The organism is Parasutterella sp., assembly GCF_057870745.1.
The window spans coordinates 57,672-149,614 of the sequence record NZ_DBMALT010000001.1 but is presented as its reverse complement, the minus strand read 5'-3'; the positions used below and the strand labels follow the sequence as shown (position 1 = coordinate 149,614).

Below are 91,943 nucleotides of genomic sequence, written 5' to 3'. Positions count from 1 at the left end.
ATGAACCAGAAGTCGAACCGTTATTAGGTACGGATATTGAAATTTAACGAGGATGCCGGAGCCGAACTCCGGCTAGATCACTGAAAAACGCAAAATCTCAGAGTCCCAAAGCTGCGGCCGGTTTGAACGATTTTGGAAAAAGAAAAAGCGCATCTTTTACGATGCGCTTTTCAGAATTCTGGCTCCCCGAGTTGGACTTGAACCAACGACCTGCGGATTAACAGTCCGTCGCTCTACCGACTGAGCTATCGGGGAATCGTGAAATTGTCGTTTTCTCTGAGGAAAACAAAACCGCTTTCGCGGCTCTAGTTTTTGATTGGCTCCCCGAGTTGGACTTGAACCAACGACCTGCGGATTAACAGTCCGTCGCTCTACCGACTGAGCTATCGGGGAATCAACAAGACGAGACTATATACAAGTTTTTGAAGTCGTGCAAATCAAAAACTCAAATTTTTTTCATTCTTTATCGTTTTTATATTGCCTCTTATTTGAACTCTTTGATTCAAAAGGAAATTTAAAAATGTAAAAAGGCTCCGATTTTTTCGGAGCCTTCCGTAGAAACGAGTAGTTTCGGGCTTAGAGCACTTCTTTAATGGCTTCTGCTGTGTATTTCACGTTGTCTTTGTTTAAAGAAGCAACGCACATGCGGCCGCTCTTAACGATGTAAACACCGAATTCGTCTTTCAGACGCTGAACCTGTTCGGGGTTCAGACCGGAGAAAGAGAACATGCCTTTCTGCTGCGTGACGAAGTCAAAGTCTTTCTTGGCGCCGAGTGTTTTGAGTTCAGCGGCCAGGTTCTTGCGCATTTCCTTGATGCGTTCACGCATTTCGCTCAAGTCTTCATGCCACTGAGTCATCAGTTTCGGGTCGTTGAGAACTTGGGCAACAATCTTTGCACCGTGAGCGGGAGGATTGGAGTAGTTGGCGCGAATCAAAGCCTTCAGTTTGCTCATGACGCGGGATGCTTCTTCCTGGTCTTTGCAGACGACAGTCAGAGCACCGATACGTTCGCCGTAAAGCGAGAAGGACTTGGAGAAAGAGCTGGAAACGAAGAAGGGGATTCCGGCGTCGGCAAATTGACGGATGGAACCGGCGTCTTCTTCAAGACCGTCACCGAAGCCTTGGTAAGCGATATCGAGGAACGGAATCAGCTTGTTCTTAACGCAGACGTCAACAACCTGGGCCCATTGTTCTTGAGTCAGGTCATAGCCTGTGGGGTTGTGGCAGCAGGCGTGCAGGATCACAACGGTATTTTCTTTCAAACCGCTGAGGCTTTTAAGCATGGCAGGGACGTCGACACCGTTGTTTTCTTTGTCATAGTACGGATACTTGCCGACCTTGAAACCGGCCTGTTCAAAAATCGCAACATGGTTCTGCCAAGTCGGCGTGCTGACCACAGCTTCCGGATCTTTGAGAATGGCTGCAAGGAAGTCTGCGCCGACTTTAAGAGCACCGGTTCCGCCGAGAGATTGGACGGTAACGGCACGTTTTTCTTTGATGATCGGAGAATCGGCACCGAAAATCAGTTTCTGAACCCCGGAAGTGAAGGCAGGAATACCGGAAATCGGCAGATAGGTGTGCGGTTCGCCGGCTTCAAGAATTCTCTTTTCGGCTTCGGCAACGACGCGCAGCAGAGGTACTTTGCCGTCTTCAGTGCTGTAGACGCCGATACTCAGATTAACTTTTTTGTCGCGGGGGTCGGACTTGAAAGCTTCGTTGAGGCCGAGAATGGGATCGTCGGGAGCTTGTCCGACAACATCAAAGATGGATTTGGACATGAGATTCTCTAGAGGTGTTAAAAAATGTCAATTACTTAGCCTAATTCAAAATTGGCGGCAAAATCGTTTTTCTAACGAAATATTTAAACTCCTGAATCTGTGAGACCGCAAATAAAAAGGACCGCCGCACCGGGCAGTCCTTTAACTGAGAGCAAATTGCTATCAAGCTTCGTTGCTGGCGAATCTAGGTGCAATCAGTCCCCAAAGCGTCCATCCGAGGAATGTGGCTAAAGAGCCGTAGAAAACTTCTGTGATTCCGGTAGAGAAGAGTGCGTAGAAGCTGTAGACGGCGCCGATGATTGCAATGACGTTGTAAAGTTTGGCCTTGGAGGGCTCCACTTTTGCGACTTTCATGATGACGGCAACAGCCGCCATTGACAGCAGATAAGGCATGATATTGGTTACTACGGCGAGATCTACCAACCGGTTGAATTGTTTGAACAGTTCGGGGCTAATCGTCATGAAACAAAAGCCGGTTTGAATGGCCGTAATGATAATCATACCGAGCACTGGAGCTTTCCATTTGTTGACTTTAGCAAAGCACTTCGGGAAGAAACCGTCGATTGCAGACTGCTGAAATACCTTAGCAATCGTGAACTGCCAACCCAGTGTAGAGCCTGCGCAGGAAAGAACAAGGAGGAAAGTGACGATCTTGCCGATGGTAGAGTTGAACATCATGGTAAAGGTCAGGCCGAAGGGAGCGTTTGATTTAACCAACTCGGCATTCGGAACGATACCCGCGATGATATTGGTGGAGACAATATAGATAATAGCAACACCAATGGTAGCGGCCAGCACGGCAATAGGAACATTCTTCTCGGGATTGTCAACGGCATCACTGTTGGCACAGGCGCTCTCAAGTCCTAAGAAGGCCCATAGCGTCATAGAGATTGAAGCCCCGACAGCGGAGAAGAAAGGTTCGTTGTGCGGATTCCAGGCTTCGACATACATCGTAGGACTGAACCAGAACCAGCCGATAACGGTTAAAAGCAACACGGGAAGGATGACGCACCAAACAGCTAAGGCACTAAATTTTCCGGTGAGCGAGGCCCCCATAAAATTTGCGGACGTACAGATCCAAAGTACGACAATCGTAGAAAGGCAAACTTGAACCGGGGTTAGTTCAATTTCCAAAAATTCGGCTCCATAGCCGACACAGGTAATCGCGATAGCGATGTTGGCAAAAAGAAGCGAAACACCATAAGTGTAGTTAGCCATGAAGTTGCCGGCTTTGCCGAAGGCATATTCAGAATAGCCGCCCATACCCGGACGTTTACTAAACATGCCGCACTTGGCAAAGGCATAGGCTAAACACAAGGAGCCCACGGCAGTGATGAGCCAGGAAAGAATAGAAATTGTTCCAATTTCAGCCAGTTTGGTCGGCAGCATGACGATGCCGGAGCCCATCATATTAATAGCAGTGAGAAGAGTCAGCTGAGTGACTGACATCTTGGTACGGTTTTGCTGAGACATAAAAATATCCTCAAGTATGTTCTGTGTAGAGAGGCAGCGCGGAAGCGCGAGCTTCCGCGCACGCGGCTTATTTACCTTTAGCAGTCAGACGTTCGACAGCATCTTCTTTTAGTACATAGCAGTAAACTTGTTTACCGCCCCTGCCGTTGTCTTCGACATAAACACCTTGAAGTTCGGGTGCAAATCCAGGCATCCGTCCCATGGCTTCCTGCCAAGCTAAGAAATACTTGAGCACGGGTCCGCCCCACACTTCACCCGGGAAGCAGCACAAGACTCCCGGTGGGTAGGGCAGAGCGCCTTCAGCAGCAACTCTTCCTTCCGCATCTTCCAGACGGACGAGCTCGGCTTGGCCGCGCAGGAATGCAAAGTGGGCTTCTTGAGGATTAATGACGCTCTTAGGCATGAATTCTGTACGGAACATTTCCTTTTGAATCTCTTTAATATTCCGCTCCTTGTAGAAGTCATGCATTTCTTGGCAGAGCTGACGGATGGAATAGTTGCGGTAGCGAGATTCGTAAGCTTTGTAAAGATTGGGCAGAACCTCTTCTAAGGGAGCGTCATCATCGAGGTATTTTTCAAAGCGAGCGATCTGGCTAACCAGGTGATCCATTTTTTCTTTATTTTCTGCGGGAGTCATGAGGAAAAGAATGGAATTGAGGTCGTTCTTTTCGGGGATGATGCCGTTATCGCGCAAGTAATTAGCCAAAATCGTTGCCGGAACGCCAAAATCTTCGTATTCGCCGGTCTCAACATCGATGCCCGGAGTCGTCAGCATAAATTTGCAGGGATCTACAAAATATTGGTTCTCCCCATATCCCTCGAAAGAATGCCATTTCTGACCCGGAACAAATTTGAAGAATTCCAGGTCTTGGGCAATCAAATCCGTTGGGTAAGACTTCCAATCGGAGCCGCGAACTTTAGAAGGAATAAACGGTTTGATGTAATGACAGGTTTCAAGCAGTAATTTGCGAGCATCAACAACTGTCTTAACGCAGTCAGCCCAAAGTCTACGGCCGGCTTCTCCTTCTTGCATTTTTGCGTTGACGTCCAAGGAAGCAAACAGCGGGTAAAACGGACTGGTTGATGCATGCATCATGAAAGCGTTATTCAACACTTTGTGAGGAATATAGCGGTCTTGTCCCTTAATGTGAGAGTCCTTTTTGTGAATTTGTGAAGTCTGAGAAAAACCAGCTTGCTGCTTATGAACGGACTGAGTGACGAAGATGCCGGGGTCTTCCGGTCCTAACTCCAGAAGAAGCGGGGAACAGTCACGCATCATTGGAATGAATTGCTCGTAGCCTACCCATGCGGAGTCGAAGAGGATGTAATCACAAAGGTGACCGATTTTGTCCACAACTTGTCGAGCGTTATAGATCGTGCCGTCATAAGTGCCGAGTTGGATGACTGCAAGACGGAAGGGGCGCTTGGCATCCGCTTTTTCAGGACATTTTTCTCTAACTAGGCTGCGGAGATACTCTTCGTCAAAACATTTTTCGTCAATGCCGCCGATAAATCCGAAGGGGTTGCGGGCAGTTTCAAGATAAATCGGAGTAGCGCCGGCTTGCAACAGAGCTCCGTGGTTAATTGACTTGTGGTTGTTTCGATCATACAAAACCAAGTCACCGGGAGTTAAAGCCGCATTTAATACAACTTTGTTAGAGGCGGAGGTTCCGTTCAAAACGAAATAAGTCTTATCGGCATTGAATACCTTAGCGGCAGCTTTTTGAGCGGTTAGCGGTGCACCTTCATGAATTAAAAGGTCGCCCATCGCAACGTCAGCATTGCAAAGGTCAGAGCGGAAAAGCTCTTCACCGAAAAAGTCATAGAATGCGCGGCCGGCCGGATGGCGGCGGAAGTATGCGCCTCCCTGATGTCCCGGGCAGTCAAATTGGGACTTTCCTTTGTATACGTATTGGGCGAGGGCACCGAAGAAAGGAGGAAGGAGTTTGTCTTCGTAGCGTTTGGCAGCTTCATCGATTTGACGGCCGAAAAGACGTCTGTCTGTGAGGTCATCGTTGATCACACCGACCACGTGACCGACGAGTTCTTCAGGAGTGGTGTCTTCATCGCGGAGATAAAGAAAAACGGGGATTTCCAAGGCGGTGGCATTAACCTTGTTTAATCCGCCTTTCCGATAGTCTTCAATGTCGATAACAACAGCGGAGACTTCAGTAAAGTCAGCATTTGAGAGGCAAACGACTTCACGTTCAACCTGAAGTTTATCTTTTAGTAATGCAGAAGCTGCGACTTTAAGTTTTTGCATAATAGTAGTCCTCCGGATTTATTTAATAAGGTGAATAAATCCGCAACATAATTAAATGAATTGTGGATTGGCTCTTCTCGGCAACAAAACCCCCTGGACAAGCGCTAAAAAGGCTTGAGCACTAAGAGACTTTTCGGAAGAAATTTAGAGAAAAGCAATTCGAGCCGAACCGATAAAGAATCGGCCGGAGGACTAGATGTCGGATTCGGAGAGGAATTTATTGAAGGAGAAGCAATCACGCATCGTAAACCGCGTGAGGTGTAACGTGCGGCGCATGCCTATATTAAATAGGCACTTGCCAATGTTAAATATACACATAGCAGTAATCCCAATTGTCGTGTCTGTCAAACAACAGACATAAGCATTCTGACAGCAAAATTTCTAGAAGTCAATAGATTGTTACGAAATTTAGAAAAGATGAAAATTCTTATAAATTAGCTAATTAGCAAAAAATAAACTCAAAATGGGATTTTATAATTAGAGGGGTTGACGATAATTGTTGATAAATATTAAACAAAGATTAAATTTGGAATAGAGAGGATTTTTTTAAGGATATATCCTTCTAGAAAGTTAAAGAGTTGTTTCAGACCGATGTTTTACTTTTTCCGAAAACGAACCTCATCAGCTTATGTAATGTGCTAATTTTTATTCTTTTCCGAGAGCGTCCAGCCAAGGGTGATTTTATAAATTTGAATTATTGATATTTAAATCACCCTGCGTGCTTAAGAAAAATAAGATGCCGAAGCTTAATTGAGAGGGGTTTGGTTTGAAAGTGAACTGAGAATGGATGTGTCCTTAGAACTCATCTAAAGCAGAGAAGACTGAGGTCGAGGCAATCTGACCAGATCGGATGATCGGAAAACCGATGTCTTAGGATTCGTTCTAAACTTTTCAAATTCAAAGGATTCTTTAGGCAGACACCACCTTGAAAATCATCAAATTCCCCAATTCTCCGTTTGAACTGCATCAGCCATTTGAGGCGGCCGGAGATCAGCCTCAGGCAATCAAAGAACTCGTCGAAGGCATTGAGGACGGCCTGACGGCCCAGACGCTGCTTGGCGTGACGGGCAGCGGCAAAACCTACACCATGGCGAACGTTATCGCTCGAACCGGTCTGCCGACGCTCATCATGGCGCCGAATAAAACCCTTGCCGCTCAGCTCTACGCGGAAATGAGGGACTTTTTCCCAAACAACGCGGTGGAGTATTTCGTCAGTTACTACGACTACTATCAGCCCGAAGCTTACGTCCCTCAGCGGGATCTGTTTATTGAAAAAGATTCTGCCATCAATGAACACATCGAGCAGATGCGTCTGTCGGCTTCAAAGAGCGTGCTCGAACGCCGTGATGTGATCATTGTCGCGACCGTGTCTGCCATCTACGGTATCGGTAAGCCGGAGTCCTATACCGAGATGCGTCTTATCCTGAAAGTCGGTGACAAGATCGAACAGCGGGATTTGATTTCTCATTTGGTCCGCATCCAATACGAACGCAACGATATGGAATTCACGCGCGGGAAGTTCCGCGTTCGCGGCGACACAATCGACGTGTTCCCGGCTGAGCACTCGGAAATGGCGCTGCGTATTGAGCTGTTCGATGACGAAATCGAAGCTATGTATTTCTTCGATCCGTTAACCGGAAAAACCCGCCAGAAGGTAGACCGCTTTGCTATCTATCCGACATCGAACTATGTCACGCCGAGAAACGATATCCTGCGAGCGATTGAAGCCATCAAAGATGAACTTCGGGATCAGGAAACCAAATTTATAGAGAGCGGCAAGCTGCTTGAAGCGCAGCGTATCCGCGAAAGAACGCTTTTTGACTTGGAGATGCTCCATGAAGTGGGCTTCTGCAAAGGCATTGAGAACTACAGCCGCCACTTAGCAGGAGGTCTGCCCGGAGAGCCGCCTCCGACCTTGATCGACTATCTGCCGAAAGACGCGCTGATGTTCTTTGACGAATCGCACGTTCTTTTAGGTCAGATCGGCGGTATGTACCGCGGAGACAGCGCAAGAAAAGAAACCCTCGTCACCTACGGATTCCGTCTTCCGAGCGCCAAAGATAACCGTCCGCTCCGCTTTGACGAATTCGAAAGCAAGATGCGCCGTGCGATCTTTGTCTCGGCCACTCCGGCAGACTATGAGCTGAATCATTCTTCTCAGATCGTTGAACAGGTGGTGCGTCCGACGGGCCTCGTGGACCCGGAAGTAGAAGTACGGCCGGCTACGACTCAAGTGGACGATGTACTCGGCGAAATCAAAGAGAGAATTCCTAAAGGTCAGCGAATTCTGATTACGACCCTGACTAAACGCATGGCCGAGGACTTAACGGATTTCCTGCAGGATAACGACATCAAAGTCCGTTACCTTCACTCGGACATTGATACGGTGGAACGCGTGGAAATCATTCGTGATCTGCGCGCCGGCGTTTTTGATGTTCTGATCGGTATTAACTTGCTGAGAGAGGGTCTGGATATTCCGGAAGTAGCACTGGTCGCAATTTTGGATGCGGATAAAGAAGGCTTCCTGCGCAGTGAACGCTCTCTGATTCAGACCATCGGACGTGCTGCGCGAAATGTTGAGGGCAAGGCTATTCTTTACGCCGATACGATCACTGATTCCATGCGCCGAGCGATGGACGAAACGGCACGACGCAGAGAAAAACAAACGGCTTACAACGTCGCACACAACATCACGCCTAAGAGCGTTAAGAAAGAGATCCGTGACATTATTGACGGCGTCTATAAGAGCGATAGTCTTGAAAACGAATTCGGTCTGGTGGACGGTCAGGATTACGAAAAAATGGGGCCGAAAGAACTGGCACGCGAAATCAAACGTCTCGAAAACGAAATGTTTGAGCATGCTAAGAATCTCGAATTCGAAAAAGCCTCCGAAGTCCGTGATAAATTGGCGTCTATTCGTAAACAGGTTTTCGGTGCAACGCCCGGCGAGGATGAAGAAGGCGCAAAGCCGAATGCTTGAGTGCTCATTTTGAGTTGAATTATTAGTAATTACCCTATACATTTTTGCAAAAAGCGTTAGGGGCTCGTAAGCTATTGCAACCTGCCTGCGGTGTACGCGAGAGAGGTGTGATTAATTCGTCAATTAAGAAGAATGCAAAAAACATGGTAAAAGTTTTATTTGTGTGCATGGGGAATATCTGTCGTTCCCCTACGGCTGAAGCAGTTTTTAAGAAAATGGTGAAGGAAGCCGGACTGACTGACAAAGTAATCGTGGATTCTGCCGGTACACATGGTTATCACGTCGGAGAGGCGCCGGACGTGCGCGCTCAGATTGCAGGCCGCAAGCGCGGATATGACTTGTCCGAGCTGAGAGCCCGTCAGATTACATCCGACGACTTTAGGGAGTGCGACTTCATTTTGGCGATGGACTGGGAAAATCTGACTGCTATGCAGCAGATCTGCCCGCCGATGTATAAACACAAGCTGGCGCTCCTGATGCGCTACGCAACCGAATACGATACGGCTGTGGTGCCCGATCCGTATTACGGCGGCAATGAAGGTTTCAACACGGTGCTCGATTACTGTGAAGACGCCTGCGAAGGCTTGCTTGAAGTCGTTAAGAAACGCGCTTCCGTCTACATTCCCGGCTCAGCTCTGTAGCCGCTGAGAAATCATTTTCCTTTTTAGCCCTCTTCGGAGGGCTTTTTTAATTCCGACTATTGCGCTCGGAAATAAAACGGTCTATTATTTCCGACTAAATGAATCGGAATAAGTATGAAACTCACTACTAAAGGCCGTTTTGCCGTTACCGCAATGCTTGATATTGCTCTCCACGACCCGGAAGAGTACGTATCCATTGCTGCGATCGGGGACAGACGCCATCTTTCAAGTGCCTATCTTGAGCAGATCTTCGGAAAGCTGCGCAGAGCCGGACTCCTTGAAGGCGTGCGCGGCCCTGCCGGCGGTTACCGTTTGGCCAAGCCTGCAGATCAGATCACGGTGATCGATATTTTGGAAGCCGTGGACGATCCGCTGGAGAAAGCCAGCTGCGATAAAAACAGAGAAGTCTGCGACGGAGAAGGTGAGTGCATCACATTCGATCTTTGGGAAAGCCTCAACGAGGAAATCCGCAAGTTCCTGAAAGGGATCTCGCTGAAAAACCTGGCTGACAAGAAAAAGCTCAAAGATCAGGGCTTAAGCCCCGTATCCATTATCAAACCGAAGGTTTAATAAATCCCCAATTTATCTCTTCATTGGAGCTAATCATGAAGTTCCCTATTTACCTTGATTATTCTGCGACTACGCCTGTGGATCCTCGTGTCGTCGATAAGATGATTCCTTTCCTCTACGAGAATTTCGGCAACGCTGCCAGCACGAGCCACGAGTACGGCTGGAAAGCCAAAGAGGCTGTTGAAAACGCTCGTGCCGAAGTTGCAGCTTTGATCAATGCCGATCCGAAAGAAATCGTCTGGACCAGCGGCGCTACCGAAAGCGACAACCTCGCGATCAAAGGTGCAGCTCGTTTCCATAAGGACAAGGGCAAGCATTTAATCACGGTAAAGACCGAACACAAAGCGGTGTTGGACTCCATGCGCGAGCTCGAACGCGAAGGCTTTGAAGTCACCTACATGGATGTCGGCAAGGACGGACTCTTAGACCTCGACGCTTTGGCTAAAGCCATGCGTTCTGATACAACTCTGGTTTCCGTGATGGCCGTCAACAACGAAATCGGCGTTATTCAGGACATCGAAAAAATCGGTGAAATGTGCCGCGAACGCGGAATCCTGTTCCACGTCGACGCCACTCAGGCTGCCGGTAAGATTCCTCTGGACATGGAAAAACTCAAAGTCGATCTGATGAGCCTTTCTGCTCACAAGCTTTACGGACCGAAGGGTATGGGTGCTCTTTACGTTCGCCGTAAACCGCGTGCCCGTATCGAAGCCATCATCCACGGCGGCGGCCACGAAAGAGGCATGCGCTCCGGCACCCTTGCCACACACCAGATCGTCGGTATGGGCGAAGCCTACAGACTGTGCCGTCTGGAAATGGACGAAGAAATGAAGCGTATCGGCGCTCTTCGCGACAGACTTTGGAAAGGCTTAAGCGAAATCGAAGCCGTTCATGTCAACGGAAGCATGGAACACAGAGCTCCGTTCAACCTCAATGTCAGCTTCGCATTTGTTGAAGGTGAAGCCCTTATGGCCAGCTGTCCTGAAATCGCTGTTTCTTCCGGCTCCGCCTGCACCTCCGCCAGCCTGGAACCGTCCTATGTTCTGCGTGCCCTCGGTATTGATGACGAACTGGCTCATAGCTCCATCCGCTTCAGCTTAGGCCGCTTCACGACGGAAGAAGAGATTGACTACACCGTCAAACTCATCAAAGAAAAGGTTGCACAGCTTCGTGAAATGTCCCCGCTTTGGGAGATGTACAAAGAAGGCGTGGACATGAAACAAGTTAAATGGACAGAACACTAATAAGGAAAGAAAAGAATGCAATACAGCGATAAAGTGATGGATCATTTCCAGCACCCCAGAAACGTCGGCAGACTGGATAAAAACGATCCGAACGTCGGAACCGGTACTCGCGGCGCTCCCGCCTGCGGCGACGTTTTAAGCCTGCAGATCAAGGTCAACGACAACGGCGTGATCGAAGACGCTAAGTTCAAAACCTACGGCTGCACCAGCGCCATCGCTTCCAGCTCTTTGGTCACCGAACTGATCAAGGGCAAGACCTTGGAAGAAGCCGAACAGCTCAAAAATACGGCAATTGCCGAAGAACTCGAGCTTCCTCCCGTCAAAATCCACTGTTCCATTCTTGCGGAAGACGCCATCAAGGCCGCAGTGGAAGACTATCGCCAGAAACAGGCTCAGATTAAGGATAAATAATGTCGGTTACATTGACAGAAAAAGCAGCTTCTCACGTTGAAGAATTCCTTCGCAAACGCGGCAAAGGCGTCGGCCTCAGAGTCGGTGTCAAAACCAGCGGCTGCTCCGGTATGGCTTACGCATTAGAATTTGCAGACAAAATCGAACCCGAAGATCAGGTGTACGAAAGCTACGGGATCAAAGTAATTGTTGATCCCAAGAGCCTGCCCTATATCAACGGAACCGAACTGGACTTTGTCCGTGAAGGTCTCAATACCGGATTCAAATTCAAGAACCCGAACGAGAAAGAAAGCTGCGGCTGCGGCAAGTCTTTCCATGTCTAACTGAAACGGAGGCGCTATGGCGGCGATGAATCCTTTTGAAATTTTCGGTCTGAAACCACAGTTTCGAATCGACAAACAAAAGTTGGATGAAAAGTATTTTGAAATCCAAAAAAAGGTTCATCCCGACCGTTTTGCTTCGGCAAGCGATACTGAAAAGCGCGTTGCTCAGCAGTGGGCAACGCTGATTAATGACGCTTTTCAGAAGCTCAGCGATCCGATCCAGCGAGGTAAAGCCCTTTGCGCGCTGCGAGGACACCCCATTGACGAAGACAGCAGCGGCTCGATTTCTGAAGAGTTTCTTCTTGAGCAGCTGGAACGCCGAGAGGCGATCTCAGATGCAAAGGATTCCGGGAATACGGCTGAGCTGGAAGTGCTGAAGAAAGCGATTGAAAAAGAAAAGGACGAGCTGCTCGACGAGGTGGCAGATGCGTTCGATGTGAAATCTGATGTCTCGCTGGCGGCAGAAGATTTAAAAAAGGTTATGTTTTTAAATCGCCAGCTACTGGATTTTGAATAATGTCACTTCTGCAAATTGCCGAACCGGGAATGTCGACAGCACCGCACGAAGAGCGGTTTGCTGTCGGTATTGATTTGGGCACCACGAATTCATTGGCGGCCACCGTTAGAAACGGTTCTCCCGAAGTTCTCGTTGACGAAAAGAATCAGAAACTGCTTCCTTCTGTTGTCCACTACGAAAAGAATGGAGGCGTGGTTGTTGGTGAAGAAGCCCGTTCACGTGCAGAAGCGGATCCGCTCAACACGATCTCAAGTGTCAAGCGTTTGATGGGCCGAAGCGCTTCTGAGCTGCAGAATAACCGCTACATGCCCTATGACTTCATCAAAGGCGAGGGCATGGTCAAGCTCAACACCTCTCAAGGCGCCAAGAGTCCGGTGGAAGTGTCTGCCGAAATTCTGAAAGTCCTTAAAAAACGCGCCGAAGACGCCTTAGGCGGCGAACTTGTCGGCGCTGTCGTGACGGTACCGGCTTACTTTGATGACGCTCAGCGTCAGGCGACTAAAGACGCCGCTAAGCTTGCCGGTTTGAATGTTCTTCGTCTTTTGAGCGAACCGACGGCGGCCGCTTTGGCTTACGGCCTCGATACCGGCGCCGAAGGTCTTTACATCGTTTATGACTTGGGCGGTGGTACTTTTGACGTTTCTGTCCTTCGTCTGCGCAAAGGCGTTTTTGAGGTGCTCGCCACCGGCGGCAACAGCCAGTTAGGCGGCGATGATTTTGACCAGCGTCTCTACTGCTGGGTCATTGACCAGGCAGGCCGCCCGCTGCTGACGCATTCCGACAGCCGCATGTTGATGGCAAAAGCCAAGGCAGCCAAAGAAACGCTGACGACGGAAAAGAAAGCAACGATTCATGCCAAGATTTCCGGTGACCGCATTATCAATGTCACGATTACACGCGAAGTCTTTGATTCGATCACGCACCACTTAGTAGCAAGAACCATCGAAGCCACGAAACAGACATTAAAGGACGCAGGTCTCAAACGCGATGAAGTAAAAGGTGTCGTGCTTGTCGGCGGCTCAACGCGCATGCCCTGCATCCGCAAGGCAGTGGCCGATTATTTTGACCGCGAACCGCTTACCGATATTGACCCGGATGAAGTGGTGGCAATCGGTGCCGCGCTCCAAGCCAATCTGCTTGCCGGCAACCGCAGCGACGAAGACTGGCTGCTGCTTGACGTCACACCGCTCTCCCTCGGTCTTGAGACCATGGGCGGCTTGGTCGAAAAAGTCATTCCCCGCAATACGCCGATTCCTGTAGCTATGGCACAGGACTTTACAACCTTCAAGGACGGTCAGACCGCGATGTCGATCCATGTCCTTCAGGGTGAACGAGATTTAGTGGAAGAGTGCCGCTCTTTAGCCAAATTCTCTTTACGCGGCATTCCGCCTAAAGTTGCCGGTGCGGCTCGTATTCGTGTGACGTTCCAGGTAGACGCCGACGGACTTTTGTCGGTCACGGCCCGCGAACAAACCACGGGCGTGGAAGCATCCGTTACGGTCAAGCCTTCTTATGGTCTGTCGGAAGATGAAATCAGTCGCATGCTGAAAGATTCCTTCGGTCATGCCGAAGAAGATATGAAGCTGCGCGAATTGCGCGAGCAGAAAGTCGAGGCTGCGCGTCTTCTGGAAAGCATTTACTCAGCACTGTCGTCGGACGCCGACCTTCTCAATGAGGCCGAGCGCGCTCAGATCGGCGCCATGATTCAACATCTGGAGACGGTTCGCGCGCAAGATGACAAGGATGATATTAAAAATTCGATTTCAGCACTGTCCGAGGGAACCAAGGACTTTGCTGCACGTCGAATGAACCGTACGATCTTGGAAGCACTCCAAGGCAAATCTGTTGACGAGGTTTAAAAAATGCCGAAAGTAACCGTTTTACCGCATCCCGGAATCTGCCCGAACGGCGCTGAGTTTGAAGTCCCCGAAGGTACAAACTTAGCTAAGGCTTTGGTCGCTAACGGCGTCAATATCGACCATGCCTGCGAGTTCTCCTGCGCCTGCACGACTTGTCACTGCTACATCGACAAAGGCTTTGACTCGTTGGAGCCGGCTGAAGACGATGAAGAAGATCTGCTTGATCAGGCTTGGGGTCTGAAATCGAATTCCCGCCTGACTTGCCAGACAAAAGTCGGCAAAGAAGACATTACCGTTGAAATTCCGAAATACTCCCGTAATCATGCGAGAGAAAACGAATGATGAAGCTGACTTGGAAGGATCCGCGTGCCATTGCGGAAGAGCTCTACGATGAAAATCCGGACTTAGATCCGCTGACGATCAGCTTTGAGAAGATGCATGCAATGATCGTCGCGCTCCCGGATTTTGATGATGATCCGGAAGCAAGCAACGAAAAAATACTGGAAGCCATCCTGGTCGCTTGGATGGACGAAAGAGATTAGCGTTTAGACGGCCGGCTGATCCAAAAGATCAAGCAGGCCTTCCTGCCAGGCTAAGCCGGCTAAAACAGCAAGGGACGATTCGAATGTGAATCGTCCTTTTTCTATGCGCTCAATAATCGCTTCGGGTTCTAAGAGTTCAAAGCACTCGACCTCGCCGTCCATGTTGTGAGGATGGAAAGAGTCTTCAACATAAGCATTGCAGATGTAAGCGATTTCTCGCATCCAGCCTTCATGAACGGGACGCGAAATGATATTGCGCACGCTAAAAGAGATTTCAAGGGAGCCCGGTGTCACACCGGCTTCTTCAAATGCTTCGCGTTCCATGGCAAGCCCGAAAGGCTCGCCTGCTCCGACTAGACCCGCAGCACAGTTATCCCAATAACCAGGGCCGATCGCTTTCTTGAAAGAACGCTGAGCCACCCACATCCTGCCGTCACGCGTGAACGGATTCAAGTGAACGGCAAAGGTGTTAAAGGCGAAGGGGCGGCACATTGCACGCTCAATAACAGTCAAAGGCGACTCGCAGGCAATGTCATCCGAAGCAGTAACGGAAAGCAGTTCATCTCGCCAGGCAAAGACTTTGTCCGTGCCTTTATAAAGGTGCGAAATCGCTGCCAGACGGCGCGAAGCCTGTCCGGAGTCTTCCGCGGTAAATACGAAAGCATCCGGACGGACGTCACAGAAGCGAAAGGTACTCGCTAAAAACTCGGCATCAGTTCGTTCAATGTGCCCGGCTCGTACGTCGTTAAAGTAAAACGGAATACGAGAGGAGGGCACGGGAACTTCGGCCATGTCGTAAAGCTCTTTTAACAGAGCGGCGATTTTCAGCTTCCTTTCGCTCATGATTCTTAGGCCTCAGGACGCATATGCGGGAAGAGCAGAACGTCACGGATGCTCGGAGAGTCGGTAAGCAGCATGACAAAGCGGTCTAAGCCCACGCCGCAGCCGCCTGTCGGAGGCAGACCGTATTCCAGTGCGCGGACGTAGTCGGCGTCGTAATACATGGCTTCATCATCGCCGCTGGCTTTCAGTTTTGCCTGAGCCATGAAGCGAGCAGCCTGATCCTGCGGGTCGTTCAGCTCGGAGAAGCCGTTGGCGGTTTCGCGACCGGCCATGAAGAGTTCGAAACGCTCGGTGATGCCGGGAACCTTGTCGGAGGCGCGAGCCAGCGGAGAAATTTCAACCGGGTAGTCAATGATGTAAGTCGGCTGAATGAGTTTGGATTCAGCAACGGCTTCAAATATGGCCATCTGCAAAGCGCCGACGCCGGCGTCAGCCTTAGCAGGTTCACCCAGGCGCTTGAGTTCTTCCTGCATGAAGTCCTTGTCTTCGAGCTGCTCAGGGGTGTACTGAGGAGCGTACTTCAGAACGGCTTCCTTAGCAGTCAGGCGATCAAACGGTTTTGTGAGGTCGATGGTATGACCCTGATACTGAATGACAGCGGTACCGATAGTCTTTTCAGCGACGGTGCGCAGAAGTTTTTCGGTGTAGTCCATGAGCCAGTGGTATTCCTTGTAGGCTGCATAGAACTCCATCATTGTGAATTCAGGGTTGTGGCGAACGTCAACGCCTTCGTTGCGGAAGGAGCGGTTGAGTTCAAAAACGCGTTCAAAGCCGCCGACCACTAAGCGCTTCAGATAAAGTTCCGGAGCAATACGCAGATACATATCCATGTCGAGCGCATTGTGGTGTGTGATGAACGGCTTAGCGTTCGCACCGCCGGGGATCGGATGGAGCATCGGAGTTTCCACTTCCATGAAGTGATGTTCCATCATGAATTTACGGGTTTCGGCGATGGCCTTGGAACGGATCATGAAGGTGCGACGTGTGCTTTCGTTCATGATCAGGTCAACATAGCGCTGACGATAACGGGTTTCCGGATCGGAGAGACCGTGGAATTTGTCGGGGAGCGGACGAATGTTCTTGGTCAGCAGACGGAAGTTCTTAACGCGGACGGAAAGCTCGCCGGTCTTGGTGAAGAACAGTGTGCCTGTAGCGCCGACGATATCTCCGATATCAACCATCTTCTTGAAGAAGTCGTAAGTTTCATCGCCGACTTCAGCCTTGGTGATGAAGAACTGGATGTGATCGGTACCGTCTTTAACGGTCAGGAAGCTGGCTTTGCCCATGACGCGCTTGAGCATGACGCGGCCGGCGACAGTGACTTCGACCGGAGCAGCTTCAAGCTCTTCCGGAGTTTTGCTGCCGTTGGCAGCGCGCACTTCTTCAATGCGGTCTTTCTGAACGAAATCATTCGGATAAGCAACGCCTTCGGCTCTGAGTTTGTCGAGTTTGGCTAAACGTTCGGCAATGATATGGTTCTCAGTCTCAAGAACGTCTTCTTTTTTGACGGTTTCTTTCTGGTTTTCCACTTTAGTCTCCAACAGAAATATTGCGAATATCCGAGATGGGCTCTTTGCCGAACTCGTCGCTGTTGAGGTAATTTAAAAGTCGTTTGGCAGTGTCTTCGGGGCTCTGAAGTTTTCCGTCTTTCTCTAAGTCGATAAACCGGTCAACGTTCGGAAAATCTTCCTTAGACGAAGCACGGATGCTGCCCTGCATGCCAGTGTTCACAACGCCCGGAGCGACGGCGCTAAGGCGTGCGGGATTGGGTTTGCCAAGCTGATCTTCAGCTGTGACGGCGGTAAAGCGGTCAAGCGCTGCTTTGGTTGAACAGTACATGGCCCAGCCCGGAACGGACTTGCGGCCGGCGCCGGAAGAGATATTCATGACGCGGCGCTCGCCTTTCCAGCTGCGCGTTTCATTCAGGAAAGCCTGAGTCAGAAGCACCGGGATTTCAAAGTTAACGCGAATGCAGTCAACGGCAACCTGCGGGGAAGCGTTTTCGATCGGACCGACAGGACCCAGCACGCCGGCGTTGTTGATCAGAATCAGACGGTCATGTTCGGCGTATTCCTTATCGGAAAGCAGCCACATCAAAAGCTCGACGGCGCCTTTACGGTCAAGCAGGTCAGCCGTAAACTGGATGAAATTGCAGCCGATCTTATCGGCTTCTTCCACCAAAGCCTTGGAAGGACGGCGTTCCATCGTCACGACGGTGTCGCCGGCCTTAAGCGACTGACGGGTTAATTCAAAGCCGAGCCCTTTAGAGGCGCCGGTAATAATGGTGAGAGTCTTCACGCTCAAACTCCTTGCTTGAGGCTGGCCTCGATAAAGGATTCCAAAGCACCGTCTAAAACGGCAGTCGTGTTGCCGGTTTCGACATTGGTACGCAGGTCTTTGACGCGGGACTGATCCAACACGTAAGAACGGATCTGGTGACCCCAGGAAATATCGCTCTTGTTGTCTTCCAATGCCTGCTGGGTAGCCTGGCGTTTGCGGAGCTCGGCTTCATAAAGACGGCTCTTCAAAATCGTCATGGCCTCTTCCTTGTTCTGATGCTGGCTTCGGCTGGTCTGGCTGACAGCGACTATGCCGGTCGGGATATGCGTGATACGGACGGCGGAGTCGGTCTTCTGAATGTGCTGACCGCCGGCGCCGGAGGCGCGGAACGTGTCAATGCGCAGATCGGCCGGATTGACTTCGATTTCGAAAGAATCGTCGACTTCGGGAACGACGAACACAGAAGCAAAAGAAGTATGACGGCGTGCGTTGGAGTCGAACGGGCTCTTGCGAACTAAGCGGTGAATACCGGTTTCGGTTCTGAGCCAGCCGTAGGCATAGTCGCCGGTGATTTTGATCGTGCAGCCTTTAATGCCGGCCACATCTCCTTCGGTTTCTTCAACAATCTCGGGCTTAAAGCTTTGGCGTTCCGCAAACTTGATATACATGCGCTCAAGCATGCTCGCCCAGTCCTGCGCTTCGGTTCCGCCGGCGCCGGCCTGAATTTCCAGGAAGCAGTTGGCTTCGTCATGTTCCTGATTGAACATGCGCTGGAATTCGAGATGTTCGACCTCTTTCTTGAGGTTGTTGATATCGGCTTCTACCGCTTCCAGAGAGGCGTCATCGTCCTCTTCTTTGGCCATTTCAAATAATTCCAAAGCATCGGAAAGGCCGGTAGTTAGGTGTTTGATGGTAAGGACAACGTCTTCGAGACGTTTCTTTTCTTTGCTCAGCTGCTGAGCTCGCTCTTGATCAGACCAGATGCTCGGGTCCTCGAGCGCTTGATTAACTTCTTCTAAACGACGCTCTTTCTGGTCGTAGTCAAAGATACCTCCGCAGCTCTTCAGTGCGAGCTTGAAGGTCCTCGGCGGTGGTGCCGATTAGGTTTAAACGTTCAACTTCCATTTCTTAACGCGTTGATATTAAAAAGAACCCTCAATTATATAAGAGCGGACCCAATCCTTAACTCGTTGAGCGGGCGGAAATGGGTCCGTTTTTTGTCAATTGTGTAAGTTTGTTTGCACGACAGAAAACCGCTAGGCCGTCCAGTCCTCAAACTCGTCTTCCATACCTTCGATGATGAGCTGCACCGACTGACGTCCTCGGAAGTCATTGATGTCGAGCTTGTAAGCTAAACGCACGGTCGGAGGCAGTTCGCGTTTGTGGCGGAACCAAATGGCCTGAATCTCTCTGCCGTCGACTTCAAGAGAGAGCTTCAGATGCTGATCTTTCAAGACTCTCTGAGAAAGTACCTTGAACTGATTGGCAAAGAGCGGTTCCGGGAAAGCCTGACCCCAGACGTGCTTGCGGATGGCTTCAACGAGTTCAATGTTGAAGTCGGAAGCTCTGAGCTCGCCGTCTGTGACGATGTTGCGCTCGAACATTTCCGGATCGGAAAGTTCTTTGACAGCGCGGGCAAAGAGCTCCTTGAATTCATCAAATGCATCCTTACGGATCGTAAGACCTGCAGCCATCGCGTGACCGCCGAATTTCAGGATCAGCCCCGGACTCAGTTTGCTGACACGATCCAATGCATCGCGCAGATGAATGCCGGGAATAGAGCGCCCCGAGCCTTTAAGCACATGCTCGCCGTTTTCTTCCGACGGAGCAAACGCAATGACCGGGCGATAAGTTTGTTCTTTGATGCGGGAGGCTACTAAACCGATGATGCCGGCGTGCCAGTCGTCACCCTTAAGAACGATGGAATTGCTGTCATCGACGGAAATCGTCTGTAGGGACAGAATAGCGTCGGACTGCATGGATACTTCGCGGTTGCGGCGCTCGGTATTGATTTGGTCGAGTTCTTTTGCGTAAAAGAGCGCCGTGTTGTAGTCGTAGCTTGTCAGACACTCAACACCCTTGTTGATGCTGTCCAAACGACCTGCGGCGTTGATGCGGGGCCCGAGGATGTAGCCCAAGTCATTGGCACTGATGCGATGCGCATTCTTGCCTGCTACGGAGAGCAGGGCGCTCACGCCGGGCTGCATTTTGCCGGCGCGAATGCTGTCCAAGCCTTTGGAAACGAGGATTCGGTTGTTGCGGTCTAACGGGACAACGTCGGCAACCGTACCCAAGGCCACCAAATCAATGAGATGCTGAAGATTAGGCTGTTTTCCGTTCGGGTAAGCGCCTTTGGCGCGGAGTGCGGAGCGCACGGCGATTAACACGTAAAAGATGACGCCCACACCCGCCAAAGATTTGCTCGGGAAGGTATCTCCGCGCTGATTCGGATTGACGACGAGGGTGTCGGGGATTTCATCGCCGGGCAGGTGGTGGTCGGTAACGACGGCCTCGATTCCGAGGGTTTTAGCATGTTCAACCGCAGCCACCGAAGAAATTCCGTTGTCTACGGTAATGATGAGTTCGGCGCCGGCAGCGGCTGCTCGATCGACAAGCTGAGGAGACAGGCCGTAGCCGTCCTTGTCACGGTCCGGGATTAAATAAGAGACATTGAAGGCGCCGAGCGCCTGCAGTCCCAGAATACCGACGGAAACAGCAGTCGCGCCGTCACAGTCGTAGTCCCCAATGATTACGATCTTTTTCTGCTTCCAGATGGCATCGGCAATCGCTTCTCCGGCTTCTCTGCAGTTTTTAAGATCCCACGGAGAAAGCATTTCCTTGAATTCATAATCAAGGTCGGACGGGCTTGTGACGTGTCTGGCCGCTAAAGCGCGGGCCAGCGGTTCGGGAAAGCCGCGGTTGGTGAGCGCCTGAACGACATTTCGGTCAAATCGGCGAATCGTTATTTTGGTCATAACTTTGTGGATTTTAGCGGCCGGAGTTCAGCCATGCTTCGGTGTAGTTTTTAGGACTCTTCCAAAAGGCAAAAGAAGACTTTTGTTCCTGAAGTTTTTCAATGACGCTGACGCGCAGACCGTCGGAAGCGACCACGCGGGGATGATATTTCTCAAATCCTTTTGCCGTGGCCGTGAGATGCTCCATGCGCTCAACGGCGCGTGTCCAGGAGGCGTTCCAGCGGGCGGGATCTGTTTTGACAGTCGGATCGTTAAACTCGTCGAGGATGCAGAAGCGGTCGCCTTCAGGGCAGTCAGGCCAAGCGGCCGTCGAAGATTTAATGTAGGCCCGCGCAATGCCCGCCGCCTCAGCGATGCCGCGAATCGTGGGATCGCTTGTCAGAGCACAGCGAATCTGAGTGTAAGGCAGGAGCTGCTCCTCAAAAGCACCGCCGTTGATCCAAAAACCTTCAACCGGTGGCCGTCCGGCTTTTACTCGGAATTCATTGAAAGCGCTTTTTGCAAGGCTATCTTCAATGGCTCGAGTGATTTCACTCCATTCAGCGGCCTCGGGGCCGGCAGCCTGCGCCGGTTCTTTGTTTTCCTGGGCAAGCCACGGAGCAATCAGAACTTGCCATGCTTTCTTGCGCGCAAGGAAAAAGCGTCCGTCCAAAACCTGCACTTCAAAATCAAATTGCCGAGCGACTGGATTCAAAAGATCTCTCAGATCGCATTCTTCATCGATATCAAAGATGTCGCCGGCGCTTTTAAGCACGCCGTTTTCTTTGCGGTAGCCGTTTAGGGCCCAAAATTCCTGATGAACTTTCGGACCTCCGAGACCCTTCCAGAGATAAGGAGCGGTCGGGGCTAGATTTTCGCGCTGAGTCAGCAGCATCCATACCCACTGTATCGAAGCAAAACCGCTGAGCGCCGGGTTTTCAAAAATCGTGGCGCCCCTCGGTTCTCCGAAACCTTCAAGGAAATTTCGCAAAACGGGCGGATAGGCGTCCTTTCCTAACGCTTTAATCTCATTAGGAGAAGGCAGTGAATTGGGCAATAAAAATATACATGCGGGCATAGCCTTAAATTCTAATTGTTTGATCTCACAGCTAGAATAGCCTGAACGTTTAGTTGGATAAAATTTGTGAAAAATAAACCTTTATCCGGTCTGCCCTTCGAGTGGATGATCGGTTTGCGATACACACTGTCGCGCCGCAAAGGACGCAGCGACGGATTCGTATCGTTCATATCAGCCATGTCCATGGCTTCCATCGCCTTGGGCGTCATGGCCCTCATCATAGTCTTATCCGTGATGAACGGGTTCCAGAAAGAAGTTCGAGACAAGATGCTCTCCGTGCTTTCGCATGCCGAAGTGCTGTCGATCGGAGCTCCGATTCCGGACTGGCAGAAGACTGCCGCAGAACTGAAGAAGCAGCAGCCGGAGATCATCGGCGCAGCGCCTTTCTTAAGAGGGCAGGGGCTGCTGACAAGCGGCACCAACGTACGCGGTGTCCAGCTCAACGGTATTGATCCTGAGACGGACTCTCAGGTCAGCGACGTCGCAAAAAACATGAAGATCGGACAGCTGTCCGACTTAAAGCCCGGTGAATTCAAGATCATTCTCGGCACGGACTTAGCCAGAATGCTCGGCGTGATCCCCGGAGAAAAGGTCAACGTGATGGTGCCTCAGGGACAGTTCACGCCGGCCGGAACCATGCCCCGCATGCGCCAGTTCACGGTCGCAGGCGTCTTTATTTCCGGCCACTACGAGTTTGACAGCGCAATGAGCTTCATCAATCTCACGGACGCCGAAAAACTCATGCGTACTCAAACACCCGGAGGCATTCGACTGAAGCTCTCCAACATGCAGGATGCACCGAGAGTCGCCGCTGAACTCAATAATCAAATGCCGCCGGGTCTTTTGGCAACCGATTGGTCTCGTCAGAATCGGACTTGGTTTGCGGCCGTTCAGGTCGAAAAACGCATGATGGGCATCATTTTGTTCCTGATCGTTTTAGTCGGCGCATTTGGTCTGGTCTCTTCTTTAGTGATGACCGTCAACTCTAAACGCAGTGACATCGCAATCCTTCGAACCCAAGGTGCAACGCGCGGTTCGATCATGCGCATCTTTATGGTTCAGGGCGCTTTCATCGGAACCGCAGGCGTGCTGATCGGTGTCGGCGTAGGACTCCTCATTGCCAGCAATGTAGACTCTATCGTGGGTGCGATTGAACAGCTGTTCGGCGTTCAGTTCCTGCCCAAAGAAATCTACTTTATCTCGGCAATGCCGAGTGATCCGAGGGCATCCGATGTGATCCCGATCGCTGTCTTTTCTTTCCTTCTGGCTCTTGCGGCAACCGTCTATCCGAGCTGGAGAGCGGCAAATATTCAACCGGCTGAGGCACTGAGGTATGAATAACAACGTCGTATTAAAGGCTCTCGGCCTGCAGAAAAGCTATAAAGAGGGCGGCCGACTGTTGCATGTTTTGAAAGACGTCAATCTGGAAGTTCACGAGGGCGAGTCGGTGGCAATCGTGGGCACGTCCGGCTCCGGAAAAACAACGCTCCTGCAGTGCATCGGCGGTCTGGACCGTTTTGATAAAGGTTTGATCGAAATCGGCGGAGAAAACATCGCCGAACTCTCCGAGCAGCGTTTAACCGAGCTGCGCAACCGCAAACTCGGCTTTGTGTATCAGTTCCATCATCTGCTGCCGGAATTTACGGCCATGGAAAACGTGGCCATGCCGCTCAAAATTCGGCGTGAAAAAGCGTCTGTCGCTCAAAAGAGGGCTGAAAGCCTGCTAAAAGCAATGGGACTTGCTGATCGCGCCGATCATCTGCCGAGCCAGCTGTCCGGCGGCGAACGTCAGCGTGTCGCTATCGCCCGAGCAGTCAGCGGCTCCCCGCTGTGTCTTCTGGCCGATGAGCCCACCGGCAACCTGGACGGCGAGACGGCTGAGGTTGTCATCGACTACCTGCTCAAATTGTCGTCCTCTCAGGGCTTGGCCCTGGTCATTGTGACGCATGATCCTGATATTGCCGCGCGATGCGATCGCGTTGTGCGTTTAAAGAACGGCTGCATCTTGCCAGAGAAAAATTAAATGCTTCGCTGGATTGACACCCATAACCATCTGTTCGTTCTCTCGGAAGAGCAGCAGAAAAAAGAAGTTTGGGAGGCCAGCCGGGTCGGCGTCGTCTCTTCTTTGGTGTGCGCGGGCGGTGTCGATAATCTGAAAGATGCCCGGCGCTGTGCGTATGAACATGACCAAGCTTACGCGTGCGGCATTCATCCGCTTTACATCAGATCTTCCTGGAAAGACGATCTGACAGCGTTGGAAGCTTTCCTGGAAGAGCATCAAGATGATCCTCGTTTAGCTGCGGTAGGCGAGTGCGGTCTGGATTTTTCTGCTGCCTGCAGCGTTCCGCATGACGTCCAGGAAGAAGTTTTTTCTGCTCAGTTAAAGTTTGCCCGTAAGTACGGCTTGCCGCTGAGTCTTCACGGCCGTGAAGCGATGGATATCGTCCTCAAATACATTCGTCGTTTGCCGCCGCAGCTCGGAATCATTCACGCCTTTAACGGAAGCATGGCTCAGGCGCAAGCGTTCCTGCAAAATGGTTTTAAGCTGGGCTACGGCGGAGCAATGACGTACGACGGCTCGAAACGTATTCGCAAAATCTTGTCCGAGCTTCCCGATGATGCTTGGGTCCTAGAGACGGATTGTCCGGATATGCCCCCGAGCTGGGTGCGGGAACAAAATCAGAAGAACCCCGAAAGCGCCCTTGCGGACACGGCTCGCTACGGCGCGCTTGCCGCGGAGTTAAGAAATACGCCTGTGGGAAAAATTTCGGAGCAGAGCATTCAAAACACGCTTAAAGTGATCCCGAAATTCAGAGTGTTAATTTCCGCCTCCCGAGACGAAAAAAGTCCTTTTGTTTCCTAAAAGAAGCCTTTTGCTTGGCTAATATAAAGACTGTCTCGACGATCACGGTCGCCGAGTCGGGAGAATTTGTCCTCATAAATTGCCAAGGCCGGAAATGACATCCGGGTCTGCGGCAAAAACTCATTCTTTTAGGAAATTAACGTGAAGCGAATTTTAGTGGCTGTCACCGGTCCCGACAGCTTCGGTGTTGTTTACACAACCTCCGATACTCTGAACAAACTTGGCTGCTCCATCATCGATATGGATCAAACGACGGTGAGAAACGAATACTCCGCCATCATGATCGTGGATAAGCCGGAGAGTGTTGGCGACGACGAAGTCGCAAAGATTATTAAAGAAGCACTGAAGGGCAAAGGCTTCGATATGTCCGTCCTCGTCCGCGATTACGTTCCGGGCGAAGCTACCGTCACACAGGGCGAACCGTTCGTCCTTACGGTTGACGGCACTGACAGCAGAGATATTCTGACGGCATTTACCCGAGTGTTCTATGAGGGCCACATCAACATCGACAGTTTCAGAACGATTGAAGTAAAACTGGACGATGCCGGCAATCCTCTGCCGCAGCCGCGTGTTCTTCTGGTGTTTGAAGTCACTGTTCCTCCCGAAGTGGACAGAAAGGCTCTAAGCAGAACTCTTTCCGACATCGCCCACGACCGTCATCTTTCCATGAGCATGCAGCACCGCCGAATTTTTGAAGCGGTTCATCGTGTGTCTATCGCTTAATTCAAAAAGGAATCAATCAAATGCTTACAGAACGTGAGGTCATCTCCACGCTGGATATGCTCAGAAGCGAACATTTGGATGTTCGTACCGTGACTCTGGGCTTGAACTTATTCGATTGTGCAAGCGATAACTTCGACACCTTCGCTTACCGCGTCCGCTCCAAAATTAATCGCCATGCCAAGAACCTCGTTGCCATCTGCAACGAAGTCGGCGACCGCTACGGTATTCCCGTTGTCAATAAGCGTATTACGGTCTCTCCGATCGGAACCGTCTGTGCCGGATACAGCCGTGACCAGATGGTCAAGGTCTGCAAACTCTTAGACGACTGCGCCACCGACGCCGGCGTCGACTTCTTAGGCGGCTTCGGCGCCTTGGTCGAAAAAGGCATCACGCCGGGAGAAAGAAACCTGATTGATGCGCTGCCTGAAGCTTTAGCAACCACGAACCACGTTTGCTCTTCCATCAACGTCGGCCGCACTCGCACCGGCATCAATATGGACGCAGTCAAACTGATGGGTCAAAGAGTGCTGGATGTGGCTGCTGCAACTGCTGACCGCGACGGTCTCGGCTGCTGCAAACTGGTTGTCTTCTGCAATATTCCGGAAGACGTACCCTTCATGGCCGGCGGCTATCTCGGCGTCGGCGAAGCTGATGCGGTGATCAGCGTCGGTGTTTCCGGTCCGGGCGTTGTGAAAAAAGCAATTGACCGCGCCGTTCGCAGAAGGGGCGAGCAGGTCTCGATCACAGAAATTGCTGAAATCATTAAGACCACTGCCTTTAAGGTGACGAAGGTCGGTCAGCTGATCGGTACTGAAGTTGCCGAAAAAATGAATCTGCCTTTCGGTGTGGCTGACCTGTCTCTGGCCCCGACACCTGAGGTCGGCGACTCCGTCGGTGAAATCTTCCAGAGCGTCGGTTTGTCCTCTATCGGAGCTCCGGGGTCTACTGCCGTGCTCGCCATGCTGAACGATGCCGTGAAGAAGGGCGGTGTTTTTGCCTCCTCTTCCGTCGGCGGACTCTCCGGTGCCTTCATTCCCGTGAGTGAAGATGCGGCCATTGCCGATGCTGCTGCTAAAGGCCTCCTGACACTCGAAAAACTCGAAGCAATGACCTGCGTTTGCTCTGTCGGTCTCGATATGATCGCGATCCCGGGCGACACGCCGGCTGACGTCATCTCCGCCATCATTGCCGATGAAAGCGCAATCGGTATGATCAATGCCAAGACCACGGCTGTCCGTCTCATCCCCGTTCCCGGCAAGACGGTCGGTGAACGTGCCGAATTCGGCGGCTTGCTCGGCGGCGCCGATATTATGGCTGTTCAAAAGGGTTCGGCTGCCGGCTTCATCAACCGCGGCGGACGCATCCCGGCCCCGATTCACAGCTTCAAGAACTAAGAGAAGGAAACCAATATGCCCGAGATTAAACGTATCGAGCCCGGACGCCGCTTCAGCGAAGCGGTGGTCTGTGACGGAGTAGTCTATATCTCCGGACAAGTGGATCTGGCCCGTAACCGGGATCCGAAAGTACAGACAGCAGAAGTGCTCAAAACAATCGATGATCTGCTTGCAAAAGCCGGTTCGGACAAGGAGCACATTCTTCGCTGTACTATCTACCTTTCGAACATGGGGTACTTTTCCGAGATGAATCAGGCTTGGGAAGAATGGGTGAGCAAAACCAATCCCCCGGCCCGATCCGTCCTCGAGTCTGCACTTCCCGATCCGTCTTGGAAAGTACAGATTTCAACAGTCGCAGTTGTAGTGGATTAACGAGCGGAAATTTAGACAAATCAGACAGATTCGGTAAAATTACGCATCCTTTTGTAGAAGGTAGTTTCTGTATCAGGACTGCCTTCTTTTGTTTAGTGGTAAAAGAATGGAAGAATCTGCTCCGACTCTTAATTTGGCTGATGTCCGTCGAATCATTGAGCCTCTTTACGAGGGTCAGAAGCTTTTCACAGGCGAGTCCGTAATGGCTCATGCCGAGGGCGTCGTGGATATCCTTCGCGGCATTCGCGATGACGATGACCTCCTGGCAGCAGCCTATCTTTTTTGTGTTTGGAACCAACTCAAAAATCCGAAAGAATGGCTGACCAAACACTTCGGAAAACAAGTCTGCGAACTCGTCGCAAATCTCAAAGTCGTTATTGACGTGAGCGAGAAGGCCCGCTCGCGCGAGGGAGAGGCACGCATCAGTCAGCAGCCCGACGCCGTACGCCGTCTGCTGCTTGCTCTGTGTACCGATCTCCGCGTGGTATTGCTTCGCTTGGCTTCGCGTCTTCAGACGCTGCGCTATTTCGCAGCGACCAAAGCTCCAGGTGCAAAAGAATACGGTGCCGAGACTTTGGCGCTTTACGCTCCGCTTGCCAACCGTTTGGGTATTTGGCAGATGAAGTGGGAGCTTGAAGATCTGTCTCTGCGCTTTACCGAACCGGAAGTTTTTCACACGATCGCCAATAATCTTGAAGAAACCCGTGAGGAGCGTGTGGCTTCTATTCAGGAAGCAGTACGCAGAATTCAGGCATTACTGGCCTCCCGCGGAATTCAGGCGTCTGTCTCCGGGCGTCCGAAACACATCTATTCCATCTGGAGGAAGATGTGCAAAAAGAATTTAAAGTTCGAACAGCTCTTTGACGTGCGAGCGATCCGCATCATCGTGGATTCAGTAGAAAAGTGCTACGAGACGCTTTCGCTAATCCAGGAATCTTTCGAAGTTCTTTCTAAAGAATTCGACGATTACATTGCAAAACCGAAACCTAACGGTTATCAGTCTTTGCACACCGTGATTGTCGGCTCCAGAGGTAAACCGCTCGAGATCCAGATCCGAACCCGCGCGATGCACGAGTTCGCAGAACTCGGTGTGGCCGCACACTGGCGCTACAAAGAAGGCTCCAAACGCAAGGCCGGCGAACACGAAGAAGATCGTGTGGCTTGGCTGCGCCAGATGCTGGCTTGGAAGAGTGACGTTCAGGCTGCTCCGACGCCGGAAGCTGCTAAAGACGAACATATCTACGTTCTGACGCCGCAGGGCAAAGTTCTTGATCTTCCTGCCGGCAGTACGCCGATCGACTTCGCCTACCTTCTGCATACCGAACTCGGCCACCGCTGCCGCGGCGCCAAGGTTGACGGTGTGATGGTTCCGCTGAATACCAAACTTCAGAGCGGCCAAACGGTTGAGATTATTGCGGCCAAGGTCGGTGCTCCGAGCCGAGACTGGCTAAACCCGGACTTAGGCTTTACAGCTTCCCCGAGATCCCGTACGAAGGTTCGTCAGTGGTTCAATGCTCAGGAAATGGAGCAGGCGCTCACAGCAGGCCGAGAAAAAGTCGACAAGGACTTGGCACGCTTGGGTAAAACCGCTGTTAAGCTTGAGGATTTGGCTAAGCGTTTAGGCTTCAACACTGTTGATGATCTGTGTTTGGCTGCTGGAAAAGACGAACTCGGTCAGAAAGCGATCGAAAACGTTTTAGCGCCTCGTCCGCAGAAGAACCCGCAGGAAGAGGAAAAGCTGGAAACAGCGGCTCCGAAGAAAACCACAGAGCACGACAAAGGCAAGATTCTGGTGGTGGGCGTTGACTCACTGCTGACTCAGCTGGCTCGCTGCTGTCATCCGGTGCCGCCTGATGAGATCGTCGGTTTCGTGACCCGCGGACGCGGCGTAACGGTTCACCGCGCCGACTGCCCGAACATTCGTTCTTTGGACGAAGAAGGCAGGGATCGTCTGATTGAGGTCTCCTGGACGCAGGACGAATCTTCCGTTTTCCCGGTCCAGATTTTGGTGATCGCAGCTGACCGAATGGGCCTGCTCAAAGATATCTCTGAAATCCTTTCTCGGGAAAAACAGAGTATTTCTGCGATGCAGACTGTTCGCGTGAAAGGCGACGTGCACATGACATTCACGATCGAAATCCACGGTAAGGACGATTTGAATCGTACTTTGGCCGCGATTCGCGAGGTTAAAGGCGTGTTTTCAGCAAGAAGAACGTAAGAGTTTGCAACAGCCTTGCGTTCGACTTGCACAACTAAAAAAATGACTGTATAGTTTCGACTTCTTCAGGCACGTAGCTCAGCTGGTTAGAGCATCACCTTGACATGGTGGGGGTCGTTGGTTCGAGTCCAATCGTGCCTACCAAAACTTCTTGTTCTGGTTTGAAGAAGCTGTCTCGCTTTAAGAGACGACAATTTTAGGCACATAGCTCAGCTGGTTAGAGCATCACCTTGACATGGTGGGGGTCGTTGGTTCGAGTCCAATTGTGCCTACCAAGATTTCGCCCGGTAGCGTAAGCTCCCGGGCATTTTCGTCTTTGCGGATTATTCGGCCTTGGGGACGGCGGGTGCAGTGGTTGGCTTGCCGTTTTGCTCGCGGATGATCGTCATCGCTGAAGCGACCATCGAGCCCATGTCGGCGAGGTTAGCCGGAAGAAGCAGCGTATTGCCTTCCTTAGCAATTTTTCCGAAAGCTTCCACATACTTTTCTGCGACCTGAAGGTTCACCGCCTGCATGCCCTGCGGTTCGCTGATAGCCTGAGCAACGGCACGAATGGCTTCTGCCTGTGCTTTGGCGACGGCTTCAATCGCGCGAGCTTCACCTTCGGCCTTGTTAATGGCAGCTTGCTTCTCGCCTTCGGACTGGGCGATCATAGCCGCTCTTTCGCCTTCTGCGATATTGATTTCTTTTTGCTTCTGGCCTTCCGAGGTGGCGATGACAGCGCGTTTTTCGCGTTCTGCCGTAATCTGCAGCTGCATCGCGCGCAGAATCTCTTTCGGCGGTGTCAAATCTTTAATTTCATAACGCAGGACTTTCACGCCCCAAGTCTGGGCGGCTTCGTCCACGGCCTGGACGACTCTGGCGTTAATCTCTTCACGTTCTTCAAATGTTTTATCGAGCGACATCGTACCGATAACGCTTCTGAGAGAAGTCTGCGCAAGCTGTGTAATGGCCATCACGAAGTCGGATGTCCCGTAGCTGGCAAGTTCCGGATTTGTGACCTGGAAGTAGAGGACACCGTCCACCTGCAGCTGAGTGTTGTCTTTGGTAATGCAGATTTGGCTCGATGTGTCCATCGGAATTTCTTTGAGCGTCTGGCGATAGGCAACGCGGTCGATAATCGGAATGATGAAATTCAGGCCTGGCTGAAGCACGGTGTGAAATTTTCCGAATCGTTCGACGACCCAGGCTTCCTGCTGAGGAACGACGCGAACCGATTTGGCAATGAAGATGACGGCAAAAACTGCCAGCACCATGATGAATACGGCGAACCCTCCGATTGCTTCCATATTATTTCTCCTGTTTGAGTTTGATAATTAAAGTATTTCCGCTCATCCCGACGATCTCCCAAAGGCCGGGAACCATCGGGGAACCTTTTTCCGGTTTTGCATCCCAGACGGTTCCGCGATAGAAAACTCGAGCTTTGCCGTTTTCTTTCCATTCCTTGACCTCTACGGAGTGTCCGTCGTTGATGTGCTGTAAATGGTCGGCATCCGTGCTTACGGAGTTTTTCCTTTTCCGATAGGACAGATAAACACAGCCGGCAATGGCAAAGACGGCAAACGCGAGCAGCTGAAACAGTATTCCTGCTCCGATCACGGCAAAGATAAAGGCGGCCAATGCGGCTGCAGCAATAATGAGCAGGTAGATCGTGCCGAGAAGAATGTCGGCGCCGGCTAATACGACGGCTCCGATCAGCCACAAATAAATCATAGAAAACACTTCATGCGCTCCTTTAGGCTTTGTCCAGAGGTGCAATAACACCGTCTAATCCGGCGAGTACGGACAGCATCAGAATGGACTTCTGTTCGCAGGCATAGACGCCTTTCGGGTTGAACCATTCTTTAAGCGTATGGGTTCCGTATTCTTCGCCGCCGCGTCCGAGTGTCACGGCAGGGATGCCGCGCTCAATGGACATGTTGGTATTGGTGCAGCCGCCGGGCAGGAATTTGTAATTTCTGCCGACCGCCTGAGTGGCCAGTTTGGCAAGCTGAATAATCGGCGCATCATCCGGCTGAGTTCCGGCCGGGACGTCCAGCGTCTTTTCGATCGAAAGACTGAGTTCTCCTTCGCTGCCTTCTTTCTTTTGTTCGATTTCAACGCCGCGGCGGATGGCTTGATAGATTTGTTCTTCTACTTCATTCAGTGCAGCCTGAGAGTTTGAACGGGCATTAATCTTGAAGACTGCCTTCTGGGCGATGGCGTGAATTGCCTGACCGCCTTCGATCAAACTGACGGTCAAGGTTGTCTTAGGATCTTTCGGCGGAACGATCTTGGCGATTTCCGCTATGGCCAAGCCTGCGGCATGAATGGCGCTGACGCGTTCGCACGCTGTCCACGCGTGACCGCCCGGGCCTTCAATCGTGACCTCAAGGTCGATCATGCCGGTGGCGTTGGCGTAAAAAATTTCTGCCGTCGCGCCGTCAATAGAAATTGTGGCCAGCAGTTTGGTTTTGTCTTTGAGCTGGTCAAGCGTCCAGGCCATGCCTTTCATGCCTCCGAGACCTTCTTCGCAGACCGTACCGCAGAAGTAGATATCGTGAACGGGTCGAAGATTTGCCGCTTTAAAAGCTCTCAGAACAGCGAGGTTGGCGGCGATGGCGCGCGTATCGTCGCAAATGCCAGGGCAGTGGATACGTCCTTCGGCATCCGTCTCGATACCTTTAACGTCTCCGAAAGAAAACACGGTGTCTAAATGGCCTTCGAGTAAAACACTGCAGCCGGTGTTGCCGGTCCCATGTAGTTTGCCGATGACGTTAAAGTGTTCGTCCATGTAGATGTCATCTAACCCGGCTTCGCGGAGCATGGTGAGGTAGCGTTCGGCCTTGACTTTTTCGTGACCGGTCGGAGCTTCGATCAGTACGAGTTCTTTCTGATCACGAATCGTTTCTTCGAGATGGTCTTTCACATAGTCGAAAGCACGTTGTACGGAAGGGCTGGTTTTGACTGTTTCTACAGCTTTGACAATCTTGGGAGAGAAGTGTTCCATTTTCGGACCTTTTTGTAGTAATTGAAGATTTGGAATAGGTATCCTTGCAACATTCATATTAAGAAAATCGCATAAGGAGCGAAAGTGCTAATTTCATTTTTGACGCTGATTCTGTCGTTTTGCATCGGAATTCTGTCCGGTCTCTTTTTCCGGAAGAGGGTCCCTAATTTTCTCGGGGTGGTGTTGGCCTGTGTTATAGGAGCCTTCATCGGGATTTTGGCGACCTATCTCATCCTTAAAGGTCTTCTTTGGATCGAAGTTATTGGCTCAGTGAATACCGACTGGTTTATTCGCCAATGCATTTGGCTTGCGGTTCTTGTGATTTTCGGCGTCATCCTGAGCGGGAAAGCGTTTAAGAATAAACCCGAGAAATAAGTTCAAACGCCAATGAACAGAAGGCTGATAAGCTGAAAAAGTAAGGCGGGACTAAGCATTAGGCTCCGGTTAGACGGTAAAATCTATCTTTTACGTTCGGCCGGGCCTTTTTGCGTCCGCGCTCGAACCAATCGAATAATTTGAAGAATTTTTGGAGAAAGATTAATGATCGAAGTAACTCTGCCCGACGGCTCCAAACGTGAATTCAATTCACCGGTTACCGTAGGTGACGTTGCAGCCTCTATCGGCGCCGGCCTTGCTCGCGCTGCTTTGGCAGGTAAAGTTAACGGCAAACTCGTGGACCTGTCTCACCCGATTACCGAAAACAATACGGTTTCGATTGTGACTGACAAAGACCCTGAGGGCCTTGAGATCATTCGTCATTCGACCTCTCACTTGATGGCTCAGGCAGTCAAGGAACTGTACCCGCAGGCCCAGATCACCATCGGACCGGTGATTGAAAACGGTTTCTACTATGACTTCTCTCTGCCGAAACATCTGACCAACGAAGATCTGCCGCTCATCGAAAAGAAGATGGACGAGATCGTTAAACGCGATCTTCCGATTGTTCGTGAAGAGATGGACCGCGACGAGGCCGCTAAATATTTCAACTCCATCGGCGAACACTACAAGGCCGAAATCATCGGCTCTATCCCTGCCGGTGAAACCATTTCTCTGTACCGTCAGGGTGACTATGTCGACCTTTGCCGCGGACCTCACGTCCCTAGCACCGGTCGCCTGAAAGTTCACAAGCTGATGAAACTTGCCGGCGCTTACTGGAGAGGTGACAGCAAGAACGAAATGCTGCAGCGAATCTACGGTACCGCCTGGGCTAAGAAGGACGATATGGCTGCTTACCTCCACATGCTGGAAGAAGCAGAAAAACGCGACCATCGTCGCCTCGGCAAAGAACTCGATCTCTTCCATTTCCAGGAAGAAGCTCCCGGCCTGATTTTCTGGCATGCACGCGGCTGGGCACTCTGGCAGCAGGTCGAACAATACATGCGCCGTGTTTACCAGGATAACGGTTACCAGGAGGTTAAGGCACCTCAGCTGTTAGACCGTTCTCTGTGGGAAAAATCCGGGCACTGGTCTAAGTACAAAGAGAATATGTTCACGACAGAGTCGGAAAACCGCTACTACGCTCTGAAACCGATGAACTGCCCGGGCCACATTCAGATCTTCAACAGCGCCGTTCGTTCTTACCGCGATCTGCCGATCCGCTACGGTGAGTTCGGCGCTTGCCACAGAAATGAACCGTCCGGCTCTCTGCACGGTTTAATGCGCGTCCGCGGCTTCACTCAGGACGACGGACATATCTTCTGTACCGAAGATCAGATTCTTTCCGAATGCACCGCTTACACCAAGCTCGTTCAGAAGGTCTATGCCGACTACGGCTTTACGGATATCTCTTACAAGATTGCAACACGTCCTGAAAAACGTATCGGCGATGATGCAACTTGGGACAAAGCAGAAAAAGCTCTGATGGATGCTTTGGATGCTTCCGGCATCAAATATGACATCCTTCCGGGTGAAGGCGCATTCTACGGTCCGAAGATCGAATACCATCTGCGTGACTCCTTAGGCCGCGGCTGGCAATGCGGTACGATCCAGGTTGACTTCCAGATGCCGTCTCGTCTCGGTGCCGAATATGTGACCGAAAGCAACGGCAGAGCCACTCCTGTCATGCTTCACCGCGCGATTGTCGGCAGCTTGGAACGCTTCATCGGCATGCTGCTCGAACACTATGCCGGTCAGCTTCCTCCGTGGCTCGCTCCGGTACAGGTCGCCGTTGCCAACATTACCGACGATCAGGCCGATTACGCTCAGGAAGTTGTTTCTATGCTCAAAAAGGCGGGTCTTCGCGCCGAAGCAGATTTGCGAAACGGCAAAATTACATATAAGATTCGCGAACTTAGCCTGCAGAAGCTTCCTTACATCCTCGTTGTCGGAGCTAAGGAAAAGGCAGAAGGTAAAGTCGCGGTTCGAGTTCGCGGCGGCAAGGATCTTGGCGCCATGAGCGTGGAAGACTTTATTAAGCTCGTTCAGGAAGATGTGGCCACACGCCGCAACGTGAACGAAATTGAATAACTAATTGGAGACGAAAATAGCTCAAGAACGTACACACCGGATCAATGGCGAGATCCGCGTCCCTGAAGTTCGCTTGACAGGTCTTGACGGCGAGATGATCGGTATCGTCAGGACCTCTCAGGCTTTAGCCATGGCCGAAGAGGCAGATGTTGACTTAGTGGAGGTCGCGCCGAACGCTCGTCCTCCGGTCTGCCGTCTGATGGATTACGGTAAATTCCGCTATCAGGAGCAGAAGAAGGCACAGGAACAGAAGGCCAAGCAGAAGGTCATCCAGGTCAAGGAAGTGAAGTTCCGTCCGCAGACGGATAAGAACGACTACGACACGAAACTTCGTGCTTTGACTCGTTTCTTAGCCGACGGCAATAAAGCAAAGGTCACACTGCGCTACAGAGGCCGTGAAATGGCTCACCAGGAATTTGGTACAGATCTCCTGAATAAAGTGAAGGAAGATTTGGCTGATATCGCTCAGGTCGAATCCTTTCCTAAACTTGAAGGCCGCCAGATGATTATGGTTCTGGCTCCTAAGAAAAAGAAATAATATTCTTACAAATTAATGATTTGTTTTGGAGTATTATTACGACCCTGCTTTCGGGCAGAAAATAAGTGAAACCAGGCTGAACAAGATCCTCAGTGTCTGAGGGCGCCTGCAATCATCTAATAAAAGGAACTTAGGCAAAATGCCCAAGATGAAAACTAAAAAAGCTGCGAGCAAGCGTTTTAAAGTTCGCTCCGGCGGCTCCATCAAGCGTGCACACGCTACCAAGCGTCATATTCTCACCAAGCGCACGACGAAGAACAAACGTCACCTGCGCGGCATGTTAACCATCAGCGAGTCGGATAAAAAAGAAATCCGCGCGATGATGCCTTACGCTTAATTTAGAGGAGAGAATAAGATGCCCCGAGTAAAACGTGGTGTAACGGCTCGTGCCCGTCATAAGAAAGTATTTGCGCTGTCCAAGGGCTTTACCCTTCGCCGCAATAATGTTTATCGTGTCGCTAAGCAGGCAGTTATGCGTGCCGGTCAGTACGCATACCGCGATCGCCGCAACAAGAAACGTGTATTCCGCCGTCTGTGGATTGCTCGTATCAATGCCGGTGCTCGTGCCAACGGCATGAACTACAGCCAGTTCATGAACGGCCTCAAGAAAGCCGGTATTGAACTCGACCGTAAAGTTCTGTCCAACATGGCCATCTTCGATAAAGAAGGTTTCGCCGCTGTTGTTGCCAAAGCTAAAGCTAGCCTTGCTTAATTAGCTTCAGACACGCAGGTTTCAAGCCGATTTCAGTGCTTTGAAACTGCTAAAATACCTACAAAAGCCTGGTTTGATATGCCAGGCTTTTGTTTTTTCAGGTTACTAAAAATCCAACTGACCCAATATGGAAGATCTCAGTCTAATCATTCAATCTGCCAAAGAGGCTTTTGATCAGGCCGCAACGCCGGCAGCCCTGGAAGACGCGAAAGCTGTCTATCTCGGCAAAAACGGTTCTTTGACAGCATTGCTGAAGGGGATGGCAAAACTGTCCATCGAAGAAAAACGCGCTCGCGGAGCCGAAATCAATAAAGCCAAACGTGAAGTCGAAACGCTGCTCAATAATCGACGCGAAGCTTTGGCCCGCGAAGAACTTAACCGTAAATTGACCTCTGAATCGGTCGATATCACATTGCCGGGCCGCACATTCGGCAACGGCGGTATTCATCCGGTTATGAGAACCTGGATGCGCGTTGAAGAAATCTTTAAAACCATCGGCTTTGATGTTGCCGACGGCCCTGAAGTTGAAAACGACTGGTACACCTTTACAGCCCTGAATAATCCGCCTAATCATCCGGCCCGCAGTATGCAGGATACGTTCTACGTTGACATGAAGGATGAAACCGGCAAGCAGCTTCCGTTGAGACCGCATACCTCTCCGATGCAGGTTCGCTATGCCCGTCAGCATAAGCCGCCTATTAAAGTTATCGCTCCCGGAAGAACCTATCGTGTGGACTCTGACGCAACGCACTCTCCGATGTTCCATCAGGTCGAAGGTCTTTGGATCGACGAAAACATCAGTTTTGCCGACTTGAAGGGCGTATACGTTGACTTCCTGAAGCATTTCTTTGAAACGGACGACTTAATCGTTCGTTTCCGTCCGAGCTACTTCCCGTTCACTGAACCGAGCGCTGAAGTGGACATGATGTTCACCAGCGGCCCGAGAAAGGGCAAATGGCTGGAAATCAGCGGCTCCGGTGAAGTCCATCCGAATGTGGTCAGAAACTTCGGATTAGACCCGGAACGCTACATCGGTTTTGCTTTCGGTTCCGGCCTCGAAAGACTGACCATGCTCCGCTACGGAATCGACGACCTTCGTCTTTTCTTCGAAGGCGATCTCCGCTTCCTCAAACAGTTCAACTAATCGGCGAAAGGATAAAAATGTTATTTTCAGAAGAGTGGCTGCGCCATTACATCAATCCTGCCCTCAGCAGCGATGAGCTGTGCGAAACCCTGACGATGGGCGGCCTGGAAATCGAAGGCGCAGAACCGATTGCGCCGGCCTTCACCGGAGTGGTCGTTGCTCAGGTATTGACCTGCGAACAGCATCCGAATGCAGACAAACTGCATGTCTGCACGGTGGATATCGGTAAAGAGGAACCTGTGCAAATCGTCTGCGGTGCTCCGAACGTTAAAGCCGGAGTCAAGGTTCCGTGCGCTACCATCGGCGCTGTGCTTCCGGGCGACTTTAAGATTAAAAAAGCCAAACTCCGCGGTGTCGAGAGCAACGGTATGCTTTGCTCCAGCAGGGAATTAGGCATCAGCGAAGATCATTCCGGTCTGTGGATTCTTCCGGAAGACGCTCCTGTCGGTGAAGACATTCGCGTCTACGAACGTTTCGATGACAAGAAGATTGAAGTCAAAGCAACTCCGAACCGCGGTGACGCTTTAAGCGTGATCGGTGTCGGCCGTGATTTGAGAGCGCTGACCGGTGCCGAGCTTTCCCTCCCGGATTTCTCTCCGGTTCCGGCTACCTGCGACTGCGTTCACGAAGTGCGCAATGAAGCTCCGGATCTTTGCGGACGCTTTGCCGGCCGCGTGATCTGCGGCGTCAATGCCAAAGCCCTGACTCCGCAGTGGATGAAGGACCGTCTGGAGCGTTCCGGACAGCGTTCGATTTCTGCGCTGGTGGACATCTCCAATTACGTGATGCTGGAACTCGGTCGTCCGACTCATATTTTTGACCTCGATAAGCTTGACGGGCCGCTGACCGTTCGCTGGGGTAAAGGAGGCGAGAAGGCCGAATTGCTGAACGGTCAGACCGTCGATATCGATCCGTATTTCGGCGTGATCAGTGACAACAACCGTATTGAAGCGATTGCTGGCATCATGGGTGGCGATCATGCTGCTGTTTCGCTGGACACGAAGAATGTATTCATTGAAGCGGCTTTCTGGTGGCCAAAAGCTATTCAGGGCCGCTGCAGAAAATTAAATTTCTCGACGGACGCTGCATACAGATTTGAACGCGGTGTGGATTTCCAGTCCAATGTGGACCACATCGAATACATCACTCGTCTGATTCTTGAGATTTGTGGTACCGCAGAAACCAAGGTCGGCCCGGTTGTCGACGAAATCGAAGAGCTGCCGGTTCGCGAACCCGTCCGCATGAGGGCAGACCGCTGCAGAAAAGTTATCGGTGCCGATATCTCTGACGACAAAATGGCCGAGTGCTTTACTCGTTTAGGCTTCTCTTTCAAGAAGGAAGGCCGCACTTTCGTAGTAGACGCTCCGAGCTATCGTTTTGACATCGAGATTGAAGAAGATTTGATTGAAGAAGTCGCTCGTCTCTACGGTTATCAGAACCTGACGGAAATTCCTCCGCTGGCTCGCGTAGCCATGCTCGAACGTCCGGAAGCGAAACTCGATCGTCACGAACTTCGCAAGAAGATGGCCGGTTTAGGGTTCCAGGAACTGATTAACTATTCCTTCATCAGTGAGGAAGCCGAAGCGGACTTTGCCGAAGTTAAGGATCCGATTAAAGTTTTGAATCCGATCGCTTCCCAGATGGCTGTCATGAGAACACAGCTGATCTCCGGCTTGGTGGATCGTCTTAAGTACAACCTCAATCGTAAAGCCGACAGAGCAGCCTTGTTTGAATTAGGCCGTATCTTCAGACGTGATCCCTCCGTTAAGGGCTCCGACGCTGCCGTTGAAGGCGTGTATCAGCCGCTGCATCTTGCCGCTCTGGTATACGGCTCAGCTCGCCCAGCTCAGTGGGGAGAGAAGGCTAGAAACTTTGACTTCTTCGACTTGAAGGGTGCGGTTGAGATGCTGCTTCCGGGCCGCAACCTCCGCTTTGAAAAATCTAATCATCCGGCACTCCATCCGGGACGCGCTGCCACCGTTTATCTCGACGGTGAAGAGATTGGATTTATCGGCGAACTGCATCCTAAGCTTGCTCATAAGTACGAGCTGCCGCATTCTCCGATTGCCTTCGAACTCAAGGAAGAAGCCCTTTTGGATGTCGGGGTTCCGGTTAACCGCAGCTTGTCTAAGTTCCAGCCGATGTCTCGCGATATCGCTGTCTTCATTGACGATGCCGTGCCGGTTCAGAAACTGATGGACGCCGTGCGAAAGGCCGCAAAGAAAGATCCGCGCCTGCTGAGTTTGTCATCTTTTAAACTCTTTGATCTTTACAAACCTCAGGATGGTGCTAATGTAGGGAAGAAGAGCCTTGCGTTTAATATGTTGCTTCAGCGCCCGGACGCACAGCTTTCTGAAGAAGAGGCTGACGAGGCCGTGGCGGCTGTGGTAGAAGCCCTCGGTAAAGAGGGTGCAGTCTTGAGAGATTAAGGGGAAGTCATGGCAAACATTGGTCCTGACAATTTTGAACTCGTCAAAGAGTTGCTTGGGGATAAAAACACAATGAACCGCAGCACGCTCGAAGAAGTTCTCTTCGAGGAGCTCGGGTTCAGCCGCGAGATGTCTCGAGTTTTTGTGACTCAGTTTTTCCAGACCATTTCGGACGTTTTGGCAACCGGAGAAGAGGTGAAACTGACGACCCTCGGCAGGTTTGAAATCTGCGGCAGAGCATACAAAATGTTCTTTGACCCGGAGGCCAAGGAGTGGTTTGATGCGCCGACCCGTTTGGATGTCTACTTCCATCCTTCCAAGAAATTGACGGACTTTATCGATTACAACTTACGTCCGAAGGCTTGATAGCGGATGCCCAAAAAGAAAAAGCTTCCTGAATTGCCGCCGATACCTTCGAAAAGGTATTTCCCGATTCGGGAAGCGAGCTCACTTTGCGGTGTAAAAGATTATGTCCTGAGGTTTTGGGAAAAAGAATTTTCTCAGCTCAGACCGATGAAGCGCGGGAGCCAGCGTGCTTACCGCGCAAAAGATATTTTGATTGCCCGCAGAATACGGGAGCTTCTTTATGGGGACGGCTATCGTATTGATGCGGCAAGAGAAATTTTGAATAAAGAAGACAGAAAAGCAAAAGCCAGTGCTTCTGCGCCGCAGCTTTCGGAGACCTCTTTTTCCGGTTTTGAAGGAGTCGGAACCTTTTCTCAGCCGGAAATCGATTGGGAAGAATTTGATTCTGTCGTCTATAACTTGGAAAAAATCGAAGAGTTTTTGCACAATTAAAAAAAATCGTGTAATATCACGGTTCTTGAGTCGGGGCGTAGCGCAGCCTGGTAGCGCACTTGCATGGGGTGCAAGGGGTCGCGAGTTCGAATCCCGCCGCCCCGACCAGTAATTCCTAAAAGGTCGTCTATAGACGGCCTTTTTTATTTGTCTTAGTCTAAGCAATCCCAATAACGGCGGGCCTTCCGCTCTCAATGTCGTTCGTAATAGTCCGTCTTCGTCCATATTTATTTGTGTACAGCTAGATGTTCTAATGTAGTATCTAATGTACATACGACGTACGGCAATCCAAAAATAGCAGAATTTTTTCGGATTTTTTGTCACATTAGGACTTTGGAGGCCCCGCCGATATTGAACTCAGAGGGATTCGGAGGAATTTATGCGTTTAGCAGAGCGGATGACAGAAAAGCAGCTGAAGGCTGTCACAAAGACTCGGGCCTGCGGCGGGGTTCCAGGCCTGGTTGTAAAGGTCGTAAAACTCAAAGACGGCAGCTTGGCCAAATACTTCATTCTGCGGGAATCAACCATCAATCGGATATTTACACTGGGACGCTATCCGCAGATGTCGCTTGCAGACGCCTTTAAAAAAGCCGCTGACTGGAAAGTAAAGATTCGGCAGGGCATTGACCCGTCTGAAGAAGAAAAAGCGCTCAAGGCCTCATTACGGAGGAAATCCGCTCCATCCGACGATCGTCTGACCTTTGAGCAATTGATTTATCAATGGATTGAATTTAATGAGGCACGCGGCCGCTGGAATAATCCAAGCAAACCGAAGAAAGAAGTTTGGAAAGGTTTCTTTAGGAATCACATCCCTGATTCCATCCGGATGTGCCCAGTCGAAGAATTGAAGCCAGAGATGTTTGCGGCCGCTCTGGGCGAGAAGTGGCGAACGATGATCGATACTCCGGAAAGAATTTTGTCTGACGCTCGCCAGGCGATTGACTGGGCAATCCGCTCGGAGTTCGTCCCTCCTATGCTGAATCCCACACAGGTCAAAGATGGGAAGTTGGGAGACTTGCTGCCATTGGTGAGAGCTGAAGGCGGCCATGAACCGGCGCTCCCTCCGAAAAGAATGCCGCTTTTCTTTGCCGAGCTTATGAAACTTGTCCCGGTTAGCCAGACAGCTCGGTGCTTGGCCTTTGCGATTCTTACTGCCGCCCGGAACTCAACAGCTCGGGAGGCGACCTGGGGAGAGATTAAAGAGACAGAAGGGCAGTGGTTCCATGTCATCCCCAGAGAGAGAATGAAGGTCAAAGGCGAGAAAATACCTTTTGATCGTAAGACACCGCTCAGTCCTCAGGCAATGGAATTATTAAAAACAGCACCTCGTATTGGAATGAGCGACGAGGCTTTTATTTTCCCAAATATCAACAAGGGAAAGAATTCTCCGTTCACAAGAGATTCTGTCAGCGCCCTGATTAAGCGCATGCACGATAAACAGAAAAAAATAGATGGGATTGGATGGATTGATCCGGATCAAATGCATTTGAAAACCGGTAAACCGAGGATTGTCACTCTGCACGGCTGCGCCCGGGCAACTTTTAATACCTGGGCTAAAGATGCGTCCGGATATGGCCATCCGGCATTTGCAAAGGACTTGAGAGAAAGCTGTCTCGACCATCGCAATGAATCGTATCAATGCGCCTATGACCGAGAGCAGGCTTTAGGGGATATGAGAGAAGTTTTTGATGCCTGGGGAGCGTTCTGCTTCAGCCAGATCAAATAAAAAATAATGGGGCGGAATTCCGCCCCGAGTGGTTTCATTTATACCGTCGCCTCCTTTTCGCTTCCTAGCGTTTTCGACCAAGCGACAACGTCCACACGCCGCCACCTAGAGCATCTTGTAGTGAGCCTAATCGGTTCCGGGAATCTTCCTACTTTAACCAGCGCCCACACTGTAGAGACTCCGATATTCAATAATTCCGCGACCTGTTTCACGTCAAGGAGGAGCACGCCGAGATCGCTGCTATCCGATTTACGTTTTCTCATTTTTTCATTCCTCCTTCAATTCTTCCAATTTCTCGATGCAGTTTGTCCATACAAATTTTGTCGAACTCTTGCTTGTCTTCAGGAGTGATCAGCATTTGGAACTGTTCCAGCATGATGTGGACATCGGCGCATTCCTCAATAACGTGGTGCCAATGCTCCGGGGACGGTTTATCAAAGTAGGCGTCAAACGCTTCCTGTAATTCATCGACTTCTTCCGGCAATTTTTCGTATACCTGATGGTCATAGCCGTAGTGGTCCATGATTGCAATCAGGCACGAGTAAAACTCGACTGCGTTACTCAGATTCATTCTCTGCCTCCTCGGTATCCAGCTTCATGAACTGATTAAAGATGTTTTGTTTGAGCGCTTTTGCCGGAGCAACGTCTGAGTTGTCACGAACATTCAGGGCTTGAGCCTTGCTCAAAAACAAATTGAGGAGGCGCATGACCAGCATCGCCTCCTCGCGGGTGAGTTCAATTTTGTTCATAACTATTTAACTCGATTTTTGAGGCAACCCATCCCACGTGTTTTTTAACGGCGGATCAGACCTTGGCATGATCGCTGCTTTTACTATTTCGGTGGGAGTCTCATCATCGTCAATCTCTTTCTCAGACTGGCCAATTTCAAGAATTAAAGGTTTGTTCGGAGAGGTCGGCAAAACAAATTCCGATAGTCCGGGAAATACCTTGTCTAACCCTTCAAGCAGTTTAACTGACGCGCTTGTGTACAGACCAGGGCGCCCAGGCTTTCGGATATCCTCTGGGACGAAAATGCTTCGGTAATCCTTGATTAAAAAATCGTTAACCATTGGCGGCTCGAACGGGATACCGCAAAAATCCTCACGAGTTGCTGTTACGTTTCCATCCCCGATAAGGACAATGGCAGAGAGAACGACTTCGAGCGGGACAATCGTTTGCCCTTTGCCCTCCAGTCCTCCAACTAATTCAACAAGCACCGCATTACTGCCGTTATAGGCGAAGATTTCCGATTTATCAAAATTGATCGTAAGACCGCCAGTTGATCCGCTGCCGTCTTTCTTGATAAAGGCCGAGATTGCCTTGAGTTGTTTACCGTTAATCATTTTTAACCTTTAAATGAGAGTTACTCGAGTGCATTTCATGGCGCCCCTCGTTTTCGCGTTGCACGGGTAATACAACCCTGGAGCACCATCAGGGCTGTTGTGGCATGGGACAAATTTCCAATACTCGTGCAGCCCGTCCTTGATGTCCGATAGCTCTATAGTTTCAGCAAAGAAATCCTCAAGAGCTTTAATTGCTTCTTCAATGTTCAGCCATCCATAAAGAAGGGTTTCACCATCTTCGCTGAAAATGACATCACCTGTCTGAACGTTTTTGGACATATTGTCTCCAATAAAAAAGCCCATCAAATGGGCTTTTTTGCTTCAAGTTGGTTGTAGGCATCTTGCATATATTCAAGCGAAGCGCCGTATTCTTCTCGCCAATAGGTGTCATCTTTGTTTTCCCTGATACGCTCTTCTAAATCAAGGATTAAATCTTCAACAAAATCCAGAATGTAGAAGTGGACTTCATCTGGAACGTAAACGAAAGACTCCTCTTTTGTTTCGTTTTCGTGGTAGTCAATACATTTACCCATCCAATTCTCAAGAAAACGCAATACTCCCTGACCAACAAGAAAAAATTGAGGCTCTGTGATATTTGGACTGTCGATATAGTCAGAGAACGCAGCCTTTAGGTTGTTCAAATCCTGCTTTTTGTATAGGAAATCACTCACGTTCTTTCTCCTCCGTAAAGCCTAACGTCTCTCGAAGTCTCTTCCATTCGCTTTCAGGGAAGTCTTTGAACTCCATGTACTTACCGGAACTCAATGAAACCGTTAAAACGTTTTCGTCACGGGTCCATGCGATGAGAGCGACCTGATCTGTGTTAAAAATGCAGTCTCGGATTAAGAGTCGGTTCATTAGTCTTCGTCCTTTGACTTTTGAATTAAGTAGGCCAAGCGATCAATCATCGGAGTTGGGTCGATCAGTTTTACCTTGGATAATTTCTCTGCGGTGTCTGGCCTGACACTCCACAGCATTTGAATTAGGAGTATTAGTTTGTTGAGGCGCCTCATTGCATCCAAGAGCAATTCGGCTTCTTCGATTGTGAGTTGGATCTTCTTCATGTTTTCTCATCTCTTTAGACACAGCCGCCACAGCAGCAGTGGGGTACATTTTCGTTAATCATTTTGAGAATCTCTGCCTTGTGCTCTTTAAGCTCTGGGTAGGTCTCAAATAAATAGAAGTCGCAGATGTCGAGCCAGGGACCTTCCTCAACGTGCTCACACCAGTGAGAATCAAACCAGACGCTTCCGCCAGAGATAAGCGAGACAACCTCTTCATAGATCTTCCCGTCTGCCTTGAATTTCAGACGGCCAAAGCAGAGGTTTGGATACCCGCCGTCATAGTCAATGAATTCAAACTGCATATTGACCTCAAAAGAGAAGGCCCCGAAGGGCCTGGCGATTGAGCCTTACATTCTTTCAACAACAACTGAAACCTAGCGAATCACAATACTTTGATTTTCTTTGATGCAAGCGCCTTGAACGAAAACACCTTCTTCCAGGTCGTTTTTGAGCTTTGTTTTGTCAAGCTCGATAGAGCGTTTTTCTCTGAAATACTCTTGCGGGATGGTGTCTTCGTTATCAATCTCGAGAGCTGTGGTTTTCTTAATCCACATTGAGACTTTGGCCGTCTTAACTTTTTGATCTGGCATGCTTTGAAGGGCTTCAAGCATTAGCTTTCTGATTGCCTCTTGTTTATTTTTATTGCTCTTGATAAGGTCTGCAAATCGTTTTTGTTCTGCTTTTAACGCGTCTGCTTCGTGCTTCAGTTCGCACAGATAGAAGGCGGTGTTTTCGAGTTTGTCCTTGGCATCGTTTTCGACTTCTTGATACTCTTCCAGACCAGCAGCGGTCTTAGTCTCGTCGTTGTAATAAACGTCATCCAGCGCCTTTCTCAGCGCGTTTGGGATTTCATAAAGTTTCATATAAAAGAAAAGGCACAGTTTTTAGCCGCGCCTTCTAACGTAAAAGAATGTTTAGAACGGAATGTCTTCAGGGTTGCCGGTGTAAGGCTCCTCGGCTGGGGCGGCCTGTTTTGCCCGTCCAGGTCTATCGGACTTCTTGTCGAGTAGCTGGAGGTTGTCCGCAACAATCTCGGTGCTGTACTGAGTTTTGCCTTCCTTGTTTTCCCACTTGCGTGTACGCAGGTGACCTTCAATGAACACTTTGGAACCCTTGCTCAGGTAGGTTTGAGCAACCTCAGCAGTGCGACCAATACAAGTAATACGGTGCCACTCTGTTTCCTCCTTTCGTTCTCCGTCCTCACCTTTGCGGAATGTGGAGGTGGCAACAGAGAACGAAGTGATCTGAAGGTTAGTGTTGGTAAAGCGGGTTTCTGGATCACGTCCGAGCGCACCCAGGATGAAAACCTTATTGACGCTAGGCATTAGTGGCCTCCTGTTTTAATTGATCGTGAATTTTTGTTCTGACTAAATACTGCTTTTCATCCGCGTGCAGTTTGCTGTAGAAAGCCTTGTAAGCCTCCAGGCCGTCCAGACAAACTCTCTTTGCTTCCTCAACCAGGTTGAAATACTTTTCATCTTCGGAAACTTGGGCTGGTTGTGGAGCTGGCTGCTTCGGCTGAGGTGCTGCTTTCTTTGCAGGTGCACGGGTCTTGCCTTTTGCATAGGCATCCTCAGACGCCTGGCTGCCGTCGTCATCTTCTTCACCGTAGCTCAGGCCGAGAAAAGAAACAAAGGAATATCGGCGGGCATACGTTACTGCGCTCCCAAACGCTTGCACGCCTTTTTGCTGGAGGCCAGCAGTGGTCACGAAGAACACGCCAGAGGAAAGAGTTTCTCCTTCCTCGGAGACAAGAACTGTCTCGATCCCCACGCGATCCTCTTCAGTCGTGGTCTTCTGGACGACGGCCAGCCCGTGCTTGTTGAGGATGGGAAGAATCGCGTCCAAGCAGGAGGAGATGTTTGCGTAACTGTAACCGCGACCGCTGCCGAATGCTTTGGCCTCCTGATCCTGGACAATTCGCGGAAATTCCTGTTGCGCCTCAATCAGACGCATGCAGATGTTTTTATTAACTGTAGTCATGTGTTATCCTCTAATGGAGGGTTGTGGCCGCATCCCTCAGTAAATAAATTTTGGATTTCCAAAAGGATCTCAGAAAGGAACTTCATCCAGCTCAAATGGAATGAAGTTCTTTTTTTGTTCCCATGTCTCGTTCTGGCGCTCGTAGTCGTTCAACTGCTCGTCTGTCCATTCAGGTTGAGACGGCAGGTTATCGAGCATGTCTCGCGCCTGACCCCAAGTGATCCCACAGCCGTAATACTCAGCTTCATCCGGATAATCCGGAGGATCACGAAACTCGAAGCGGCCCGCTTCAGCCTCACCCATCATCCAATTCATAATCTTTGACATATCAATCTCCTTAATGCCATTCGTTTTCCTTAAGAAACTCGTCAAATAGTGGTTCAATCTCAGGATGTCTTTCATCCTCACCGTTCTCGACTAGCTCATTGATCCGGTCATCGCAATACTCAGGAACGTATTTCCAAAAGAATTCTTCGAGCAGTTCTTCATAACGCTCCTGCCGTTTTTCTTCCCGCCAACTCAGCTGCCAGAGGTCCCCAGGGCCCGGGCAAGTTCGAGGTGTGTAATTCATCTGAGCCACTTCACTAAGAAAAACGGGAGAACGAACGAGGATGCAAGCAGCACATAAGCAATCCAAGAAAGGATGATGTTGTCATCGTCCGAATTTTTCATTGTCAGAAACTTCTTCATAACAACCTCCAAAAGAAAAGCCCCCGAAAGCGCACCAAGGAGTACCGCGCTAACGAGGGCCAGGAGAGAAAAGACTTAAATCTCGAATTCCGGAAGTTTCTTGATATCCGGATACATTTGCTCGTCAATTGCCTTAAGCCCGAGCTCTGTAATGAAATCCTGAGAGAACTCTTTGAACAATGCCTTGACCTCTTTCTGCGCCTCAGCAGTTTGCACAACGCAGCTAAGATCAAGGGTCACATTCGACTTGCCAGCGAGCATAGCTGCTACAACCGCTTTTTCTGCGTAAGCAAGCGCATCAGTGAGACAGATTGCAGAGCCGCGCTCCTTCAAAATGTCGTCGATAACATTTGTAAAAAGTTGATTTTTTTCATTCACGGATAAAATCATTTTCTCTCCCTTAAAACTATGTAAAAAAGACCACATTCAAAAGCTCCCCTAAGCGCTGAACTGGAACTAACAGTTATTGGTAAAAGCCTGGGGAGCTTATGAAGATGGTCTGAAGAAGTCCCCGTCTTTCCGGGGTGTCACCTCTGCGAGATAATTAATTTGCAAACTTTCAACTATCTCAATGGAGGAAAAGATGTTTGCTTATGAAACTTTGCTTGAAGCGTTGAAAGCACGAAAGGCAGTGTCTTTTATTTACCATGGACAGTATCGGGTTGTATCGCCATACATCCTTGGCAAAAACAAATTGATGGGCTTGCAGACTGAGGGAGGGAGCCTTTCCGGAGAGCCTCATTCTCTTAAGTACTTCGAGGTTCCTGAGATAACCAATGTCCGAATTCTTGAAGGAAAGTATGTACCTCCTCAGACCGCTCCACAATATAAAACTCTGGGAAGATTCGTGTCACCTGTTTGGGTGAACCCATAGCAACTTCCTGAGAGTTTTCTAGGCACCAGACTGCGTACTCAAGAGCTTTCAGACCTTCGTAGAACTCGCGTGCGGCAGTCTCGCCCTGAGGAGGAGCCGCATTGCTGAGCGCCTTATATGTTTGCGAAAGGATAGAGATTTCTTTGTTCATTTAACAACTCAACTTATTGCTCTGCTAGCAGCGATTCAAATCTTGCAAAAATGACCTCTAGCTCAATGAGCGCCCGTCTTTTTGTCCGGAAACTCAGACCGAAAACGTTTGCCAATAACAAATCGTTTACCTTGTCTTGTTCTTTCATAAAGAATCCGGAAAAGCGCCAGTCATTAGGCTTCGGTCTAATTAAGCTGATGATGTTTTGACCCTTGTAGTAAATCTCATAAACTCTAGGGACAACGCGCTTAACTTTTAAAAGCATTTTTTCTCTCCTGTAAGAAACAGAAGCGCCCTCCAAGTTAAAGATCGTTCGTCTTTGGGTGAGTGACAAAGAAGGCGCTTTTGTTTATGAACTGTCTTTGCTGAACGGCCCCTACCGGTGCTACACGACTTTAACGTTTGACACTTTCAGCATTCTCTCTGCCGCTGGTTCACTTTCGATCCCCATGCTTAGGCGCAATTCACTTGCCGCCTGGTTGCTCCGTGCACCTTTCGCTTTACTCGGTGTTTAGGAGCAGTGTTTCTTGATTACGAACCTGCAAGAAACATTTTAAAGAGCTACTTGTTCGTTACAAGTACAAACTGTAAACCAATTGAAAGAAAATTGCAAGTAAAGACTGTAGCCTTTCTTGCAATAAGGGAAAGTGATAGTAATAGTTAAGATTTAATTGTTCTTGCCGTGCCAGCGCATTGCTCTCCTAAAGCCCGCGGCCTCGGCTTCCTTGACGGTCAGCGCCAGAAATTCTCCTTGCCTGTCGATCTTTACTTTGTCATATTGTTGATCGAAGGGAAGGTGGTAGATCTTTTCTCCAGAAGAAGAGATGTTGCACTTAATCATGGGAAAGTCTTTTCTAAGTTTGTAGTTCTCTTCGACTTCAATTCCCAGCTCTTTTGCACATTCCCTGGCGAAGTCGTCTAGTTTTGTGGTGGTCACAAAAACTCCCCTGACAACTTCTCCTGGATGCTTACGCTTGTATTCAAAGACTGTTCCGAACAGTTGGAAGATGTGCTTTTCAAAAATGGTTTTCTTGGCCGCCCAGCATTTTGCCTGGACTATAAGGGTGTCTCCCATACCTGCAAACTCTTTGCAGATTAGGTCGCGGCCCTTATCCTTTTTCTTATCCTGGATCCCAGTGTATTCAACCAGATAATTTGCTTGCTCGTATTCCCAGCCGAGTTGCAGTTCAAACAACTTTCCCACGTAGCTCTGACTTGTGTGTTTCAAGAACCGATCAAGGGCGAGCTGGTTACGCTCCGATGTCGGAAGTTTTTTGTACTCTTCTGGAGACATGAATCTCCTAACCCTGTCCACTCCAGAATCATCAGTAAGGTCCATGGGCAGGAACCCGTTAGTCTCCTCCAGGATTTCTTGTTCATACTCTTCAATAACAGGAAAGTATTCTTTGATAGTTTCCAGCTCAGACTTAAGAAGAACATTCTCTTTCAGTAAGGCCTTCTTCTCTTTTTTGATCTTGGAGACTTCGTTTGCCGCCGTTATTGCAGGTCTAGACTTGTAGCGCAAACATTCCTCTGCCGCGCGATCTTTGGCTTCCTCATATCCCGCCATCAATTCGGCAAGCCACTTTCTTCCCATTAAAAAATTTTGGTTGAAATATTTGCAACGGAATGATATTTCAGTAAGGACAGTATCTTTTCTCTTAAGTTCCTTTTGCAAGGCCGACCGCTGATTTTCAATCTCCTTCAGAGTTTCCTTATTTTTTTCAAGGGTTGCCTCGTTTTTGTTTAAAGTCCATTCGTTGTGCTCTCTTTGGCTCACGATGCTGGAGCGCAAGAACAACAAAATGAAAATATAAGCGAGCGCTCCAATTAGCAACAGGGCTTCTGGTTTCATTAGAGCCTACTTGCGGTCCATGCAAAAACGATCTTTCCAATCACTCGGACGGAATCAAGTTCCTCTTTCGGGATGTACATCTTTTCGTAGTCCTTATTGTCGGAGATGACGATCAGGCCGCCATCAACATTCCGTTGGATACGCTTAACGAAAAGCTCCCCGCCAATGTTGAGAGCGTAAATGGCATCACTGGTGATCTTCTCAATGCCTGTATCAACTAGAAGAATGTCTCCATTCTCGAACGTGGGCACCATTGAATCACCGCGGCCTGTAATGACTTCCAGCTTATTGAAAGAAGAGCAGGATACATGCTGTCTAAGCCAGCTTTTGCGGATTGAGAGGTGCTCTACCACCTGATCCTCGTCTGGATAAACAACGTCCCCCGCGCCCATTGAGGCGGTTGCATTGAACCTCGGAATTTTAATTGTGTCGTCTTGCTCAGATTCAACAGTCTCTTCTTTGGCAACGGGTATGGGCTCCTGACCAGTCAAACTTTCTAATGACACACCAAGGATCTGAGCAATAGCCGCCAGCCGATCAATCTTCGGCGTGGCCGTGCCTTTTTCCCACTGTTGCACGGATTGGGGCGTGATACCTAGTCTTCTGGCTAATTCACTTTGATTCAACCCAGAACGTTTTCTTGCCTCAGCGATGTTGGAGGCTATTTGTTCTTTATTCATAAGAGGCTCCTTCAAAGCTAATTCTACAAGTTTTCCCTGTAGGGCGAATTTATCGGACAATACAGTTAATGCTTGTAATGATTAAGCAATACTTGTAGAATTAACTGTAACTTTTTAAAGAGGTTTTTAAATGAGCGCTAAAACTGCCTTAAAGAAGGCCATTAAGAAAGCGGGCGGCCAGAGTGCTTTGGCCAGGAAGCTCGGCATCAGCCAGCAGTCCATCCAGCAGTGGGTCGTAGTCCCGCTCAAACGTGTGAAGCAAGTTTCTGAAATCACTGGTGTCCCCCGTGAAGAGTTAGCTCCTGAGTTGTTCAAATAATGTTCCTACATCCTGAAAATCGGCGTGGTGACATTGTGGTCAAGTGCGCCGTTACCAAAGAGATGAAAGCAAAGCTCGACGCAGTTTGCATAGCAGAGAACTTGCATTCAAACGAGCTCTTGCTTTGTCTCCTTCAGGATTTCTTCCAACGTGAAGAATACAAGTTCAGTTTATGGACGCGGCTTGTAGCTGACAAGGAAAAGGAAAGTAATTCTGAAGTACCTCAGAGTTCCCGACTAAAGGGGGAACGAAATGAGCTTTGACGCTATCAAATGGGCCATCAACCAAGACATTGACGACCCGAAGGAGAAATTACTTCTGGTGATCCTTTCTGATTTCCTGAATGATAAAACCAGGCAGTGCAACCCGTCCCGTGAAACTTTAATGAGAAAGGCTTGTATTAAGAACAACAAGACCCTTTCTTCTAAGTTGGACAGTCTTGTCTCCAGAGGTCTGATTGAAATTGTCAGAGGAAAAGGCATATCCAATCGCTACCTAGTTCAAAACCGAACCACGTTCAATAGTGAACCTAGTTCAGCAGTGAACCACGTTCAGCACTGCACTACTACCAGGTTCAGTACTGAACCGACCCCTAGTTCAACAGTGAACCACGAACCTATAAGTGAACCTATTAATGAACCTAATACTTTATTTGTCAGTAGAGCCGAGGACGGCTCTCCAGACGCTCAGAAAAATGCCGTGAGTGAGAGTGAGGAATTCAACCTCACCGAACCAAAAGAAGAGCTCACTCCGGAACAGCGATCGGTACAAATCGGCTCCCGTTGTCCGCACGAAAAAATCATCGCCTTGTACCACGAATGTCTGCCAATGCTGCCGACAGTCCGGATCTGGTCAGAGGATAGAAGAAAAACGTTAGCTGCTCGCTGGAGAACGCTCGTCAATGACAAGGGGTATCAGTCCGAAGAGGAAGGCCTTGGCTGGTTTAAGAGATTGTTTGGATACATCAGGCGCTCGCAATTCCTCACAGGTGAAACACCGCAGAAGGAAGGCCACACCTGGAGGCCGGACTTGGAATGGATCATCAAACCGAAAAACCTAACGAAAATCATTGAGGGGAAATACCATGTCAAATAACTACAGCATGAGAGATGTGGACTTCGACAGCAGCTCGGAATCCAGGAAAACTCAAAGACAGCAGTCAACGAAGGTTTTTGAACAACCCTGCAGGGCCAATGGCTGTCCGTGCACAGTCTTTTGCGGCCAACTGACCCAAGGCATCACCGTTTGTGAATTCCACGAAGGCGTTCAAGGCAGATATTTTCCGCAGGTTACTTCCGGCCTTATCCAGTATCAAGACCTCATCAATCTTGCAGAAAGACTTTTGCGCGACTGGCGACTGATTGACGATTACAACTCCACGTCTAATCACCCGCATGTCATTCAGAACCTCACTGAGTATTTCCAGGCAATCGGCATTCCTGAGCTGGCTCCCCAGACAAACATTCCCTGTATTCCTATCGAAGGCAAGCAGAAGTTCCGGGATGAATCAGCTTACGACTTGGGAAACCGGATCAAGAGATGGGTGCGTAGCCAAGTAGTCAAACCCTACATGATTGAAAACTCAGAGGAGAGCATGAGAGGGAAGTCTTTGGATCAGGTTTCACCGCTCTCGGCCTTTGTGAAACAGCTCAAGCAGAAAGCCATCCAACGACAGCAAGAAGATGAGGCCTACTTGTATGGAGGAAGTCATGTCTGATTCTGCATGGACACTGCTGATGATCATCCTGGCGCCGGTCGTGTTTATCAACCTGTTTTTATTCGGATTACTCGTGAGAGCCGCTTTCCAACTCAGCCAGGAGAAACATCATGACGTTTGACTTCGCTTACTTTGCCAAGGCTCTTTGCATGATTGGCGGGTTCCTCTACTTTCAAGACATTTTTTGGTTTGCCTGGCAGGGATCAAACATTGATTACAGCTTGCCATTCCTAATCGGAGTAGAGGTCGCAGCGGCACTCTGCTCATTCAGGAGAAAACCATGAGCGGGTGCTGCTTGTATTGCAAACACGCTGGTGCAGGTTGGATCAGTACTAAAGACGGCTCTATACACGTAGATAGACATGACGACTTTTACAAGGCCATGAATATCTATTGCAACAACCCTGCAACAGGAATGGATGGTCAGTGCTTCCAAATCTCGTTCACCAGGTGCTCTCTTTTTGAACGGGCTACAGACGAAAGCATCCAGAAACGAATTGATTTTTATTCAAAGTTTCCGAGATTCAGGACACACGCAGAACTAATCGCACAAAGACGATAACCAACTAAGGAGAAAACCAATGGAAGATTTTGAAATCCTAATTCTTATTTTCAACATCATCACCTTTGCAATAGCAGTGGGAGCTTGCATTTTGTACTCAAATCTGGAACTTCTGCACAGATGTACCAGGTCGGCTCTTGAGCTTGCTGAGGAAGACATTGAAAAGCTCCAGGCAGAAATCGACTTTCTGAAAAAGAACAACGACTAAGGAGCAGATATGGGAAAAGCACAGAGAACTAAAGGCGCTGCTGGAGAGCGCGAAATCTGCGATCTCATATTCCAACACCTGGGCATACAGGTACACCGCAATCTCTCACAGACGAGGGACGGAGGAGCGGACATCAAGCTCAATCCCTACTCGATTGAAGTCAAAAGGCGGGCCGCAATCGGAAACATCTATGAATGGATGGATCAGGCCAGCAACGGATGTGATCCGGGAGAACGCCCCATTGTTGTTTGCCGAGCAGACCGTAAAGAATGGCTGGCCATTTTACCCATAGAGGAATTATTCAGGCTGATCCGTGAGGAAGTAGCCGCTACCGGAGGGAAATGATGAATGAAGAAAAACGAGATCCAGGCCGACTTGTTCGGGCATACCGATACCACTCTCTGCTCCCAATCGAAGCCCAAAACCGACTTATCGAATCTGTCGGACTTAGAGAGGGAGAAACAGCGGTACAACGAAATCTGCGCATATCGAGAACGATTGATCGAGTTAAGAGCCAATATCCAGAGTTTTTCCGAGCTCGGTCTTGACCCGTCCACCGTTCTTTTATCCGATGCATCAGTACGTGTCGGAGTGTCCAGCCCAAAGGCGAAGTACAGCGATCAGGATTTAATCCACTGCTTTGATCTTCGCCTTGCAGGGCTTTCTTTGCGTGAAATAAGCCAAAAGATGGACATTCCAATACGCACTCTCAGGGACATTTTCTCAGGCAAAAGGCGTGCAGTTATTCCAACCAAGTTCAAATGACCGTGCGCATGTCTCACCGGAACTATTCCAAACTAAAAACAGAATAGGGGGTTTGTATGGCTAAAACAGATTCAATTATTGACGGCCTGACGCAGAAGCAAGCCCTGTTTGTATCCGAATATCTGAAGAACGGAGGCAATGCTACTCAGGCTTACAAGACCGCAGGTTACAAGGCAAAGGATGATGATTCAGCCGCAGTGCAAGCGAGCAGATTATTAAGAAATGATAAGGTTGCCCGCGCGATAGCAGAACGCCAAAAACAGCGGAATGAGAGGCTCCAGCTTGAGGAAGACTTCGAGCTGAAACAAGCGATAAAGATTCTCAAGATGTGCTCCGAACCTAAACAGGTTTACACGCCCTTAGGCGAGAAAATGAAAGATGAAGACGGTAACTATGTGTTCATGTTCGACAGCAAAGGAGCGAATCAGGCGCTTACAACAATTTGCAGATTGAGAGGCAAATTCATTGAGCGCAAACAGATTGATGTAAATGTAGCTGACCGCTCCACTTGGCTCAACGAGGTGCTGAAAGATGTCAAAGATGAATGAAGAGGCTGTGAACTTTGAGATGGGCCTAAGGCGCCTCGCTATCGCTTGCACGAATGATCCGCTCCTTTTCGTCCAAAAATGCTTTAGATGGGGACACGGGGAGCTGGCTAATTACGAAGGCCCGGACGTGTGGCAGCAGAAAATCTTGTGTGACATCCGCGACCGGCTCAAGAACGGGGAAACGAGACATAAAGCTATCCAGATAGCTGTAGCCAGCGGGCACGGTATCGGGAAGACCGCTTTTGTGGCCTGGATCATGTTGTGGGCTATCTGCACCTATCCCGATATGAAAGGGGTTGTAACAGCCGAAACCAAGAACCAGCTCATTACAAAAACCTGGAGTGAGTTGCATAAATGGCACCATCTTTGCCTTTTCCGTGACTGGTTTGAGGTTGCCGCGGAATCCATCTTTTCAACTCAGCCAGGACACAAATACACCTGGCGCATTGACGCAATCCCGTGGAACGAGAACAACACCGATGCATTCCAAGGTCTCCATAATCAGGGCAAGCGGATCCTTGTTTTATTCGATGAAGCATCAGTTATCGCTCAAAAGATTTACGAAGTCACGAAAGGCGCGCTCACCGATAAAGACACGCAGATTATCTGGTGCATTTTCGGAAACCCTACGCGCCCAGACGGCCCATTCTTTGACGCTTTCCACAAGAGCCGCCACCGCTGGATCACGTACAACATTGACAGCCGCACAGTGAAGATCACGAACAAGGAACAGCTCCAGGAGTATGTAGAAGACTATGGAGAGGACAGCGACTTTGTGAAGGTGCGCGTTCGAGGCGTATTCCCCAGCGCATCAGCTAAGCAATTCATTAACCGTGAGGACGTTGACGCGGCTATGAATCGTGATGTGGGGCAGATCAACTACTCCAAGACGGTGGCAATCCTCGGCGTGGACGTGGCACGGGAAGGGGATGACCGCTCAGCAATAGCCACTAAGATCGGTAGAGACTGCACTATGCCGCTCAAGGTTTTCCGTGGCCTGGACGGCCCTCAGCTCGGAATGCAGGTGCTCATGTATGCGAACGAATTGAAGCAGAAGGGCATTCCTCGGGTGTACATCAATCTGGACTATACGGGTGTAGGAGCAAGCCCGTATGACTGGTTAAAGGACAAGGTGCAGCACCTCAACAAGGTCATCAGCGCCAGCCAGTCAACCAATCCCCAGCGCTGGGCAAACAAGAGGGCTGAGATGTGGGACAAGATGCGGGATTTCATTCGTGATGACGGAGTGATCCCAAAGAGTGAAGAGCTGGCCGAGGACTTGTGCATACCTGAGAAACTCATTGACCAGAAGGGCCAGTTATTGCTCGAATCCAAGGACAGTATGAAACGCCGCGGAATGAACTCTCCAGACACAGCTGACGCCCTGGCATTGTGTTTCGCTATTCCCATCCAAGAGTACATAGAGGACGACAGCTGGAGACATCAGCGGGTCAACAGGCATAAGGGCATACGCGATCCATACGCCTAGAGGGTGTGCGCATCAGTCTCGTGACTGGCTCGACAATCGGGACATGATGAAAATCGAAACCTGTACGCTCTCAGACTTATTCAATGACCCTCGATATGAGGAGGTGTGCCAGCACTACCGCCAGGAGGCGGGCCACCTCGACTTGAAGGGCATTGTGGACAAGGATAAATACTCGTTCCTTGCACAGAACGGCTTGCTTCTTTGCGCCAGAGCAGTGAGCGAGGGCCAGCTAGTCGGACTTATGGCAATCGTCATGTGTCCTTCCTTGCACAACTCTAAAGACGTGGCCAACGTGGACACCTTGTTTTTAGAGCCAGAGCACCGAGGCCACGGCCTGCAATTCCTGAGACACGCAATAAAAATGGCTCGGGAGTTTGGCGCATCAGGTATTCGATTTTCAGCCCCCGCTGGATCCAGAACGGAGCAACTCTTTGACAGGTTATTCCAGCGCTCGGATGTCACCTATTACAAATCACTGGAGGATTAAACCATGGGTATGGAAATGCTGGGATATGGCCTGCTTATGGCCGGATCTGCCGCACTCACTTCTCACACACAGAGCCGATCCGCTCGACGCCAGGCCAGCGCTCAGAAGGACGCCACGGAAGAAGCAAAACGCAACGCGGAGAAACAAGCTGAACAACAGCGTGAGCAAATGCGTATGCAGAACCAGAAGACCGCCGACATTAGCAAAATCCTCGGCGACAACACTAATGATCTGCTCTCGGGCGGCCAAACCATGTTGACAGGCGCGGGTGGCGTGGACGATCAAGATTTAACGCTGGGCAAGAAGTCTGCCCTGGGGTAGACCATCATGAAAGAACGAGAATTAAGAGAAAAGCTCCTGAACCGCTGGAGAGAACTTCAGAAGGAGCGGGATCCATACCTGCACCAATGGCGGAATATCTCAAAGTATTTGAGGCCCGCCAACGGCAAGTTTCTGAGCCCGAAAAATCAGAATGAGGCCAAAGGCAAGTGGAATTCAATTTATGACAACACTCCCCTCAAGGCCTCGGATGTTTTGGCCAAGGGCCTGATGTCAGGCATGACCGATCCCAGCCAGCAGTGGTTTTACCTGACCACGGGAAGCCCTGACTTAGATGAATCGGTAGAGGTGCGCCGTTGGTTGTCTGAGGTCAGTCAGATTCTTTACATGTCTTTTGCTCGGACAAACCTGTATCAGTCTCTCCACCATGCATGGATGGAGGCTGGCTTGTTCGGTGTCCTGGCAATCATCATTGAAGAGGATGACCAACTCGGCTTTATCTGTAGTCCGCTGACCGTCGGTGAATACTGCATAGCGTGCAATGCCCGCGGCATTCCAGACACTCTCTATCGAGAGTTCTCAATGACCACGCGCCAGCTCATTGATGAATTCGGAATTGATGTGCTCCCCTCCAGTCTGGCCGCCGTGGCCAAAGCTGGAAAATTGGACGAGCAACAGGTGGTGCTGCACGCAATCGAGCCGCGCAAAGACCGTGATCCGAGATTCAAGGACAACAAAAACATGCCCTGGCGCTCGGTTTACGTCCTCAAAGACTATAACGACAGTGCCCATCCTATTCTCAGGGAATCAGGCTACAGGACATTCCCTGCCGTTGTGGGACGCTGGGGCGCTATCAGTAACGAGACTTATTCTTCTGAATCTCCTGGCATGGTGGCCTTAGGCGATGTCATGCAGTTACAGCATGAACAGATGCAGAAGGGAAACGCTATTGACTACATGGTCAAGCCGCCAATCGGTCTGCCCACTGAGGCCAAAGATTCAGACATTGACACAGATCCAGGTGGTGTCTCTTTCGTGAACGGATCCACAGGCCGCAAACCTGTAGAGCAGTTGTGGAATGTGAACATTAACCTGGGCGAGTTGCGCCAGGATATTGGAGAGTGTCAACAGCGCATCAAGGGCGCTTTTAACGTTGACATGTTCCTCATGCTCAACAACCAGAGCGCTATCAACCAGATGACGGCCACAGCCGTGGCAGAGTTGCACGAAGAGAAACTCTTAATGCTCGGCCCCGTTCTCTCTCGATTCAACAACGAGGTGCTCAAGCCGCTCATTGATAGGACGTTCGACATCCTCAATGAACAAGGCCTAATCCCGCCAGCTCCCGAAGCGATTCAGGGAACGGATCTGAATATCGAGTACACATCAATCCTCAGTCGCTCTCAGAAAGAGATTCAATCCCGCACCGACCAACAAGCGATCCAAGAGGCCTTGCAGATTGCACAGGTGCAGCCCGACTTCTTGGATAACTTCGATCTGGACAAGTACGCCCAGATTGTTTCCGACAAACGCGGTGTTTCTCCTGAAATCCTTCGTTCTTCGGACGAGGTAGCAGCTATCAGACAGCAGAGAGCACAGCAACAGCAACAGGCTCAGCAACAACAGCAGATGACCCAGAGCGCTGACATGTTATCCAAGCTCGGAAAGGTGCCTGCGGGTCCAGAAACAATGGCTGGACAGGCCGTTCAGGGTATGCAGGATATGGCCGCGGAAGGTATGGCCTAAGGGTGTGCGCATCAAGAAATTAGGACGTTAGAGAATGAGCAAGACAGTAAGAGATCCGTTCGCAACTTCGACTGCTGAGGCTGAGGCTAAGCAAGCGGAGTTGGCCAGAGAGGAATACGAATTCCGAGAAGCTCTCAAGGAGGTTTTGGAGACGCGGGCAGGAAAGACCGTATTCAGGCGATTGTTTGCTGAGAGCGGCTTTTTCGGCTCGGCATTCGATACAAACGCTCTCAACATGGCTCGGAAGGAAGGTAAGCGCGAGTTTGCGCAAACCATTTTCGAGTACGTCATTAAACACAAACCTGAATTTATTCAGGAATTGAGAGAACAGAATGAATGAAACTGTAGAAACAGCCGAAAAAACTGAAAGCGAGGCCGGATCTACTCCCGCCCCTGTTGAGCAAACAGCTCAGACCCAACAGACAGCAACTCCCGAAACTATTGAGGAATCCTCCTTGCTCAATTCCGAAACAAAGGAAGAGCAGAAGGAATCCGAAGAGAAGCAGGAGCCTGAGAAAGAGGCAGGCGCTCCCGAGAAGTACGAAGACTTCAAGGCTCCCCAGGGCGTATCCCTGGACGCGGATGTAGTCAAAGGATTCTCAGAAGTAGCCAAGGAGCTGAATCTTCCGCAAGACAAGGCTCAGGCCGTTATCGACAAGGTAACGCCGATCCTTGCAAAGAAACAGGCGGACCAAATCGCGCAGACCAATAAAGCCTGGCAGGAAAAGGTTAAGGCTGATCCCGTAATTGGCGGCGATCACCTGAAATCGACCATTGCCACAGCGCAGAAGGCGCTCAAGGACTTTCGAGGCGCGGACGGAAAGTTTGTTGATGAAGATGTTGCGGAACTGGCGGCAATCGCTGGCAACCATCCAGGCCTTATCAAGATCCTCAAGCATTTTGGTTCGGTTATCGGAGAAGACCGCTCGCCCGCCGCAAAGAGTAACGCCGTAAAGCAAATCTACACGGCGGCAGATTTCTACAAAGCAAAGGAGTAAATCATGGCAATTATCAATACTGGTGCCACCACACTTGCTGACATTGCTAACCTGACCCAGGACAGCGATCTTCAGAAAAAGGTTCTGATTCAGACAATCCGTGATTATTCGGGTTTCTTCGATCAACTCACTCTCATTCCCGCTAACGACGGTACAGCCTGTAAGGGCACTATCGTTACTGACTACCCTGAAGGCGAAGTAGTCGGTTACAACGAAGGATGGGGCACTTCTCAGGCCAAGGGCCGTGCAGTCAGATACGATTCTTTCCGTGTCCGCACCTCTTCTGAAGTTGACGCCGACTTGCTCGATTCTCGTAAGCCTGAAGAGCGCGATACATTCCGCCTTCGTAAGGACGCCGCAGTCATGCGTGGTCTTGCACGCCAGGCCGCCAAGTCTGTTTTCTATGGTTCTGGTAACGGAACAAGCCTCGGTCTTTACGACATTGTTAACGGCAAAGACAATGAATTCTATGACCGTATCATCAAGGGTTCTTCCACCAAAGCAACTGGCAACTTCGATATCTGGCTTTTGTCCTGCGATACGGAAAATATGTACACCTTCTATCCTGAATACGGTGCCCAGGGTGGAATCTGGATTGATGCACGTCCGCAGAAAGAACGCATTGACGATGACGGCGGCAAACATCATTACGCTTATGTCACGGACATGGGCTTTGATATCGGCGTGGCCTGTTTCAATCCGCTCAACATTGTCCGCATTGCCAACATTGACGCATCAGCCCTGACCAAGAATGCCTCTTCTGGTGATGACCTTATTGACCTGATGACACAGGCACTTGAGTTGCTTGACGTGTCTAACCCTGGCAAGACCGTGTTCTTCGCAAACGACACAATCCACAGCTATCTGCGCCGCCAGATCAACAACAAGGTAACGAACTCCCTCAACTTTGAAAACGTTGCGGGCCGCTCCGTTATCACCTTTGACGGTGTACCCGTTCAGAAAGTTGGCAAAGACGTTTTGAAGACTTCCGCAAAGATCAGCTAAGGAGACAGAATCATGTACGACAAAGAGTTACTCTTTTTCAAGAACAAGGTGCTCACAGCCGCAATCACTTCTGATGTGATTGACCTCGGCGCGGATATTAATACCACGGGCCAGAAGCCGCTTTACCTGGTCATCATGCAGACCGAAGAGATCGAATCAGCGACCGCCACGGTTACCTTCAATCTTCAGGAATCCGCCGACAACTCCACCTATACAACGGTGGCAAGCACTGGCGCATTGACTGCAAAAACTATGGGTTATGGCGTAGCAATTCCGCTCCCCGCCAAGTGCAAGCGTTATCTGCGCGTGACTACCGCAGTGTCCTCTACCGCTCCGACCGCAGGTAAGGCAACTGCATACGTTTTCGACAAGTTCACCGATCCTTGCGTGAAGATGATCGAAGGCTACTAATCGTTAATTCTCGTTGCAGTTTTCAGTAGTTGTTAAAAGAGAGGAGGGAGGCTTAAAAACCTCCCTTTTTTAATATGAATGAAGTGTCAATTTGCAATTCCGCTCTCTCGTATCTCGGCGAGAAGGGCACAATCACAAGGATCAAACCGCCTGAAGGCAATCCCCAGGCTGAGGCTTGTGCTGAATACTATCCTCAGGCACTCCGTTATCTGCTTGAGGCCCACAACTGGGCTTTTGCGATCAGGCGCGTGAGACTGCCTGAATACAAGAAATATGACGCCGACTTGTACCAATGGGCGCACGGTTACCAAGTGCCATCCGACTATCTGAGGACAGTTAAGGTCTATGAGAAAAGCTCAAGGGTGGACGAGGCCGGACTTGATTTTGAGATGGAGACATTATCGGAAACAGGCTCTTTTATTCTCCTGACCGATTCTCCAGCTCCCATGCTCCGATATGTCGCAAGCGTGGAGAACGTGAGCATCATGCCTCAATACTTTATCCAGGCCCTTGTTCTTCAGTTGGCAAGCTATCTCACGGGCCCGCTGATGAAAACTTCCCTGGCGCAGCAGATGCTCCAGCTAGCGGCCCAAGCCTTAGAGAACGCAAAGTATCAGGATTCTCGAAACTCTATCAGGGTCAAGCACGAATATTTAGCGCCCCACCTGGCGGCACGGAGTGTTTAAATGTCACTGAAAATCTATAAACAGAGTATCGGAGGAGGTGAGATTTCTCCTTCGATGTACTCCAGAATCACGGATCCTTCATATTCTGCAGGGCTGGCCAAGTGCCGAAACATGATCGTTGAGCCTCAAGGCCCTGTGGTAAGAAGGCCCGGATTCTCAATGGTGCGTGAGACCAAATATCCGGACAGAAAATGCCGCCTGATCCCGTTCACATTCTCAGCAACTCAGACGATGATCTTAGAGTTTGGTCATCATTACGTCCGTTTTCACACGAACGGCTCAACGCTGATGAACGGCAATGTCCCTTATGAGGTAGCGACCGATTATGACGAATCGGAGTTATTTGATATTGACTATGCCCAGAGCGTGGACATCATCACGCTGGTGCACTGCTCCCATCCGCCTAGAGAGCTCAGGAGATACGGAGCCCTTGACTGGCGACTTGTGGACATCACTTTCAATACTTCTCTCACACCGCCAACAGGAGTGACAGCTACACAGCACATCTTGCAGTCTGCTACCTATAAAGACGGATATGTCCGGAAGTACGTGGTGACCTCGTGCAACCTGGACAACTCCGAGGAATCGAAAGCGAGCCAGGCCGCCTCAGTTGTGTGCAACCCTTACGGGGATGGTGCGTACAACACCATTACATGGAACACTGTTGCAGGTGCCGATCATTACCGCGTGTACCGTGATAAGGGAGGCATATATGGCTACATAGGTGAGACCCGTTCCAACTCGATTGATGACGACAATATCGCGCCTGACAGCTCAATTACACCGCCAATCTATGATGATGTATTCCTCACAAGCGGCGGCATTACGGGGGCAACCGTAACCGCTCAAGGTTCTGGATATGTCGGTCCGAACGGAGAAATTACGGGGATCGACCTGCTAGAGACACAGACATGGGTAGTCGAGGGATCGGGCAGAAACTTCTATGGACCTGTAGCACCTGGAAACTGTTCTGCGTGGCAAAGTGATGACGGCTGGGCATTGAACTTCTATGGCGATGGTGTAGGCCTTGTCCCTAATGACGAGATGATTTCTCTCTTCTCGGCCAGCGTGGAGATTTATGACGCCGAAGGATCAGGTGTCGGAGCGACTGCCAAGGCCATATTCTCTTCTGCCTCAGAATGGATCAAGCTCACCAAGCCGACAGGGAATCTTAATTTCTGTTTATATGGTTTCCGCCCAATTAAAGGGATCCAGGTCACAAGCGCAGGGTCCGGTTATAAGCGGCCGCTTTGTAGAGTGACTATCACATCCTGGCCGACATGGACCTGGAGCCGAAAAGCACTGAACTACAAATTTGAATTCAAGCGTTATACAGGCGAATTTGTGACTTCTGCAAAGAGCGCTGGGTTCTTAGAGACTTCAATCAGAGTGACCGATACAACAGGAAGCGGAGCCGTGTTAGAGCCTGTAATTTCAGGCGGCAAGCTGACAAACGTAATAGTCAAGAATCCAGGCGCAGGATATTCAAATCCGACGGCCACTCTTTATTCAAACTATGGCTCAGGCGCTCAAATATCTCTGACTGTTGCGAATGCTGGCGACTATCCAGGATGTGTGAGCTACTTCGAGCAGAGAAGGTGGTTTGCCGGCAGTCGCATGAGACCGCAATATATTTGGGCAACGAAGACGGGCACTGAAACAGATATGGGCTATTCCCTCCCGTCCCAATCCACCGACCGCATCAAGGTTAGGGTAGCGAGCCAGGATTCAAACCGAATCCGCCATATCGTCCCCTTGTCTCAGCTCCTTATGCTGACCGCAAGCGGGGAATGGAGAGTGAGCCCAGTGAACTCAGACGCGATCACGCCTGAATCTATGAGTGTGCGGCCTCAGTCTTATGTCGGCTCCAGCCAGACAAAACCGGTCCTTATTAACAACACGATGATCTTTGCCTCGGCTCGAGGCGGACACCTGAGAGAACTCGGCTACAGCTATCAGGCGGGCGGCTATATTACCTCCGATGTGTGTTTGAGAGCGGCCCACCTCTTCGATCATCACGAAGTTGTCGATATTGCATACGCCAAGGCTCCCTACAGCATATTCTGGTGCGTGAACGACATAGGCAAACTAATCTCCTTCACATACGTGCCAGAACAACAAGTCGGAGCTTTTGCACAGCACGAGACCCAGGGCGACTTTGAATCGTGTGCAGTGGTGCCAGAGAGCAATGAGGACATTCTTTATGTCGTGACCAAGCGGAAAATTGGAGACAACACCGTGAGGTTTGTAGAGCGCATGAATGAGTACATCATTGAGAAAGATGAAGACTACTTATTCATGGACTGCGCAGGCACGTATTCAGGCCCAGCCAAGACGGACATCACGGGAATTAGCTGGCTGAATGGGATGAAGGTTTCCATCCTAGCCGACGGCTATTGTGTGCCGGATCAAGTAGTGCAGAACGGCAAGATCACGCTAAGAAGAGCGGCCTCTAAGGTGCATGTTGGTTTGCCGTACAACTCTGACATTCAGACCTTACCTCTTGCCTTACAGCTTCAGGATCTTTCTTTCGGTAGTAACCACAGGAAGAACATCAGTGGTGTAGCAGTGAGAATGATTGATTCAGCGAGCATTCTGGCTGGCTCGAGTTTCGACGACCTCTATCAGCAGCCGACACGAGGACGGGAAACACCCGGTACCCCGCCGAAGAAGAGGAACGGAGAGTTTGAAGTAGATATCGCCGCTTCATGGACGGATGACGGTCAAGTGTGTATTCGCCAGAGTGCCCCGCTCCCGCTGAAAATCTCTAGTATTACCGTGACCTGCGACGTGGTGTAGTGCGCATCAACCCCGTGGAATCCTCCAATATCTATGCTGAGTTGGAGGATTTTTTATGGCCGGATCAGGTTTTTCTTTTGGCACACTAGGCCTTATTTCTACAGGTGTTTCCACACTCTTTAACGCCTTCGGTGCTAAGAGTGTCACGAAGTACAACAACGCTATTGCACAAGCACAAGCCGATATTGCAAAGATCAACGCGGACACGATGAACTTGCATTATCAGCAGAGATTGTTCGCCGCTGAAGGTGAATACCAGCGCGAGACCATGCAGGCCGCTCAGGTTAAAGCACGGCAGAAAGTCGCTTTAGCCGCGAACGGAGTTGCTATCGGTGTCGGATCAGCCGCCGAGCAATTAGCCAGCACGGACATTGTGAAGAAGATCAATCTCAACAGGCTTGAATCTAACGCCAAATCCGAGGCGTGGGGCTACCGAGCAAAAGAGACAGACTTTAGAAACCAGGCCTTAATGAGCCTGGCTAAGAAGCAGAGCGCAAGCCGAGCCTTTACGGATTCTCTTCTGGTGGGCGCTGGGAATATGGGAATGGCATTTGCTTACGGCAAATTGATGGATATGGCCAAAGCATCCGAATCGGCCGAAAAGCCGAAGGCTGAGGAGCCAATCCACATTGATGCAATCTCCGGAGCAGACCCAGGAATCAAGATTGACGCCATATCAGGCGCCCAGCCAGGCGTAACGAGGATTGATGCTATTTCAGGTGCACAACCGAACCTGCTGCTAGGCCAGACAGTCAAAACCACACAGCTTTATCCGACAACTAAAAACATCTTCTCTCTGAACTACAGAGGATAAAAAATGCCAATCGTCCCTAAGTATGAAAACAACGTCCCAGGTGTTGTAGAGAGCGGCCGAGGTTTCGGCGCTCCCGTTGATAACGTCCGACCCTCTTTTGACTATGAAAATGTCATGAATCGAGCGCTCCAACCCTGGAGCCAGCTTGCAGACAGCACGATAAAAATTGAGGCTTATCACCGTGACACTGTTGTAAAAGCACAGGCCGATGAACAGCTTGACGCTTACAACAAGGAAGTACAGACAACGCTGTACGACCCTGAGAAGGGCTATTTTGCACAGCGTGGCAAGAACGCGGTTACAGGCTGGGATCAGGCACAGAGCGACCTTCAGTCTATTTATGACAAACATTTAGGACAGATTGACGATCCGGATGTGAGAGAGGCTTTTAAGTCCAACGCATTACAGCGCCTTAATTCCGTCCGACAGAAGACCGTCGTCTATCGAAACGAGCAGAACATTAAGTGGCGGGCTCAGACCTCTAAAGACCATGCAGACAACCTTGTGGAGGAGTTTGCTTTAGGCGGTTTTACTCCAGACGGTCAGAGAACAATGGCCAGCCTGATGAGCGAGATCGACTACCAAGGCAGGATGGAAGGATGGGACGAGGAAACACTGAAACGTCAGAAGAACGCCTACAAGTCATTGGCCTATGCCTCAGTTTATTCAAACATGGCCTTGAGCGATCCTATCGGCGCCCTGAGACATTTTCAGACGGACGGCTCAAAGGAAATGAGCACGGACGTAGGCCGCCGTACTTACCAAATGTTATTCCACAGAGCCGCTCCGCAGTTGGTTGAACTCTCTCAACGTTATGGAGGAGCAACGGCCCTGGCATTGACACCTGGAGCAGTTGCCAGAACCACGGGCGACAACACAAACGAGAATATCCTGAGACAATCCAGAGCGCAGGCAGGATTAGGCCAGGCTCCGAAAGTCGCAGACAAGGTGCTCAATACTTCTGGATACAAAGGGTGCAACCCGCTCAACGTCCGAGCCTCCAGCGACAAATGGCGCGGATCAATCGGCCAGAGTGACAACGGATATGTGATCTTTTCAACTCCGATGGACGGGATCAGGGCCGCTGCTACCGTCATTAAAAACTATGGCACGAAGTACGGGATCAACACTGTTAGAGATATTGTGAGCAGATACGCTCCCGCCTCAGAGAATCCAACTGATGACTACATAGCCAACGTATGCAAGGGCACTGGCTATCAGCCTGATGAAAAGCTGGACACGAAAAATCCTGAGGTGCTGAAGAAGCTCGTCACGGCCATGATGAAGCAGGAGATCGGCGATGTCCCGTACAGCGAGCGAACGATTATTGCAGGTGTCCTGGACGCTCTCGGCAAGGAGGACATCAACGACTATTCCGACCTGTACAACACTCAGTTATCTGACGAAGAAGAACAGCAGTACCAAGCATGGGCCAAACAGATCGGCCATGAGCGTGATGTTTACGACTATGACCTAAGAGGAGCCTGGAAAGCTGGAGTGGCTCAAGCTGAGAATGGTCACTTTCCAGACACGTTCAAGAAGCCGAACCACCACACATTCTCCGAGGAAAGCCAGTATGCAGACGGGAAGCGAAATGTGGGCGGCCGCTGGACAGTTGAGAACGGCCAAAACATCTTTATTGGTCCGAATGGTGAGCGCCGCGACGATAACGGCAAACTCTTGAGCGAAGGTACAACTCAGGCGCCAAGACTGACGGCAGCAGATCTCGTTTTCAATCCGAACGTGAAGACGGGGATTGAGGTCTTTGATTCTCTGAATGAGCCAGAGAAACTCTGGATCATGCAACACACCAAGGCGCAGACTTCTCAGTCAACGGCTAACCTGCGCTCCCAATTCAAGACTACTTTGAATAATGCGCTGGCTGTAGCCAGGAGCACAGGCGACATGAGCCAGCTCCCTGATGTCGGAGCTTTTATTCAGACTTACGGGCAGGAAGAAGGGCTGAGACAATTCCAGAACGCACAGCAGGAATCGAAGCTCAATGCCAATCTCTACCTTATGCCGACACTCAGCAATGCAGAGATTGAGGCCACAGCGCGACAGATGACACCTTCTAAAGACGATCCTAATTACGCCGCTCGGATGAAAGACTTAGAAACCTGGAATAAGGCCTACACGCAGATCCGCAAAGAACGTGCAGAGGATCCCGTGCAGTTTGCCTTCTCTGGAATGCCTGACTTAGGCTTACAGCCGATTACCGACTGGACGAATCAGGACGGAGCGCTGCTACAGATTCAGAAGAGAATCGACAGCATGGATCAGGTGTCAGAACGTTTTGGCACACCCAGGACGCTATTCAGTAAGGCCGAGATTTCAGGTTTTTTGAATTTCATGCAGGGCATGGACGCCGTTCACCAGGCGGACTTCCTGAACAGAATGGCCGACCGCATGACCGATCCGACCGCAACAACTTCGGAGCCGCTAAGGATTTTCTCCGAACAAATCGGCAACAAGAACCAGACGCTTGCAATCGCGCTGGGCGTGGCCTCAACTCCGAACGGCAAGGAGATGAACGGTGCGCTCAGACAGATCAACGGTGACTACATTAAGAAGTCGAAAATCGGTGAGGCCTGGAAAGACGAGAAGGACATGAGGACATTGTTAAGCGGTGTCCTGGCAGTCTCGGACGGTAGTCCGGCCTATGAGGCCATGTTGTCAGCGGCCATGAATGAGCATTGTTACGCCAACCAATCCTCTTCTCAGGATGTTGCGAAGTCTGCTGAGAACGTTTTCGGCAAGGTTTACGAGCATAACGGGAAGAAGATTTTCCTACCTACTCAGCTCGATAAGGCGCAGAAGAACACATTCACTTTTAGACAAGTCGGAAGTTTTGAAGACCTGCTGAGTGACGCAGGAAAGGACCTTGCTAAAAGTAAGAAAGCCTATTTTTATGGCGGCCTGAAACTCACTTCCAGCCAGCTTGAAAATCTTGTTTCTTCTGGACAGCTCCAGTCGATTGATGACGGTGTGTACCAAGTAGTCAACGGCCTCAATTACGTGAGAGACGAGAAAGGCCAGCCCTTAGTAATCGACCTCAACACCTACATTTCTCGGAGAACTAAAAAATGAATTGGTTAAACGCTTTTGGTGAAACAGTTCAAACTCAGCCCGAGGCCCTGAGAGGTTTTGGTGTAGCGAAGGATATGGAGCCGACCAAGCCCTCAGCTTTTCAAGGCACAGGAGAGGCGCTGGAAAAGGCGCTCCCTTTCTCCTTCTATCAATCACTTTCAGGCGTAAACGAGTTAATGGCGGACCGCGTAGAGGTGAATTACGACCTCGACAATAACGAGGACGCATTCAGCGACTTCAAGCCGACCCAGGAGCAGAAGGAGCAGGTAGCAGCTAGGCTGAGAGATGATGCAAAGTTTGCACGCCTCAAGGCCCAGAACGATTACACGCCTAACCCAGAGACAACGGGACAGGCCGCCATGATGCTTCATGGTTTAACGGGATCCCTGGCCAAGGCAATCGGATACACCGTAGCCACGGGCGGAAGCGGTATTTTGGCCGCTCCGCTTTTCGGTGCTGACCTCGGTCTTTACGAAGCTGGCAAGCTCCGAGACAAGGGCGTGGACGCCTCAATAGCTCGGACGGCAGGTGCGATCACAGGCTCAGTCAACGCTGTAGGAATGGCCTTGCCTGGAGCAGTGGGAACCAGCTATGTGAAGTCAATACTTTTCGGTGGCGCTGTCAACCCGCTGACCGACATCAGCGAACAGGCCTCCATTAAATTTGTATTGGATAACGCCAACTATTCAAAACAGGCTCAGGAGTATGACCCGTTTGATCCCGTGAATCTCGGAGTATCGGCGGGTATGGGTATTGCTTTTGGTGCTTTGGGCGCACGTGCAAACCGTGCTCAGGCGCGTTACCTGGAGACCGAGGCCGCTACCCAACCGAGCGCACCTCAGACACCTGAGGGTCAAGCCGCTCCCACCACGAACATGAATAAAAGCGTGCTGGATTCTATTCAGAATCGTGACCGCTCCTCAAAAGAAAGCCGCCTCCAGATGGAAAAAATCGCGGCCGCTCCGAACTTCAATCTTTTGAGAGAGAGCCGCTCCCTGGATCAAGGCGCTCCGATTATTGCCTATGTACCCGAGGACATGAATATTCTCTGGGGAAAGCGGGTTGATGTGTCCGCTGACCCGAGCTCCGAGCCGATGACAATGCGTTATGCCGTGGTGGACGCGGACGATGTGCTCACTTCTAATGCCGTTGACGGATCCAGCAATCCAGGGTTTACAGATCCGACCGTAGCAGGTGCCAGAGCTATTGCAGGTAATGGCCGCATAGCTGGACTACAAGGCGCCTACAGACAAGTTAAGGCGACCAAGTACAGAGCCGATCTTACTCAAGACGCTAAAGAGTTTGGAATCTCAAAACGCCAGCTCAAGAAAATGAAGAATCCGATCCTGGTGCGCGTCATGGATGATGCTGATGTAGTCGAGGGTATCGGAGAGGCGTCCAACCGCACAGGCACTCTGAAACTAAATCCGGCCGAGCAAGCTGCACAGGACGCTCGAAACGTCCGACTTGAAGAGGTTGAATTCACCAAGGACGGTGAAATCACTAGAAAGTCTATGGACGAGTTTGTTAAGCGTACTCCCGATAAAGAAGGCCTCATTGATTCAAACGGCAATGCCCTTTATGACAATATCGCAAGACGAATGAGGCCTGCTATTTTTGCGGCCGCCTTCTCTGATACTCGGATCATCAACAGGTTTATTGCTGACAGCCCTGAAGACCGCAAGATCATGAACGTCTTGCAGTCTGTAGCCACTGAGGTGGTTAGGCTGAAGAAGATCAAAGGAGAGCTGGACTTTTCACCAGACCTTCTGGAGGCCGTGGCTGACGTATTCGAGACACGAAGAGAAGCGAAGAAGATCAACGGTAAGGGCCATGAGAAGGAGCTTACAGGCTCTCTCATGGAGGAATCCGCAACACCCGCACAGCGCTACTTTAGAGACATTCTCCTATCGGCTAATCCCGAAAGACTTCAGGAAATCCTGGCCAGGTTCAGAGAGGTGGCAGAACAGGAAAGTGGAGGCGCAGGTTTCTTTGAAGCAGTCACTAAGGATCAAGTTTTCCAGATGGTCAAAAAAGAATTTGATTCTTTTGATCGAGCAGTTAATGAAATTAGGCCTAGCCATGTTGACGCCGCTATGGAATTGCAATCCGCCAGAATTATTCAGGAGGATCAACCTTCAGGAACTAGAGGAGACATAAATAAGTCTCTTGCCGATGAACAGAGAGCAGCAGAACAGCTCGACAACGGAGAGAAGGTTGAGGTGTCTGGAGAAGGCGTAGACCCTGAAGTTATGGACAAAGAAGTTAGCTCCTTTATTAGTCGTTTTGTGAGGGAGCTGGTAGGCGCAGGAGCGGAACAAAAGGTTGCAGAGATGGGCGCCAAAGTCCATGACGCATTCTTTGAAACTTTGGGAATCCGCCTAGGCAAGAGCAGGAAAGAGCTTGAGCAGGAATATGAGGTAAGAGTTCAGAGAGCGGAATCCGCAGAAGGATTCTCTCAGGAACCAATAAGTGCAGCAGAAAAATTAAGAAAAGATGCTGAGGATTGGGGGCGTTTTGTTGACGACCTAAAGCTTAAGCCTACTCAAAACGTGGTAATGCTCAAGCAAACCCCGCTTGTGATGAAATTGATTGGGGCAAAGTTCTTAACGCTTCGGGCTACCCCTCACATGTTTGATGGTGCCCTGCCAGGAGAAAAAAATCTAGTCCTTCTCACCATATTCATCCCGAGATTTCGAAACGAGTTTTGAAGCAAATTCCAGAAGCGCTGACAGATCCGATTGCAATTTTCAGAGATGATCGGAGAGAAAATACCTATCTCTTCATGCTTGACCTAAAGGCCGAAAATAATCAAAACGTTGTTGTCGCGGTTAAATTTAATGGCCCTGGAAGGCATGCTGAAATCAATTTGGCAAAAACCTCTTGGGGCCCTGAAAATACGCTGTACTTTCCGTTGCAGGAGCAAAACAACGCTTTGGTTTACGCCAATAGCCAAAAAATAAGTCGTTGGAACAAGAGCTCCGGCATCTATAGCCTTCGGGGTTCCAACGACTCAGGTGTTAGTGTAAAGACCGAGGCCGACCTAGTCAAGCTTCGGGAACTGTTCCCTGGGTACTATCAAACAAGTATCCAAGATCCCCTGATAACGGTTCACAATATCAGCGAAGAGAATCTCAACAAGTCTTTAGACTTGGGAGGTTTTGCCGTACCGTCCTTAGGTATTACCAAACAGAGAACACCATATGCTGACTTCGGCGAAATCTCTCTTATTGGTACTCGAGACATGGTTGACCCAAGCAGAGGGACACCCGTCTTCTCTCAGGACGCCTACACGGCTAGATTTCCTCAGCCTGATTGGTCTAAAAGCCTCAACACTGAAAAGGCAAAACCCCTAGTTAAGGAAATCATGGAGGCTAAAAAAGAGGTCAACGAGAACGGCCCAAGCGGTTATTACTACCTTCAATATGAGGGAGACAGGGATAAAGCTATCAAGGACCTTTTGACCCATGCTTCAGGTATGTACCTTTTCATAAAGCATAAAGGTATTCCGTTCACGCCTATCAAACAACAGGCTAAAAAGCCTAGTTTTGCCACGGGCATTGTCTCCGACTTTGTTGATAACAACGGATTAGATGTGAGCACCGTTGAAGAAGGCAGTGCGGCTCATAAGAAGATTTCTGATGGAGTTGTTGAGGCCCTTCGAGAAAAGCTCAATGAACCGACAGGATTAAAAGGCCTGAGAATGCGTGCATACGGAGACAACATTGACGCATACGAGAAAACAGGCTTTATCCCCTTCAAACTCATTGAAGAAGTCAAGAAGTACGAAGTAGAACGGAAAAAAGCCGAGGGAGGGGATGCCCCAGTTTCCAGCGGCGCAACTCAGCTAGAGCTTGAAAAACTTATAGCTCCGATGAGGGACGAATTTGAAAAATTTATCTCTGATAAAGTCAATTCCGTTTATAGCGCACCTCTTATCAAGGTTGGGAACTCATACAGGCCGATTACGCTACAAAATGTGGTTGAGGCTATGAAATCCTCCGCCGTCTCCAACAAAGAATCAACTCTTTTCTTTGGACCTGGAAAGGTTCGGGCGGCCGCTGCTCGGCGGTTTGATTCTATAGAGGACATTCAAGGAAACCGAGACCTCATTGCTGATTCTCAGACAGTAAACGGCATTAATGCCGCAGCAAATGACAAGATGTCAGATTTCAGAGATCTTGCGGCTAGAGAAAATCGAGGTGATGAGTTTTCAACCCCTGATAGAGCAATGGAGGCACTGGCTAAAGTTGCAGGTCAAAAGAGCAAACCTACTCCTGCCAGAATGAAATCCGCATTGAAGAAGTACGGCTTTGAACCGAGTGATGAAACGGTCAAATTAGGTGTGGAGATTCTCAATGATATTAAGAAGGCAATGACTGATTACTTCGAGGCGAAACCGCAGAGAGCAGTCGGAGCCGACGAGTTTAGAGGCGCAGTTGTCCCAGAAGGCACGAGCGAAGCAACAATCAGACGCCTGGAGCAAGCGGGCATAACAGTTGCCAAATATGATGCTGAGGTGGAGGGAGCCAGGGCAAAGGTTATCCAAGAACTCACCAACCGACTGAATGAGAAATCTGGAGACATACTCTTCCAGAACGAAAACGCACCGCGAGGAATTTACACGCCTGGAGAGCGCGTGATTACGCTCATGCAGTCTGCAAATGAGAGCACATTCATTCACGAGAGCGGGCATTATTTCCTTGACGTGCTCACAGATGTGGCAATGAAGGATGATGCACCCGCTCAGGTCAAAGCGGACGTCCAAACTCTTATGGACTGGTTTGGCGTAAAGGACTTGGACGAATGGAGAAACCTATCCATTGACGAACAGAGAGCGGCTCATGAACAGTTTGCCAGAGGTTTTGAGCAATACCTGAGAGAAGGTGAAGCTCCGAGCACGGCCCTTGAGAAAGTCTTCAAGGCCTTCAAAGACTGGCTGACAAAGATCTACAAATCCTCCGAAGAGTTGCAGGTTGAAATCTCTCCAGAAGTACGCGCCGTCTATGATCGACTTCTGGCAACCGATGAACAGATCAGGGCCAAAGAAGAGATTGATACGCCGTCCTTATTCGGCGGTATGGAGCCAGAAGAGCCGCCTGCAAATCCGGTTGTTAAGGCCGTGCAGCAGACAGCAGAACAGGTGATTGACCAAGCTCCAATATCTGAAGATAGCAAGGCTCGAATTAGAGAAACTCTCGGAATCAATCAGCCAGAGCCGCAGACAGGAGAAAACCATCCGCACTATGGAATCCCGAACGAAGAGCAGTTCATGGATCAAAACCTGGAGACCTCAGCGGCTAACGATCCCAATGCATTCATTGTCCTGGACGATGGACGAGAGGTGAGCATGGGCGATTACATGAGAGAGATTGAGGCCGAGCAGAAACAGGAGCTTGACCGCGCCAACAGTGTTTCCGAGGCCGCTCAGTGCATGCTGAGAAACGGTGCTTTTGATGATGTTTTTTAAGGATTAAAAATGGTCAGCAAATTAAAACCCGAATGCGAGCGCCAAGTGTCGGCGGTCTTAGGCCGTCCGATTACAGAAAGCGAAAGTCAAGACCTGGTGGCCAGCGTTAAAAACTACTACCTCCAGAACAGGCAGGCCCACCCGAATATGTCACGGGATCAGGTAGTGAGTGAGGCCGCCAAACAGCACGCCCAGAGAATCCAACAGGACGCCGCGCGAAAGGCCTTCAACGCCAAGCGCCAGGCTTTGGCCATCTATCAAAACCGATTGACCTATCAATCAATGAGAACTAACGGTGACAGCGCTAACCAAGCGGCCAGAGGCATCCTCAATCGTGTGGACAAGTACAAGGTGGGCGTGGAGCAGGAGGCCAAGTCACGCCTTGTTGATTTTCTGGAGAAAACCAGCCCCACGTTCTTAGGCTTATGTGAGAACAAGAAACTCATTACCGACCTGGTGCACGAAATCGCAGGTGATGACACTGGAAACCCTGTTGCCAAATCGGCGGCCAAGGCCTGGATTGATACAGTTGAATCACTCCGCCAAAGATTCAACGCGGCTGGCGGTGATATTGGAAAGCTGGAGGATTGGCTATTTCCGCAGACACATGACCGCTACAAGATAACGAACGCGGCAAGACGGCTGGCTGGAGGCGAACTAAAACAAGCTGGCCTGACCATCAAGGACACCGTAACGCATAAAAAATACAATCCCAATCAGAATAGAGACGCCTGGATAGATTTTGTTTGGGACAAACTCGACCGCTCTAAGTATTTAGATGACGATCTAAAACCGCTCTCAGATGACGCAATGCGAGCCCTTCTCTCTGATGTCTTTGAAACAATCAGAACAAACGGAGCCAACAAAGAGAATGTGGGGAAAGTCACAGCAGGCAGAGGCAAGAGCAAAGCCAACACGCGTCAGGAACACCGCACGCTAATGTTCAAAGACGCGCAGGCCAGGCTTGATTACAACGAAGTTTTTGGATCTAATCCGAGCGTTATGGGCACGATGATGGAACACATTGGCTCAATGAGCCGCGATATAGCGCTCATGGAGATGTTAGGCCCCAGTCCTACAAACACCTACAACACTCTGAAGCGTATGGCTCAGATTGACACCGATCAGCAAACCTCTTCAACGGGCAAGATCAAGTCAGCCGACAACTCTCTTTTAGACGCAATGTGGGCAAATCTTACAGGGACTGCAAATGTCGTGGAGAGCGGCTTTATTGCCTCAATCGGTCAAGGCGCTCGTAACCTCCAGGTAGCAGGAAAACTCGGCTCCGCTTTTATTTCCTCCTTCACTGACGTGGCAACTTATTTCCATACAGCCAGAGTGAACCGAATGCCTTTCGCCAGAAGTGCAATGCTCCTGGTGAAGTCGCTCAACCCTGCTGACAAATCTGATAAACGGTTTGCCGCTCGTGCTGGCATTATCGGAGATGAACTCAACTCCGCCGCCTCCAGGTTTGTTGAGGGAAATATCGGTAACGGGATCACGGGCAAACTTGCTGACCTCACCATGAGACTGTCACTTCTTTCTCAGTGGACGGACGCAGTGAGAAGGGCGCAGTCTTTAAACACAATGGCAACTTTTGCCGAGGCCACAAAGCATAATTGGGCCGACATTGACGGCTGGCTTAGATACCGTCTGGAGGAATTCGGAGTTTCTGAGGACGTCTGGAAAGCGCTCCAGAAGTGCAAGCCTGAAGAACTCAACGGCTCGGAGTTTTTAACGATCAATTCTATTAAGAACGCCGCATCCAAGAATGGCGACATTGACGGTCTCAACGTAGACAAACTCGTATCCACATATCTGAGTTTCGTCATGGATGATAGTTTTATGGCATCCCTCCAACCTGACCTAATGACGCGCTCGATTACGAACTGGGGCAAATCCCGCGGCACCGTAGCAGGTGAATTTATCCGCAGTATCTTCCTTTTCAAGTCTTTCCCTATCGCAATGTTTACGCGGCACCTCCAGAGATCTAAAGACCTGTATCGCTATAAACTGCAAACTGATGGACAAGGCGCCGCAATTTGGAGCCGAGTTGGATACATGAGCTCACTTGTAGTTTCAACCACACTGGTGGCTTACGTGGCCAATATGTTTAAGGACTTAATCAACGGAAGCGACGTTAAAGACCCGACAACTTTAGACGCTTTCAAGCGTGCATTCACTGCTGGTGGCGGGATGGGCTTTATCGGCGATATCCTCGTGTCCGGAATGGACGATTACAAATACGGACACCCCGCACTCATGAATATGGCTGGCCCTGTTCTCTCTACCGCGATGGACGCCTACACGATTTTTGATAAGTTCAAGGACAACAAAGATATTGGTGCTAACACAATCAGAATTATCAAGGGAAACCTGCCTGTAGTGAATCTCTGGTACACGAAACAGCTCTTGAATCATGCTGTGTTCAATCAGATTCAAGAGATGATGAACCCTGGGTACCATCGCAGAATCGAGCAGAAGATTCGCAAAAATCAAGGTGTGGGTTATTGGTGGAAACCTACTGAAATGCTTCCGTACAGAATGCCAGAGTTCGGTACAGATCCCAGCCGCTAGAGGTGTGCGCATCAACAATCTGGCTGACATGAGAATGTCTCTAAACAATGAGGTGTTTTCATGCTGCCAGATGTACCGCGACGGGTGGGCCCTGTAACAGGCTTGGGTATCTCCCGAGTAGATTTTGACTTCAGGATATTTGCGTCCTCCAATGTGCTCGTTATTAGAACGAGCAAAGCTGGCGTGGACGCTACACTCAAGGAAGGTGAGGATTACACCGTCACTTGGGACGAAGACCAAACCGCCAATATCGGCGGCTACATCACTCTTGACGAGTTCCTCACTGACGGGGAATCGGTCACGATTCTCTCTAATGTCGCATACACCCAGGAGCTTGATTTACACGCGGAAGGCGATTTCAACCCGAATGACATCAATGTCAACTTTGACCGCACCGAAGCGCAGATTCAGCAGTTAAAAGAGAAGCTCTCCCGCGCCGCAGTTGCTCCGGCATCCTCAGGCATGGAAGGTGAAGAGTACGGTGAAATCCTCTTAAAGAACTCTACCAAGTCTGGAGAGTACGCCAATGAAGCAAAGGCCGCTTTAGAAGAAGCAAAGCAGCAGGTTGCAGACGTTAACGAAACAGCCGATGAAGTAAGTGCTGTATTTGAAGCGGTCAAAGGCGTAAAACAAGAAACCATCACGGACATCCAAGAATTTGTTTCCGAGGCCGCATTTTCCTTTAGATACTCTGAAAATGCCACAGCATCAAGTACTCTAGCAAGCACGAGCATCACGCCAAGCACAAACGTAAAGGCTGGTGACTTGATAATGAACAAATCTGGTGATGTATTCCGAATTAACAGCATAGCTACAGACGGGACGTGCACACTATCAGAAAAACTGACGTCACTGAAAGGAGCCGCAGGCGACTTAACAAATCTCCCACAGTCTGATACTACCTTGACGACCGAAGGCGGTTATGCAGACGCAAAAACCACGGGAGAAAAACTTGCAGGCAAACTAGATTTTAAGTCTGCGCAGGCCCTTGAGCCTACTGAAAAAGAGACCGCTGCAACGAACATGGGATTTTGGGCAACGGCTATTTCTACTGTTTTTGCCACGTACGATTTATTCAAAGCCAAGATTATTGAAATAGTAGACGCGTATCTATCTGGAATCCTCAAAGAGTTGTGTTTGGAAAACGGCGCCACTCAAGCCGAAATCGACGCCCTCGAAAACGAATCTGATTCATAAGGAGCAGTATGACTACATTATCTGAAATCAAGGCCGATTACCTATCCAAGGCGCTATCTAAGCCAGTGGCGAAGTACGGCGTGAAGATGGGCAACGGTAGGATCACGAGCCTATCGGATGCCCAAGGCTTTTGGGTCGAGCCTTGCTCAATCGAGCTTATCGCACTGGTTGATAAGAAGTACCTGAAAGGCGACAAGGTTCAAGAGGAAGTCCCGATTGAGCCGTTAAACAGACCCGAAGGTTTCCAATATGGATATGACCTCTACACCTTCACAACGCCTGGCCTGAAAGCTGACAACCTGAAGGTAGAAGTGTTGGAAAAACCGTTGATCGGTAAAGCTAAAGTCAAGTTCAAGGCGGGTCAGCAGTTTGCGGTCAAATCTCAGTTGATTACTGACGAGCTTTACCAGAGCGCTGACGGCAAATACTACACAGAGGCAGACCTTCCGGAAAACTCAGGTGACTTTTGTAAGGAGCGCTACAGCAACGAGATCAAATCGGAGCGTAACGCAAGAATCTCGGACACAGACGATTACGTGAAACTGCCTGATATTACGGTTGCTCGGAGCGCAGGAGCAAAGAGATCGGCACTGGACGACGCAGACCGCACCGAGCTTGAGACCTACAGACAGGCGCTCAGAAACCTGCCTGAAGCGGAGGGTTTCCCGTTTGTATCGTGGCCTGAGTTTCCAGCGGCATTAGCTTACGAGCTACAGCAGAAAGTTGACGCAAGACAAAACATGAGACAAGGAGGTTTATAAATGACCTTGAAATCTTTAATTCAGTGGCTACTCGATAGCCGAACGACACCGAGTGAGGCCAGTCACTCAAGCTACCCTGATGACGGAACCGTCACTCAGTTTTCTCCCTCGGCAACTTCAGTGTCAAGCTGGACGAAGGTGGTTGACTCCACCATTGCCCCAAGCGATGGCTATGTGATTGTTCGGGGAAAGGCGACAGGAGAATCCTTCGTACAAATAACCGCTGGGGATAATCCTCCACATATGGAGAGAAGCACTTTTGCTAAAGCAACTTTGAATCAATACCCGATTCTCAATCTGCCAATCGCAAAAGGAAAAACATTTAAAGTGTTTGCTGAAAATACAACTGAAATAACTGTTGGCCTGATAAGGTCAATCGTGGGGGGGGGTATAATCACCTTGTTCGGAGGGCTCTGTCATGCTTAAGGCCCTCATTCAACTTTTCGCTGAAAAACTCCTTGTTAGCCGAAGCGACTGGATTTCCTACCAATCCAATCCAACTGTTCAAGCGACGCATATCACACCTTCAGCGACAGGAGAGTGGGTTTCTATCGTCTCTCCTTGCAACGGGTGGTTCTGCGTCAAAGGGGTTGCCTCGCAAGTTCTGCTTAGCAACGGGGAGGTTTGGCAGGGGTGCCATACAACAGAGGCATCTTATAAAGGCTTTTGTCTTCCTGTCTCAAAAGGCTGGTCTGTGGCCTACATACTATCGACAAACGCCACGAGCGCATATGTCTTCTTTGTTCCGAGTATCGGCAATAAATAGTTTTCAAACAGGAGGCGCCTTATGCTGAAAAACATTCTGAGCCTCCTGCTGTCGAAGTTCTACAGCAAGGAAGAATCCGAGCTTGTAGGACATCAGGCTATGCCGTCAACCCAAAATGTGGCACTAACCCCGACAACTACTTCTATCGACGACTGGGGTGCCGTTTACAACGGAGTTGCTCCAACTGATGGCTTTGCTTGTATAAGATTTACTGCGGATACAGCCACTTGTATTGCCTCGGCTCAAACACAGAACGTAAACGTCTTTACTACTCCACAAGCCGTGGGTGACATTCTTTTGTGTGCTTGTCCGATAGCAAAAGGGCAAGTCTTTACGTTATGTGCTAGACAGGCTAAAAACATCGAATGCTGGTTTACAAAAACCATCGGGGGGGGGTACAATCTCTTAAGAACGATCTTCTGCAAGGAGGTGGCTTATGTTGCTTAAAGCACTTGTACAGCTCTTTGCGGAGAAATTCTTGCAGAGTAAGAGAGCGTGGATTCAACACGCAGTCAGTCCATCAGTCGAGGCGATCCACTTCTCTATCACTAAAGACAATGTGTGGCACACTCTTACGTCCAGTGCGGACGGTTACGTTACGTTCTCAGGAAACGCCTCGGGTGTCATTTTGGAAGTTTCCTCAGGCGGCTCAGGGTTTATTGATAGCCAAGTACTTTCGAGGAGACACATCATTCCTGTCTCAAAAGGTCAGCCATTCTCATACTTGGTGTCACCTGATTCAACTGTTGACACGCTTCAGCTTATCCCAATGCGGACTGAAGACTAACTCTGCTGTCGGAGGTGCGTCATGCTGAAGTCGCTCCTCCAGCTTTTGTTGAGCAAATTTATCAATGTTAGCGAGAAGCCGAGAATCGGGACGTTAGATCTATCTCGAATGACAATTCAAACCTGCAACTTCGGTAATGTTGGGTACTACAACAGCATATCCTTAACAGCTCCCTTCTCAGGGTTTGTGATTTTCTCGATGCCTTTAGATGTTAGTGATTGTGCGATCCGCAAACTTGAGTGGGGAGATTATGCGAGAACTGGGATCAGTGGGGATACGGGTCGATGGCAAACTTTGAATGCGCAGGTTGAAAAAGGAGAGACTCTCTTATTTGAAGGATTTGTCAAAGTAGCCGGAACAGTCAGCATTAAATTTATTCCCTACAAAAACACTTAACCACTCCGCCCCTCATTCGAGGGGCTTTTCGTTAGGTGTGCGCATTGAAAAAAAAAGCGCTCATAACATGTCCAAAAAGGAATAGACATGGAAACAGATTTCAGCCTCAGCGAGTTTGCCAGCACGGTAAACCTAATAGTGTTCACGCTCATTCTTATATGTGCGGCATCGGGTTCTGCTATGCCGTACGTGCGAGCGGAACGGGGCTGGAATTTTCCGCGCTGGTTCATTGAGTTTGTTACGTCATGCGCGGCCGGATTCATTGTCTATTTAATTCTGCGTACCTCCAAGCTCTCCTGGGAATGGATAGGAGCGTGCTCAGGAGTTTCTTCATATTTTGGCCTGAAGATCATGAATACGCTGTACGGGATCGTCACAGGCAAATTAAAACTCACTGTTCACAACAATGGAGCGAATCATGGCAATTAGTATGCGCTCATTCATAGCCGGCCTTATAAAGTTGGTTCTGTTCTTTGCTTTCTATATGGCTGGGTTTTTCACAAACTCTCAGTTGAATCAGTACACGATCGTGTCACAGCAAGATCGGATCAACATGCTGGAGAACGAAACGGCCCTCCAGCGCCTCCAGATTAACGAGCTAAACAGACGATCAACTTCAAACACTGAGAATCTGAAGCAGCTTGAACGTATCAGTTCAGATATTGAATCTATCAAAAAAGAAGTTCAGCAACTGCATGGCTTACACAATACGAAGGAGCCTAAATGAGAATCGAGATAATTAAGTGGGTTGATACCTTTGGATGTCCTCCAGGATGGGAATTTGAGGACGAACTTGAATATAAAGTTACCGAGGTTACCTCTGTGGGCTTTATTAGAAAAGAAACAGATACTGTTGTAGTCCTTGTTCCTCACATAAGCGGTGCGGATCGTAAACAAGTTGCGGGGCACATATGTATACCCCGCAAACAGATACTAAGTAGACAAACTATTTTTTCTTCTGAGACTTGCGATCCGGAGCTTGCGTTAAAACAGAACCCGCCAAGCTCTTAGCAGTTTTAGTAGAGGTCTTCTGCTGGAGCACTTTGCCAGCGAGAGACGCAAGTTCCTTAGAGGATTTTTCGTTTTTTGCCATAGTCGTTCCTTTAACAATAAAAGTAACCCATTCAGAGTAACTCAAATTTTGGTGCAATTCAATGACACAAGATATCCTGCTTTACCCACCTGAACTAGCAACTCAGTTCATATCTGAGTTTGAACAGGGCCCTAAAGGTGGTCCGGCCCTTGAATCTTATCGCTGTCCTGCTGGGGTGTGGACCATTGGTTTTGGCCACACGAAAGACGTGCACGCAGGCGAACACATTACGCGAGCTGAGGCATACGACCTCTTGGATAAAGACTTGATTCAGAAACAGGAAGAGCTGGCAGCGCTCGTCCATGTGCCAGTGACTGAGAATCAGTTTATTGCCCTCATGAGTTTCGTTTTCAACTTCGGCATTACGAAGTGCAGACGATACACATTATTCAAAATGATTAACGCCGAGAACGAGGACGGGATTAGGGAATGGTGGCCTAAGTATGTCAACCCTGGCTCGAAATTTGAAGACGGGTTGAGAAGGCGCCGAAACGCAGAACTAGAACTATTTTTCAGAAAATGATCCGAGTAATCCTGATTATTGCCGCCGTCATGTTCTCCTCAGTGCTTGGCTATCACTTCGGCCAGCAGGAAACTGAGCTGAGGTGGACACAGGAGCGGGAGCGAATACTTGCTCACCAGATTGAAACGTTACATAGAAAGGATAAAGAAATTGCACAGTTGGAAAAGTCTATTGGTGTCCTTAACGATTCTGCTCTCCGGGTGCGCGAGCGAGACGCCGCGATACAGCGAAAGTTACAACGCGAGCTTGGAGAGTGTGGTCGATTTAGACCAGCACTTGAGGCGTGTTCAGCAACTCTTAGCCAATGTGCAGAGCACGCAGTCTCTGATCGAAGAATCATTGAACGGTGTGCCATCCAATTGAAATGAATTAACGGTTTAGAAATTTAATAAAACCTAAACAGTTGTTAAGTCTGATGGAAAATTGACTCTTCAGGTTCACCATATAAAAATCGGGGAAAAACCGCAAGATGTGGCGTTCAAGTATGTCAATCCGACATACAAGAGTTTTTATTACACGCTCGCGTGCGGGATTAATGTTAGACTGCTGTCTAATGAAACGTGAGCGAGTGTTGAACGATGAATTATTCAGCAATATTGACAGAAGCGAGGAGCGAACTCTCCTCTCTCGAATCAAAAGTTGAGAAGCTTAAGAGATTCATTCTTTCTCTGGAATCCCTCGCTGACACTGAAGATTTTGATTCAAGCAAGCCTGTAACTACTGGGCAGAGAAAAACCAAAGAAGCTCCTGGTTTTATTAAAGATGACTCCTTGGATATGTTCAGAATAATGCTCTCCGGACCGAAGAGTATTGATGCCATACTGGATGGATATCGAAAGTTTGGGTACAACGACGTCGCAAGGAAGACGTTGGTGACGAGGTTGTCATACTATAAGAGGGACTTTGGTTTTGTCAGAATGCCTGCTCCAGGAATGTATGAGGTAACAGAGAAGGGGCGAGAATTTTTACAACAACGTTATCCCAAAGTTTTTGAGCCGATTTATAAACAAGAACCAGAAACTAAGGTAACTGGGAGTGAAGAAATGAAATGAATTACTTGAATATGGATAGGGCTTAGAAAGCGGCAACTTTCTAAGCCCGAGGAAGGCGCCGGAAGGAATTTCCCGCACCCCGTTTTTAGAAAACTGATCTCATTATAAGGGAGAGTCAACCAAAAAGCGACATTCCCGAATGTTGAGACTGTACGGGTCGTTGCGTCCAAAAGCCTCCGGCAGGAGACTTGCAATGAGCCAAGCTTCAAATAATAACGGTCGCGCTGGACGTGGCTTCCACACCTGGTATCGTCACTATAGAACTGGCAAAATTATGTACGCTAGTGATTATGGTTACAAAGCCTGGCCGTTTTAATTAGAAAGAGCCCCGAGCCAAAAGCCCGGGGCTTCTCCTTGATAGAAAGACGACTCAAGATCTTGCGCTAATATATTAATTAGTGGGCTGTCTTCCAGATCGAAAACGTAAAATGTACCAACAAATGTATCAATTTGATCTGAGTAGGATATAACCTTTTGATTTATTTGGGTCGTTCGAATCCCGCCGCCGACCAGAAATTCTCGAAAGGTTGTCCAAGTGACAGCCTTTTTTGTTTTCTGCGGCCGTTACGGAGGAAGTCAGCATGGCTTGTATTCTTTTTCCTTCACCAATTTTCGGACCGGTTCATTCCAGACGCTTAGGCACCTCTTTAGGCATCAATCTTTTGCCCGCTGAAGCTAAAGTCTGTTCTTTTGACTGCGTGTACTGCGAATGCGGCTTTAACAAAGACCACGACGCCAAGCGCAAACTTCCTACGCGGGAAGAGGTTCGAACCGCACTGGAAAAGAAACTCATTTATCTGCAGCAGACAGGTGTGGTGCCGGATGTCTTTACGTTCGCCGGAAACGGAGAGCCGACTTCTCATCCCGATTTTGACCTCATTATCGACGACACAATCGAGCTCAGAGACCGCTATTTTCCTAACGCAAAAATCAGTGTCTTAAGCAACTCTACTTTTCTAGCGCGTGACAAGGTTGTCAGAGCATTGGCAAAAGTGGACAACCCGATTATGAAGCTCGATACCGTCAACGCCGGGTACATCCGGCGCATTGATCGTCCGAACGCCAGGTACGATGTGAAGGATGTGATCGAAAAACTCAAAAACATGCCGGTTCGTCCGATTATCCAGACGATGTTCATGAAAGGTGAGTTTGAAGGGCTGTCCGTGGATAACACGACAGACGAGTATGTAGATCCCTGGATTGACGCACTCGAAGAAATCAAGCCTCGGGAAGTGATGATTTATACCCTTGACCGCGACACTCCGGCTGCAGGGTTAAAAAAGGCGGAGAAGGAGGCTCTTTGTAAAATTCGCGACAAACTTGAAAATAGAGGTTTCAGCGTTATGGTAAGTGTTTAAGTAAAAACACTTAAATTTGAAATATATGTCATTAAGCTGTCATATTAGGTTACTAAATTGGAAGATGATTTCATAACAACCTTTGAGGACTAAATGCCTGAATCTCTTCCGATGAAAACTCGTCTTTTATTAGCCGGGGCTTCTCTCCAATTGATCTCCCTTGCTAAAAAGTCTGAGAAAAAAGAGAAGAAGCAAAAAGTCGTTACTGTATCTGCAGGAATGACCCTGTCTAAGGCTACGGCCTAATCGATTCGACAGGACTGAAAATTTCGTCGGCCGATTGCCGACGTTGATGCGCAGCCGTAGAGATTTAAAAAACCTACGGCTTTTGCCTTTCTTGTACCGGCTAGAATGCGCTTTTGCACGAACAGTCCTCGGTCTGCGCTCTCGTCATTGGCTAAGAAGCCGGAAAATCGCGATAATTGAAGGCTAAACACTTCGGCTATATTTGAGGAGAGCGATGAATATTTTGATTTCAAACGACGACGGTTATTTAGCACCCGGTATTCAGGAACTCGCTCGTCGAATTCGCCGATTCGGCAATGTCACAGTGGTTGCACCCGAACAAAACCACAGCGGGGCCAGCAACTCCTTAACGCTTAACCGTCCTCTTTCCGTACGCCAGGTCCAGGAAAACGTTTTCTTTGTGAACGGTACCCCATCCGATTGCGTGCACATCGCTTTAACCGGTTTGCTGCCACAAAAACCCGATATCGTTTTAAGCGGCATCAACTGCGGACAAAATATGGGCGACGATGTGCTTTATTCCGGTACTGTTGCAGCCGCCATGGAGGGTTTCTTATTCGGCTGCCCATCCTTTGCTTTTTCTCAAGTGCATTCGGGTTGGTCCTGTTTGGATTCCGCCGCGGAAGTCGCTGAGTATATTGTGGACAACTTTATTAAAAATCCGCTTCCCGCACCGTTCCTGCTGAATGTCAATATTCCCAATACAACGATTGACCAGCTCTCCGGATTAGTCGTGACACGCCTTGGCCGTCGTCACGCAGCGCAATCCGTGATCGAGCAGGTTAACCCGCGAGGTGAGACGATCTATTGGCTCGGCGCCGCCGGTGATGCTCGCGACAGCACCCAAGGAACGGATTTCTGGGCGACATCTCACAATTACGTCAGCGTCACGCCGCTCCAGGTTGATATGACCAATTACGGCATGCTGGATACGGTTCGTGCCTGGTGCAACAGCTTTCAGTCCTGAGAATAGTTCGATTGGTTCTGACGATTGGTATCTTTTTACTTAAAATCTGTTCGGTAAAGAAATAAAAGAGGCTCATGGAGGAGTTATGAATTGCAGTAAGTATCTTTGGCCGATGGTGTTTGCTTCGGTGATGGCCGGCTGTTCGTTTACCGGAGGCAATGCCCCGATATCGGACGGTTCGGCGACGGCTTCCGTCTATACCGTTAAGCCTGGAGACACGCTGTATGCGATTTCCTCCCGCTACGGCCTCGATCCTGCCGTGGTTGCACGCGAGAATCATCTGACAAACCCCTCTCATCTGTTGGTCGGTCAAAAACTCCGCTTGTCCGTGTCATCTTCAACGGAGGCCAATATTCGCAGAGTCGAAGCCAACACAAAAACACAGACGAGTTCGAGCAGCTCTGCTAAGGCGTCGACTTCTTCAAGCACAGCTCCTGCTGCATCCGTAAGTAGTACCCAGACCGCTTCTTCAAGCAGCTCCGTCGGAAGCGCAAACGGTACCTACGGTTGGCCGGCTTCAGGAAAGATTATTCAGAATTTCGGAGGTATGAATAAAGGTATTGACATCGCCGGTTCTGAAGGTGAGAAAGTACATGCCGCTGTGAATGGAACGGTCCTTTTTGACGGCCAGGTTCAGGGTTACGGCAAAGTCGTGATGATTCGCGACAAAGACGGCTGTGTTTCTGTCTATGGCCGAGTCAAATCGATCTCGGTAAAACAGGGCGATCAGGTTCGTAAAGGACAGGTGATTGCCGTGATGGGGACGACGGATGTTTCTCCCCGTGTCCATTTTGAAATACGCAAAAACGGCAAACCCATCGATCCTCTTACAATGCTTCAAAAGCGCTAAGTTAGAAGTTAGGAAAATTCATGGCACGAGCTAAAAAAGAGCGGGCAAAATATGTCGCCGTTATTGAGTCCTTGGATCAGGAAGGCCGCGGAGTCGCACGCCGTGACGGTAAGGTCGTATTCATCGAAGGGGCGCTCCCTGGTGAAAAAGTAGAGTACGAGGTTTATCGAAGCAAGCCTTCCTTCGAATTAGGTCTGACCACCGAAATTTATAAGGAGTCTCCGCTTCGCGTTATGCCGAAGTGCCCTTACTTCGGGGTTAAGGACGGCAGCTGCGGCGGCTGCGCCATGCAGCACCTCGAAGCCCATGCTCAGGTTGCCATGAAACAAAAAATTCTGATGGATGCTTTGTGGCACATCGGCAGAGTTCGACCTGAGCAGGTACTGGCGCCGATCTACGGCTCTGCATGGAGATATCGTCACCGTGCTCGTCTGTCCGTGCGCGAAGTCGCCAAAAAGGGAACTGTGCTCGTCGGCTTCCATGAAAAGCGTTCGAGCTTTATCGCAGACATGAAGAGCTGCGAAATCCTGCCAAAGCGTGTCAGCGATCTTCTCGTGCCGCTGCGCGAGCTTATCAACTCTTTAACGCTGCGTAAGAAGATTCCTCAGATTGAATTGGCTGTCACTGATGAAGCTTTGGCTTTGGTCCTTCGTGTCTTAGAAAAGCCGACGACTGAGGACGAAGCAAAACTCAGACAGTTCCAGGAAGATTATGGTGTTGACTTTTGGTACCAGCCGAAGGGCCCGGATTCCATTTATCTGATGGATCCCGAAAATGCCAATCGACTGAAACTGCACCATCGGGAAACCGGTGTGGAAGTCGTCTTTAGACCTACAGACTTTACGCAAGTAAACCATCGCTTGAACGAAGTGATGGTGACCAGAGCGCTTCGATTGCTGCATCTTGAACCCTCGTCTAAGGTCATCGATTTCTTCTGCGGGCTCGGCAACTTTACGCTGCCGCTGGCAACCAGAACAGCGAAAGTTCTTGGTATTGAAGGCAGCTCCGAGCTGGTCGAACGTGCACGCGCGGGCGCTAAAGACAATAACCTCGCGGATAAGACCGAATTTGAGGCTCGTAATCTGTTTGACTGGACCCTGGACGATTGGGATGCCGTTTGGAATAAGCTCGGCAGTGTAGATCGAGTTCTTATCGACCCGCCGCGCGAAGGCGCAATGGCACTTTGCCGCTCACTCGCCGAAACGGACAAACGTCCTGCACGTCTGGTCTATGTTTCCTGTAATCCTGCAACGCTGGCGCGCGACGCCGCGCTGCTTGTCAGAGAAGGCGGCTGGAAGCTTCTGTCGGCCGGTGTGATGAATATGTTCCCGCATACAGCTCACGTCGAGAGTATCGCCGTCTTTGAACCCGGTCCCAAACCGGAAAAGGTCGACGAAATCGATGAACTCGAAATCAGCGGAATGACTGAAGAGGCTGAGCAGGAAGCTCGATCCGAGGAACCGAAGATTTAACGGAAATGGCGCCTTTGGTTTTTCAGATCGTAATTCTGTTTGTCAAAATTTTGGCGGAGCTGCTGCTCATCATTCTGGTGCCGGCCTTCGCCCTAAAATTTTTCAAGAAAGACTTAAGCTTCGGTTTGGCATTTTCCGCCTCCATCCTGATGATTTTGCTGCCGGTGCTCACATACGTAAATAACGCTGAACTCAACAACACCATGCTGCCGCTCACGGCGTGGGGTGTGGAGTCAGTATTGACGCTTTCGTGGATAAGCTGGGGGCTTTCGACCGGCGCCATCATCTCTTTTTTGTATGCAGCTTATCTCTTTGTAGAAAGCCGAAGTTCCGAAACGATAAATCTAGTCCTGCTTTTCACGGGTATCGGCTACCTTTTAAACTTGCTGTCACAGGCGGCTGCCCCCTATTTGTTGTTCGGGTCTTTCGGCGCAGGACTTGCCAAAGATGACCTTCCGTTTTTATGCTTGTCGCTGGTACTTGCCTTAGGCGTAGGTATCTATGTGCGGTATTCTGAGGCCGTTGGGAAAACATTCAGCAATTAATAACTAAAACTAAGGAGAATAGGGTGGAAGAAAGCGGAGTATTTGAGTACTGGTTTGCTTTTTTGTTTGCGTTGGGTTTCTGTGTCTGGTTTCCCACGTATGTTGTCAAAACCAAAGGGCAGGGCATCTCGACTTGGGGACTGGCGCTTTGTATTGTCGTCCTGTTTATCGGACTGCCTCTGCTTTCGATTAGCTTGATCCGCGATGTCCTCCCTTCTCTGTGGCTGAGCTTTGTCAGTGCAAACTACGAGTCTCCGAGCATCTCCCTGCTTTACGGGACCATTCACAAGATGGCTACGCTGGATCAGCTTTACGTAGCGCTGGCCATGATTTGTATTTTGGTTGCCATCGGTCAAAGCGTATTTGCTTCTTGGCTGCTTTATATCCGCCACAACCGCGAAAGTCTGGTTCGTGCTCTGAGAATCATGTGGTCCTCGGCTTTCTTTATTGTGTTGGCAGGCGGTATTCTGCCGCTCATTATTCTGGGCTCGCACGGATTTACGGTGGCGATTCCTGCCGGATATACGATGGGTGCTTACATCGCAGTGCTCATGGTGATCACTGCTTACCTGAGAATGAGTCCTCAGGTAGCGGATAATTATCCCATTAGCCACCAGCCGAAAAAAGATCGGGAAAAAAATAGGAGTTAACGCATGGAATTTCTTATGACTGTCCGCACACTGATTGCAACCACCGTGATGCTGTTTTGCTCATTATGGCTGGCGCGGCAGTTAAAGATCCGTCGTCCCAAACTTCCCGTTTCTGCCGTTTTGATTTTGTCTTTGATCATGCTGTTTGAGCCGGGCATGCTGGCCTTCTTGGTTTGGGTAGTGCACGATATAGCATCCGTTAACGGGGGACTGATGATTCATGCCTATACCTTTGTTAAGGCGGCGGTCGCGATTTATTTGCTTTTCATTCTTCCGTCGATCTGGTTTGCCAGAAGCTTCTATGTTGAAAGCAAAATCGTGACTCTCAAAGCCTTGCGTTTCGCGATCATTCTTCCGGCCGCATTTACAGCCGTCGCATTTATCGAAGTGCCGAAAATGATCTGGCAGGACCGCGCCTCGGAGCTCGTCTCTTCCGGTTTGGAGACGTTCATCGTGGTGGCGGTGATCAACCTGATCCTGCTCGCATTAACCTATCGGTATAAGGTCTCGAATACACCTGCGCAGTGACCTGCCGCCGGAAGCCGTGCATGGCGTAAAACTAAGTAATCAGGCGTTTCAGCCTTTCGTAAAACCTTAGTCCTAACTCCCTGCATGATAAAATCAACCGATTGTCTTATAGACAAAAGAAGTGCGGAATCCTCCGCATTTCTATTTTTTACTTTTATTCGTTTTTAAGAGATTGAAATGGCTATTGAACGCACACTTTCGATTATTAAACCCGATGCAGTTGCCAAAAACGTTATCGGTCAGATCTACTCCCGTTTTGAATCCAACAACCTCAAGATCGTTGCTTCCAAAATGAAGTGGCTTTCCCGTCAGGAAGCCGAAGCTTTCTACGCAGTTCACCGTGAACGTCCCTTCTTCAAAGATCTGGTCGACTTCATGGTTTCCGGTCCCGTTCAGATCCAGGTTCTCGAAGGTGAAAATGCCATCATGAAGAATCGTGAACTCATGGGCGCAACCGATCCGAAGAAGGCTGCCAAGGGCACCATCAGAGCCGATTTCGCTCAGTCTATCGACGCTAACGCTGTTCACGGCTCCGACAGCCCCGAAACAGCCGCTGTTGAAATCGCTTTCTTTTTCCCGCAGATGGACATCTACGCCGGCCGTTAATCGACCGCACTTGTAGTTTAGTTAGCGATGTAAAGAATATCCCCGCGCAAGCGGGGATAAGACCCGAATATGACAGAAGAAAAGTTGCCTCAGAAAGTGAACCTCCTTGGATTTGATGCCGAAGGGCTGAAGAAGTTTTGTGAAGATCTCGGAGAGAAACCTTTCCGTGCCAAACAGCTTGAGCGTTGGATTCACCGCCGCGGAGCCAGCGATTTTTCTGAAATGACGGATCTTGCTAAATCTTTTCGAGCCAAACTCGAGAAAGTTGCCGAGATTCGGGGGCCCGAAATTATTCGGGATAAGACAGCCGCCGACGGAACTCGTAAGTGGCTGCTTGATGTTGGCAACGGCAACGCCGTTGAGATGGTTTACATTCCTCAGGACGGCCGCGGCACACTTTGTGTGTCTTCTCAGGCCGGCTGTGCGATGAACTGTCTGTTTTGTTCGACGGGTAAGCAGGGCTTTAACCGTAATTTGAAAGCATCGGAAATTATTGGCCAGCTTTGGCATGCCGAACATACTTTGAGAAAAGATCTCGGCATTACCGATGAAAACGAAAGGGTAATTTCCAATGTTGTCATGATGGGTATGGGTGAACCGCTCCAAAATTTGGATGCCGTCATTCCGTCCCTAAAACTGATGCTCGACGATAACGCTTACGGCTTATCACGCCGGCGGGTTACCGTCTCTACTTCCGGCCTGGTCAGGCAGATGGATAAGCTTGCCGAACAGTGCCCGGTCGCATTGGCGGTCAGCCTCCATGCTCCGAACAATGAGCTGAGAGACAAGATCATGCCGATTAACCGCAAGCATCCGCTCGAACAGCTGCTTGCGGCATGCAGGCGTTATTTGGAACACGCTCCGAGAGACTTCATCACGTTTGAATACATTCTCATCGGCGGCGTCAATGATTCACTTGCACAGGCTAAGGAACTGATTACCTTAGTTCAGGACATTCCCTGCAAGTTCAACTTGATCCCCTTTAATCCCTTCCCCGGATCCGGTCTGGAACGCAGTAAGCCCGAAGCGGTCAAGGCTTTTGCTGACCGATTGAACGGTGCAGGTATTGTCACGACTGTAAGAAAGGTTCGCGGCGACGATATCGATGCGGCCTGCGGTCAGTTGGCCGGGGAAATTAAAGACCGTACCAAGCTCGCTGAAAAGAGAGCAAATCGCGAGATAATCATCAAAGAAATTTCAAAGAGCCCGGCGAAAGCAACAGGAGACGAGAAAAATGTCTGAGAACAATATCAGTCTGGAAGCCAAAGACCAGCCGTTCGAAGCAACGACCTACGGCGGCTTGCTGCGTATTGCCCGTGAAAATAAAGAATTGAGTATCGATCAGGTGTCTTCTCAGCTGAGAATCTCACCGGATCAGATCGAAGGTTTGGAGTCGGATAACTATAA

The 91,943-nt window shown here is 49.8% G+C and carries 106 protein-coding genes and 5 tRNA genes (1 of these 111 only partly in view); 76 read left to right on the top strand and 35 right to left on the bottom strand.

Annotation, left to right across the window (positions count from 1 at the left end):
* Positions 1-179: 179 nt before the first annotated feature.
* The 5 genes from ACZND6_RS00820 to speF form a co-directional block, all read right to left on the bottom strand.
* Positions 180-255: transfer RNA gene (locus ACZND6_RS00820), tRNA-Asn, on the bottom strand.
* A 62-nt stretch (positions 256-317) separates the two neighbouring features.
* Positions 318-393: transfer RNA gene (locus tag ACZND6_RS00815), tRNA-Asn, on the bottom strand.
* Positions 394-576: 183 nt separating this feature from the next.
* On the bottom strand, positions 577-1,779 hold the full coding sequence (locus ACZND6_RS00810) for an amino acid aminotransferase (RefSeq protein ID WP_300874295.1): 1,203 nt from the start codon (positions 1,777-1,779) through the stop codon (positions 577-579).
* A 162-nt stretch (positions 1,780-1,941) separates the two neighbouring features.
* Positions 1,942-3,252, bottom strand: coding sequence for a putrescine-ornithine antiporter (gene potE / locus ACZND6_RS00805; protein ID WP_293737121.1), 1,311 nt, complete (start codon positions 3,250-3,252; stop codon positions 1,942-1,944).
* Positions 3,253-3,319: 67 nt separating this feature from the next.
* Positions 3,320-5,515 (bottom strand): ornithine decarboxylase SpeF, encoded by a 2,196-nt coding sequence (gene speF / locus ACZND6_RS00800; RefSeq protein ID WP_008811456.1) that lies wholly within the window; start codon positions 5,513-5,515, stop codon positions 3,320-3,322.
* Positions 5,516-6,440: 925 nt separating this feature from the next.
* On the opposite strand from speF, the gene uvrB reads away from it, so the two are divergent.
* From uvrB to iscX, 10 genes are all read left to right on the top strand, one after another.
* Positions 6,441-8,495, top strand: coding sequence for an excinuclease ABC subunit UvrB (gene uvrB / locus ACZND6_RS00795; protein ID WP_293737123.1), 2,055 nt, complete (start codon positions 6,441-6,443; stop codon positions 8,493-8,495).
* Positions 8,496-8,638: 143 nt separating this feature from the next.
* Entirely contained in the window at positions 8,639-9,136 is a 498-nt protein-coding gene (locus ACZND6_RS00790; protein ID WP_008811458.1) for a low molecular weight protein-tyrosine-phosphatase, read from the top strand.
* Positions 9,137-9,250: 114 nt separating this feature from the next.
* Positions 9,251-9,706, top strand: a complete 456-nt coding sequence (locus ACZND6_RS00785; RefSeq protein ID WP_022099542.1) for an Rrf2 family transcriptional regulator — start codon at positions 9,251-9,253, stop codon at positions 9,704-9,706.
* A 35-nt stretch (positions 9,707-9,741) separates the two neighbouring features.
* Complete coding sequence (locus ACZND6_RS00780) at positions 9,742-10,950, top strand: IscS subfamily cysteine desulfurase (RefSeq protein ID WP_022099541.1); 1,209 nt, start codon at positions 9,742-9,744, stop codon at positions 10,948-10,950.
* Positions 10,951-10,965: 15 nt separating this feature from the next.
* Positions 10,966-11,361, top strand: coding sequence for a Fe-S cluster assembly scaffold IscU (iscU, locus tag ACZND6_RS00775; protein WP_008811461.1), 396 nt, complete (start codon positions 10,966-10,968; stop codon positions 11,359-11,361).
* Positions 11,361-11,684 (top strand): iron-sulfur cluster assembly protein IscA, encoded by a 324-nt coding sequence (gene iscA / locus ACZND6_RS00770; RefSeq protein WP_008811462.1) that lies wholly within the window; start codon positions 11,361-11,363, stop codon positions 11,682-11,684. Before iscU ends, iscA begins: the two co-directional genes overlap by 1 nt.
* Positions 11,685-11,700: 16 nt before the next feature.
* Entirely contained in the window at positions 11,701-12,201 is a 501-nt protein-coding gene (gene hscB / locus ACZND6_RS00765) for a Fe-S protein assembly co-chaperone HscB (protein WP_300874303.1), read from the top strand.
* The gene (hscA, locus tag ACZND6_RS00760) at positions 12,201-14,060 is read left to right on the top strand and encodes a Fe-S protein assembly chaperone HscA (protein ID WP_300874305.1); all 1,860 of its coding nucleotides are present in this window, start codon (positions 12,201-12,203) and stop codon (positions 14,058-14,060) included. Before hscB ends, hscA begins: the two co-directional genes overlap by 1 nt.
* 3 nt (positions 14,061-14,063) lie before the next feature.
* Entirely contained in the window at positions 14,064-14,402 is a 339-nt protein-coding gene (gene fdx, locus ACZND6_RS00755) for an ISC system 2Fe-2S type ferredoxin (protein WP_300874308.1), read from the top strand.
* The gene (gene iscX, locus ACZND6_RS00750; protein ID WP_008864336.1) at positions 14,402-14,602 is read left to right on the top strand and encodes a Fe-S cluster assembly protein IscX; all 201 of its coding nucleotides are present in this window, start codon (positions 14,402-14,404) and stop codon (positions 14,600-14,602) included. Before fdx ends, iscX begins: the two co-directional genes overlap by 1 nt.
* Before the next feature lie 3 nt (positions 14,603-14,605).
* Here the strand turns inward: iscX and ACZND6_RS00745 are convergent, their stop codons facing one another.
* The 6 genes from ACZND6_RS00745 to ACZND6_RS00720 form a co-directional block, all read right to left on the bottom strand.
* The gene (locus ACZND6_RS00745) at positions 14,606-15,445 is read right to left on the bottom strand and encodes an NUDIX hydrolase (protein ID WP_300874311.1); all 840 of its coding nucleotides are present in this window, start codon (positions 15,443-15,445) and stop codon (positions 14,606-14,608) included.
* A gap of 5 nt (positions 15,446-15,450) precedes the next feature.
* On the bottom strand, positions 15,451-16,986 hold the full coding sequence (gene lysS / locus ACZND6_RS00740; protein WP_008864334.1) for a lysine--tRNA ligase: 1,536 nt from the start codon (positions 16,984-16,986) through the stop codon (positions 15,451-15,453).
* Positions 16,976-17,743 carry an SDR family NAD(P)-dependent oxidoreductase gene (locus ACZND6_RS00735; protein ID WP_008811469.1) on the bottom strand — a complete coding sequence of 256 codons (768 nt, stop codon included), beginning with the start codon at positions 17,741-17,743 and terminating at the stop codon, positions 16,976-16,978. The genes lysS and ACZND6_RS00735 overlap by 11 nt, the downstream gene beginning before the upstream one ends.
* Positions 17,744-17,745: 2 nt before the next feature.
* Positions 17,746-18,850 (bottom strand): peptide chain release factor 2 gene (gene prfB, locus ACZND6_RS00730; RefSeq protein ID WP_118631445.1). Its coding sequence is split into 2 segments (ribosomal slippage): positions 17,746-18,768 and positions 18,770-18,850, totalling 1,104 coding nucleotides; the frame shifts between segments, so codons are not numbered across the junction.
* Positions 18,851-18,981: 131 nt separating this feature from the next.
* A complete protein-coding gene (gene recJ / locus ACZND6_RS00725) occupies positions 18,982-20,700 on the bottom strand; it encodes a single-stranded-DNA-specific exonuclease RecJ (protein WP_300874316.1) in 1,719 nt (572 codons plus the stop codon).
* 13 nt (positions 20,701-20,713) lie between these two features.
* Complete coding sequence (locus ACZND6_RS00720) at positions 20,714-21,757, bottom strand: hypothetical protein (protein ID WP_293737132.1); 1,044 nt, start codon at positions 21,755-21,757, stop codon at positions 20,714-20,716.
* A 105-nt stretch (positions 21,758-21,862) separates the two neighbouring features.
* Here ACZND6_RS00720 and ACZND6_RS00715 point away from each other — a divergent pair, with 105 nt between their 5' ends.
* From ACZND6_RS00715 to ACZND6_RS00675, 9 genes are all read left to right on the top strand, one after another.
* Entirely contained in the window at positions 21,863-23,098 is a 1,236-nt protein-coding gene (locus ACZND6_RS00715) for a lipoprotein-releasing ABC transporter permease subunit (protein ID WP_300874381.1), read from the top strand.
* Positions 23,091-23,780, top strand: a complete 690-nt coding sequence (locus tag ACZND6_RS00710; RefSeq protein ID WP_300874319.1) for an ABC transporter ATP-binding protein — start codon at positions 23,091-23,093, stop codon at positions 23,778-23,780. Before ACZND6_RS00715 ends, ACZND6_RS00710 begins: the two co-directional genes overlap by 8 nt.
* Entirely contained in the window at positions 23,781-24,620 is an 840-nt protein-coding gene (locus tag ACZND6_RS00705) for a TatD family hydrolase (protein WP_489524279.1), read from the top strand.
* A 141-nt stretch (positions 24,621-24,761) separates the two neighbouring features.
* Positions 24,762-25,343 carry an ACT domain-containing protein gene (locus ACZND6_RS00700; RefSeq protein WP_293737135.1) on the top strand — a complete coding sequence of 194 codons (582 nt, stop codon included), beginning with the start codon at positions 24,762-24,764 and terminating at the stop codon, positions 25,341-25,343.
* 20 nt (positions 25,344-25,363) lie between these two features.
* The gene (locus tag ACZND6_RS00695; RefSeq protein ID WP_293737136.1) at positions 25,364-26,737 is read left to right on the top strand and encodes a PFL family protein; all 1,374 of its coding nucleotides are present in this window, start codon (positions 25,364-25,366) and stop codon (positions 26,735-26,737) included.
* A 15-nt stretch (positions 26,738-26,752) separates the two neighbouring features.
* A complete protein-coding gene (locus ACZND6_RS00690; protein ID WP_293737137.1) occupies positions 26,753-27,109 on the top strand; it encodes a RidA family protein in 357 nt (118 codons plus the stop codon).
* A 106-nt stretch (positions 27,110-27,215) separates the two neighbouring features.
* Entirely contained in the window at positions 27,216-29,327 is a 2,112-nt protein-coding gene (locus ACZND6_RS00685) for a RelA/SpoT family protein (protein ID WP_293737138.1), read from the top strand.
* A gap of 67 nt (positions 29,328-29,394) precedes the next feature.
* Positions 29,395-29,471, top strand: a tRNA-Val gene (locus ACZND6_RS00680).
* A gap of 54 nt (positions 29,472-29,525) precedes the next feature.
* Positions 29,526-29,602: transfer RNA gene (locus ACZND6_RS00675), tRNA-Val, on the top strand.
* Between the two features lie 48 nt (positions 29,603-29,650).
* Here the strand turns inward: ACZND6_RS00675 and ACZND6_RS00670 are convergent.
* The 3 genes from ACZND6_RS00670 to ACZND6_RS00660 are packed head-to-tail and all read right to left on the bottom strand — an operon-like array spanning position 29,651 to position 32,316.
* Positions 29,651-30,616, bottom strand: coding sequence for an SPFH domain-containing protein (locus tag ACZND6_RS00670; RefSeq protein WP_293737139.1), 966 nt, complete (start codon positions 30,614-30,616; stop codon positions 29,651-29,653).
* Between the two features lies 1 nt (position 30,617).
* Positions 30,618-31,040, bottom strand: a complete 423-nt coding sequence (locus ACZND6_RS00665) for an NfeD family protein (protein ID WP_293737163.1) — start codon at positions 31,038-31,040, stop codon at positions 30,618-30,620.
* A gap of 22 nt (positions 31,041-31,062) precedes the next feature.
* Positions 31,063-32,316, bottom strand: coding sequence for a M20/M25/M40 family metallo-hydrolase (locus ACZND6_RS00660; RefSeq protein WP_293737140.1), 1,254 nt, complete (start codon positions 32,314-32,316; stop codon positions 31,063-31,065).
* Positions 32,317-32,400: 84 nt separating this feature from the next.
* On the opposite strand from ACZND6_RS00660, the gene ACZND6_RS00655 reads away from it, so the two are divergent.
* The 11 genes from ACZND6_RS00655 to ACZND6_RS00605 all read left to right on the top strand — a co-directional run bounded on the left by ACZND6_RS00655 (position 32,401) and on the right by ACZND6_RS00605 (position 42,129).
* Positions 32,401-32,691, top strand: coding sequence for a hypothetical protein (locus ACZND6_RS00655; protein ID WP_293737141.1), 291 nt, complete (start codon positions 32,401-32,403; stop codon positions 32,689-32,691).
* A gap of 165 nt (positions 32,692-32,856) precedes the next feature.
* Positions 32,857-34,782, top strand: a complete 1,926-nt coding sequence (thrS, locus tag ACZND6_RS00650; protein WP_489524278.1) for a threonine--tRNA ligase — start codon at positions 32,857-32,859, stop codon at positions 34,780-34,782.
* Between the two features lie 4 nt (positions 34,783-34,786).
* The gene (gene infC, locus ACZND6_RS00645) at positions 34,787-35,320 is read left to right on the top strand and encodes a translation initiation factor IF-3 (RefSeq protein ID WP_008811485.1); all 534 of its coding nucleotides are present in this window, start codon (positions 34,787-34,789) and stop codon (positions 35,318-35,320) included.
* A gap of 139 nt (positions 35,321-35,459) precedes the next feature.
* Entirely contained in the window at positions 35,460-35,657 is a 198-nt protein-coding gene (gene rpmI, locus ACZND6_RS00640; RefSeq protein ID WP_008811486.1) for a 50S ribosomal protein L35, read from the top strand.
* 18 nt (positions 35,658-35,675) lie between these two features.
* On the top strand, positions 35,676-36,032 hold the full coding sequence (gene rplT, locus ACZND6_RS00635; RefSeq protein ID WP_008811487.1) for a 50S ribosomal protein L20: 357 nt from the start codon (positions 35,676-35,678) through the stop codon (positions 36,030-36,032).
* A gap of 127 nt (positions 36,033-36,159) precedes the next feature.
* Positions 36,160-37,176, top strand: coding sequence for a phenylalanine--tRNA ligase subunit alpha (gene pheS, locus ACZND6_RS00630; RefSeq protein ID WP_293737143.1), 1,017 nt, complete (start codon positions 36,160-36,162; stop codon positions 37,174-37,176).
* A gap of 17 nt (positions 37,177-37,193) precedes the next feature.
* A complete protein-coding gene (pheT, locus tag ACZND6_RS00625) occupies positions 37,194-39,605 on the top strand; it encodes a phenylalanine--tRNA ligase subunit beta (protein WP_300874330.1) in 2,412 nt (803 codons plus the stop codon).
* A gap of 9 nt (positions 39,606-39,614) precedes the next feature.
* Positions 39,615-39,971 carry an HU family DNA-binding protein gene (locus ACZND6_RS00620; RefSeq protein ID WP_293701335.1) on the top strand — a complete coding sequence of 119 codons (357 nt, stop codon included), beginning with the start codon at positions 39,615-39,617 and terminating at the stop codon, positions 39,969-39,971.
* Positions 39,972-39,977: 6 nt separating this feature from the next.
* Positions 39,978-40,403 (top strand): MerR family transcriptional regulator, encoded by a 426-nt coding sequence (locus ACZND6_RS00615; protein WP_293737145.1) that lies wholly within the window; start codon positions 39,978-39,980, stop codon positions 40,401-40,403.
* 31 nt (positions 40,404-40,434) lie between these two features.
* A tRNA-Pro gene (locus ACZND6_RS00610) sits at positions 40,435-40,511 on the top strand.
* A gap of 271 nt (positions 40,512-40,782) precedes the next feature.
* Positions 40,783-42,129, top strand: coding sequence for a tyrosine-type recombinase/integrase (locus ACZND6_RS00605; RefSeq protein ID WP_489524277.1), 1,347 nt, complete (start codon positions 40,783-40,785; stop codon positions 42,127-42,129).
* 38 nt (positions 42,130-42,167) lie between these two features.
* On the opposite strand, the gene ACZND6_RS00600 is transcribed toward ACZND6_RS00605, so the two are convergent.
* The 18 genes from ACZND6_RS00600 to ACZND6_RS00515 form a co-directional block, all read right to left on the bottom strand.
* Complete coding sequence (locus tag ACZND6_RS00600; RefSeq protein ID WP_008811493.1) at positions 42,168-42,392, bottom strand: helix-turn-helix transcriptional regulator; 225 nt, start codon at positions 42,390-42,392, stop codon at positions 42,168-42,170.
* Entirely contained in the window at positions 42,389-42,700 is a 312-nt protein-coding gene (locus ACZND6_RS00595; protein WP_412650217.1) for a nucleoside triphosphate pyrophosphohydrolase family protein, read from the bottom strand. The genes ACZND6_RS00600 and ACZND6_RS00595 overlap by 4 nt, the downstream gene beginning before the upstream one ends.
* Positions 42,687-42,878 (bottom strand): hypothetical protein, encoded by a 192-nt coding sequence (locus ACZND6_RS00590; protein ID WP_302987754.1) that lies wholly within the window; start codon positions 42,876-42,878, stop codon positions 42,687-42,689. Before ACZND6_RS00590 ends, ACZND6_RS00595 begins: the two co-directional genes overlap by 14 nt.
* 6 nt (positions 42,879-42,884) lie before the next feature.
* The gene (locus tag ACZND6_RS00585) at positions 42,885-43,472 is read right to left on the bottom strand and encodes a hypothetical protein (protein WP_302404211.1); all 588 of its coding nucleotides are present in this window, start codon (positions 43,470-43,472) and stop codon (positions 42,885-42,887) included.
* A 9-nt stretch (positions 43,473-43,481) separates the two neighbouring features.
* Positions 43,482-43,751 (bottom strand): hypothetical protein, encoded by a 270-nt coding sequence (locus ACZND6_RS00580; RefSeq protein WP_489524276.1) that lies wholly within the window; start codon positions 43,749-43,751, stop codon positions 43,482-43,484.
* Positions 43,752-43,774: 23 nt separating this feature from the next.
* Positions 43,775-44,143: a hypothetical protein gene (locus ACZND6_RS00575; RefSeq protein ID WP_412650215.1), complete on the bottom strand. Its 369-nt coding sequence runs from the start codon at positions 44,141-44,143 to the stop codon at positions 43,775-43,777.
* On the bottom strand, positions 44,136-44,330 hold the full coding sequence (locus ACZND6_RS00570) for a hypothetical protein (RefSeq protein ID WP_412650213.1): 195 nt from the start codon (positions 44,328-44,330) through the stop codon (positions 44,136-44,138). Before ACZND6_RS00570 ends, ACZND6_RS00575 begins: the two co-directional genes overlap by 8 nt.
* Positions 44,330-44,536, bottom strand: coding sequence for a hypothetical protein (locus tag ACZND6_RS00565; protein ID WP_302817214.1), 207 nt, complete (start codon positions 44,534-44,536; stop codon positions 44,330-44,332). The genes ACZND6_RS00570 and ACZND6_RS00565 overlap by 1 nt, the downstream gene beginning before the upstream one ends.
* 14 nt (positions 44,537-44,550) lie before the next feature.
* Positions 44,551-44,838 (bottom strand): hypothetical protein, encoded by a 288-nt coding sequence (locus ACZND6_RS00560; protein WP_489524275.1) that lies wholly within the window; start codon positions 44,836-44,838, stop codon positions 44,551-44,553.
* A 72-nt stretch (positions 44,839-44,910) separates the two neighbouring features.
* Positions 44,911-45,399 (bottom strand): siphovirus Gp157 family protein, encoded by a 489-nt coding sequence (locus tag ACZND6_RS00555; protein ID WP_489524274.1) that lies wholly within the window; start codon positions 45,397-45,399, stop codon positions 44,911-44,913.
* 51 nt (positions 45,400-45,450) lie between these two features.
* Positions 45,451-45,861, bottom strand: a complete 411-nt coding sequence (locus ACZND6_RS00550) for a single-stranded DNA-binding protein (RefSeq protein ID WP_418573305.1) — start codon at positions 45,859-45,861, stop codon at positions 45,451-45,453.
* Positions 45,854-46,519, bottom strand: a complete 666-nt coding sequence (locus tag ACZND6_RS00545; protein ID WP_418573307.1) for an ERF family protein — start codon at positions 46,517-46,519, stop codon at positions 45,854-45,856. The genes ACZND6_RS00550 and ACZND6_RS00545 overlap by 8 nt, the downstream gene beginning before the upstream one ends.
* Positions 46,520-46,588: 69 nt before the next feature.
* Positions 46,589-46,846, bottom strand: coding sequence for a hypothetical protein (locus ACZND6_RS00540; protein WP_418573308.1), 258 nt, complete (start codon positions 46,844-46,846; stop codon positions 46,589-46,591).
* 10 nt (positions 46,847-46,856) lie between these two features.
* Entirely contained in the window at positions 46,857-47,090 is a 234-nt protein-coding gene (locus ACZND6_RS00535) for a hypothetical protein (protein WP_418945256.1), read from the bottom strand.
* Entirely contained in the window at positions 47,087-47,209 is a 123-nt protein-coding gene (locus tag ACZND6_RS00530) for a hypothetical protein (protein ID WP_489524273.1), read from the bottom strand. The genes ACZND6_RS00535 and ACZND6_RS00530 overlap by 4 nt, the downstream gene beginning before the upstream one ends.
* 75 nt (positions 47,210-47,284) lie before the next feature.
* A complete protein-coding gene (locus tag ACZND6_RS00525) occupies positions 47,285-47,599 on the bottom strand; it encodes a transcriptional regulator (protein WP_489524272.1) in 315 nt (104 codons plus the stop codon).
* Between the two features lie 356 nt (positions 47,600-47,955).
* Positions 47,956-48,234, bottom strand: coding sequence for a hypothetical protein (locus ACZND6_RS00520; RefSeq protein ID WP_484224428.1), 279 nt, complete (start codon positions 48,232-48,234; stop codon positions 47,956-47,958).
* Positions 48,235-48,247: 13 nt separating this feature from the next.
* Positions 48,248-48,499: a hypothetical protein gene (locus ACZND6_RS00515; RefSeq protein WP_489524271.1), complete on the bottom strand. Its 252-nt coding sequence runs from the start codon at positions 48,497-48,499 to the stop codon at positions 48,248-48,250.
* Positions 48,500-48,557: 58 nt separating this feature from the next.
* Between ACZND6_RS00515 and ACZND6_RS00510 the strand changes: the two genes are divergently transcribed.
* Positions 48,558-48,749 (top strand): hypothetical protein, encoded by a 192-nt coding sequence (locus ACZND6_RS00510; protein ID WP_489524270.1) that lies wholly within the window; start codon positions 48,558-48,560, stop codon positions 48,747-48,749.
* A 152-nt stretch (positions 48,750-48,901) separates the two neighbouring features.
* Here the strand turns inward: ACZND6_RS00510 and ACZND6_RS00505 are convergent, their stop codons facing one another.
* A complete protein-coding gene (locus ACZND6_RS00505; RefSeq protein ID WP_489524269.1) occupies positions 48,902-50,089 on the bottom strand; it encodes a restriction endonuclease in 1,188 nt (395 codons plus the stop codon).
* Positions 50,089-50,769, bottom strand: coding sequence for an XRE family transcriptional regulator (locus tag ACZND6_RS00500; protein ID WP_489524268.1), 681 nt, complete (start codon positions 50,767-50,769; stop codon positions 50,089-50,091). Before ACZND6_RS00500 ends, ACZND6_RS00505 begins: the two co-directional genes overlap by 1 nt.
* 130 nt (positions 50,770-50,899) lie before the next feature.
* Here ACZND6_RS00500 and ACZND6_RS00495 point away from each other — a divergent pair, with 130 nt between their 5' ends.
* The 31 genes from ACZND6_RS00495 (at position 50,900) to ACZND6_RS00345 (ending at position 81,373) form a co-directional block, all read left to right on the top strand.
* The gene (locus ACZND6_RS00495; protein ID WP_283387682.1) at positions 50,900-51,088 is read left to right on the top strand and encodes a transcriptional regulator; all 189 of its coding nucleotides are present in this window, start codon (positions 50,900-50,902) and stop codon (positions 51,086-51,088) included.
* Positions 51,089-51,340: 252 nt separating this feature from the next.
* Positions 51,341-52,183: a helix-turn-helix domain-containing protein gene (locus ACZND6_RS00490; RefSeq protein ID WP_489524267.1), complete on the top strand. Its 843-nt coding sequence runs from the start codon at positions 51,341-51,343 to the stop codon at positions 52,181-52,183.
* The gene (locus ACZND6_RS00485) at positions 52,173-52,805 is read left to right on the top strand and encodes a hypothetical protein (RefSeq protein ID WP_489524266.1); all 633 of its coding nucleotides are present in this window, start codon (positions 52,173-52,175) and stop codon (positions 52,803-52,805) included. The genes ACZND6_RS00490 and ACZND6_RS00485 overlap by 11 nt, the downstream gene beginning before the upstream one ends.
* The gene (locus ACZND6_RS00480; protein WP_489524265.1) at positions 52,798-52,926 is read left to right on the top strand and encodes a hypothetical protein; all 129 of its coding nucleotides are present in this window, start codon (positions 52,798-52,800) and stop codon (positions 52,924-52,926) included. Before ACZND6_RS00485 ends, ACZND6_RS00480 begins: the two co-directional genes overlap by 8 nt.
* 460 nt (positions 52,927-53,386) lie before the next feature.
* Positions 53,387-53,575, top strand: coding sequence for a hypothetical protein (locus ACZND6_RS00475; protein ID WP_489524264.1), 189 nt, complete (start codon positions 53,387-53,389; stop codon positions 53,573-53,575).
* Between the two features lie 9 nt (positions 53,576-53,584).
* Positions 53,585-53,920 carry a putative PDDEXK endonuclease gene (locus tag ACZND6_RS00470; protein ID WP_489524263.1) on the top strand — a complete coding sequence of 112 codons (336 nt, stop codon included), beginning with the start codon at positions 53,585-53,587 and terminating at the stop codon, positions 53,918-53,920.
* Between the two features lie 3 nt (positions 53,921-53,923).
* Positions 53,924-54,340, top strand: a complete 417-nt coding sequence (locus ACZND6_RS00465; protein WP_489524262.1) for a hypothetical protein — start codon at positions 53,924-53,926, stop codon at positions 54,338-54,340.
* Positions 54,341-54,396: 56 nt separating this feature from the next.
* The gene (locus ACZND6_RS00460) at positions 54,397-54,888 is read left to right on the top strand and encodes a terminase small subunit (protein ID WP_270208470.1); all 492 of its coding nucleotides are present in this window, start codon (positions 54,397-54,399) and stop codon (positions 54,886-54,888) included.
* Positions 54,872-56,377: a terminase gene (locus tag ACZND6_RS00455; protein WP_489524261.1), complete on the top strand. Its 1,506-nt coding sequence runs from the start codon at positions 54,872-54,874 to the stop codon at positions 56,375-56,377. Before ACZND6_RS00460 ends, ACZND6_RS00455 begins: the two co-directional genes overlap by 17 nt.
* 43 nt (positions 56,378-56,420) lie before the next feature.
* Complete coding sequence (locus ACZND6_RS00450) at positions 56,421-56,864, top strand: GNAT family N-acetyltransferase (RefSeq protein ID WP_489524260.1); 444 nt, start codon at positions 56,421-56,423, stop codon at positions 56,862-56,864.
* 15 nt (positions 56,865-56,879) lie between these two features.
* Positions 56,880-57,185, top strand: coding sequence for a hypothetical protein (locus tag ACZND6_RS00445; RefSeq protein WP_489524259.1), 306 nt, complete (start codon positions 56,880-56,882; stop codon positions 57,183-57,185).
* A gap of 6 nt (positions 57,186-57,191) precedes the next feature.
* Positions 57,192-58,889, top strand: coding sequence for a portal protein (locus ACZND6_RS00440; protein WP_489524258.1), 1,698 nt, complete (start codon positions 57,192-57,194; stop codon positions 58,887-58,889).
* 34 nt (positions 58,890-58,923) lie between these two features.
* Positions 58,924-59,229, top strand: coding sequence for a Bbp19 family protein (locus ACZND6_RS00435; protein ID WP_281536453.1), 306 nt, complete (start codon positions 58,924-58,926; stop codon positions 59,227-59,229).
* Positions 59,222-59,887, top strand: coding sequence for a hypothetical protein (locus tag ACZND6_RS00430; RefSeq protein WP_489524257.1), 666 nt, complete (start codon positions 59,222-59,224; stop codon positions 59,885-59,887). The genes ACZND6_RS00435 and ACZND6_RS00430 overlap by 8 nt, the downstream gene beginning before the upstream one ends.
* 3 nt (positions 59,888-59,890) lie before the next feature.
* On the top strand, positions 59,891-60,892 hold the full coding sequence (locus tag ACZND6_RS00425; RefSeq protein ID WP_489524256.1) for a major capsid protein: 1,002 nt from the start codon (positions 59,891-59,893) through the stop codon (positions 60,890-60,892).
* Between the two features lie 12 nt (positions 60,893-60,904).
* Complete coding sequence (locus ACZND6_RS00420; protein WP_489524255.1) at positions 60,905-61,303, top strand: Bbp16 family capsid cement protein; 399 nt, start codon at positions 60,905-60,907, stop codon at positions 61,301-61,303.
* Positions 61,304-61,386: 83 nt separating this feature from the next.
* Positions 61,387-61,989: a phage connector family protein gene (locus ACZND6_RS00415; protein ID WP_489524254.1), complete on the top strand. Its 603-nt coding sequence runs from the start codon at positions 61,387-61,389 to the stop codon at positions 61,987-61,989.
* Positions 61,990-64,788, top strand: coding sequence for a phage tail protein (locus tag ACZND6_RS00410; protein WP_489524253.1), 2,799 nt, complete (start codon positions 61,990-61,992; stop codon positions 64,786-64,788).
* A 55-nt stretch (positions 64,789-64,843) separates the two neighbouring features.
* Complete coding sequence (locus ACZND6_RS00405; RefSeq protein WP_489524252.1) at positions 64,844-65,602, top strand: virion core protein, T7 gp14 family; 759 nt, start codon at positions 64,844-64,846, stop codon at positions 65,600-65,602.
* Positions 65,603-65,605: 3 nt separating this feature from the next.
* Complete coding sequence (locus ACZND6_RS00400; RefSeq protein ID WP_489524251.1) at positions 65,606-68,692, top strand: hypothetical protein; 3,087 nt, start codon at positions 65,606-65,608, stop codon at positions 68,690-68,692.
* Positions 68,689-71,403 carry a hypothetical protein gene (locus ACZND6_RS00395; protein WP_489524250.1) on the top strand — a complete coding sequence of 905 codons (2,715 nt, stop codon included), beginning with the start codon at positions 68,689-68,691 and terminating at the stop codon, positions 71,401-71,403. Before ACZND6_RS00400 ends, ACZND6_RS00395 begins: the two co-directional genes overlap by 4 nt.
* Positions 71,400-74,162, top strand: a complete 2,763-nt coding sequence (locus tag ACZND6_RS00390) for a MuF-C-terminal domain-containing protein (protein ID WP_489524249.1) — start codon at positions 71,400-71,402, stop codon at positions 74,160-74,162. Before ACZND6_RS00395 ends, ACZND6_RS00390 begins: the two co-directional genes overlap by 4 nt.
* 9 nt (positions 74,163-74,171) lie before the next feature.
* Positions 74,172-76,739: a hypothetical protein gene (locus tag ACZND6_RS00385; protein ID WP_489524248.1), complete on the top strand. Its 2,568-nt coding sequence runs from the start codon at positions 74,172-74,174 to the stop codon at positions 76,737-76,739.
* 60 nt (positions 76,740-76,799) lie between these two features.
* Positions 76,800-77,936: a hypothetical protein gene (locus ACZND6_RS00380; RefSeq protein ID WP_489524247.1), complete on the top strand. Its 1,137-nt coding sequence runs from the start codon at positions 76,800-76,802 to the stop codon at positions 77,934-77,936.
* 8 nt (positions 77,937-77,944) lie between these two features.
* Positions 77,945-78,697: a phage tail assembly chaperone gene (locus ACZND6_RS00375; protein WP_489524246.1), complete on the top strand. Its 753-nt coding sequence runs from the start codon at positions 77,945-77,947 to the stop codon at positions 78,695-78,697.
* A complete protein-coding gene (locus tag ACZND6_RS00370) occupies positions 78,698-79,123 on the top strand; it encodes a hypothetical protein (protein WP_489524245.1) in 426 nt (141 codons plus the stop codon).
* The gene (locus ACZND6_RS00365) at positions 79,116-79,463 is read left to right on the top strand and encodes a hypothetical protein (RefSeq protein WP_487712854.1); all 348 of its coding nucleotides are present in this window, start codon (positions 79,116-79,118) and stop codon (positions 79,461-79,463) included. Before ACZND6_RS00370 ends, ACZND6_RS00365 begins: the two co-directional genes overlap by 8 nt.
* 21 nt (positions 79,464-79,484) lie before the next feature.
* Positions 79,485-79,910 (top strand): hypothetical protein, encoded by a 426-nt coding sequence (locus ACZND6_RS00360; RefSeq protein WP_489524244.1) that lies wholly within the window; start codon positions 79,485-79,487, stop codon positions 79,908-79,910.
* 361 nt (positions 79,911-80,271) lie between these two features.
* Complete coding sequence (locus ACZND6_RS00355; protein ID WP_489524243.1) at positions 80,272-80,646, top strand: hypothetical protein; 375 nt, start codon at positions 80,272-80,274, stop codon at positions 80,644-80,646.
* A gap of 87 nt (positions 80,647-80,733) precedes the next feature.
* A complete protein-coding gene (locus tag ACZND6_RS00350) occupies positions 80,734-81,075 on the top strand; it encodes a phage holin family protein (protein ID WP_337630875.1) in 342 nt (113 codons plus the stop codon).
* On the top strand, positions 81,065-81,373 hold the full coding sequence (locus ACZND6_RS00345) for a hypothetical protein (protein ID WP_489524242.1): 309 nt from the start codon (positions 81,065-81,067) through the stop codon (positions 81,371-81,373). Before ACZND6_RS00350 ends, ACZND6_RS00345 begins: the two co-directional genes overlap by 11 nt.
* A gap of 219 nt (positions 81,374-81,592) precedes the next feature.
* Here the strand turns inward: ACZND6_RS00345 and ACZND6_RS00340 are convergent, their stop codons facing one another.
* Entirely contained in the window at positions 81,593-81,739 is a 147-nt protein-coding gene (locus tag ACZND6_RS00340; protein WP_176602578.1) for a hypothetical protein, read from the bottom strand.
* Positions 81,740-81,800: 61 nt separating this feature from the next.
* On the opposite strand from ACZND6_RS00340, the gene ACZND6_RS00335 reads away from it, so the two are divergent.
* The 14 genes from ACZND6_RS00335 to ACZND6_RS00270 form a co-directional block, all read left to right on the top strand.
* Positions 81,801-82,262 (top strand): lysozyme, encoded by a 462-nt coding sequence (locus ACZND6_RS00335; protein ID WP_489524241.1) that lies wholly within the window; start codon positions 81,801-81,803, stop codon positions 82,260-82,262.
* A gap of 174 nt (positions 82,263-82,436) precedes the next feature.
* Positions 82,437-82,625 carry a hypothetical protein gene (locus ACZND6_RS00330; protein ID WP_489524240.1) on the top strand — a complete coding sequence of 63 codons (189 nt, stop codon included), beginning with the start codon at positions 82,437-82,439 and terminating at the stop codon, positions 82,623-82,625.
* 215 nt (positions 82,626-82,840) lie between these two features.
* Complete coding sequence (locus ACZND6_RS00325) at positions 82,841-83,314, top strand: hypothetical protein (protein WP_455932353.1); 474 nt, start codon at positions 82,841-82,843, stop codon at positions 83,312-83,314.
* A gap of 581 nt (positions 83,315-83,895) precedes the next feature.
* Complete coding sequence (locus ACZND6_RS00320; RefSeq protein WP_293737146.1) at positions 83,896-84,672, top strand: radical SAM protein; 777 nt, start codon at positions 83,896-83,898, stop codon at positions 84,670-84,672.
* 111 nt (positions 84,673-84,783) lie between these two features.
* The gene (locus ACZND6_RS00315; RefSeq protein WP_489524239.1) at positions 84,784-84,918 is read left to right on the top strand and encodes a hypothetical protein; all 135 of its coding nucleotides are present in this window, start codon (positions 84,784-84,786) and stop codon (positions 84,916-84,918) included.
* A gap of 214 nt (positions 84,919-85,132) precedes the next feature.
* The gene (gene surE, locus ACZND6_RS00310) at positions 85,133-85,885 is read left to right on the top strand and encodes a 5'/3'-nucleotidase SurE (protein ID WP_293737147.1); all 753 of its coding nucleotides are present in this window, start codon (positions 85,133-85,135) and stop codon (positions 85,883-85,885) included.
* An 85-nt stretch (positions 85,886-85,970) separates the two neighbouring features.
* Positions 85,971-86,735, top strand: coding sequence for a M23 family metallopeptidase (locus ACZND6_RS00305; RefSeq protein ID WP_300874336.1), 765 nt, complete (start codon positions 85,971-85,973; stop codon positions 86,733-86,735).
* A 20-nt stretch (positions 86,736-86,755) separates the two neighbouring features.
* Positions 86,756-88,207, top strand: coding sequence for a 23S rRNA (uracil(1939)-C(5))-methyltransferase RlmD (gene rlmD, locus ACZND6_RS00300; protein WP_300874339.1), 1,452 nt, complete (start codon positions 86,756-86,758; stop codon positions 88,205-88,207).
* Positions 88,208-88,212: 5 nt separating this feature from the next.
* Positions 88,213-88,752, top strand: coding sequence for a hypothetical protein (locus ACZND6_RS00295; RefSeq protein WP_489524238.1), 540 nt, complete (start codon positions 88,213-88,215; stop codon positions 88,750-88,752).
* A gap of 23 nt (positions 88,753-88,775) precedes the next feature.
* Positions 88,776-89,402, top strand: coding sequence for a hypothetical protein (locus ACZND6_RS00290; RefSeq protein WP_293737151.1), 627 nt, complete (start codon positions 88,776-88,778; stop codon positions 89,400-89,402).
* A 3-nt stretch (positions 89,403-89,405) separates the two neighbouring features.
* Positions 89,406-89,930: a hypothetical protein gene (locus ACZND6_RS00285; protein WP_293737152.1), complete on the top strand. Its 525-nt coding sequence runs from the start codon at positions 89,406-89,408 to the stop codon at positions 89,928-89,930.
* Between the two features lie 177 nt (positions 89,931-90,107).
* Positions 90,108-90,536: a nucleoside-diphosphate kinase gene (ndk, locus tag ACZND6_RS00280; RefSeq protein ID WP_008811549.1), complete on the top strand. Its 429-nt coding sequence runs from the start codon at positions 90,108-90,110 to the stop codon at positions 90,534-90,536.
* Between the two features lie 84 nt (positions 90,537-90,620).
* Positions 90,621-91,778 (top strand): dual-specificity RNA methyltransferase RlmN, encoded by a 1,158-nt coding sequence (gene rlmN / locus ACZND6_RS00275; protein WP_300874384.1) that lies wholly within the window; start codon positions 90,621-90,623, stop codon positions 91,776-91,778.
* Positions 91,771-91,943: the beginning of a RodZ domain-containing protein gene (locus ACZND6_RS00270; protein WP_293737153.1), read on the top strand. Its footprint extends 910 nt past the window's final position; the window shows 173 of its 1,083 coding nt (coding positions 1-173); its start codon is at positions 91,771-91,773; the stop codon falls past the right edge of the window. Before rlmN ends, ACZND6_RS00270 begins: the two co-directional genes overlap by 8 nt.

What these genes read in the sequence shown, in the direction of transcription:
- hscA (WP_300874305.1), top strand. Translation starts at nt 12,201, where the DNA reads ATGTCACTTCTGCAAATTGCCGAACCGGGAATGTCGACAGCACCGCAC.
- ACZND6_RS00385 (WP_489524248.1), top strand. Translation starts at nt 74,172, where the DNA reads ATGGTCAGCAAATTAAAACCCGAATGCGAGCGCCAAGTGTCGGCGGTC.
- ACZND6_RS00605 (WP_489524277.1), top strand. Translation starts at nt 40,783, where the DNA reads ATGCGTTTAGCAGAGCGGATGACAGAAAAGCAGCTGAAGGCTGTCACA.
- iscU (WP_008811461.1), top strand. Translation starts at nt 10,966, where the DNA reads ATGCAATACAGCGATAAAGTGATGGATCATTTCCAGCACCCCAGAAAC.
- ACZND6_RS00380 (WP_489524247.1), top strand. Translation starts at nt 76,800, where the DNA reads ATGCTGCCAGATGTACCGCGACGGGTGGGCCCTGTAACAGGCTTGGGT.
- ACZND6_RS00430 (WP_489524257.1), top strand. Translation starts at nt 59,222, where the DNA reads ATGAATGAAACTGTAGAAACAGCCGAAAAAACTGAAAGCGAGGCCGGA.
- surE (WP_293737147.1), top strand. Translation starts at nt 85,133, where the DNA reads ATGAATATTTTGATTTCAAACGACGACGGTTATTTAGCACCCGGTATT.
- ACZND6_RS00790 (WP_008811458.1), top strand. Translation starts at nt 8,639, where the DNA reads ATGGTAAAAGTTTTATTTGTGTGCATGGGGAATATCTGTCGTTCCCCT.
- ACZND6_RS00695 (WP_293737136.1), top strand. Translation starts at nt 25,364, where the DNA reads ATGCTTACAGAACGTGAGGTCATCTCCACGCTGGATATGCTCAGAAGC.
- ACZND6_RS00335 (WP_489524241.1), top strand. Translation starts at nt 81,801, where the DNA reads ATGACACAAGATATCCTGCTTTACCCACCTGAACTAGCAACTCAGTTC.
- iscX (WP_008864336.1), top strand. Translation starts at nt 14,402, where the DNA reads ATGAAGCTGACTTGGAAGGATCCGCGTGCCATTGCGGAAGAGCTCTAC.
- ACZND6_RS00670 (WP_293737139.1), bottom strand. Translation starts at nt 30,616, where the DNA reads ATGGAAGCAATCGGAGGGTTCGCCGTATTCATCATGGTGCTGGCAGTT.
- ACZND6_RS00485 (WP_489524266.1), top strand. Translation starts at nt 52,173, where the DNA reads ATGTCAAATAACTACAGCATGAGAGATGTGGACTTCGACAGCAGCTCG.
- ACZND6_RS00355 (WP_489524243.1), top strand. Translation starts at nt 80,272, where the DNA reads ATGCTGAAGTCGCTCCTCCAGCTTTTGTTGAGCAAATTTATCAATGTT.
- ACZND6_RS00325 (WP_455932353.1), top strand. Translation starts at nt 82,841, where the DNA reads ATGAATTATTCAGCAATATTGACAGAAGCGAGGAGCGAACTCTCCTCT.
- ACZND6_RS00780 (WP_022099541.1), top strand. Translation starts at nt 9,742, where the DNA reads ATGAAGTTCCCTATTTACCTTGATTATTCTGCGACTACGCCTGTGGAT.
- ACZND6_RS00570 (WP_412650213.1), bottom strand. Translation starts at nt 44,330, where the DNA reads ATGAACCGACTCTTAATCCGAGACTGCATTTTTAACACAGATCAGGTC.
- speF (WP_008811456.1), bottom strand. Translation starts at nt 5,515, where the DNA reads ATGCAAAAACTTAAAGTCGCAGCTTCTGCATTACTAAAAGATAAACTT.
- recJ (WP_300874316.1), bottom strand. Translation starts at nt 20,700, where the DNA reads ATGACCAAAATAACGATTCGCCGATTTGACCGAAATGTCGTTCAGGCG.
- ACZND6_RS00315 (WP_489524239.1), top strand. Translation starts at nt 84,784, where the DNA reads ATGAAAACTCGTCTTTTATTAGCCGGGGCTTCTCTCCAATTGATCTCC.
- ACZND6_RS00785 (WP_022099542.1), top strand. Translation starts at nt 9,251, where the DNA reads ATGAAACTCACTACTAAAGGCCGTTTTGCCGTTACCGCAATGCTTGAT.
- ACZND6_RS00710 (WP_300874319.1), top strand. Translation starts at nt 23,091, where the DNA reads ATGAATAACAACGTCGTATTAAAGGCTCTCGGCCTGCAGAAAAGCTAT.
- ACZND6_RS00620 (WP_293701335.1), top strand. Translation starts at nt 39,615, where the DNA reads ATGGCAAACATTGGTCCTGACAATTTTGAACTCGTCAAAGAGTTGCTT.
- ACZND6_RS00690 (WP_293737137.1), top strand. Translation starts at nt 26,753, where the DNA reads ATGCCCGAGATTAAACGTATCGAGCCCGGACGCCGCTTCAGCGAAGCG.
- ACZND6_RS00285 (WP_293737152.1), top strand. Translation starts at nt 89,406, where the DNA reads ATGGAATTTCTTATGACTGTCCGCACACTGATTGCAACCACCGTGATG.
- ACZND6_RS00375 (WP_489524246.1), top strand. Translation starts at nt 77,945, where the DNA reads ATGACTACATTATCTGAAATCAAGGCCGATTACCTATCCAAGGCGCTA.
- pheT (WP_300874330.1), top strand. Translation starts at nt 37,194, where the DNA reads ATGTTATTTTCAGAAGAGTGGCTGCGCCATTACATCAATCCTGCCCTC.
- ACZND6_RS00410 (WP_489524253.1), top strand. Translation starts at nt 61,990, where the DNA reads ATGTCACTGAAAATCTATAAACAGAGTATCGGAGGAGGTGAGATTTCT.
- ACZND6_RS00420 (WP_489524255.1), top strand. Translation starts at nt 60,905, where the DNA reads ATGTACGACAAAGAGTTACTCTTTTTCAAGAACAAGGTGCTCACAGCC.
- ACZND6_RS00745 (WP_300874311.1), bottom strand. Translation starts at nt 15,445, where the DNA reads ATGAGCGAAAGGAAGCTGAAAATCGCCGCTCTGTTAAAAGAGCTTTAC.
- ACZND6_RS00540 (WP_418573308.1), bottom strand. Translation starts at nt 46,846, where the DNA reads ATGTCAAAGATTATGAATTGGATGATGGGTGAGGCTGAAGCGGGCCGC.
- rlmD (WP_300874339.1), top strand. Translation starts at nt 86,756, where the DNA reads ATGGCACGAGCTAAAAAAGAGCGGGCAAAATATGTCGCCGTTATTGAG.
- ACZND6_RS00590 (WP_302987754.1), bottom strand. Translation starts at nt 42,878, where the DNA reads ATGAACAAAATTGAACTCACCCGCGAGGAGGCGATGCTGGTCATGCGC.
- ACZND6_RS00615 (WP_293737145.1), top strand. Translation starts at nt 39,978, where the DNA reads ATGCCCAAAAAGAAAAAGCTTCCTGAATTGCCGCCGATACCTTCGAAA.
- fdx (WP_300874308.1), top strand. Translation starts at nt 14,064, where the DNA reads ATGCCGAAAGTAACCGTTTTACCGCATCCCGGAATCTGCCCGAACGGC.
- ACZND6_RS00345 (WP_489524242.1), top strand. Translation starts at nt 81,065, where the DNA reads ATGGCAATTAGTATGCGCTCATTCATAGCCGGCCTTATAAAGTTGGTT.
- pheS (WP_293737143.1), top strand. Translation starts at nt 36,160, where the DNA reads ATGGAAGATCTCAGTCTAATCATTCAATCTGCCAAAGAGGCTTTTGAT.
- ACZND6_RS00720 (WP_293737132.1), bottom strand. Translation starts at nt 21,757, where the DNA reads ATGCCCGCATGTATATTTTTATTGCCCAATTCACTGCCTTCTCCTAAT.
- ACZND6_RS00490 (WP_489524267.1), top strand. Translation starts at nt 51,341, where the DNA reads ATGAGCTTTGACGCTATCAAATGGGCCATCAACCAAGACATTGACGAC.
- ACZND6_RS00305 (WP_300874336.1), top strand. Translation starts at nt 85,971, where the DNA reads ATGAATTGCAGTAAGTATCTTTGGCCGATGGTGTTTGCTTCGGTGATG.
- potE (WP_293737121.1), bottom strand. Translation starts at nt 3,252, where the DNA reads ATGTCTCAGCAAAACCGTACCAAGATGTCAGTCACTCAGCTGACTCTT.
- ACZND6_RS00475 (WP_489524264.1), top strand. Translation starts at nt 53,387, where the DNA reads ATGGAAGATTTTGAAATCCTAATTCTTATTTTCAACATCATCACCTTT.
- ACZND6_RS00395 (WP_489524250.1), top strand. Translation starts at nt 68,689, where the DNA reads ATGAATTGGTTAAACGCTTTTGGTGAAACAGTTCAAACTCAGCCCGAG.
- ACZND6_RS00505 (WP_489524269.1), bottom strand. Translation starts at nt 50,089, where the DNA reads ATGAAACCAGAAGCCCTGTTGCTAATTGGAGCGCTCGCTTATATTTTC.
- ndk (WP_008811549.1), top strand. Translation starts at nt 90,108, where the DNA reads ATGGCTATTGAACGCACACTTTCGATTATTAAACCCGATGCAGTTGCC.
- ACZND6_RS00455 (WP_489524261.1), top strand. Translation starts at nt 54,872, where the DNA reads ATGTCAAAGATGAATGAAGAGGCTGTGAACTTTGAGATGGGCCTAAGG.
- ACZND6_RS00600 (WP_008811493.1), bottom strand. Translation starts at nt 42,392, where the DNA reads ATGAGAAAACGTAAATCGGATAGCAGCGATCTCGGCGTGCTCCTCCTT.
- ACZND6_RS00585 (WP_302404211.1), bottom strand. Translation starts at nt 43,472, where the DNA reads ATGATTAACGGTAAACAACTCAAGGCAATCTCGGCCTTTATCAAGAAA.
- ACZND6_RS00660 (WP_293737140.1), bottom strand. Translation starts at nt 32,316, where the DNA reads ATGGAACACTTCTCTCCCAAGATTGTCAAAGCTGTAGAAACAGTCAAA.
- ACZND6_RS00470 (WP_489524263.1), top strand. Translation starts at nt 53,585, where the DNA reads ATGGGAAAAGCACAGAGAACTAAAGGCGCTGCTGGAGAGCGCGAAATC.
- ACZND6_RS00360 (WP_489524244.1), top strand. Translation starts at nt 79,485, where the DNA reads ATGCTGAAAAACATTCTGAGCCTCCTGCTGTCGAAGTTCTACAGCAAG.
- ACZND6_RS00435 (WP_281536453.1), top strand. Translation starts at nt 58,924, where the DNA reads ATGAGCAAGACAGTAAGAGATCCGTTCGCAACTTCGACTGCTGAGGCT.
- ACZND6_RS00445 (WP_489524259.1), top strand. Translation starts at nt 56,880, where the DNA reads ATGCTGGGATATGGCCTGCTTATGGCCGGATCTGCCGCACTCACTTCT.
- ACZND6_RS00525 (WP_489524272.1), bottom strand. Translation starts at nt 47,599, where the DNA reads ATGATTTTATCCGTGAATGAAAAAAATCAACTTTTTACAAATGTTATC.
- iscA (WP_008811462.1), top strand. Translation starts at nt 11,361, where the DNA reads ATGTCGGTTACATTGACAGAAAAAGCAGCTTCTCACGTTGAAGAATTC.
- ACZND6_RS00565 (WP_302817214.1), bottom strand. Translation starts at nt 44,536, where the DNA reads ATGAAGAAGATCCAACTCACAATCGAAGAAGCCGAATTGCTCTTGGAT.
- thrS (WP_489524278.1), top strand. Translation starts at nt 32,857, where the DNA reads ATGATCGAAGTAACTCTGCCCGACGGCTCCAAACGTGAATTCAATTCA.
- ACZND6_RS00520 (WP_484224428.1), bottom strand. Translation starts at nt 48,234, where the DNA reads ATGAACAAAGAAATCTCTATCCTTTCGCAAACATATAAGGCGCTCAGC.
- ACZND6_RS00580 (WP_489524276.1), bottom strand. Translation starts at nt 43,751, where the DNA reads ATGTCCAAAAACGTTCAGACAGGTGATGTCATTTTCAGCGAAGATGGT.
- ACZND6_RS00530 (WP_489524273.1), bottom strand. Translation starts at nt 47,209, where the DNA reads ATGAAGAAGTTTCTGACAATGAAAAATTCGGACGATGACAACATCATC.
- ACZND6_RS00440 (WP_489524258.1), top strand. Translation starts at nt 57,192, where the DNA reads ATGAAAGAACGAGAATTAAGAGAAAAGCTCCTGAACCGCTGGAGAGAA.
- ACZND6_RS00545 (WP_418573307.1), bottom strand. Translation starts at nt 46,519, where the DNA reads ATGACTACAGTTAATAAAAACATCTGCATGCGTCTGATTGAGGCGCAA.
- ACZND6_RS00555 (WP_489524274.1), bottom strand. Translation starts at nt 45,399, where the DNA reads ATGAAACTTTATGAAATCCCAAACGCGCTGAGAAAGGCGCTGGATGAC.
- hscB (WP_300874303.1), top strand. Translation starts at nt 11,701, where the DNA reads ATGGCGGCGATGAATCCTTTTGAAATTTTCGGTCTGAAACCACAGTTT.
- ACZND6_RS00480 (WP_489524265.1), top strand. Translation starts at nt 52,798, where the DNA reads ATGTCTGATTCTGCATGGACACTGCTGATGATCATCCTGGCGCCGGTC.
- rpmI (WP_008811486.1), top strand. Translation starts at nt 35,460, where the DNA reads ATGCCCAAGATGAAAACTAAAAAAGCTGCGAGCAAGCGTTTTAAAGTT.
- ACZND6_RS00340 (WP_176602578.1), bottom strand. Translation starts at nt 81,739, where the DNA reads ATGGCAAAAAACGAAAAATCCTCTAAGGAACTTGCGTCTCTCGCTGGC.
- ACZND6_RS00460 (WP_270208470.1), top strand. Translation starts at nt 54,397, where the DNA reads ATGGCTAAAACAGATTCAATTATTGACGGCCTGACGCAGAAGCAAGCC.
- ACZND6_RS00595 (WP_412650217.1), bottom strand. Translation starts at nt 42,700, where the DNA reads ATGAATCTGAGTAACGCAGTCGAGTTTTACTCGTGCCTGATTGCAATC.
- ACZND6_RS00450 (WP_489524260.1), top strand. Translation starts at nt 56,421, where the DNA reads ATGATGAAAATCGAAACCTGTACGCTCTCAGACTTATTCAATGACCCT.
- ACZND6_RS00500 (WP_489524268.1), bottom strand. Translation starts at nt 50,769, where the DNA reads ATGAATAAAGAACAAATAGCCTCCAACATCGCTGAGGCAAGAAAACGT.
- ACZND6_RS00370 (WP_489524245.1), top strand. Translation starts at nt 78,698, where the DNA reads ATGACCTTGAAATCTTTAATTCAGTGGCTACTCGATAGCCGAACGACA.
- ACZND6_RS00685 (WP_293737138.1), top strand. Translation starts at nt 27,216, where the DNA reads ATGGAAGAATCTGCTCCGACTCTTAATTTGGCTGATGTCCGTCGAATC.
- ACZND6_RS00665 (WP_293737163.1), bottom strand. Translation starts at nt 31,040, where the DNA reads ATGATTTATTTGTGGCTGATCGGAGCCGTCGTATTAGCCGGCGCCGAC.
- ACZND6_RS00365 (WP_487712854.1), top strand. Translation starts at nt 79,116, where the DNA reads ATGCTTAAGGCCCTCATTCAACTTTTCGCTGAAAAACTCCTTGTTAGC.
- ACZND6_RS00705 (WP_489524279.1), top strand. Translation starts at nt 23,781, where the DNA reads ATGCTTCGCTGGATTGACACCCATAACCATCTGTTCGTTCTCTCGGAA.
- ACZND6_RS00515 (WP_489524271.1), bottom strand. Translation starts at nt 48,499, where the DNA reads ATGCTTTTAAAAGTTAAGCGCGTTGTCCCTAGAGTTTATGAGATTTAC.
- ACZND6_RS00320 (WP_293737146.1), top strand. Translation starts at nt 83,896, where the DNA reads ATGGCTTGTATTCTTTTTCCTTCACCAATTTTCGGACCGGTTCATTCC.
- ACZND6_RS00495 (WP_283387682.1), top strand. Translation starts at nt 50,900, where the DNA reads ATGAGCGCTAAAACTGCCTTAAAGAAGGCCATTAAGAAAGCGGGCGGC.
- ACZND6_RS00560 (WP_489524275.1), bottom strand. Translation starts at nt 44,838, where the DNA reads ATGCAGTTTGAATTCATTGACTATGACGGCGGGTATCCAAACCTCTGC.
- ACZND6_RS00550 (WP_418573305.1), bottom strand. Translation starts at nt 45,861, where the DNA reads ATGCCTAGCGTCAATAAGGTTTTCATCCTGGGTGCGCTCGGACGTGAT.
- ACZND6_RS00535 (WP_418945256.1), bottom strand. Translation starts at nt 47,090, where the DNA reads ATGAATTACACACCTCGAACTTGCCCGGGCCCTGGGGACCTCTGGCAG.
- ACZND6_RS00425 (WP_489524256.1), top strand. Translation starts at nt 59,891, where the DNA reads ATGGCAATTATCAATACTGGTGCCACCACACTTGCTGACATTGCTAAC.
- ACZND6_RS00465 (WP_489524262.1), top strand. Translation starts at nt 53,924, where the DNA reads ATGAAGAAAAACGAGATCCAGGCCGACTTGTTCGGGCATACCGATACC.
- ACZND6_RS00715 (WP_300874381.1), top strand. Translation starts at nt 21,863, where the DNA reads ATGATCGGTTTGCGATACACACTGTCGCGCCGCAAAGGACGCAGCGAC.
- rplT (WP_008811487.1), top strand. Translation starts at nt 35,676, where the DNA reads ATGCCCCGAGTAAAACGTGGTGTAACGGCTCGTGCCCGTCATAAGAAA.
- ACZND6_RS00350 (WP_337630875.1), top strand. Translation starts at nt 80,734, where the DNA reads ATGGAAACAGATTTCAGCCTCAGCGAGTTTGCCAGCACGGTAAACCTA.
- ACZND6_RS00400 (WP_489524251.1), top strand. Translation starts at nt 65,606, where the DNA reads ATGCCAATCGTCCCTAAGTATGAAAACAACGTCCCAGGTGTTGTAGAG.
- ACZND6_RS00810 (WP_300874295.1), bottom strand. Translation starts at nt 1,779, where the DNA reads ATGTCCAAATCCATCTTTGATGTTGTCGGACAAGCTCCCGACGATCCC.
- ACZND6_RS00405 (WP_489524252.1), top strand. Translation starts at nt 64,844, where the DNA reads ATGGCCGGATCAGGTTTTTCTTTTGGCACACTAGGCCTTATTTCTACA.
- ACZND6_RS00295 (WP_489524238.1), top strand. Translation starts at nt 88,213, where the DNA reads ATGGCGCCTTTGGTTTTTCAGATCGTAATTCTGTTTGTCAAAATTTTG.